The sequence below is a fragment of the Candidatus Brocadiia bacterium genome (assembly GCA_041658285.1).
Lineage (GTDB): Bacteria > Planctomycetota > MHYJ01 > JACQXL01 > JACQXL01 > JBBAAP01.
In genome coordinates, this window is sequence record JBBAAP010000009.1 from 1 (window position 1) to 101,260 (window position 101,260).

The following is a 101,260-nucleotide window of genomic DNA, read 5'->3' on the forward strand; positions in this document are numbered from 1 at the left end:
TCGGCCCGTTGCAGGTTACCTCAGCCAAACTGCAGGACGGCGCGGTAGCCACCGAGAAACTGGCCGGGAGCGCGGTAACCGGCCCCAAGATTGCGTCAGGCGCAGTAGGCAGTTCCCAGTTGGCATCAAACGCCGTCACTACCGAGAAAATCGCCAATGGAGCAATCACTCAGGCTAAATTGTCCTTTACCCCGCCGTCTATCGCCCGGCCGATTACGCCCGGGGTTGCAATGGACGAGATAGCCGATGGTTCGGTGAGCGCCCCGAAGATTGTATCCGGCTCAATAACAGCGGCTAAACTGGCTACAGACTCGGTCGAGACCGCCAAGATAAAGGCTCAGGCCGTGACCGGAGCGAAAATAAAGGATTACGATATCGGCTATACCCAGATAGCATCCAACAGCATCAACCGGGAAAAGATTATCAACGGCGAGGTGCTGACGGAGAAAATTGCAGACGGAGCAGTAACGGAGGCAAAGATAGCAGTAGGCGCAGTATCGGCTGACCGCCTCGCAGGAGATGCAGTAACCGCTGATAAGATAGCAGGGAACGCAGTAACGCCGCCCAAGGTGGATGCGGTCAATGTGCCCGCTGACGGACAGGTTCTTTCATACGAAATTGCGTCAAGCCGGTTCAAATACATTACTCCGGGCGGTGCGGGCGGGATGCAACTAACTTTACTGCCCTCCCAGCCAATGGTATTCTCCGAGAACTCGATGACCGACATAGACCAACTCATAGACCTGTCGGCTTCGATTCCGGTAACGGCGCAGGCGGTGATTGTGGAAATGCAGTTAAACGCTATGTCCGTCCCGGTGGGTATGGAGCAGATACTGACGGTTTTTGGTAGGCGAGGAGGTTCTGATTATGGTTCTTCAACTATACATTTTATCTGGCAAAACCTGGCCAACCTAAACCAGAATATTTACAAGGAGTGCATCTTGGCAACTGATGCGCTTAGGCAAATCAAGGTGTTTATTATGAAGAATGGCCAGTTTTGCTCCACTAACGTTTGGCTCAAAGGTTACATCGAGTAATTTAGCCACAGAGGCACAGGGACCTTGATGACAGGGACTTGTAAGAGACTAAACTAATTTAATAAGAGTCTCTCTCTACGAACCCTGACGGGTTCCAGAGCAAGAACCCGGAACGGGTAAAAGTCACTGTTTAATTATTCTTTGCGTCCCCCGCCTGAATAACAGGCTTCAAGTGGTATTAGCCCAGTGCAAATATTATTAAACCTGTGATTTGCACTGGATAAGTACCACTACGTCGCTACGCTCCAAGTGGTACTAGCCCCGATACTTCGTATCGGGATAAGTACCAGTAACGTTATACCCTGATTCCATCAGGCTATAACTAACTGGTACTAAAAGATTTGACATTTTTACACTTCCAAGCTATGTTATGTTCAATGAACGTTAAGAACGATAGTCTTAACCGGCTTATCCAGGAGCTGGCCCGGTTCCCGGGCCTGGGCGAGAAGAGCGCCGAGCGACTGGCCATGCACCTCTTTAAAATGTCCGAACCGGACCGCAATAGTTTCGTCCAATCCATTCTGGCCATCAAGAACGTCCGCTATTGCCGCCAGTGTTTTAATTTCGTCACCACCAATAACGGCGTCCAGAACACCCTCTGCGATATCTGCTCTGACGCGCGCCGCGACCAGTCCATCGTCTGCGTGGTGGAAACGCACGATGATTTCCGGGGTATGGAAAAGACCGGCTCGTTCAACGGGGTCTATCATATCCTGCTGGGCCGAATCGCGCCGCTGGAGGACTGCGGGCCGGACCGGCTGACCATCGGGCAACTCCTGAACCGCATCCGCCAGAACGTCAACATCAAGGAGCTTATCCTGGGCACCAACCCGACTATGGAGGGCGATAACACGTCTTTATACATCAGGCAGGAACTGCCCAAGGCCTTGGCGCCGGGCAGGCAGTTAAAAATCACCCGGCTGGCACGGGGCATCCCGGCCGGAAGCACCATCGGCTACATCAATAAATCAACCCTGACCGATTCGCTTTCGGGACGGCAGGAATGTGATAAATAATTATGGCTGAACAGCATAAATTATCGATGGGTATGTCTCCGCGGCTGGAACAGCGGCTGAAACTGTCAGCCCTGCAAATCCAGGCGATGGAGATATTACAGCTCCAGCGGATGGAACTGCTCACCAAGATTAAAGAGGAGCTGGAATCCAACCCCACCCTGGAGGTGGCCGACGAGACTTCGGGCGAGGAGGTATCGGTCATCAAACCGGAAGCCACGGACGAGAATGCCGAGGTGCCTGAGGATAAAGGCGATACAGCCGTAGAGGAAAAAGAAGACATCGTCGAGAAGATAGACAATTCACGGGACGAGATGCCCACACCCAGTTACAAGCGTTACGACGTGGTCAACAAAAAGGACGAGGCCATCCAGAACACGCCGGCGCCGACGCTGACCCTGCAGGATTATATTTACCACCAGTTCATCGCCTTGAATATCACCGCCGAACAAAGGAATATCGGCGAGCAAATCATCTATAACATCGACAGCGAGGGATATCTTAAGACGCCGCTGGAAGAAATCGCCCAGACGGCCCAGGTCACTCCGGAACAGGTCAGGCAGGTGCTGGACTTGATACAGCACCTCGACCCGCCGGGCGTGGGCGCGACCTCACTGGAGGAATGCCTGCTGTTGCAGCTCGAGAACGACGACCCGGAACTGGAGCTCAAGAAAATAATAATCAGCCGGCATCTCAAGGACATCGAAGAAAACCGCATCCCCCAGATTGCCAAGAAGCTGAACCTGACCGTTGAGGAGCTGAACATTATCATCAAGGAAATAGAACACCTTAACCCGCATCCGGGCGCGGATTTCGACCCGGACAAGACGTCATACGTGGCACCGGACGTGACCATAAAAGAAATCGACGGGAATTACGAGATTATCCTGGAAAACGACTATATCCCCCGGATGCGCATCAGTAATTATTACCAGCAGATGGCCCAGGAGAACGTGGGTGGTAAAACGGCCAGGGAATTCCTGCGGAGCAAGATGGAATCGGCCAAGCGGCTGATTAATGCCATCGAACTCCGGCAACGGACGCTCAGACGCATCAGCCAGAACATCGTGGATGTCCAAACCGGTTTCCTGAAGGACGGTATCACCCAGTTGAAACCCCTAAAGATGAAGGAAGTAGCCAAAAAGCTGGGGCTTCATATCTCGACCATCAGCCGGGCTATTTCCAATAAATACATACAGACGCCCAACGGACTGTTCAAGATGAAGTTCTTTTTCACCTCGTGCACGGAGATGGCTTCGGGCGAACAGATGACCCAGCAGAACGTGCTCAACGCCATGAAGGTGATAGTCGAGCAGGAGGATAAGAAATCTCCGTTGCGAGACGCGCAGATTATGGATATGCTCAAGGCGCAGCAGTTCCCGGTTTGCCGGCGCACCGTGGCCAAGTACCGGATGATGCTCAAGATACCGCCGGTATCCAAGAGAAAGTCTTATTGATACCGGATAAATATTGATACTCCCCCGCTAAACGGGGACGAGTTCAACAGAACAGGATATAATGTATGCCGATTGAACAGGAAATCAACGGGTTCCGCCAGAAGATATCAGAGTTAAAGAAAGAAATCTCCGGCGTCATCGTCGGCCATAACCAGGTGGTCGAGCAGGTCATAATCTCGATACTGGCCGGCGGGCACTCGCTGATGGAAGGCGTGCCGGGCATCGGGAAGACGCTTCTGGTCAAGAGCATCAGCCAGTGCCTGAATCTGTCATTCTCGCGGATACAATTCACGCCGGACCTGATGCCGGGCGACATCACCGGCACCAATATCATCGCCGATGACCCGTCCGGTAAAAAGGTATTCCAATTCCAGCCCGGCCCGGTATTCCATAACATAATCCTGGCCGATGAAATCAACCGGGCCACGCCCAAAACCCAGTCGGCCCTGCTGGAATCGATGCAGGAAGCGACGGTAACGATTAACGGGGTAAAACACCAACTGCCCCGCCCGTTCCTGGTGCTGGCCACCCAGAACCCGATCGAGATGGAAGGAACTTACCCGCTGCCCGAAGCTCAGCTGGACAGGTTTTTCTTCAAGATTATGATGAAACTTCCGTCTCTGCCGGAGTTCAATGAAATCATCAACCGGACGACGGGCGAGTCCAAGACTATACTTAAACCGATGTTCAGCCCGGATGAAATAACCCGGGCCGGCCAACTGCTCCGGCAGGTGCCGATTGCGTCGCACCTAATCGAGTACACCAGCAAACTGGTTATGGCCACGCATCCACAGAATGAGTTCAGCCCGGCATCGGTCAGGAAATACGTGCGTTACGGGGCCAGCCCGCGCGGAGCCCAGGCCATCGTCCTGGCCGCCAAGGCCAACGCTATTATCCAGGGACGGCTCAACGTAGCCCAGGAAGACATTATTAATTCGGCCTTCCCGGCCCTCAGGCATAGGATGATTCTTAACCTCGAAGGCGAGACTTCGGGAGCGGCGCCGGACGATATCATCAGGGAAATCACCGAAAAGATACCCCGGGTGCCGGAACAAATATCTAAGATGTTTTCCTTGACAGAGCCTTGATTACTGTTAAGGTATGCCCGCATATTTAAAAACTTAATTTTAGGAGGCAGCGTATGAGCGATTTCGAAGAAAATAAGGACCAGAACCCTGAATCAGAAAACCAGGAACAGAATCCCGAAAGCGTGCCCGAAAACTCTTCCGAACAAACTCCGGCCGACGGCGAAGCCATAGCCGAATCCCAACCGGAACCAGACGCCGAGGCACCGGTTGAATCCGAACAGGAACCAAGCGCTGAAGCACCGGCAGAATCGCAACCGGAAGCAAGCACTGAAGCGCCGGCAGAATCCAAACCGGAATCAGGCGCTGAAACATCGGCCGAAGCCAAACCCGAAGCGATTGAAACCCAGGACGGACCGATTCCGCTTGAGGCAGCCAGAGCGAAAGGCAAGGAACCTCGCAATAAATTCCAACCGACCAATGCGCAGTCAAACTCGGCCGCAAGAAAGCTGACTTATATCGTCCTTTTCCAGGGACTGCTGCTGCTGGTCACGGTAGTTCTTGACGTTATGTTCTTCTTCAAATCAAACGATTTGCAGAAAGAAGTAGTTACTCGCGACACCAAGATAAAATCCGTCTCCAAAGAACGTGATGATTTACAAACCGACCTGAACAAAGCACGAGAAACTAACAAAAAACTCAACGAAGACATCAAGCGCCTGACCAACGACAAGGCCGGGCTGGAAGCCGAACTGGCCACGCTGTCCGAGATACGCAATAACCTGATCAAGGATAAATCCGACCTGAACAAACAGCTGGGCGACCTCCAATCAGAACATACCAAGAAACTCCAGGAACTGGCTGAGGTTTCCGCTACCCTTAAGAAACTCGAGGAAGATTACAAGACCGTGGTGGACGAAAAGGCGGCTAAAGAGAAGGAACTAGAAAAAGCCAATGCCAATTATACCGAACTTAAAAAGAAGTACGATGAAATATTTGCGGCTTATGAGATTGCCAAGAAATCACAAGCCATAAATCAGGAACAGTTCGCCACGGTATACGAAGCATACAAAGCCCCGGCCGGCAAGATGATAGACAGCCTGGCCGCGATTCAAACGACCCTGGAATCCGGCACTGATTTCCGTTCTTTCAACGAAACGTTAAAAATGCTGGAAATACCATATCAGGAACTGATTACGTCGCTCAATCAGACTTCGATTAATTTCACGTCGCTCAAGCTGATGAAGATGGCCTATGATAATTACCAAGAATCACTGGACCGCTGGAAGGCCCTGGCCCGCCTGAACCCGACCGGCAAGGCCGGCACCTGGGCGACCAAAACCATTAAGTTTGAGGACCCGATTGCCACGGCCGAAGACCGGCCCTGGGTTGACCACCTTCAATACATCTGGAAGCAGACTGCGTCATATATCAAGGCCTGCCGAATATTACTGACCACGCAGGACGGATTCCTGTATGACCAGTGCCCTGTCTGCGACGGCAAACATTCGGTACCCTGCATTAAGTGCGACACTACCGGCAAGTGCTTCAGCTGTAAAGGACAAGGTTTTACCGAATTAGCCGGAGTGGTTATCAAATGCGAGGTCTGCGAAGGCAGTACCAGATGCTCGCTCTGCGGCGGCGGCCAGAACATCGTTTGCCCGGTATGCCAGTTTAAATAAAATGGACTGCGCGGGTCAGTAATAATTTGGCTGGATAAACTTTAGCCGGACTGTCTTTTCCTCTTGATTAACAATTCCTTGTTTTTACGGGTTAGCTGTTTTACGGCTCGTTCGCGCTTGAAGGCGGTCGATTTATCCGGGAATGATTTCTTATAAACGAGTTTGACCGGTCTTCTTGACCGGGTATAGCGTGCGCCTTTACCGGCATTATGGGTGGCTACTCGCTTTGAAACGTTGTTGGTGATGCCGGTGTAAAGAGTGTCATCAACACATCTTACTATGTAAACATACCACATATTAGAAATGCACTAATCCCTTTTGCTAAGTTTACCCTGAGTATTTCCGAAGGGCTCAGGGATAAGGTGCCAGCACGTCCCGTTCACTTCGTTCAGGGATAAGTGTTACTAATTCGCTTCGCTCAAAGTAACACTAATGCGCTTCGCTCCAAGTGGCACTAACTCCGATGCCGCTTTGCCCATCGGAATAAGAAACTGTAACAGCCTTTGGCTTAACAGTTTCTAAATGCGGAAGGGGGGATTTGAACCCCCAAGCCCTAACGGGCATTAGGTCCTGAACCTAACGCGTCTGCCAGTTCCGCCACTCCCGCGCCGAAATTGAAGGTCGTTCATTTATCATTTACTCTTGACGTTGTCACTATTTTTAGTATATTTTTTAGGCGATAAGGAAATCAGTTATTATATGAATAGCCCAATTAAAATCATCCTCAAGAACAGAAAAGCGTATTTCAACTACGAAATAATAGATAAATACGAAGCCGGCCTGGTCCTGCTCGGAATGGAGGTTAAGTCGCTCCGGGACGGCAAGGCCAGCATCAACGAAGCGTTTGCCCGTCCGTCGGACGGCGAGTTGTTCATCTACCAAATGGACATCACGGCCTACTCCAGCGCCCGGACTGAGGGCTACCAGCCTAAACGGCCCAGAAAACTGCTGATGCACAAAAAGGAGATAGCCCGCTTAATCGGCCGGATAATGGAAAAAGGCTTGACTTTGGTGCCTTTGGCGCTATACTTTAAGAACGGAATCGCCAAGCTGGAACTCGGGCTGGCTCGGGGCAAGAAGCTGTACGATAAGCGCGAAGACATCAAGAAAAAGACCATTAATCGTGATATCCAGAAAGCGATGAAAAGATAGTATTAATGGAAAAGTTATAATTGGGAAAAACCCTCTCTGGCGATTTTTCCAAATACTTTTCCGTAAGGGGGTGAACAGGTTTCGACCGGGTTGTTTGTTGCAGTCGTTGCATACCGAGGTTGCCGGGAGGCCTCGTTAAAAACCTGGCAAAATAATGTAGGCGCTGAACCTGCATATAACCTGGCTGCTTAATGCGGCCACGCCGCTCTACCTTTGCCTGCGAGGGTAGAAACCGGCGTCAAAGTAGTAGGCTACGGTTTGAGCCGCGCCTGAAGGGCTCGGCCGGACATAAATACTTTGGGCTAACCTGGTATCAGCCGGTGTCAGGGCGGGCACCAGGCGACACTTAAATCAGACACTTTGTATGGAGATACGGCTGGGGCAACACCTTGGGACGGGGGTTCGATTCCCCCCGCCTCCACCACGTTTAACGGAGCAACCCCTCAGGGTTGAACCGATATTTATAATGCCAGTATTTATTTGACAATATTGTATTTTTTAGGTATATAACCTTTAAATTCACAAATACAATCCTACATTATGGAGGCATCGTTTGAAAAACAGCGATGGTACGTTATGAAAAAACTCATGCTGATGTCGGCACTGATAACCATTATTATTTTCAGCTACCCCGGGGAAAGCGAACCGCACGGCCCGGGCCCGTGGCTGTTGCCGCCGCAAGTCGACCCGCTTGACAAGCAATCGGAAGGCAAGCCCCAAGTACCGCCTCTTTCATCCGAAGGCATTGTCTATGATTTTATCGGAGGTTTGATTCCTCAAAATATCAAGAAGCCGCTAACCGGGGATAAAACCATTTCGGTAAACATTTATGACCCTAATAAAATAGGAATTGAACTCTTAAATACCTACTTTACGCCATTTGATCCATACCAGTTAACCAGTGTCAGCTCTTTGAACCTGCCGATCATAAATAAATCCGAGACTTTTAAACCATTGCTCAATCTCTATTTGAAGCAGCACATTATACTGACTATCTTACAAACGATGGTTTATGTCGAGGTCTGTCCCGAAGCACCGGCGGCTGAATACCTGATTGACCTTGGTCAGCCAAGCCTGGTCGGGTCTCAGACTGTGGCTAATATCACGCCGGGCGCGCTGGGTGCTAACTGGGTCAAGGATATGGAAGCCGGCAAGCGGGTCGGCGTGCAAATTCAGAAAGCCGTGGGCGAGGCGGCTCAGCAACCGCCGCCGAATGCTCCGGCCGGACAAAACCAGTTTGAAACCATGGTTCAACGGTTGATTGTTGACGAATTAGGCAAGAATTATTTCTTCCCGGGAGACCTTGATTTTGCGCCCTGCCTGAAGTCTCTGGGCGAAGAAATTATGCCTTACATTATCCAAGCCGCTAAAACCAGCCCGCATACGTTGGTAAAGCGTAATGCGGTTTGCTTGCTGGACCAGTATAATTCTGAAGATGCGGTCAAAGCCCTGCGGGATATCCTGCTGGATAAAGAAAACAAGGATAAAGTAATCCGCAACAGAGCGCTAAAGTCATTACTAATAAAAAGGGATAAGGAAATAATCCCCTTCTTAATAGAAGCTTTAAAGGACAAAGAAGATAAGTACTTTGGAACAATGGCGGCATATTCGCTTGGCCTGCTGGGTGATAAACAGGCTGTCAAACCGCTGATGGAATATGCTGAATCAGACCCGAATGACAGGGATGTGCTCTGGGCGGCTATCCCCGCGTTGGGCATGCTCGGCGACAATAGTGAAGAAATTAAAACATTCATAAAAAAATACGTGGAAAGAAAACTGCTTGTAACCAAAACATTGGCGTTGCTTTCCCTTTATGCGTTGGGCGATGACACCGCGGCCGAGCAACTGTCTTTGCAAGTTTCGGAAAACCCGGTCAGAAAAATAGAATACCCGGCGTTGTATTTTGCTGCCAAGACTTTAGGCAAAAGAGGCGAAAAGGATGTGCCCACACTGCTGGCATTGGTTAATAACCGCGGGCATGACCCGAGACTACGCTTTGCGGCAATGTGCCAGATTAAGTTTACCGACAAAAATACCAACGATTTAAAAGAACTGATTAATCAGCCTAAAACCCCCGAAATTATTAAGGCATATGCGTTATATCAGCTGCTCCTTTTAAGAGACAAGGATTTAATTGCTGATTGCGAAGGCGTGCTGAAAAATTCTTTCCTTGCAGCCGGGCGAAAAGGCATTAAGTTTAACGGCGAAGGCTTTGACGCGGTAATTGCCATACGGATTTTAGGACTCTATAAGGCTAACAAGGAAGCATTGCTCAGCGAATTGATATCTCAAACAACACAGGGTATTAAATCAAGGCCGTCGCGCGATAAAGATATGGGCTCATTGCTACCCAGACCGCCCATCCTGGAAACAGCTATACAAGAATTAAGCAAGATCAATTCCAAGGACTCGACCAAAATACTTTTAGACCTGCTAAAGCAAAGTGATTTTCCGTGCAGGAGCGCGGTAGCGTTAGCTTTAGGCGATATGGCTCAAGATAAGGCTATTACCAAAGCGTTAATAAGCGCGCTATCAGACAAGGATAGCTGGACCCGTTACAGAGCGTGCAATTCACTCAAGAAAATAACCGGGCAGGATTTTGGCGGTGAATGGGTCTATGATAATGACGCCACCCGTAAAGAGAATCTTGCCAAATGGGATAAGTGGTGGACCGAAACCGGCAGCAAGCAAAACTAGAAATGAATAAGTTCGCAAGAGTAGTAATACTCTTTATTCTGTTAGTCTTTGTGGGCTATCTAGCTTTCCTTAAAATCAACCCGCCCGTTGGCGTGGTCAAGAATCCAAACACACCGGATTCCATTGCCAGCGGAAGATACCATGAATTCCTTAAAGAATTCCTCAAATTAGATATAAGACTGGACAATAATACCGTCTGGATATCCTTGACCAATAATTCACCAGACCAGCTAATGCCTTCAGAAGAATCGCACCGGGCGATAGTTTGCATCACCGAGATAATGGATCAGGGTAATAAACAACTGGGGGTTTACAAAGAGTATTTCAAACGCTCCCCTGAAAACTCCCCTGTTCCCTCACAGCAGATACAACCCAAAACAACTGAAAAGTTCGGATATGATTTAGTCATTCCCCACGGCATAATAAAAGAGCAGATTATTTACGAGGATTTTTCAGCTGTCGGACAGTCTGACGGCGGTAAAGTCCTGATAGTAGAGAAAATAGTAGAGTTCTAAAAGGAGGTTTGCATGAAGAATATCCTTATCGCGACCGTAGCAATAATGGTTTTGTTAATCCCCGCCTGCGGTAAAACTCCGAACAACGAAGTTGTGATTTATAACGCCCTGGATGAAGTGTTTTCCGGACCGATCTTAAAGGATTTTGAAACAACTACCGGCATCAAAGTAAAAATGCTGACAGATACGGAAGCTGTCAAGACCGTAGGTTTGGTTACCCGCCTGATTGAGGAAAAAGACAATCCCCAAGCTGATGTTTTTTGGAATAACGAAATCGGCTGGACCCTGGTAATGAAACAAAAAGGCATGTTTGAATCTTATCAGGCTGAGTCGGCACGTAATATACCAGATACTTATAAAGACAAGAACGGATTCTGGACCGGATTTGCAGCCAGAGCCCGGGTAATTCTTTATAACACCAGCCTGGTACAAGAAAATGAGGTGCCGCAATCTATTTTGGATTTTACCAAGCCGATATACAAAGGACGGGTAGCTATCGCCCGCCCGGTTGTCGGGACCATGGCAACTCATGCCGCAGCTCTTTTTGTAAATCTAGGCGAAGCTGAGACGAAGAAGTTTTTTATAGAGCTCAAAGCTAACGACTGCAAAATAGTGGCTGGTAATATGATGGCCGCCAAGATGGTAGCTAACGGTGAAATTGCTATTTGCCTGACTGACACGGACGACGCCAACGGAATGATGCTTGATAATAAACCGGTAAAGATGGTTTATCCGGACCAATCCGGCATGGGTGCGCTGGTATTGCCCAACAGCATTGCCCTGATAAAAGGCGGGCCTAACCAAGAAAACGGCAAAAAACTAATCGAATATATTCTCAAAGCTGAAACCGAGCAGAAACTAGCCAAATTGCCTTCGGCCCAGATGCCGCTAAGAGCTGAGCTGGCATCTTACAGTCCGATGTTTAATCTGGCCAGCATAAAAATCATGGCCATAGATTATAATAAACTGGCCGATTGGCTTGAGTCCTCCAAAAAATTCATTTACGATGAATTCCTTAAATAGCGGTATCCAGTTTAACTCTGATGAATTCATTTACTAAATTAGCAGTCATCATTTGCGTACTGGTCTTGCTCCTGCCTGTTTTTTACATGCTGGCCTCTTCTTTTGGGGGAATAGATATTCCTTTCATCACTGAAGTAATATCAAATAACCGGCATTGGATTCTTTTGGGCAATACGGCTTTCATCGCTTTCTTCACCACACTGGCCAGCATGCTAATCGGTGTTACCATAGCCGTCATCATTTCCAGGTTCAAAATACCCTTGGCCCGGACAATGGAATACCTGTTGATTTTACCGATACTGATTCCATCATATTTTATGGCTATCTCCTGGGTTTACCTGATAGGCGTAAACGGCCTGATAACAAACTATCTCAAGAATATCTTCGAGACGCCATGGATGCCGTTTTCAATATACGGGAAATTAGGCGCTGTTTTTATCTTAACCTTAAGTTATTTCCCCCTGGTGGCGCTGATGACCCTGTCCGGGTTGCGGAATATTGATTTCAGCCTGGAAAAAACTGCCTGGCTGACTGCCTCACGCTGGCGAGCATTTTTCAGAGTTACTTTACCGTTGGTTATGCCGTATATAATCGGAAGCGGCATACTGGTTTTCATACTGGCGGTAAATAACTTTGATGTCCCGGCCATTCTTCTGACCGATGTTTTCCCGCTGGAGATATTTTACCAATTCAGCGTCTTTTTCCGAACTGACCGGGCGATGATGTTCGCCCTGCCGTTGGCGGCTGCCAGCATCGGCGCAATCCTGCTTTGGTATGCCGTTTTTAAAAGACGCCCTCTTTTTACCGTCGGAACCGGATGGAAACAACCGGCAAAAATAGAGCTTGGGACACTGGCTAAGCTTGTGGCTTCAGGCTTTATTGTTTTAATGCTGATTATGGCTGTTTTCCTGCCTCTGGCCGGATTAATCAGCAATCTGGATTCATTCAACACTATAATAACGACACTCCAGCTGGTAAGCGACCAATTGCTGAACAGCCTGACAGCCGCGGCCATTGCCACACTGGCCGCTCTGGCTATCGGAATTACGGCGGCTTATATAATGGAACAACCAGGCAGTAAAATAAAATGGTTCCTTATTATCCTGATGGCATTGCCACTGGTCATGCCCGGCTCGGCGTTGGGAATCGGCTTGATAAAAATGTATAACACCGGCGCGCTGATGTTTATCTATAAATCCATCTGGATAATCATCCTTGGCCTGACCGCGCGATACATGATAATCCCCACCCTGATACTGAACAGCTCAGTAAAAATGATTGACCCGTCGCTGGAAAACGCAGCCAGGGTTTCCGGCGCCCCCTGGCACCGGATTTGGCTAAAAATAATGATACCTCTGAATAAAAAAGCCATAATCATATCAACCATAATATACTTCATTCTGGCGCTTAATGAACTGTCAGTGACCATTCTTGTAGCTCCGCCCGGTTTCAATACGCTTTCCATCCGGATTTATTCCTTATACCATTTTAACAAGAATGCGGAAGTTTCGGCCATGTGCCTGATTATGGCATTTATCGTGATTTTATTGTATGCCGTGCTGGCTTCTGTAATATTCAAGGATAAGAATGAATAATATGGAAATAAGATTCAAAAACGTTTCGGTATCCTTCGGGAATATCGGTGCAATCAGTGATTTATCATTTACCGCTCCCGCCGGGAAACTGCTGGCGGTATTGGGCCCATCCGGTTCCGGCAAAAGCACTTTATTGATGCTACTGACCGGATTATTAGCGCCGGATAACGGGGAAATATCCATAGGTGAACAAATCGTTTCCAGCGGCAATAAAATACTGGTTGCGCCGCGCCAACGGCAGGTAGGTATGGTCTTCCAGACCCTGGCTTTATGGCCGCATATGACGGTACGCCAGAATATCGAGTTTGCCCTGAAAGGGAAACACCCCAAGGATGAAATAACCGCCCGGGTAAGCGAAATTCTGTCACTGACCGGCCTATCCGATTACGCCAAAACTTACCCGTCCAACCTCTCGGGTGGAGAACGCCAGCGGGTTGCCCTGGCCCGGGCATTGGTTGCCAAACCGGAGATTTTCCTGCTGGATGAACCTCTCTCCAGCCTGGACCGGCACCTTTCCAAGAAACTATTGCCTCTAATCAGGGAATACCACGAAAAATTCCATACCACCACCATCTACGTCACCCACGACCAATCCGAGGCGTTAAACATCGCTGATTTCGTGATGGTGATAAAAAACGGGCGGATGATGCAATTCGATACACCTGAAAATATTTATCACAAGCCGGTTAACAGATTTGTCGCCTCGTTCATGGGCGATGTCAACCTCCTGGAATCAAAATTCGCCAGTCCGGATTCAGTCAAGACAAACATCGGGGAAATCAGCTGCGCGCCTAACGATAAGTTATCAGGACGGAACACAATCGCCGTAATCAGGCCTGAAAATTTAACGATTAACAACAACGGTAACATCAAAGGACGGGTGATTGCCTGTGAATTCAAGGGTGACAATTGGCTGGCGGAAATAGACGCCGGCGGTAATGCGCCGCTGCTTGCCAGATTTCCTGACAAACCTCAAGCCGGTGCCGCAGTTTCATTATCAATAAACAAACCGGTTTGGATAATCGAAAACAATTAAAACCTTATCTTGACCATGGTCATATCCAGATTTGAAGAACCGGTCTCGATACCGGCAGGCGTGTCTTCATATCCGGCCGGAGTCGATTCCGAACCTGTCGGGGTTATCGGAATGCCTGTGGCCGTGCTGGAAATACCGTCCGACTCGGAAACCGTTCCGGATATAGTTTTAAGTTCGCCGTTAGCCCCATTAGTTTCACCGGCGATGAATACATTACTGCTGGCATCAGCCGCGATATCATAAGCGTTGTCCGAGCCGGTCGTCTCCCAAAGCCCCTGGTATAATATGTTCCCTGAAAGATCAGTCCTGATTACGAATATATTATTCGTCAGGTTGCTAAAACTGTTTGAATAACCGCCGATATAAACATTAGAACCGTTGATAGCGATGCCGCCGGCGATATCATCACCCAGAGCACCCCCCCAGATGGACTGCCAGAGGCTTGTCCCGGTTGAATTATAACTGGCCAGGAAAATATTATATGCGCCGGTGCCATATTCGATGCAATCCCCGGTCATATAAAGATTACCAAGCGAATCCACAACGATATCCTTGGCAATCTCGTCTCCGGCTCCGCCCCATAACCGCTGCCATGTCAACGCTCCGGCCGCATCATACTTAATGATAAACGCGTCATACGAGCCGCTGGCAAAACTATTGGTGCCACCGACCACGTAAATATTTCCGGCGATATCGATATCCAGCCCTCTGGCCTGGTCGTCTCCGGGACCACCCCAGACCCGCTGCCAACTGAGGGCACCTGCGGTGTCATAACTGAGCAGAAAGGCGTCATTATTGCCGGAACCAAAGCTGTTGGTCACGCCGGTCACATAGATATGCGCAGGCGTAGACGGGTCGTCTATGGCGATGTTGTAAGCGACGTCGACGCCGTTACCGCCCCAAGTCTTCTGCCAGGACAACACGCCATCGGTTGTATACTTAAGCACGAACACATCGGTCGTGGAAACCACTCCGAAACCTTCAGTTATACCAGTCACATAAACATCGCCGACCTGGGTCACGGCAACGGCGTTAGCGCCGTCGCTGCCCAGCCCGCCCCAAGTCTTCTGCCAGAGTAAATTGCCCTGGGCATCATACTTTATGACAAATGCCTCAGGCGGCGTGGACGTAATGGCACCGAAGGTGCTGGTCCATCCGGCCACGTAAATATTGCCGGTCCCGTCAACCGATACGGAGTTTGAAGTCTCAAACCCCAAACCACCCCAGGTCTTGACCAGTGGCGGAGTAACCGAAACCTCGTTGGATATGGCGCTATCCCCGATGGCGTTATAAGCGATAATCCGGTAATAGTACTGAGTCAATGAACCGACCGTAATATCGGTATATGAAGTGGCATTCGAACCAAGCGTAGTAAGCTGGGAGTATCCGCCCGCGCCGATACGGCGTTCAACCCTGAATCCGTCCTCGTTGCCGGAGTTATCGGTCCATCTCAACGACACTCGGGCGTTACCCAGCGCCGTAACGGTCAGCGCCGAAGGCGCCTCAGGCACCACGGACTGGTCGTCCTGCAACAACCCACCACTACTGCCGGTGCTCCCGCCGCCGCAACCGACCAAGGCAAAAACCGACAGCCCTAAAACCAAAAAGCAAAGCGGTAATTTCATAAGCATAATTATATTGAAATACCCATTTATGTCAAGCAAAAATCCTGAACTCGCCTGATTTACTTAACCGGAGCGAACTTAGCCGTAAAATGCCTCAAAGTCGGCGGTTCCCAGGTTATCCGGTATCCTTTTATTTTATTCCGCCGCTTCATTATCTGTCCGGCCGCGTCGGCCACCACGTTCATATGATTGTCCGTATATACCCGACGCGGTATGGCCAACCGGACCAGGTCCAGTTCCGGATATTTAACCACGCCCGTTTTGCGATCCTTGGAAGCAAACATAACGCTGCCTATTTCCACGGCCCTGATGCCGGCCTCGCGGTAAAGTTCGACCGTCAGCGCCTGTGCCGGGAATAATTTTTGGTGCATGCCGGGGAATATGCCTTTGGCGTCCAGATAAATCGCATGCCCACCGGTCGGCCGGATAATCGGAATGCCTTTGGCCATCAGGCAATCACCCAGGTATTTAACCTGTCCGACCCGGTACTTAAGATATTCGTATTCGGTCGCCTCCATAAAACCACGGGCCAGCGCCTCAAGGTCACGCCCGGCCAAACCGCCGTAGGTGATAAACCCTTCGTTGATAATCAAGCGCTCTTTTATCCGGGTAAACAGCCGGTCATCACGAACCGCCAGCAGACCGCCGATATTGACGATGCCGTCCTTTTTGGCCGACATGGTGAACCCGTCCGAATATGAGAACATCTCGCGGACAATCGCCCTGATATCCTTATTGGCATAACCCGGCTCACGAGTCTTGATAAAGTAAGCGTTCTCGGCGAAACGGCAGGCATCCAGGAAAAATGGAATGCCGTGCCTGTGAGCTACCCGGCTGACCTGACGGATGTTGGACATAGACACCGGCTGGCCGCCGCCGGAGTTATTGGTTATCGTTAACATGACCAGCGGGATATTACCAACCCCGTGTTTCTTTATAGCCGCTTCCAACTTCTCGATATCCATATTGCCCTTGAACGGTTTTATCTTCTGAGTGTCAAAGGCGTCGTCGTTAATCAGGTTCAGCGCCAGCCCGCCCCGGTCTTCAATATTAGCGCGGGTGGTGTCAAAATGCATGTTGTTGGGAATAACCTTGGTCTTGTCAACCGTGCAGGAAAACAGGATATGCTCGGCCGCCCGGCCCTGGTGCGTGGGCACGAACTTGTCAAAGCCAAACAAGTTCTTGACCACGCTCTTAAGCGAGAAATAGTTCCGGCACATGGCGTATGACTCGTCACCCAGCATCATGCCGGCCCATTGGTTATCGCTCATGGCCGAAGTGCCCGAATCAGTCAGCAGGTCGATGAACACGTCTTCGGAGCGAATCATAAAGATATTATAGCAGGCCTTCTTTAATATCTTATCACGCTGCGCCAGAGTGGTCATCTTGATAGGTTCCACAACCTTGATGCGGAAAGGTTCGGCCCGGTGTTTATCTGCTATGGAAGATATGATTTTCATTGTCACTCCTATTCATACGAAATTATACTCTGGCAGTTTAAGCGTTAGCGAATTACTGCCAGGTATAGTCGGCTGCCCGTGATGGTTCTTGTCCCAAGACCCCTCAGGGTCTAGGGATAACTCACTACATTCGAACAGCCGAACTATAAAACAAGCCCAAAATAATGCTACTTTACCGGATTCTGTCAAGGAAATGACTAAAAACGGCGGTGATTCATCAGCTCAAACCGGGCTTTAATTACCGCGCGAACGGCAGATAGCGCCAGTAGACCTCAAGCGACAGCGCACCCAGCGCCGTGGTATAAATCCGGCTCTGGCAGACCGGCGGCTGTTTTACTTCTGGAATTGATCTATCAATTCCTGAAGCTTTTCGGCCAGCGCCTCGTTCAGATCCTTGAGGATTTCGTGTTCCTTCAAGGCGTTATCCCGGTCGCCCATATTCAGGTAGGCCTCGCCCATATTATAATGAGATGAAACGAACGTCGGTGTTACTTCCAACGCCTTTTTGAATAGTTCTATGGCCTTGACATAATCGCCGGAGCGTAAATAAGTACGGCCCAGGTTGTCGCGCGTCTCGCCGTCGCCGGGATTGAGCTCGATGGCCTTTTCAAACGTCTTGACGGCGTTGGAGTAATCGCCGGTCTCGCGGTAGCATACGCCCAGCCAGTATTGGCCCGGGAAGTAATCGGACCTGATTCTAACCGTCTGTTTCAGCGGTTCAATCGCCTCCGCATGACGGTTGGACTGGATAAGCGAATAACCCAGGCTGTAATACGCCTCAAGGTAATCGGGCTTCAGCTCGGTGGCCTTCTTGAACGCGTCAATGGATTCCTGAAAATCTCCGGTCATCCAAAGCGACAGCCCCATATTGGAATAAGCCTCGGGGTAATCGGGCTGAGCCTTGATGGCGTCGCGGTAACATTCGATGGCGCTGGTATATGCCTTGAGCCGGGCGTAGGCGTTAGCCAGGGTATAACTGGCCAGCGCGTAATTGGGTTTATACTGCAAAGCCTCCTCGAAAGAGCTGACGGCCTTCCTGGTATCGCCCAATGTCCAGTAGACAATGCCCTTGTGGTAATAAGCCTCGGCAAACTTAGGGTTAAGGTCGATGGCCTTGTCGAAAGCGCTCAAGGCCTCCGGGTAACTGGCCTTTGAGTGCAGGGCAATGCCCTTGTCAAGCCAGTCCTGAGCCGATTCTGTCGACACGGCCGGCGGAGGTGTAATGGGCGGGACCGTCTTTACGGCCGGCTTACAGGCGCAGGAAACGCCCAGGAATAACGTTGAAACAGAAAATACCACGGAGGCAACGGATGATATGCGCATAAAATTACTCCTTATCCTTTAGCGGAATAAAATAAATTTGGCTTAATCTATAACAAAATAAACGGCTTGTCAAGACTTAGTGGCAGTTCGAGTAAAACGAGTTATCCCTAGACCCTAAGGGGTCTTGGGACAAGAACCCTCACGGGCTGCCACTTAGATCCCGCAAGCATAGCTTGACGGGACCTTCACAAAATATTAGTGCCAGTAGGAGTCCCGCCCAAAGGCGGGATAAATTCCACGACGTATTGGCAGAGCGAAGCCTCCTGGAAGGACTTATCCCCGAAACCCTTCGAAATACTCAGGATGAACTTCGTGGAGCGGGATTAGTGCAAACACAAGACGCACTGGCAGAGCGCAGCCTCCCGATACGAAGTATCGGGGTTACCCGACTTGTTTTTTACCAACCTCATCCAGGCCCTATTAAAACTTAGTGTTAATTAGTGGTAAAATAGCAAAAAGTATAACAAAAATGATAAAAAATGCAGTTTTTATGCGGTTTTCAAGGTGAATACGGTTAGGGGGGGTACTACCCCCTACTACCCCTCCCCCCATAGAGTACTACCCCCTACCCCACCCCTATACTACCTATGGGTATACCATATCTTATCCATAGGTAGCTCTTGTCGTATCCGTAGGCTATGGTTAGTACAGGAGTAGGGAGTGATACGACTAACCATAGGGTATGGCATATCTAACTATGGGTGGCTGGTAGTATACCTATAGGATATGGGTAATATATCCATAGGCTATGGTTAGTATAGCAGTAGGGAGTGGCACTACTAATCATAGGGTATGGCATATCTAACTATAGGTAGCCGGTATCGTACCTATGGGTGGAGGCATAACTATGAGTGGGTTATATCACCAGATATGGTAAACTACAGTCTGCGACCTGTAAACTGCAGTCTACGACCGGTAAACTAGAGTCTAAGGCTTAAAAACTGGAGTTTACGGCTTATATCCTTGTGCATACTGCTCATATTCACGTGAATATGAGTTATAACGATGTCGTTACGGCTTATAGTCCCTGGACTATGGCTTATAGTCCCTGAACTACGGCTTGTAGTCCTTGGACTACAACTTATATCCCTACTCTCTTATTCCAGTTCAAAACTTACGGTAAACTTGGCTTTTACCGATATCTGGCCAAGGGCTATAGTCCCCTCGCCCGTTTCCGCGCCCTGCCCGGAATCACGACTAACTTGAGAATTGGAAAAATTGTTATCACCATAGTAAGAAATCTCTTCTTCTTTAATGGTGTACGGCTTGCCGACCTTCTGCCCCAGTTCAGCCGAAACGGCCACGGCTTTTTCCCGGGCGGCTTTGACGGCCATGGCCCGCGCCTGGTCTTTGTATTTCCTCAGTTCCGATGTCCGAAACTGGACGCCACGGACATTATTAGCTCCGGCTTCAAGGACACCGCTGAGGAATTCTTCGAACTTGGAAACATCCTTGAGGATGAAGACAATGGTCTTTTCAACCTCATAGCCGACAAAATTACGTCCGCTCCAACTGCCGCTTTCATATCTGGGGTAGATACTGATTTGGCTGGTTTGAACATATTTGGGGTCAATCTGATATTGAGGAGCCAGAGCCAATATTTTCTTGACGCTAACATCGTTCTGAGTCTTGGCGGCGCTGAGTTTCTTATCCAGAGTTTCTACTCCCAGCGTGATGACCACCTCATCCGGGACCACATTGACTTCTGATTGCCCGGTCACGGTAATCAAGCGGGGCGTTGCCTGTTGCCCCGGTTCACCTGCCCCAATGCACAACAGGAGCATTACTCCCAAAAACACTACTACTGCATTCTTCATAAAACGCTCCTTTCGAATTATTCATTTTCGCCGAAGAACGCCATATGAGCGCCCATCCAATTCAATCACGCTCAGGCGGTAAAATATACTTAGCAGAAAACACGATTCCTATATCCACTTTCTTACAAATACTTATTACATTAACCACATCCTGCCATGGGACATTTGGCGCAGCATTAATAACGACGGGTATAATATTGTAATACTCAGGAGCATCGCCATCGTATGTTACTGTAATTGGTGAAGCATTAGTTTGCTTACCATCTTTTTTAAAACGGTAAACTTCTTCCTGAATGATTTCCTCTAGTTTACCCAAGCTTTCCACTGATGTTGAACCAATCATTAGTTTTGTTTTACCTGTGCTGGCATCCAATTCCATTGATACCCTAAACTCTTCCAGTATCGGATCAGTAACAAGTGTAGGACTCATACCTCCATCCTTTGGGAGCGGAATTTCCAGCTTTCCATCTATCTCTTTGTGTTTACTGAAAAACACAGTGAATATCCAGATACAAAGCACTATGGCTATCATTGTTAAAACAATGATACAGAATCTATCAACGGTCTTTTGTGAATATAACATATCAAACACATTTAAATCAGTATCCGTCTCTACTTAATGTGGCAGTACGTCACTTCGTTCCTACTTCGCCCTAGCCCAGTGCAAATATCATTAGCCCTGTGATTTGCACTGGATAAGGTGCCGGTAACTCACTTCGTTCGAACCGGCACTAATCCCCGAAACAAATCCCCAGTTCCTTACCGGAGCGGATGACGTCGGAGGTCAGGGGCACGGTGTTTAATTGGGCGATGGCTTCTTCGAGCGGGACCGAGCCGATGTCGGGCGGCCTTAGGCAGACCATACGACCAAATTTGCCTTCGGCAATGAGCCGAACCGCGGCCGTGCCAAACCGGGTGCCGACCAGCCGGTCAAACGTGGTCGGGTTACCGCCCCGCTGTAGGTGGCCCAATACCATAGACCGGGTCTCTTTGCCGGTCCTTTTGGCTATTTCATCGGCTACCAGGTTGCCGACCCCGCCCAGCACCTCGACGTGGCTGGCCGAGCCGGCCGCCTTGACCAGGCGCTGTCCGCCGGCCGGTTGGGCGCCTTCGGCTACGACCACGATGCAGAAGTTGCGGTTGGTCTGGTAGCGGTCCCTGACCTTGGCGCAAATCTTGTCGAAACTGAACGGTATCTCGGGTATGAGAATGATGTCGGCGCCGCCGGCCACGCCGGAGTTCAGGGCTATCCAGCCAGCGTAACGGCCCATAACCTCAACGACCATCACCCGTTTGTGGCTCTGGGCGGTGGAATGTAGCTTGTCCAGCGCGTCGGTGGCCGTGGATACGGCCGTGTCGTAGCCGAATGTTATGACCGTGGCCTTGAGGTCGTTGTCAATAGTCTTGGGAATACCGACGATGGGCAGGCCTTTTTTCTTAAGCTGGTTGGCAATGCCCAGCGAGCCGTCGCCGCCGATAGCCACCAGCGCGTCAAGCTTGAGCTTGCGGAAGTTGCGGACGATGATGTGGGAAACGTCCTTGACCACCGTCTTGTTGCCGACCCGGACCTGGTGCTTGAAGGGGTTGCCGCGGTTGGTGGTGCCCAGGATGGTGCCGCCCATATTCAATATGCCGGTGATGTCTTTGGTGGTGATTCTTTTAGCCTTGGAGGTATGCAACAGACCTTCGAAACCTTCCCTTATACCTATTACTTCCCAACCGCGATTGAAGGCGCTCTTGACCACGGCCCGGATGACGGCATTAAGCCCCGGCGCGTCGCCGCCCCCGGTTAAAACACCGATACGTTTTATAGTCTTCATATTATACTCCTTTTTTCTCAGCTTATCTGGCTGGCGATATCTTCTGATATTAAATAACTAATTTATTTTACCAAATCTACCGAATCATTCCTTACTGGCTTTAGCCCCGATATTTCGCCCTAGCCCAGTGCAAATATCACTAAGCTACTCTTTCACCTTAGTCCCGTTAAGCTTCGCTTAAGGGATCTAAGTGACACTAACTCGCAAACTCGAAGTGTCACTAAGAGATAAGTGCCAGTAACTCAAACCGGCACTAGCCCCGATACTTCGTATCGGGATAAGGGACAGTAACTCACTGCGTTCGAAGTGGCACTAATCTTCGCTGGAATAAAGAATATCCTTGAATTGGCCGGAGCAATTGTTGCCTATCAGTGCCTGGACTCCGGACAGCGCGTCTTTGTTGGGCTCGGTTGCCTCGAAACACAGTTCTCCATTCAAATAACAACGGATGGTCTTGCCGGCCACTTCGACCTCGAGCTCGTTCCAGTCGGAGATATCTACATCAGGCAGCTCCTTCTCCTTAATCCGCAGGTACCGGCCGCTGTCCAGGGTATGCTTGCCCAGTAGGAGCTTGCCGTCAAAATAGCCGAAGACGTAACAGTTTTTCAGGCTCTGGAAGCCAAATCCAAGCGCCAGTATATTGGATTGGCCGAAACCGCTGTCCTGTTTGACCCGGGCGATGATGTTGTAGTCGCCGTTGAGCCGAACCCGGGTCGATGAGGCGGAAATCATTTCTTTGTCTTCGAAGACAAAACTGGCGCAGTTTTCCCGAACCGACCAATCACGGTTGATGTCCCAGTCATCCAGGTCATTGCCGTTAAAGAGCGGTTTCATCGTGGCTTTCTTTGCCTCGGTCACCTTCTGGGCCAGCTCCTTACGCTTGATTTGCAATCCTTCATCGTTGGGCACAGCCCGGAACGCGCGTTCGATAATGTAAACGGCCAGCTCTATGTCCTCGGCCTGGTATTTGTCTATCAACGGCATTAATGACTTTATCAACTGCTCGTTGGCCTTGTCCAGCTCCTGGCGGACCTTGTTGTATTCCGCGAAGAAGCCGTCTATTTTTGACTGGTATGATTTCAGCTTGGACGTCTGTTCCTGTTCCGATATCATTTCAGAAGCGCGGCTGAAGTTGGTTGCGGCCTCTTCGCTTTCGCCGATGTCGCGGTACATCTCGCCCAAGCAGAAATAACCGTCAACCAGGTTAGGCGCCTCGGCAATGGCCTTGCGGAAATTTGCCAGCGCCTCTTTATATTCCTTTTTCTTGGCCAAATCCTGGGCCTTTTTGATAAACACCTGGGCCACGTCGTCATCGGAATATGTAATCGCCCCGAATAACGCGCCAATCAATACGGCCAGTATCAAACGTTTCATATCAGTCCTTGATGTATTTCATCTGCCGGATGTTCATCTTAATCTGCTGAAGCCACAAACCGCTGGAGCCGTCCAAGAATCCCGGCTTTTCAGCCTTGTAGTCTATCACCGGCTTATCGTTGACAAAGCACTTGAGATTGCCTGATGAGACCTCTATCAACAAGGTATTCCAATCGCCATTCTTAAAGTCCTTGGGCAGGTCGGACTCCTTGATATTAAATCCCTTGCCGTCCTTAAAGACGATAAGTTTCAAACCATCCTCAAAAATACTAAGAACCGTCAGCTCTTCGGGCTTGTTGTTGTAACCGAGTATCACGCCGACACCGCCGCCCTTGGAGTTAAACTTGTCAATCTTGAATTCCAGATTTATTTTATACGACCGCTCCAGCCGGAGCTTGCTCCGGTGGCTGACCAATGCCTCATCGGTATCGCAGATAAGCACGCCTTTGTCCACCTTCCACAGAGCCGGATTCTGCATATTCCAGTCGCTCAGGTTTTCGCCGTTGAATATAGCCTGCCACGGCGCGAACACCCTTGATTGTTTCAGCTCCTGCATCAGCTTGGCCGCATCGGCGTTGGCCGGGCTGAAGGATAGAACGGTTTTAAGCACCGATTCGGTGAAGGCGATGTCTTTCTTGATGTTCTTGCGGGCAATGGCCAGAAGTTGCTTGACGTATTCCTTTTCAATCGCGACCACCTCCTGCTTGCTCTTATCCAGCCCAGTTATTTTGGCTGAGGCATCCTTACTGACGGCCTGGAGCGCCGGTGTCGGTTTGGTCGTTTCTTTTATCAGACTGATGCACTGTTCGAAGTAGCGCCGGGCCCGGCGCTTGTCGCCGGACTTAAGGTAGGCGTTGCCCAGCTTGAGGTAGGCCTCGGGATAACCCGGGCTTTCGACCAACGCTTTTTTGTATATCTCGATAGCCTTGGCCGGCTCGTTTTTCTGGAGCGCCTCGTCGCCCTTTTTCAATAGCGACGCGGCCACGTCCTCATTAACGCCCCAGATTAATAACGGCGCTATGACCAGCGCCAGCACCGCAACAAAATAAGCCTGCTTCATTATTGTGATTATAGCCGAAAAAATAAGGATGTCAAATTTATATGAATGTAAATATTTTCTTGACAGGAGTTTTATCCGTGGCTATATGGCGTCAGGTACAGCCAAGGGAATCTCATCCCGACGCAAGCCCCGCTGAAATAAGCGGGATAACGTGGCAGGTAACTCGCTTCTTTCGAACTGCCACTAACCGGGGAAAGAGAGCGGCCCCGCCGCTGTAAACGGGGACGAAACCCGCAAATGCCACTGCTCCGCCGAGGGCGGGATGGGAAGGCGCGGGGATTAGAGTGAGCCGTTAGCCAGAAGACCTGCTGTACCGGAAAGTTATTTCGCCTCGCGGAAACCGGGCGTGATAATTACTGTAACGGGGCTAAGAAAATCAGGGTGCAACCCCGTGGCGCTTTTTAATCAAGACGCCACGGGGTTTTTTTATTGGGCAATAATAAATAATCCGTGCAATCTGTGGCTATATGAAACTATTTTTAATCCGTCACGGCGAGACTAACTACACCGAATCCGGTCGGTTATGCGGAGCCATTGACGCGCCGCTGAGCCGTAAAGGCGTAGCCCAAGCCAGGAAACTGGCCCGGCAGTTGAAACGCCATAATCGTATGGTAATTTATTCCAGTCCATTGTCGCGGACCATGCAAACGGCCCGGATTATCGCCGGCCAAAAAGCGCGGATAATCAGGTGTCCGGAGTTAAAGGAAACAAACCTAGGCCGATGGGAAGGCCTGACCTTTGAAGAAATACGCAGTCGTTTCCCCGGCGCCATGCAGCGTTGGGTCAAGAACCCGCTAACCTTCGGCGCGCCGGGCGGGGAAAAGCTCAGACAACTCCAAAAAAGGGTCCTGAAATTCTTAAAAAGACTGGAACGCGCCGACCATAATGGCTGTGCCGTAACTGTGGTCAGCCACAGCGGACCAATCAGAATCATCCTGGGAGAGATATCAGGCAAAGGACTCAACGGCTTCTGGAAAACAGAACCTAAAACCGGATGTTTAATTAAACTAAACGGATTGAGTCGATTAAACATATTAAAATAATTATATGAAAAAGTTCATCCTGATAACCGGCGGAGCCAGGAGCGGTAAGAGCCATTATGCCGTGGAGCTGGCCAAGAAATTAACCGCCCCGCCATCCACGCACCGGGTAGTCTACATCGCCACTTCGTGTTTCCACGACGAGGAAATGGACAAACGCATAGCGGCGCACAAGAAATCACGCCCGGCCGAATGGCAAACGGTCGAGGAAGACAAGAACATCGATACCGTGATTTTTAACCTTAAGGGTCTGTCTGAAATAGTGGTAATTGACTGCCTGACCATACTGACTTCTAACCTGATGCTGGAACTCAAAGACCAGGAACAAGTCTTGAAACGGGCCGAAAGTATGCTTAGGGTGATTAACGATTCGGATATGACGGTGATTGCGGTGACCAACGAGGTCGGTTCTGGTATCGTGCCGGAAACGGTTCTGGGCCGCGACTTCCGCGACCTGTCCGGTAAATTCAACCAGATGGCTGCCGCCGCGGCTGACGAAGTCTATCTGATGGTCACCGGCATACCATTAAAGATAAAAGGAAATCATTAATATGGTTTTACTCGAAAGCGCCATAGCCAAAATACACAGTCTGGATAAAGACGCCATGGACAAGGTCCAGAAACACCTGGATAACCTGACCAAGCCCAGGAACAGCCTGGGTCGGCTGGAGGAGTTGGCCAAGCACATCGCCGGCATAACGGCTAATGACAAACCAAAACTGAAACATAAAGTAATATTCACCCTGGCCGGCGACCACGGCGTGGTTGATGAAGGCGTCAGCGCCTATCCGCGCGAGGTAACCTGCCAGATGGTTTATAATTTCCTGCGGGGCGGCGCGGCCATTAACGTTCTGGCCCGCCAGGCCGGCGCCCGGGTCATCGTGGCCGATATGGGCATCGCCGGCAAGCTGGAGATGGAGCACATCAAGGCAGATAACAAACATACTCAATTCCACGACTGCCGGATAGAATCCGGCACGGATAATTTCGCCAAGGGCCCGGCCATGACGCCGAGCAACGCCATCAGGTCCATCCGGGCCGGCATCAAGCTGGTGGAAAAAGAATGTCAGCTCGGGCTGGATATCGCCGGCACGGGAGATATGGGCATCGGCAACACCACGCCAAGCAGCGCTATCACCGCGGTAATGACCGGTAAAACAGTCGAAAACGTGACCGGCTACGGCACAGGCATAAATGACGAGGGCTTGCACCGAAAAATCAGGGTTATCAAGCATGCCATCGCCATCAATAAACCGAACCATCATGACCCGATTGACGTGCTGGCTAAACTGGGCGGCTACGAAATCGGCGGGCTGGCCGGAGTAATCATCGGCTGCGCTATGAAACGGGTGCCGGTAATCATTGACGGGTTTATCTCGGGCGCAGCGGCGCTGATTGCCGTCAAACTGGCGCCCAGAACCAAGGACTTCATCATCCCCAGCCACTGCTCAGCCGAGAAAGGACACCAGCACGCGCTGGCCCAGATGGGAATGAAACCACTGCTGGATTTGGACATGAGATTGGGCGAAGGCACTGGAGCAGCGCTGGCTATGATGCTGTGCGAAAGCTCGCTCAGAATACTGGAAGAGATGGCAACCTTCAGCCAGGCCAACGTCTCTGAAAAGCTGGGATAAACTATGATTAAACATATAAGACTATTCAGAATCGCGCTAAGTTTCCTGACCCCGCTGCCGGCCGGCATCAAAGACGAAATTAAGGATGCCGAACTAGCATCGTCGATGCGCCTGTATCCGCTGGTCGGGCTGGGCATCGGACTGACTCTGGTATTCATAAAGATGGTCGCCGGCTGGATGGGCGTATCAGATATCATCACCTCAACGCTGATTGTTCTGGCCATGGCGGCTTTAAGCGGCGGGATACACATAGACGGGCTGAGCGATATGTGCGACGGTTTCTACGGTGGCCGCAACAAGGACGATATCCTTCGGATAATGCGCGACCCGCACATCGGCGTCATGGGCGTGCTGGGCATAGTCTTCATACTCCTGTTGAAATGGTCTGTCATCGCCAGCGTCATAAGCGCACCTTATGGCTGGCGGCTGATATTATTAACGCCGATAATGAGCCGCTGGGCTATGGTCATGGCCACGGCCGTTGGGCCTTATGCTGATGCTAATTACCCGGGCATTGCCCGGACATTCGTCAATAATATCTCCAGATGGGATTGGCAGATTGCCGCGATAATATCCGTTGCCATGGCCGCCTTGATTTTCTACGCCGGCGGCGTGGTCATCGCCATTCTCGTCCCGATTATCACTATCGTCATCGTGCTTTATGCCCGCAAGGTCATCGGCGGCGTCACCGGCGATGTGCTCGGAGCAATCAATGAGATTATCGAAGCGCTGGTGCTGTTCGCCGGATACCTGCTTCTGATTCTCGGATAATTATTATGAGAAAATATTTTTACGCCCTGCTTTTGGGACTGTTAATTACAGGCTGCCCTGCCCGGAAGGATGCGACTCCGGATACAACCGGACTGGCCGATGCGACGAGGATTGTTTATTCCGTCCGAACGCCCGGACGAATTATCTCTCTGGCCCCGGCCCTGACCGAGAACCTTAAACTGATTCTCCCGCTAGACCGGCTGGTCGGCCGGACCGATTACTGCAACACGCCGGCCCAAATTCCGAGCGTGGGTAATATTATGGAGCCGTCCATCGAGCGGATTTTGGCGCTTAATCCGGACATCATACTGGCCACTAAAGAAGCCAACCAACCAGCCGTTATCCATAAGCTCCGCGAGTTGGGACTGAAAGTGTTCGTGTTCGGCGAGAGCGACTCCTGGAAAATGGTCCAGGATAATTTCCTGCTTATGGGCAAGCTCTTGGGCGAAGAATCCAAGGCCAGCGCCATACTCAGCAACCTGAACCAACAGTTAAGTAAAGTTAGGGAACATGTGCCGGTCGGCAGTTGTAAAGTATTCATCCAACTAAACAATAATCCGCTAATGACGGCCGGCAATAATACATTCATAAATGATATCATCAAACATACCGGATGCAGAAACATTGCCGAAGATGCGGCCAATAAATGGCCGGTCTTTAATATAGAAGAAGTCATCAGGCGTGCTCCCGACCTGATTATCATCAGCGAGATGGGCGAGATGACCGCCACGGCAAAAGATATGTGGCGTAACTTTCCGGATATACCGGCGGTCAAGTCCGGCCGAATTTACGTCATGCCGGCAGAGCTGATGTGCCAACCGACGCCTGATAATTTCGTCAAAGCGGTCAGCCAAATCATCGAATGGAATACAAAATAATATGAATCGCGGCGCTTTATTGGCATTAGGTTTCCTGATAGTCATTCCGGCGGTGGCATTGCTATGCCTGGTTGTCGGCGGGACTAATATATCGCTCTTTAACATGTCAGATACTGACCGGACTATCATTTTTGATGTGCGGCTTCCCCGGATATTGACTGCCCTGCTGGTCGGGGCCGGACTGGCCGCCTGCGGCTGTGTATTGCAGGCGATACTGCGCAATCCGCTGGCCGACCCGTACACCTTGGGGATTTCCGGCGGCGCGGCCGTGGGCGTGACAGCATTACTGGCCATCGGACCGGTGGCCGGACTGGTTAATGCCCTTGGCAGTTTCGGATTACCGCTAACCGCATTTGCCGGGGCTCTGGCCGCGGTCGGACTGGTGTTTTTGATAGCCTCAAAGCAAAGATTCTCCGTGCACGGCCTGATTCTGAGCGGAGTCATCCTGAGTTTCATATTTTCCGGCATAGTGATGCTGATATTCGCCGTGTCCAAGCCGACCGAGATACAATCGGCCATGTTCTGGCTAATGGGTAACCTGGCCAACATAAATTACACGCTAATGCTGATTGTCGGCTCTCTGATTCTAACCGGCATTATTATCGCCTTCATTTTAGCCAAGGATATGGACGTAATGACGCTGGGCGACGAGAAGGCCGTCCATTTGGGCGTATCGCCGCAAACAACCCGCCGGACACTGTTCATCATCACCTCGCTCATCACCGGGGCCTGCGTGGCGGTTTCCGGGATTATCGGCTTTGTCGGGCTTATGATTCCGCATATCATGCGCTTGATAGTCGGACCATCGCACCGAATGCTTTTGATAAACAGCGTGCTGGCCGGTGCGCTGTTTTTAGCCGTGACCGATACCCTTGCCCGAACCATCATGGCGCCCAATGAATTACCGGTCGGGGTTATCACCGGAATTATCGGCGGCGTATTTTTTATCAGCCTGTTAATGAAGAAAACGGTTTGAGTATGCTTAAAATATCCAACCTAACCTGCGGCTATGACGACCGGGCAGTCATCAACGATGTCTCGTTTGAGGTTAACCAGGGCGAAATAGTCGGCATCATCGGCCCGAATGGGTCAGGCAAAACTACCCTATTCAGGACGATTACCCGGGTAATACCGCAATACAGCGGACACGTGCTTTACCGGGATAAGGAAATTTCCAGCTGGCATCTCAGGGAACTCTCCAAGGAAATAGCGGTGCTGCCGCAGTTCATTTTTCTGCAGTTTCCTTTCTCGGTCAATGATTTTATCGCACTCGGGCGCAATCCGTATCTGGGCAGGCTGGAACCTATCGGCACGGAAGACCAAACCATCATCAGCCAGGCCATGGAACTGACCGAAACCAAACGGCTGGCATCCAAACTGATAACCGAGCTTTCCGGCGGCGAACTCCAGCGGGTGTACTTAGCCCAGGCGCTGGCCCAACAACCGAAGCTTTTATTGCTGGATGAACCAACGGCGCATCTGGATATCGGACACCAGATAGAAATACTGCACCTGCTCAGATATCTCAACAAGGAAAAGGAGCTGACCGTGGTCATTATTTTGCATGACCTGAATCTGGCGGCGGAATACTGCCACCGGCTGGTTATGCTTAATAACGGCCGGATTGAGGCTATCGGCTCACCCAAAGAAGTCCTGACATTTCCGATTATAGAAAAAGTTTACAAAACAGTCGTGGTGGTAAAAGAAAACCCCATTTCCGAGAAGCCTTATGTCTTCCTGGTGCCCAAAGATAAATGGACCGGCAAACAGAAAGGAGAGTAAATAGAATTCATTACCGGATTGGTTTTAAGAGCTGGATATTTTAATAAAAATAATAACAGAAATCTATCGAGGAAGCCCGTGCGATTCGGGCACTGCCCCGCAACTGTAATGGGAGAATTAATTGCTGAATTCAATTACCAGCCACTCGCCTGATATAATGTCAGGTGGGGAAGGCAGCAACGTTGCCCGTCCATAAGAGCAACTATCCCTAAGTCAGAATATTCGATAGTTTTCCAAAAATTCCTGCTTACGCGGGTAAGCAAAGGAGAATATATGGTCATTGTAACGAGAAATAAATGGCAAATCTGGACTATGGCATTGATAATCTGGTGTGCAGAATTAGTTACATTTGCCGGTGAAGTTACAGATGAAATCGTGGTCACAGCATCGCGCGTTCCTAAACCGCTCAAAGATGTGCCCGGGGCGGTAAGCATCATCAGCCAGAAGGATATCGAGAGTCAAAACACCATCAACCTGAACAGCGCCCTATCCGCTGCCACCGGGCTGGGAGTAATGAACTATGGCTCGTTAGGAGCATCTTCATCAGTTCATATCCGGGGATTATATTCACAACACACCCTAGTACTGATTGATGACAGAAATATAAACGACCCAGCTACCGGTTCCGCCGACATTTCTTATCTTTCCACGGATAATATAGAAAGAATCGAGATAGTCCGAGGCCCGTACTCGGCTCTTTACGGCGCCAATGCGGTCAGCGGAGTGGTTAATATCATCACCCGGGAACAACCCGACCAGCCGCAAGTCGGTGCGTCTACTCTGTTTGGCACATATCGCACCACTGTCAGCCGCATATCCAATGGGATGACTTATGAAAACTCCGGGTACCTGTTCAACAGCAACTATAAAACATCTCAGGGCAACCGGGACAACAGCCAGCATCATTCGACCAATACAACCTTAAGATTCAGTTACAAGGATAAATCCGCCGGATTCGCCAGCCTGCCGCTGGACATAAAGATCGATACTGGTTATTACGACGGCGAAAGCCACTTTCCCGGCTCACGGCCGGCCCTGGATGCGCCCAAGCGAACCGCATCACAAATTGCGCTAGGCAACGATAATGTATCATCTTTGTATGACCTGGCTTATGACAAAAAAACATTTGTCAATATCCTGGCATCAATAGGTGATTTGCGACTACGCCTTTCAGGCGGCAACAACGATTGCCAAAATCACCAGGAATGGATTTCCACTAACCGCATTGCCAAAGATAATCGGTACGGGACAAATTCATTCGCCCTGGAGGCGATTTATAATCTAAAATCCGGCAACCAAGCGATTAACGGCGGCATCGGATTGGAATCATACCAATATGATGTCAAAACGAACGAGCTTGACACGGTTACTATGGTTTTAACCAATGCAAGGTGGGATACCAAGCGCACCGTTTACAGCATATTCGCTCAGGACGAAATAACCATGGGCAAGACAACATTGACTCTGGGCGGACGAATCGATAATCCGACCGATTTTACCAGCCAGTTCTCGGGCCGGGCCAATGTTTTATACCAACTGACAACTGACTTGAATCTACGCGCATCCTACGGAGATTCGTATCGGGCGCCGTCGCTTAACGATTTATACTGGCCGCAAGATTCCTTCGCCGAGGGCAATCGTAGCCTAAAACCGGAGCAAGGTGGAACCGGCGAGGTCGGTATTAATTATAACCTGGGAAAACTGCTGACGACGCGTCTGAATGTATTCCGGCAAAATCTTAATGACATGATTGCCTGGGCTCCGAACGGTTCAATGGGTCCATGGGGTAACCGCTGGACGCCGACTAATCTTAATCAAGCGAAAATCAATGGTTTGGAGCTGGAAGGCTCAGCCACCGCCATGAATAACCTGTCAATCAGGATTAATTATACATTACTTGATGCCGAGCAGAAGAATCAGGAGCTGACCGACGCCGTACTCAACACAATGGCTACCCGGTCTCGGAAACTGGCCTATACGCCTTCGCGAAAAATGGATTTTGCGGTATCCTACCAAAATGTTCTAGACATTCCACAGCTTATATTTAACATCGAAACTCAGTACACCTCGAAAACATTCCAGTATTATTCTGATTATTCGGCCTGGCCGGCGGTGACAACACTGGCAAAACAATTGCCCGGCTACTGGCTAACCAACCTGAAGTTAAGACAGAAAACTAAAAGCGTCAATTTCTTCCTAGGCATTGATAATATCGCAAATAAGCAATACGCGGTGCAATTCGGCAGTAGCATTGACGACCGGGATTATCCAATGCCCGGGCGTACGTACACGAGTGGACTGGAGTTGAAATTTTAAGATAGAGGCTTATTGTATCATTCCGCCCATTTGGAGTATCGGAAGTAATATGCTGATGACCATAAATCCAACAATCATGGCTATGACAACAATTAAAATAGGCTCTAAAAGGGCTAAAGCAATCTTAGTTGCTTCGGTTATTTCCCTTTCGTAGAAAGTGGCGACTTCTTCAAGCACCTCATCCAAATGGCCACCTTCTTCGCCAACGGCTATCATATTAGTCATGAACGGAAAAAAAAGTTTGATATTCCTCATGCTATTGGCCAGCGACTGACCTGCCCTGAGCTCATTGGTCATCTTTTTCAACGCTTCTTTTATCGGTTCGCTGCTCAAAGTCGGTATAACAATATCCATGGCTGAAAGTATTGGGATACCATTATTCAGAAGCAAACCGGTGGTCCGGGCAAATTTGGCTGACTCTGATTTCTTGACAAATGTATTAATGAAAGGAACCCCCAGCTTTATTTTATCAACTATTTTTTTATCTATCATTACTATACCGCGTATTATCAGTAAAACTATAAATATCGCCGCGAATATCCAGTACCAATAATGATTCAATGCATAACTCGCGCCCATAAGAATCTTGGTATTCCAAGGTAACGGCGTTTTGCTGTTGTCAAATACAAGCTGCATTTTGGGTATGATTACGGTCATCATAAATACGATGGTACTTAATCCAAAAACCACTACAAAAATCGGATATGCCAGTGCGGCACGTATACGCGACTTTATATCTTCTGTATTCTCACGGTAGTCGGCCAGCCTAATCAACATTTCTGGCAACGCCCCGCTGTCCTCGCCTGATTTAATGATTGCGGTATAAAAAGGCGGGAAGATACCTGTGTAACGGCTCATTGATGTTGACAACATCTGCCCCTGCTTGGCCTGAATGCTTAGATCCAGAATAATATTCCTGAGATGCGGATTTTCAGTCTGGTCGGTAATAATATGCAGTGCCTTCAGAAGCGGCACTCCCGCCTTAAGCAATGAACTGAGCTGGCGGGTCATAGTATTAATATCCCTGGTTTTTACCCGGCTGAACCATCCTCCCGTACCGATATTTTTATCCTTAACCGCCCCTTCCAGCTTAACGCTCAACGGGAATAAGCCTTCGTGGGTAAGTTTATTGATAACATCTTCCTTATTTTCGGCATCAATGGTATCAGTTATTATTTCAGACGGTCCTTTTTTAGCGCGGTAGGTAAACAGCGGCATAGATGTAATATACTATCAGGCGGACTCGGTTAATGCTATCAGTTTCGCTTTATCTGAACTTTCAATATCGAGATAATAAGAACCAATATTATATTTCGCCTGACTGCCAGGCTTAACGGTTTCTTTCGCCTCCTCTATACGAACAACCTTTACCAAACATTCAATCATAGGAAGATTAGGTGGGTAGATTTTCAGTTTGACTATCGAGCCAGGCAATACTGTTTCGGCAGCTAACCACTGTATTCCGGTCGGGCTGATATCCTGAGCCACTGTTTTAATGTATTTCGGAAACGATTCTTCTTCGGCCGTTACAGATGTTTTATGCAAAGCAAACTCCATCGGGATTCGCACTGAAAGACGATTATATACTCTGCCGCCTCTTGGTGTTTCAGCCAAAGGCATTTCGAACGTTGCCTCATTTTTAAAACCAAGATTTGCTGCCGCAAGTATTTCCGGGGGATCACCCGGGGATACTCTGAGCACTTCTTCCACAGTAGTTATGCCGGCCCTGACTTTCTCCCATCCAGCTATACGCAATGTTTTCATTTTATTTCTTATAGCTGCTTTTTTAATCTCGTCGGAAGAAGATTTAGCAAGAACCAGTTTACGGACATTCTCATCTATAAGCATTATTTCATAAATCGCCGTCCGCCCCTGGTAACCGGTAAAATTGCATTCATCGCAGCCTTTACCGCGGTACGGGGTAATATCATCTGTCCCCAACTCTTTTTTCATCTGATTTATCATAACCTTAGGCGTTAAAGTATCGTTTTCCTTGCACTCCGGGCATATCACCCTAACCAACCTTTGCGCGATAAAAGCTTCGACAGAAGACGCTATCAGGTATGGCTCCACACCCATATCAATAAGCCTGGTTACGCCACCGGCCGCATCATTAGTATGAATCGTGGAAAATATCAAGTGGCCGGTCAATGCTATACGTATGGTTATTTCGGCTGTCTCAAAATCCCTGACTTCTCCGACCATCATAACATCCGGATCGTGCCGGAGCATGCTCCTAAGCGCCCGGGCAAAGGTTAAATCTATCTCAGGCATCACCTGAATCTGAGTAATACCTTCCATCTCATATTCAATCGGGTCTTCAATAGTTAATATCTTTGTCTCATGCGTATTCAGCTTGTGCAAACTGGCATAAAGAGTAGTAGTCTTTCCGCTTCCGGTCGGGCCGGTCACAAATATGATACCGTGGGGTTTATTAAGAAGCATCTGAAGTATGCTCAATTCCTCAGGAGTTAACCCAAGATCGCTCAGATTATAAAGCATTTTAGTCGGGAGCAACCTGATAACCGCACTTTCGCCGTACGGAGTCGGTATGATCGAAATACGCATATCCAGGGTTTCTTTTTCGGTCTTTACCACGGCCCGACCGTCTTGGGGCAAACGTCGCTCAACGATATTCAGATTAGACATTATCTTGATGCGCGATAGTATAGAAAGATAAAAATTCTTAATTGCCGTGGGCACATTGATATTATAAAGTATGCCGTCAATCCGATATCTCAGCCTGATTTTACCGCGGTATGGCTCCAAGTGGATATCCGTAGCCCGGCTGCGGTGCGCTTCAAGCAAAATTTGGTTAACCAGTTTTATTATCGATGCATCCTCCGCCAGCTTCTCGATATCCTCCACCTTTTCAAGGGACATATCAGTAGGGATAATCATTTCGTCCTTACCGGTAGTGGACATAATCTTTTCCATAGTGTCAGCCGCCAAGCCGTAATATTTTTTCATCGCCCCCATCAATTCATCCGAAACCGTAAGCATAACTTCTATCTCATAACCAAGCTGAAGCCTCAGTTCATCAAGAATCATTATATTAAGCGGCGAGGCAACGGCGACGGAAAGATAGTTGAGGCCATCCGGTTTTAATGTCAACTTAACCGGCATGAATTTATAATGCGCCACGAACCTGACCGGTATCTTCTGAATAAGAGACTTGTCAATGGTCACATCACGCAGTTTAATAAACGGCAGATATAATTCCTTTGATAAGACATCCAGCATCTTGTCCTCTTTGGCTAATTTCAGTTTAGACAAACACTGGACCAGTGGGGCGTTAGTTCTTTCGTGCTCGGACATGGCTCTGTCCAGGGCATCTTTTTTTATAATGCCTGCCGAAATAAGTTTTTCGCCTATGGATATCTCACTTTTTGCAACCATACACATCCTTTCAGGAAATATGGTAACTTACATACTAAATCGGTAGTAAACTGTCAATAACTTTATATGATTTAGTTGATTTTCGGATATTTAGTTATATTATTGCCTTTATGCGGGAGATAGACCTTTTTCTTACTTATTTAGCTGTTGATTGCGGGCTGAGTTCAAACACTCTAGATGCCTACAAACGCGACCTGGTAACATTCATTCGATCGCTTAAAAATAAAGACGTATCGGCGTCCGAAGTAACCAGCCAGGACATTTACAATTTTATACAATCACGTCGTAAATCCGGATTATCCCCGAATACTATCGCCCGCAATATTGTCGCCATCAAAATGTTCTTCCGCTTCCTGGTTTCCCAAGGCTATCTCAAAAAAGATTCCACGGAGCTTATTGATACGCCGCGAACCTGGAAACGACTGCCGGATGTCGTCTCCTACGCCGACATAGAAAAACTCCTGGCCGCGCCGAACCTGACTAAACCTCACGGCATCAGGAACAAAGCAATCATTGAAGTGCTTTATGCGACCGGAGCGCGCGTGTCCGAGGTCGTTAACCTTAAGATTTCAGATATAAACTTCGACAACAGATACTGTAAGTGTTTCGGCAAAGGAAACAAACAGCGAATCGTCTTATTGGGCGAAGAAGCAATAAAAGCGCTTAATAATTACCTGGATAAAATCAGGCCGAAATGGATAAAAGCTTCATCTCCGGGAAACGTATTTCTTAACCACCGGGGACAAAAATTAGGCCGGCAAAGAGTCTGGGGATTAATCGGCCTTTACGGACGGTTAGCCGGGATCCGGACAAAATTACACCCCCACCTACTAAGACATTCCTTTGCAACGCATCTTCTGGAACACGGCGCAAATATCAGATATGTCCAGGAAATGCTCGGCCACAGCAATATTGCCACCACCCAAATTTATACCCATATCGACAAGGAAAGATTAAAATCAATCCACAGGCAATTCCATCCGCGCGCCTGAATTGCACCGGATATATCCGCTTATCCGTTTTATTCTTGACACCAGCATAATCCATGGTATAAATAACTTCTTATGTCTCAGGTAAATTTTATATTATGCCTTCACAACCACCAGCCGGTAGGCAATTTTGACAACGTCTTTGAGGCGGCGTACCGTCAGTCTTATGAGCCTTTCTTCGCTGTGGCGGATCGCTTCCCGGAGATAAAGCTGTGCATACATTACAGCGGTTCGTTGCTGGAATGGCTGGAACGAGCCCATCCAAAATTTATTACTAAATTGAAAGATCAAGTCTCAAAAGGACGTTTGGAGCTGTTAGGCGGCGGATATTATGAACCTATCCTGACCATGCTACCTGACCGGGACAAAATCGGCCAAATAACATTATTCTCAGATTATCTGGAAAAGCGTTTCGGCAAGCGCCCGCGCGGAATATGGCTGGCCGAAAGAGTCTGGGAACAATCGCTGGTAAAACCCCTGGCTGAGGCCGGAATCGAATATACAGTGGTAGACGATTTCCATTTCAAAACCACCGGTTTTAACGAAAAACAGCTAGACGGCTATTATGTTACTGAAGACCAGGGCAAAACCATAAATATCTTTCCCATCCCGGAAGTTCTGAGATACGCAATTCCGTTCAAACCGCCGCTGGAAACTATAAGCTATCTTTTGGGGCGACGGGACAACCCGCATCCGGTAATCGCCTACGCCGATGACGGTGAAAAATTCGGCATCTGGCCCAAAACATACCAGCACTGCTATGATGATAAATGGCTGGAAAACTTTTTCTATACGCTCCGTGATGCAGTCACCAACGGACGGCTCAATATAACGACTTTCTCAAATGTCATTGATAACCTTAAACCTGAGGGAAAAGCATACCTGCCTGATTGCTCGTACCGAGAGATGACCGAATGGGCATTACCTACTGACGTGGCTATCGCCTATGAAGACATTATCAAGCATACCCCCAAAAGTAATTTGGTCACTATTCGACCGGGCGGATACTGGCGTAACTTCAAGGTAAAATATCCGGAAATAAACCTGATGTATTCCAAGATGGTGGAAGTAAGCGGTCAAATAGGCCAACTGCCGCCAGATACTGCAACGGATGCCCGGAAGGAACTCTACCGCGGCCAGGGCAACTGCGCTTACTGGCACGGGGTATTCGGCGGGTTTTACCTGCCCCACCTCCGGCACGCTATGTACCAACACCTTATCGAAGCGGAAAAAATAACCAGCAAACATCATATCTCCAATATCGAGACGTCTGATTTCGATTATGACGGTTTTGATGAAGTCAAAATATCAGACAAAGAAATAAACTGTTATATTAAACCAGCCTGCGGCGGAACAATATACGAATATGATATCATAAACAAGGGATTCAACCCTTTGGCTACATTATCCCGCCGGCGTGAGGCCTACCACCATAAAATACTCGAGGCGCAAGCGCAGAATTCGGTCAACACGGTGGCAACAATACACGACCTGGTCGTATCCAAAACTGCCGGCCTGGAGAATCTGCTTTACTACGATAATTACCTCCGCCAATCGCTGGTCGACCATTTCCTGCCCCAGTCATTAGACCTGGATAATTTTACCCGCTGTAATTACAGCGAAGACGGCGATTTTGTCGGCACGGAATATAAATTCAAGGTCAATAAAACCGAAAAATCATTAACTCTGTGGCGTGAAGGCGTTATCAAAAAAGAAAGCAAACTCATCCCCATCAGGGTTGAAAAGACTGTTTCATTCACCGGTAAAGACCAGTTATCACTGGAGATAAAGTACACCATTACCAACCAGGGCAGCGAACCAGCTCCGGCTTTATTCGCCTGCGAATTTAACCTGTCCATGCTGGCCGGCAACGCATTTGACCGTTACTATTACGACAGCAGCCGGCATAATATCGGCCCGCTTATCACCGCCGGGAAAGCCGAACATCAGGAATTGTTCGGCATAAAGGATGAATACCAGAAAATCGATATCGCATTACAATTGGATAATCCGACTGATTTCTGGTTCTTCCCGGTACAAACCGTTTCCCAATCCGAGGGCGGGTTTGAACTCATCTATCAGTCATCCGTCATAATGCCTTTATGGCGGATACAGCTGGAACCCGGTAAAAAATGGACTACCCGAATCATTAAAAAGGTAAAATTTCTATGAATAAGCAGATCCCGACGCACCCGATAGAGCCGGACAGCGATTCGGTCTACCTTGATTACGGACCGGTCCTGCCGGAACATTACAACCAAAATCGGATAGTCGCCTTAATTAGAGACCCGGAATTACTCTTCATTTACTGGGAAATTTCAGCTCCTAACCAAAACCTCAAATCACTTATATCAGACATCCGTAACAGATGGCTATTGCGTATCAACAACCTATCATCACAAACATCAGAAGATATTCTCCTCAGCGAACCCGCGGATATCAATAAGATTCAAGGCAACTGGTATCTCAAAACACAATCCGATACCGAATACCAAATGGAGATAGGAATAATGAAAAACGATGTATTTAACACCCTTGTAAAATCAACTATCGTAAAAACCCCAAGACTATGCCGCTCAAACAAGTTATTTCATACGACTTATCTTACCCGGCTAATAGCTTTCGTGGCAATATCCTGCGGCCTTATATCATCCTGCACATCGATACCGGCAGTAAAACAAGAAACACCCGTTCCCCAGGCGCAAACCATATATCAGGATAAAGGCCCCTGGCTAGGTATTAACGGCATCAATGCCGAAAATGGCGTTCGGCTGGTCGACGTTTACTACAACTCCCCCGCCCAGACTGCCGGAATAGCCAAAGATGATATTATAACCAATGTTGATGGCAAAAATATTGTAGATACCGCTTCCCTGCTGGCACAGCTCAATTCCAAAAATCCCGGTGACCGCATAAAAATACAGATCATCAGGCAGGAAGAGCAAGTAACACTGATATCCAATACAGATACCACGCTGATTACAACAGAAGAACTGGCCAAGAAATACGGTGAGTTCATGGAAAAATCCAAGCCCAGCGACAAAATAACCTTCAGCGCATCAAAGAAGAATACTTCCAAGGAGTTGGAAATCACCCTGGCTACCCCACCCAGGGTAATTCACACCATCACACCGCCCAAAGCAGAAATAAAAGATGGCAAGAACGCCGGCTGGATGGGCATCGGACTGGAACCGGCTAAAAATATGGAAAAACTCGGTTTCCCCGAGAAAACAGGTGCGTTAAGAATCACCTCGGTTTCTCAATATTCACCGGCCGAGAAATTCGGCCTCAAAGCCAATGATATTATCCTTAAATATGACGGGAACGAATTCTCCGGCGAAGAATCCCAATACACTTCAACCATGTCTAACTACATCAAATCCAAAGGCAGCGGAAATGAACTGTCGGTATCCATAATCAGGCTAACGAATGACGCCTATACCTTAATCAATAATAATCCCAAAGCCGTTGACCCAGAAAAAATACCGGAAGAAATAGAATCCCTAAAAGTTAACGATACGCTTAAGACTACCATCACCAGAAATATCCGACGGATGGAAATAAAGGTTACGCTCGGTACCCGGATGGCGTCATCAGCCACCACCACTTCTGAGCCGGAAACCAACGACAAAATACACCCGGAGCTGGTTTCCGAAACCACACCGATAGAAATACTTACCAATAAGATTATGACCGCCACAAATATCACGGACAAATACAAAGACCTCTTAAAACGCTATGCGGAAGACCAAAAATGGGATGACGGCCTGCGCCTGCGCGATATGCGCTATATGCACCGCGACCCATTCAAGATACCAAGGATATGCGATACCCTTCTGGATAACCTGCAAAAAAGCATCACCACCACTGATTTACGGACTATGATAAGCGTTGTTATATCTGAATTAGATGAGAATCCTCACCAATTTACGCTTGAACTTAAAACAGGCCTATCACTGCAGGAACACTGCGAACAACTTTCAGAATTATTAAAAGAGGCCGAGGCTTACAGAAAAAGAGCATTTGCCGGGCTGACCGAAGATGACATTTCATTCATTAAGAATAATATTTACGGACTGACTGACCGCTGGATACTTGACAGTAATCTTGAGAATCCTGAATACAATGAGAGAGACAAAAAACTTCTGCAATTATTCAGCTATGTCGATTATCAGGCGCTATTCGAAGCCGGTGGACTGCTTACCTGCGTCCTGTCTCCGGCATATCTGGACGGTCTTACAAATGATATCGAACGCGAAGGCAAGGACAAAGAAGAGACTATCTTCAGCAAGGATACGCCATTTGGCAAGATTATCATCGGCGGTAAGGGCAACGACCGATACCAGGAAAACGCAGCAATCATCATAGACATAGGCGGCGATGATTTCTATGCCAACCAATTAGGCGGGTCGATTTGTGAATCCGGTAAACCGGACCAGCCTTTTGGCATCATCGTTGATTTTGGCGGCAATGACCGTTATTCATCTTATAAATATGGGTGCCAGGGTGCGGGAGTTATGGGCGTGGGCATACTCTATGACAAAACTGGCGATGATATCTACATTGCTCAGGATTGGGCCCAGGGCAGCGGTCTGCTGGGCGTGGGCATCCTGGTTGATAATGGCGGCAATGATAGTTTTAAGGGCCAGGAATATGTCCAAGGCGCCGGGCTTTTCGGCATAGGAATATTGATAAAGCACGAAGGCAATGATTCCTATCAGGCTAATAAGTTGGCCCAGGGCTTTGCCGGTCCCAAGGCGTTCGGCCTACTCATCGATACGGCCGGCAATGACAATTACCTAGCCAGCACCAAGCATCCCAACGGCTATCCGGATAATCCCGGCACCTTTGACGGCTGGTCCCAGGGATGCGGCACAGGTATGCGGGCTTATACAGACCCGTCCATGAGCCGTTCAGGCGGAGTTGGTGTCCTGCTTGACCAGGCCGGAGAAGATTATTACGAGGCCGGCACTTTCTCCCAGGGTGGCGGCTACTTTTTCGGCTGGGGTATGCTCTGCGACGGCGGCAATAGTAATGATAAATATCTGGGTACCAGATATTCACAAGGCTTTGCGGCCCATTCGGCCATCGGGTATTTCATAGACCAGGGCGGCGATGACCAATACAAAACGCTCTGCGGGGTGGTGGCCGGGCTGTCCTGGGACCTGACCTGCGTGGCTTTCATCGACAAAGGCGGTAACGATACCTATGATGATGGCGGATTCTCAAGAGGCGCTTCGGCCCATAATGGTTTCTGCCTGTTTATGGATTTAGGCGGAAAAGACACCTATAAAGGCGGAACAGCCCAGGTGGCCGGAAATAACTACCACGGCGGCTATAGCCTTTCGGTATTCCTGGACCAGGGACAGGATGATGACTCCTATACCGACCGGACCAATAACACCATCGAAACGGAAAAGGAATACTCTATTTTCATAGATACCGGCAAGGCTTTAGAAGACCTGATTAAAGATGATTCATTCAAGACCATGCTCAATAACAAGATTAAAGAGGAGCCGAAATAATGCCCAAAGGATATTTATCAATAGTCCTACACTCGCACCTGCCGTTTGTCCGGCACCCGGATTACCCGGACTTTATGGAGGAAGATTGGCTCTTTGAGGCCATTACCGAATGTTATCTACCTTTGATTGACGTCTTCGAACGCCTGAGCTCCGAGAATATCCCGTTCAAGCTGACCATAAACGTTTCTCCGCCGCTCTGCGAGATGCTCCAGGACAGCCTCCTGAAAACCCGCTATAATGTCTACCTTAACAAATTGATAGGCCTATCTGAAAAGGAAATAACCCGCACAGCCGGCACTCCGTTTGCAGACACAGCCCGGATGTACCGCGAGCGGTTCAGGCATATCAAAAATATTTACACCAAATACGGCGAGGACATAATCAGCGCTTTCAGAAAATTCCAGGATGAAGGCCTGATCGAAATCATCACCTGCGGCGCGACGCACGGCTTCCTGCCGCTGATGATAAAAGACGAGGCCATCACGGCCCAGGTCCAGGTGGCGGTAACTAACTACCAAAAACATTTCCACCGCCCGCCCCAGGGCATCTGGCTACCCGAATGCGCCTATAAACCGGGTGTGGAAAAGGCGCTGGCCAAGGCCGGAATAAAGTTTTTTATAGTTGACACGCACGGACTGATATACGCCCAACCAACCGCGCCTTACGAAGCTAACACACCAGTTTATTGCAACGGCGTCTATGCTTTCGGCCGCGATCAGGATGCGTCAAAACAGGTTTGGAGCGCCGATGAAGGATATCCGGGCGACACCAATTACCGCGAGTTCTACCGCGACCTGGGTTATGACGGACCTTACCAGTATATCCGTCCGTATTTGCACTCGGACGGCGTCCGGCGCAATGTCGGCATCAAATACCACCGCATCACCGGCAAGGTCAAACTCAATGAAAAAGAGCCTTACAACTACGCCAATGCGCTGGCTAAGGTTGAAGCCAACGCAGCGGATTTCCTGCTTAACCGCCAGAACCAGATTAAATACCTGGCCGAAAAACACAATATCAACCCTATAGTGGTTGCGCCTTATGACACCGAACTTTTCGGGCATTGGTGGTTTGAAGGCCCGGAATTCATCTACGCATTGATAAAGAAAATCTCGACCCAGAGCGATATCGGCTTGATAACGCCTGCGGAATACATAAAACTCTTCCCCAACCAACCGGTCTGCGAGCCTTCAATGTCCACCTGGGGCGACAAGGGCTACAACGAGGTCTGGCTCAACGGCAAAAATGACTGGGTCTACCGGCACCTGCATCAGGCCGAAGATAAAATGGTCGAACTGGCCGCAACTTATCCCAAAGCCGTAAGCATTCTCAAGGAAATACTCAACCAAATGGCCCGGGAACTGCTTTTAGCCCAGAGCAGCGACTGGGCGTTCCTGATGACCACCGGCCATTCGGAATCCTACGCCCATAACCGCTTTAAAAATCACATCATCAGGTTTAATACACTATACAAACAGGTCAAATCACAAATAATAGACCACGATTTTTTACAGCGGCTCAGGTTGGAGGATAACATCTTCCCGGAAATAGATTACCGGGTCTATGTGCCTAAGCAATAATGGCGTTATATTCTTTGACCAGCAGCTGGGTGGTTAAATCCGGTATCGACTCGCCTATCCTGATAATCCGGTCGTTGTAGATTATCTTCTTGACCGGCACCACGCCCATAAGGGAGTTGGTCAGGAAAATCTCGTCGGCCGTCAGTAGATTCTTGAGCTTAAACATCTTCTCCCGAACCTTAATGCCGTTCTTGGTGCACAGCCCCATAATCACCTGGCGGGTGATGCCCGGCGAAATATTGGCCGAAAGCGGCGCGGTATAAACCACCCGGTTACTGGAAAGTATCCTGGAAAGCGGCGTCTGCGTCAGCCCGGACCGTGCCTTAACGATAAAAACATTGCTCAGGTAGCCCTCGGTCACCTCCATCTTATGATTCATAAAAATGGCTTCCATGGACTGCTGTTCATAGGCATATCGCTTGGCCAGGATATTTTCTATCCGGCTGAGCGTGTTGTATCTGTAAACCCTCGTATAGGCGCTGCGCTTTTCCGGATATACCGTTATGGTCGCGCCTTCCTCCTGATATTTGTCGTATTCCGAAGGGATATCGCCCGTAACCTCAACCAGCGTGGTAGGTGAATGTATCGCATCCCGGCTGCCGGTACTGATGACGATGCGGACTATGGCGTTTTTAATATCGTTGAGCCGGAGCAGCTGGGACACTATTTCCCGGAAAGTAGGCAGATTAATAGTCAGCGGCACCTTGAGCTGCCGGGCCGAACTCTTAAGCCGTTCGTAATGCTGACTCATCTGGAATGCCTTGAGTTCATAAATCCGGAACTGCTCAAACAATCCCTCGCCGAAAAGAAATCCTTTGTCAAAGGCACTGACCTTGGCGTCTTTGCGATTCAGAAACTCACCGTTGAGAAATACGAATTTTGTCATATTATTCCTTATATATGTTGCGACGAAAACAAGCCTGCCTGTCGAGTCTATCCACGACGAAGACAGGACTCACACCTGCCACAGGGTTTCCGTCCGCCCTGATAACAGCTCCAGGTATCGGACAGGTTAATCTTCAGCATCCGGGCCCGGCGCATAATCGCCTTCTTATCCATCCGCCCGGTAAAACTCACCACTTTCACCTTGTTCAAAGTAGAATACCTTAATGTTATATTAATAGCATTGATAAAGTCAATGGAATTGTCCGGGAAATTACGCGCCTCTTCAAGGTTGAATCCGGTGATGATGTGTTGATAGCCCCTGGCTTCGGCCATAGCCGCGGCGATGTTGATGAACAAAGCGTTACGGTTGGGTATCCAGACCTGCCGGGAGATTTCTTTCGTTATCGCACTGCCCGGCCTGGGACTGGGCAGTGATTTATTGCGGTCTATCAACGCATTGGGCGACAGCCGGCCCAGCCACCTGATATCAAAAACCTGATGCCTGATATGGTATTTCCGGCAAATTCTCCGGGCGCACCTGATTTCCTGCCTAACCGCCTTCTGGCCGTAATCAAATGTAACGGCTTCCTTGACCTTGATGCCCTTTCTCAGGGCGATTGACAGTGAAACGGCGGAATCAAGACCGCCGGAAAGAAGTGCGATTGCGTCTGGCATAACCAATTAAACCCCCATACCCTGGAGCACCGACAGCATGATAGCCGCGGCCATAATCGAGGCAATCTGGCCGCCCACATTAACACCGACCGCGTGCATCAGCAGGAAGTTCTGCGAGTCGGCCTTGTGACCTTCGGCCTGGACCACCCGGGCGGCCATGGGAAAGGCCGAGATGCCGGCCGCGCCGATTAAGGGGTTGACCTTGCCTCCGCTCAGCCGGTACATTATCTTGCCCAGGAACAACCCGCACACAGTATCCAGGGAAATGGCGATCAGCCCCAGCCCGAAGATAATCAGGGTTTGGCCTTTCAAGAAATTCTCGGCATTCATGGTCGCGCCGATGCAGGTGCCCAGAAGCAAAGTAACGATATTGACCAGCTCGTTCTGGGCGGTTTGTGAAAGCCGCTCGGTCACCAGCGATTCCCTGAGCAGGTTGCCCAACATCAGCGTGCCGATAAGCGGCGCGCCCATCGGCGCCACCAGGCAGGTAAAAACCGTCACCACTATCGGGAATAGCTTGCGCACCGTGGGCGAAACGCTCTGGTTGACAAACCCCATATTAACCTCGCGCTCTTTCTTGGTGGTCAAAGCGCGCATCAACGGCGGCTGGATCAACGGCACCAGCGACATATAAGAATAAGCCGCCACCGATACGGCCGCCAGCAGTTGCGGCGAGAACTTGGACGAAAAATATATCGAGGTCGGCCCGTCGCAGGCGCCGATGATGCCGATGGTGCAAGCGTCCAGCCTGGAAAATCCCAGCTGGAGCGCCAGGAACATAGTCAGGAATATGCCGAACTGCCCGGCCGCGCCCAGCAACAGCAGTTTAGGGTTTTCCAGGAGCGGACCGAAGTCGCACATAGCGCCTACCCCGATGAATATCAGGCAGGGGAACAACTCGTTAATGATGCCGAAATCGTATATAATCCTGAGCAACCCGCCCGGCTCCATCAGGTGCGTCATCGGCAGGTTGACCAGCACTGCCCCGAAACCGATGGGTATCAGCAGCAGCGGCTCGAACTTATATTTCAAGGCCAGGAAAATGAGCGTCAGTCCGATGACTATCATCACGGCCTGCTGGATATTTAACGCCTGAAATCCGGCGGTCAGGCTTAACAGGGCCGATTCTATGTATGCTGACATGGTTCTAACACCTTTTAATTATCCTGCCCCTGGCACGGATTATAGGGGAATATCTTCTTGAGCAGCCAGGCTAATACTCCCAGCAGACAAAGCGTCAGGAGTGTGGCCGACATGCCTACCAGGGCCATTGACAAACCGAATTCTAACTCTCGCATATATCCTTACATCAACGCTTTAGCCAGCGCGATAAAAGTACCAGCCGCCAGCAGAGTGCCGATAACCCCGGCCACGTTGGGCCCCATGGCGTGCATCAACAGATAGCATTTGGGATTGGCCTCCTGTCCCAGCCGCTGGGATACCCGAGCCGCCATCGGCACGGCCGATACACCGGCTGAACCTATCAGCGGGTTTATCTTTTCCTTAAGGAACAAGTTCATCAGCTGGGCGAACAAAATACCGCCGGCCGTACCAAAGGCAAAAGCCATCAACCCCAACCCGTATATCTTTATCACCGGCCAGTGCAGGAATTTCTCCGCAGTCATAGTAGAACCAACACCCAAACCCAGGAAAATGGTAACAATATTCATCAACTCATTCTGAGCCGCATTGGTCAGCCGCTCGACCACGCGCGATTCGCGGAAAAGGTTGCCCAGCATAAAGGTGGCCACCAGCGGCGCGGCCGCCGGCACCAGCAGGCAAACCACCAGCGACGTGGCCAGCGGAAAAATAACCTTCTCGACCCGCGACACCGGCCGCAACTGCTTCATAATGATACCGCGCTCGGCCTTGGTGGTCAGCAGTTTCATTATGGGCGGCTGTATGACCGGCACCAGCGCAATGTAGGAGTAAGCCGCAATGGCCGTGGCGCTCAGCAGGTGCGGCGCCAGTTCGTTGGTGGTAAATATAGTGGTCGGCCCGTCCGCCCCGCCGATGATGCCGATGGAACAGGCCTCAGGGATGGTGAACCCCAGGGCAATCGAGCCGAAGAAAGCGATATAGACGCCCAGCTGTGCCGCCGCACCCAATAACAGCGTCTTGGGATTGGCAATCAGCGGGCCGAAATCGGTCATAGCGCCCAGCCCCAGGAATATCAGGCAGGGAATGAGGTCCGTCTCCAGGCCGTAGGTATAGAAATAATAGAGCAGTCCCCTGACCTCGGTCAACCCGGTCAGCGGCATATTGACCACCAGCACCGTAAACCCGATGGGCAGAAGCAACAGCGGCTCGATGTTCCGGCGCACCGCCAGGTAGATGAACAATCCGGCTATCAGCCACATCACCAAATGTTCAGGCGTTACCGCGCTTATACCTGTCTTATCCCAAAGATTCATAATCAGCCTATCACCGCCAGAACCGTATCCGATTCCACGGCCTGTTGCTCCTTGACATTGATTTCCTTTATCATCCCGCCAACCGGAGCGATTACATCAATCTCCATCTTCATCGATTCAAGTATCATCACCGGCTGGTTTTCTTCCACTTTATCGCCGGTCTTTAAGTTAATCTTTACAATCTTGCCTATCATCGGAGCGTAAACGTTGGTCATGCCTTCTCTTCCTTCCTATCTTTATTGGTAAGCTTAACTATGAATGCGGTCAGGTTTACGGCCAGCACCAGGACGGTCATCCCGATAAAGACCACACTGAAGCCGATGCCGAATATCCTCAGCCCTTCCATCAGTTTGTCTGTAAGCATATTTACGTTTCCGTCATATCAACAGTTACTAATCAGTCTCTTACAAGTCTCGTCCAAGTCACTGTCGATTATTTTATTATCCTTACTAATTCGCGTTCATTCGTGTTAATTCGTGGTTCCAACTATCCTCTAATAATTCTCGGCAAAATCATCTGGTGTTGCGGACAAATATTATCAGGATTCTGGTAGCAGGCGTTGGCAAAGGTGACGAAATAGTCCCTCAGCCGTCCGAACGAAACCACCTCATCCACATAACCGCGCTGAGCGCAATAGACCGGGCGCGATTTGTCGTAATACTGCTGGGCCAGCTTGTTCATCTGCTCTATAATCGGCTCGAGCGGCTTGCCGGCGTCCTGTTCCTTGACCAGCCGGCGCGAGAACGAGGCCACCGCGGCCGTTTCACCGTGCATGACGTAGATTTCCGTGGTCGGCGTACCCAGCGTGAAGCCGTTATTGGCCGTGGCCTGCGGTCCGCCCAGGATATAATGCGCCGCGGCCGTGCCCTTGCGCAACACCACCGTGGCCATCGGTAAATCTGATTTCTGGATGGAATATATCAGCGACTGGCCCAAGCCCAACAGCTCGGCCCGTTCGGCGATGTCGCCCACGTCTATGCCCGAGGTGTCCTGCAGCCAAATCATCGGAATCCGGTCCCGCCCGCAGAAGGTCACCAGCTCGCTCATTTTAATCAGGCCTTCGCGGTAGAGCTTACCGCCGATGCCCGGGTAGTCGGCGTATTTGGGATAACCCTTGCCCAGGAATCCCTGGCGGTTGGCCACCACACCGACCGCAAAACCGTCCAGCTTGGCCAGCCCGCAATAAACCTCCGGACCGTAGCCGGGACGGTATTCGGTATGTTCGCTGTTATCGAATATCCGGGCCATGACCTGTTCCACTTCATAGGCCCGTTTTTGGTTAAAAGGCATTATGTAATCTATCTCATTCGGCGCGTAGAGCGGCGGCTTGGGCTGTGCCACCCTGAAAAAGTTGGTGTCATAAGCCGGCATCATTTTAACGCACTGGCGCAGGGCGTTGATGACTTCGTCCTCGGTATCGAATACGTTCTTGAAGAACCCGGTATGGTTGAAATGCGTGTCGGCTCCGCCCGGAGGAGTCTGCTTGAACTTGCGCGTCGCCTCGATGATGAGCCTGGCGCCTTCCAAATCAAACCCGCCCTTGGGACTCATTCCGCTGACAATGCCCGCCCCGCCCACGGCGATGTTGGCGTTCTTGTGGGCGAATATCATGGCCGGGCTGATGCCGTGATAACCGCCTCCGGCTGGGTTGGTCCCGAAAACGGCCACCAGCACCGGAATACCCTTCTGGGCCAGTTCGGCGTGACGGAAGAACGGACGGCCGTGCCCGCGCCGGCCGGCATAGACCTCTTCCTGCTGGGTCAGCTTGACGCCGCTGCAGTTAAGAATCCAGACCAGCGGGATGCGCAGACGTTCGGCGATATCCTGCGCCCGGAATATGTTCTCGGCCTGGCCTGGTATCCAGGCGCCGGCCAGAACCTTGTTGTCAGAAGCGATGATGGATGCGTAACGGCCCTCGATGCGGCCGATGCCGTTGACCACGCCGGTAGTGCCCTCTTCGTTATTGACCGGATTATAGATGGTGTTAAGAGGCAGGAAGGTGCCCGGGTCGACCAGCAATTCTATCCGCTCGTAAACAGTCTTCTCCCCGCGCTTGTGCAGGGTATCGGCCGGGATGCCGGCCTGCTTGACCTTGGCCACGGCCTCGGCCAGCTTCTGTTCCTCGGCTTTAATCAAACCGATGTTTTCCTGCATCTGCTTGATTTCAAAGTCAGCCAGCTTGCGGCCGAAGGTCGAGGGCATCTTCTCAAAATATTGCTTCATTCTTAAACTCCCTTTTACATCTAATAATAAGAAATTACATTATCTTGATAGTCAGTGATGTCAAGAATTAAGGAGTGTGTTTAGCGCAGAAATGAATAATAAGTCTAAAGGATTAGGATTGTCCAACTATTCAAACTTTCTAAATTATTCCCTTGACACTCCATCTTTATTTGCTATCCTGCGCATATGTTCCTACGTATCAGCATAATATTAACCGTTCTACTTCTGCTCGGAGCCGGGGTCTATCCGGTCGCAACCAATACACGGCAATATCGGATAAAAGAATTACTGGCACAACTCACCAGCCAAGACAATAATAAACAATGGTATGCTTTCAGGGCTCTTGTTGGGATGAAGGCTAAAGAAGCAATCCCTAAGTTTACCCTATTATTACAAGATAATGACCCAAGTATTCGCGAGTGGGCTGTTGATGCATTGAAAGAACTTGGCGCTAAAGAAGCTATCCCGCAAATTACCAAACTATTACGGGATAAAGAGATCCGATGTGATGCTGTTAAGGCATTGGGACGACTTGGCGCTAAGGAAGCAATTCCACAAATTACTGTATTATTACAGGATAATGACTCATATGTTCGTCAGTCGGCGCTGGAAGCATTGGCACAACTTAACGCTAAGGAGGCCATAGCGGAGATAACCAAATTATTACAAGATAATGTTCCTTGGGTTCGCCATGAGGCTGTTGAGGCATTGGGACGACTTGGCGCTAAGGAAACAATTCCACAAATTAGTATATTATTACAAGATAATAACTCAGTGGTTCGTTCGCGGGCTATTTCGGCATTAGGAAAACTTGGAGCTAAGGAGGCTATCCCTGAAATTATAAAATTATTACAAGATAATGATTATATGATTTTCGATTCGGCTGCTTATGCATTAGGAGAACTTGGGGTTAAGGAGGCAATCCCGGAGATTACCAGACTGTTAAAAGACCACTATGATTGTTGGAGTGCGGTCCTGTCATTGGGTATACTTGACGCTAAAGAATCCATACCTGAATTAGTCAGATTTTTGAATTACACTAGCGAGGATGCTCGTGGCATTACGGCAATGGTCCTGGTAGAATTAGGCGCTAAGGATAAAGTACCGGAAAAAGTAATAGCGGATATAAAACTACTCTTAGGGTGGCGCGATGATATTTCAGTCCGAGCCCGGGCGGCGCTGAAGGAATTGGGGGCAGAAATCCCGGAGGAAAAGAAGTAATTAGGGAATTCCGGGGACACCTTACTTAATTAATAATTCGGTATGCCTGCCCGCCCTGCCTGCCGGAAGGCGCAGGGCTGGAGGGGTGACCTCCGATTACCCCACAAATTACCCCATAAGCATATACCTACGGCTTATAAGCGTATACTTACGGCTTATAAGCGTATACTTACGACCTATAAGCGTATACTTACGACCTATAAGCGTATGCTTACGACCTATAAGCGTATACTTACGACCTATAAGCGTATACTTACGGCTTATAAGCGTATACTTACGGCTTATAAGCGTATACTTACGACCTATAAGCGTATACTTACGACCTATAAGCGTATACTTACGGCCTATAAGCGTATACTTACGGCCTATAAGGATGTCCTTCTGGCTTGAAAGGATGTCCTTCTGGCTTAAAAGGATGTCCTTCCGGCTTTAAAGGATGTCCTCATCCCGGGCCAGGATGTCCTAAATCCGTGTCGGATTGTCCTAAATCTGTGTTAGATTGTCTTAAATCCATGTCAGATTGTCCTAAATCCGTATCAGATTGTCCTAAATCTGTGTTAGATTGTCCTAAATCCGTGTCAGATTGTCTTAAATCCATGTCAGATTGTCCTAAATCTACGTTAGATTGTCTTAAATCTATGTTAAATTGTCCTCCCCCCTAACTCGCCTGCCCGACATTCAGGCGAGTAGGGAAATCATCTCCGATTACTAAATTAGTGTATTACAGAGAAAGCCTATCCGCCCTTGCCTGCCGGCAGGCAGGTCTGGCGGAGGAAGTGTCCCTTACTCAATCTAAGGCAAGCGGGAATCCGTCTCGGACGGAGGAAATCAGTCCTTACAGGAGGCAGTAGCTCTGATCTATCCCACCTATCCCCCAGGAAGAATAATTTTAGGAAACGGGTTCACAGACGGTGGAGGAATTATCCTATTACCACTAGACAATTCCTTCACACGCATTGTCTTAGCATTAAAATGATGCCCCACTAGAATTTCTCGCCATATTCCAATAAATTTCTTACACAAAATTATTTTATATCCAAATATATTATTCAATCGCAACCTGGTAAATATAACTTCTTTATTTAAATCCCATTCAAGTGTAATAATATGACCTTCAGCTCCTTTACAACTATATGATTTCTCATTCCAAAGTATCGGTTTATTATCCAAATAAACATATTGAAAACCATCATCTACTCCTTCCCTAATAAATTTTCTTACCCCATCAAAACTGTTATTAAAAGGCAAATCTATATCGTTATCGCGTGAATAATAGGCCAAGTAATTAAACGCTATTTTTGCATAACCTCTAAAGCACTTTTTATCTACTATTGACTCCACACCCACAACAACATTCCCGGGATAAGAAGGTTTTAGTTCGTGACCTTCTTTTAATTTAATACCTTTAAATTTTAAAATATTGCTTATCTCCGCTACTTCTTCTCGTGAACCTATGATAGTTATATTATCTATTCCCCCGTTTATGACAAAGCCTTTATTTTTTAGCTCCTCTTTTGTCGGAAGTTCATGTAATTCAAAAAACTCCATCTCGCCAGATGCCTTTGTAAATCCCACTTGCGTAATCAGAAACGGTGCTAATAAATTAGTCTCTTGATCATGCCGGAATTTAACATAAGCATTTTTAAAATTACCGTTAACAATTTTACATTTAAGTCTTCTGTTATTCTTAAAAGGCTCAAACTCGCTAGTTTTTTTCAAGCCTTCTTTAAACCTCCACAGCCCTTCTATAGTGTCTCTTCCCAAAAACAACTCAAAGTTATCACCAAAATATTGATTACATTCATTACATACAACTCCAATTTTATTTTTTATATTTAGGGTAAGATTATCATCAAATACACCATATAATTTAGGTATTACATGTTCGGTTTTATAAAAATTAGATATGTCTTTATTTTCTAAGCAATATATGCACCTAAAAGACTGAGTGTTATTTGCCATATAATTCTCCTAATTCGGGTAACACCATACTGAATTCCTTAGTCGTTACGGGATTATGCCGTCTTCCGTTTACCCTGTCAAGTATAAACTCAGCGTATGAACGCTTAATTTTTCGCGGGTATTTATTTGACTTACTTTAAGGCATTTACTAATATTTTCAGGATTAGAGTATATTAAACCAGAGCACCGGTATAACGCTATTAGAAAGAGGTTGTTATGGAAAAGCAGAAGAAGGGGCGGGATGTTTATTTTATATCGGGCGGCATCAGCAAGTTTGCCAAGGCCCGGCCTGACGTGACCTTCCAACCGATGGTCAAGGAGGCCTATGATTACGCCTTGAAGGATATCGGGCTGGAAAACAAGCAGGCGCCCAAGATATTCGACGGGAGCGTGGCTTCATATTTTTCAGACCATTTCCAGCGCCAGTTGATGTCCGGCATTATGGTCCAGGATTACCTGGGCTTATGCCCGCTGCCCAGCCACCGGGTCGAGGCCGGCGGCGCTACCGGCGGCGTCTGTTTCCAGGAGGCATACAAAAACATCGCTTCCGGCGAGATGGATGTGTGCGTGGCTTACGGGTTCGAAACGATGTCACACGTCAATACCTGGAAGGGCAACGAGTTCATCGCCCTGGCTTCGGATGTCAGCTTTGATTATCCGGTGGGCGGTTTTTATTCGGGTTATTACGCCATGATGGTGGCGCGCCATATGAAAGAGTTCGGCACCACCGTGGAACAGCTGGCCCACGTATCGGTCAAGAACCATATCAACGCCTTCCATAACAAATACGCCCAGAAGCGCAAACGCCTGACCATCGCCGACGTGCGCAACGCGGAGATGGTGGCCTGGCCGCTGACATTACTGGATATCTGCGTCATGAGCGACGGCGCCGCCGTCTGCATCGTGGCCAGCGAGGAAGGCGTGGAACGCATCAGGAAAGCCACCGGCAAGACACCCAAACTGACCAAGGTCACCGGCATCGGCCGGGGCACGGACGCGATGCGTATGGCTGACCGTCCGCACAAGGATGTCATCCTTCTGCCGCACGAGAAGGCTTCGGATTACAAGAACCTGAAATACCCGGGCGTCCATTCATTCCGGGCCGGGCGGATGGCGTCCAAGCTGGCTTACGAACGCGCCGGCATTACCAACCCGCTGAAGGAAATAGATTTCGTGGAACTGCACGACGCCTACACCTCATCGGAAATACAGACCTACGAGGATATGGGGCTGTGCAAATACGGCGACGGCGGCAAGTTCGTGGCGTCAGGCGCGCCTTTCATGCCTAATATTGATTATAACCTGGGCAAACTGCCCCGCCAGGGCGAGATACCGGTAAACCCGTCAGGCGGTTTGATAGCCTGCGGCCATCCGGTCGGCGCCACCGGCCTGATGCAAGGCGTATTCGCCCTTTGGCAGCTACAGGGAACCATCAAAAAACACCTGGGCGATGATACCATCCAGGTCAAAGATGCCAAGCGCGGCGTAATCCACAGCCACGCCGGCACGGGCACTTATGTCAGTGTTTCAATATTAGAAAAAGCCTAAAGTTAAGGAGAATTATTTATGACCAAACAAGCTTGCCAGGAAAAGACAAAACAGCCGATAAGGACCAAGCTCCTCGAGACTGATGACGGCACCATACTATTCCGCGTGCCGTTTCCGCAGAACTTGAAAGAGCTTCATAACATGTCGCCCATCGTCATCAAACAGCCGTATAATATCGATTATATCCACAGCTACGGCCAGGACTCACCGTTCTTTGCCGGTCTGGCCAGCGGCAAACTGCTTGGGACCAAGTGCCCGAAATGCGGCTACGCCTACGGCACGCCCAAGGGACACTGCTCTGAATGCGGCACCCGCTGTGACTGGGTGGAACTGCCCCAGGTCGGCCGTGTCCATACTTTTACGGTCTGCCACTTTGGCAGCGAGGAATTCCTCAAAGACACGCCTTATGTGCTGGCATTGATAGAGTGGGACAAGGTTGATACGCTGTTCCTGACACGGCTGGTCGGCATAGACGCAAGCAAACCGTCTCTGGATTGGGTGGGAATGAAGGTCCGGGCTCAGTTCAAGCGCAATGCTAAGTTCCGTCCGACCGACGTCTACTTCGTGCCTGAGGAATAATACTCAGCGCCGGCCCAAGATTGCGCCAACTATCACCAGGCTGAGAGCGGCTATCAGCCCGGCGTCCAGACTTCTCCCGATGGCCAGCGCCAGCCAGAGCGTGCTTAAAACCGGTGTCAGGTAGGCCAGCGTGCCTATTTTCTGCGGGTCGGACGTCTTCACCGCATAGTTCCATAGATAGAACGATAACCCCAGCGGTCCAATCCCCAAAAATACCAAGTACCAGATATCGGTCCGGCCCAACGTTACGGATTCCCCTATTATGAACGAACCGGCCAGCGCCATCAGACCGCTGATGATACAGACCAGGCCCATAGTCCAGGAAGAAACGTCCGGGAACCGTTTCATATAGAGCGAATAGCACGACCAGGTCAAGGCCGCTCCTAACGCCAGCAGGTAACCCCAATAGAGTGCGGCTGCGCCAGCACCAACCTGGTTATATATGGCCAGAACAGCTCCGGCAAAGCCGACCAATGCGCCTATTATATGGATGAATTTCAGTTTTAATTGCCGGTCGAACAGCGGCGCCAACAGGACTATCAAAAGCGGCCAGAGGTAGTTGATTAGGTTGCATTCCACGGCCGGCGAGATGCGCAGCGCGATAAAAAGCATAGTCTGGTAAAGGAACAGCGCGCCGGATCCGATAACGATGAAGCGCCAGTTCCAGCTCCAGGCCTTGAGCCGGGGAAGAGACAGCATCCCGCCCAGGAACAGCGTTATGCCGGCCATAAAGAACGGCGGCACATTGGCCAGCTTGATGCTTAAGGCGGCCAAAACGCTCCAGAGCAATATCGCTCCCAGCGCCGATGACAATGATTTCAAATTCATATTTTAAACAGAGATAGCATTTAGCCCAGGACAAGACAATAAAATCCATACCAGACGTTTTCGGATAAAATGATTCGTTTAGGTTGACATCCCGGATACCGGATTGTATTTTCCTGTAACCTTTTGAACGTTCCGGACCAATATAATATATTAATATGCTGTATAACACTAAATCACTGACAATCGCCTGTCTGGCCGGCTGCCTGGCACTGGCCGGCTGCATGTCGGGCCATGACAGGGCGCGAAGCTATTATTCTCCGGCCATTTATGACGAACTCAATGCCAAGGACGCCGGGAACAAGACCGAGCCAACTCTTATGGCTGAAAGCGAGCCGCAGCGGGCTGAGGCCATCCTTAAAAAGGCCCAATGGGACCTGCGCGATTGCGTAGAACTGGCCATAAATAACGAAGAACGGCTGAAAATCCAGGGCGAGGCCTATTACCAGACCAAGTGGCTCTATTACCAGGCGCTGGCCAGCTGGCTGCCCTCGATGAGCCTGGAATCGTCCAATACTAATTATGACGCCAGCGCGACTGGTTTTACCGACAAGCAGGAATACTACTTCAAAGTCCGCCAGCCGATTTTTAACTCCGGCCGTGAAATCATCGGCCTGGCTAATTCCGAACAGCTCAGCGCGCTCAGGAAATACGAGCTGAAACAGGCTCGCGATGTTCTGATTCTGGCCGTGTCAGACGCCTTCTACCAGGTAATAGCCCTGAAAAACGAACTGTCGGTGCTTAAGACATTAAACGATTACACCCAGAACCATTTTGACATGGTCAAGGCGCGGGCCGAGGCGCAGATAGCCAGCCGCAAGGACTCACTTTTAGCCGAGGCGACGCTTTTCGACATCAAGGCCCGCCTGGCCCGAACCACCAACCTTCTGGACAATGCCCGCCTTAACCTGCAACTGCTGGTAGGCGCTACCCTGCCCGCGGAACTTCTGGACAATGTCACCGTATCCGAGGTAACCGGGAATAATCAGGAAGCAATTATCACCGCGCTGGCCAATCGAACCGACGTTAAAGTAGCCGAACAACAGATTAAGCTGGCCGAAGCCGAGGTTTGCCTGGCCAAGGGCGGTTACCTGCCCCAGATAAACCTGGACTGGACCAAGTACCTGCATACCGAAAGCTCGTCGCTGGCCGGGCTGGATTGGACGCTGTTGCTGTCAGCCTCAATACCGCTGGACAACGGCGGTAAATACGCCAAGGTTAAAGAAACAAAATCTAAACTGCGCCAAGCCGAGCTGACCAAAGATAAACTCTTAAAAAGCCTGCGCAACGATGTCGAAAAGGCCTACCGCGATTTGCAGGCAATTGAGCTGGATATCCAGGCGCGGGAAAAGGGCGTAGCCGCGGCCAAAGAAACGGCCGATATCGTCATCGAAGAATATAAAATCGGCTCGGCCACCAATGTCGAGGTGCTTTTTATCAATAACTCTTTCGAGCAAGCCCGGATGGCGCTGGATAAATCCCGGATAGACCGCAAGCTGGCCTACCTGAGATTGAAGTTCGCACTGGGGCTGCTGGCCAAGGAGTTCCAAAAATAATTTATCCAATTTATACAAGAGAGGTTAGAGGTTATATGATGAATACTAAATTTTTGAGTATTATTTCATTCTGCGCATTATGCATTCTGCTTATGGCTGGGTGCGGTAAGAAAGCGCCGCCCAAAACCAACACCGCCCAGCTGGCCAAGGTAACCGTCGGCCAACCCCGGATGGAAAAGATGGAACGAATAATAACCGCCATCGGCACGCTCGACCCGGAAGACCAGACTCAGGCGGCAGCCGAGGTATCCGGACTGGTCCAGGAAATTAAGTTCGAGGAAGGACAGGAAATAACACAGGGCGCCGTCCTGGTGGTGCTGAATCCGACTAACTTCCAGTTAAACCTCAATAATTCGCAGGCCCTGCTGGAGCGGGCCCAAGCCAACCTGATCCAAGCCGAATCGAATTATGAACGCAAGAAAAGCCTTTACGACAAGAAATTCGTGACCGAACAGGAAATCCAAGAGTTGATTACGGCGTTCAGCAAGGCCAAGTCCGAATTGACCAGCGCTGAAGCCGTCTATAAAATAGCCGAAAAATCACTGGCCGATTCGGTCATCAAAGCGCCGGTGGATAGCAACGACGGCAATTACTCCTGGGAAATCCAAAAAAAGATGGTCTCCATCGGCGAATATGTCAATCCCGGCAAGCCGATTGCCGAACTGGTCAACCGGACAACCATGAAACTGCGTTTTACCGTGCCGGAACAGGATGCCGGCTACCTGGCTCTGGATAAACCGGTTGAATTTATCGTGCCGGCCCTGCCCGGCAAGGTATTCGAAGCTAAAATCTCTTACCTCAGCCCCAAAGCCGTGGAAGGCAGCCGAGCCGTCATCGTCAAGGCGCAATTCAACAATGCCGAACGCATCCTCAGGCCGGGATATTCGGCCGATGTCAGGCTGGTAGCTGAAATCAAAGAAAAAACCCTGGTCATCCCCAGGCGCTCCCTGCGTTACGATGTCAATAACCCCTATGTGCTGGTCGTCAATAACGGCGTATTGAGCAAGAAAACGGTCACGCTGGGCGTGGAAAAAGAGGATTATGTGGAAATCGTGGTCGGAATCAACCCAACTGACCTGATCGTGATCCGCTCCAGTTCATTTTTGGATGACGGCGCAAAAGTAGAAATAGTCGAAGACGACTCAAAAAGCGCTCCGGCTAACGGGAAGAAATAATCATGTGGCTTTCTAATACTGCGATAAAAAGACCGGTTACGACCATAATGGTCATCACCGCCCTGCTTATTTTCGGAATAATCGGTTTTACCAGATTAGGCATCTCGCTCATGCCCAATGTCGAAGTACCGATGGTGACCGTATCGACTAACTGGAGAAATTCCACGCCGGAACAGATAGAAATGAACGTTACCAAGCCGATTGAGGACCGCATTGGCGAGGTTGAAGGCGTAAAACATATTTCTTCATCAAGCCAGCGCGGCGACTCGCGCATCACCATAGAATTCGAGTTATACCGGGATATCGAGGGCGCCGCCCAGGATGTCCGCGATGCGGTGGCCAGAGCAATCAGAGCCCTGCCGGACGACGCCGACGCGCCGATTATCACCAAGGTGGATATCAATGCCCAGCCTATCATGCAACTGGTGGTTTACGGCGATATACCGGTAACCGATATCCGTGAGTTCACCGAGGATACCATCAAGCCGCGTATCCAGCAAAAACCCGGCGTCGGCGCCGTGCAGGTGCGCGGAGGCCGGACCAAAGAAGTCCGCATCTGGCTCTACCGCGATAAACTGAAACAGTACGGACTGACGGTCCAGGATGTGACCCTGGCGCTGAGGGCACAGAATCTGGAAGTGCCCGGAGGCAAGGTCGAAAACCAGGTCCAGGAACTGGTAATAAATACCAAGGGCCGGATTGACCACCCCTACCACTTTAATGACGTGATTCTGGCACACCGGGACGGCACCCCAATAAAAATCCGTAATATCGGATATGCCGAAGACGGACTAAACGATATGAATTCCATCGTCCGTTTCATAGACTCATCCAAAACGGAACGTTTAAGCGTCGGCATGGCCGTCTCGCCGCAATCGGGAGCCAACCAGGTGGCCATCGCCAAGGCCATACGGCAGGAAGTGGAAAACATTAGGAAAATCCTGCCGCCCGGCGTATATATCGATATCGCTTTTGATAACTCCGTCTTCATCGAACGGGCTATCGGAGACGTGGAAAGCAATTTAATTCTCGGCGCTATCCTGGCTTCATTGGTCATCCTTTTGTTCCTCCAGAACATCGGCACGGCCATCATCAGCTCCTTGGCCATTCCGACATCCATCATATCCACCTTTGCCTTTATGCATTTCATGGGTTTTACGCTCAATACCCTGACCATGCTGGGTCTGGCCTTGGCCGTCGGCATCGTCATTGATGACGCCATCATCATCGTTGAAAATATCTATCGCCATAAAGAAGGCGGCAAGAGTATACTGGATGCGGCCAGAGACGGCGCCAGTGAAATCAGTTTTGCGGCTATGGCCGCCACCTTTGCCCTGCTGGCCGTCTTTCTGCCCGTCACTTTCATGTCTGGACTAATCGGCAGGTTCTTCTTTGAATTCGGGATGACCGTGGCATTCTCCATCCTTATTTCGCTGCTTGTCGCGTTAACCCTGACGCCGATGCTGGCTTCAAGATTCCTGCATGTCGGCATACCCCATTTCTTTATCTTCAGATGGTTCGAATCCCTGATGAAACTGTTGCATAAATTTTATGCGAGCATCATCGGCTGGACATTGAAATACAGCCTGACCACCATATCCATCGCCATGGCCCTGTTCCTGGGCAGTTTGTACCTAGTCCAGACGCTGGGTGTGGAATTTAATCCGCAGGAAGACCAGTCGCGTTTCAGGATAAGCCTAGAAACCCCGATAGATTACTCCATAGAAGCCACCGACCGGATCGCTAAAAAAGTAATCAATGCCGTCAAAAATATGCCAGAAGTTGATATTTTCGTGGCCTTTGTTGATGTCAATTCAGGCTCAATCAATATCACGCTCAAGGATAGGAGCCAACGGACCAAAACGCAATTTGAGTTGATGGCTGAAGTAAGGCGCAAGTTTTCTAAAATGCCTGACGTGCGTGTGGCCGTCTCAATCGCCGGCGGATTTTCCGGTTTCGGCGGCGGGCGCGGCGGCGATATGCAGTATATCATCCAGGGACCGGATATTAACGTTCTTGACAGTAAATCAAACGAGCTCATTGATGAATTAAAAAAAATAGACGGTATAGTGGACGTGGACCGTGATTTACGCATCGGCAAACCGGAACTGGATATCAAGATTGACCGCGAACGGGCGGCTGATATGGGTGTCTCCATCGCCGATATATCGAATGTCATCGGCTCGACTTTCGGCGGTTTGGAAGTGGGTGATTATACCGCACTGGGCCGGACTTATAAGGTTCGGGTCAAGGCTGTTGACAGCGAGCGTAAAATCGCCAGCGACGTTTCGGGCATAAGCATCCGTTCCAGAAGCGGAGAACTGGTGGAACTGGCCAGTCTGATATCCATAAAACCATCCATAGGACCCAATGCCATAAACCGGACTGACCGGGAACGCTCGGTAAACATCGTGGCTAATCTGGAAGGCGTACCCTTAGGCGAGGCCATCACCAAGCTGGAAGACATCGCAAAAAGAATCATGCCTCCGGGCTATTACGGCAGAAGGTCGGGGCAGACAGAAGTATTCGGAGAGACCCTTTATAATATAGCTTTCGCATTGGTTCTAGCGCTTATTTTCAGCTATATGATTCTGGCGGCGCAATTCGAAAACTTTATTCATCCTTTTTCTATCACGCTGTCCCTGCCGCTGGCCATTGTTGGAGCCCTCGGATTCCTATGGATGGGCGCGACCCTGACCAATCTCCGGGGCATGACCATCAATATGATGTTCTTGATCGGCGTCATATTGCTGGTCGGCCTAGCCAAGAAAAACGCCATCCTGCTGATTGATTATACTAACCAGCTTCGCCGAGGCGGATTAGACCGTGATGAGGCATTAAGGCAAGCCTGCCCGGTTCGGCTAAGACCTATTTTGATGACATCCATTGCCACCATTGCCGCCACCATACCGGTGCTTTTTGGTTTAGGCGAAGGTTCCGAGAGCAGAAGACCAATGGCCATAGCCATCTTTGGCGGAATGATTACCTCGACGCTGCTGACGCTGGTGGTGATACCCTCTGTTTATAGAGTCTTTGACATCATCATAAACAAATTCAAGAAATCAAAGGTCTGATTCCGGCGGGAAGAACAAACAATAACGATAGGCTATTTAGCCCGGTCTAGCGGGCAGGTCATGCAGTGCGGGCCACCCTTACCCTTTATCAGCTCAGAACCGGGGAAAGTCACTACCTGGCCGCCGCGCTTACGCACCTCTTTTTCCACACGGTCATTGCCTTCGTAACCGACCAGCTTGCGCGGGCCGACCTGTATGTAATTCGCCGCCCCTTTCATACCTTCCTCGTAACTGATGGCGATAATATCAAAATCATTGGCTTCCAGATAATCTATAAACCAGGTGTATCTGGGCTTCTTGTTCTTGCCGTAAACTACGCAGGGGTAATTGTTCAGATATTCCTTATTGGCAATGACCACGTCATTATCCACAGGCAGGAACAGGCCATCGATATGGACAATGCCTTCAGGCATCATGACTACGACAAGTTCATCTACTTGCTTCCCTAGTACAAACTGGCGCATCTTGGCAAAAGCAACGTCATTGGCCCGGTCGCAGAACCCGGCGGCCAGTGTCCGGTCGGTTATGAACTCCACCCCACCACCTTCGAGGATGCCGTCCGGTGCAATCTCACCCAGCACCAGAATATGTAATTTCTCCGCCACCCGCCGGACCAGCCAGGTATCCCATTTCCGGCCCTTGGCCTGCATAGACATCAAAACCAGACCTTTGCCTATCATCATTGACAGATCGCGGGTATACATCACATTGGGCCGCTTGGCGATGTATGCCTGGGCATTCTTGTCATCCTTAAGTATCTCGCCAATCAATACAGGTTCAACTTTAAAACTTCTTAATGCCTTGAGAAACTGTTCGTATTGGGACTGGAATTTGTCCAGATTGACGGCTGACTCAAATCCAAAAAACTGGGCATTAAGGTTGGTAATGGTTTTGATTTCCTCTCCCGGCCGATGCATCAGGACTTTCTTGAGCGGCGCGTAGCTGTTGTATATTTGCATCGTCATTTCATATTCTCCCGCGTCTGCGCCACGAATGCATCAAGACGCATCTCTTCACCCGGGTGTTTAGAACCGTCCACAGTCAGGGTCAGGACCGGGATATTATCGTGGTTTGATTTGAATTGTTTAAGCAATGCATCCACCACTGTGCCAGGCATACAACCGAATGGTATGACGTTAAGAATGCCGTTGTAACCGGCGTGAACATACTCAACGGCCCGGCCCATGCTCAGGATAGCCTCACCTAAAAGCGCCGGGTTGATATACGGCCGGCCGTATTCTATAACCTCATCGGTGGATGATTCAAGGTAGAAATTCTTTATCCGGCCTGAAAAGTGCTTGCGGATATTGTTGGCATATCGTTCCTGGAAAAACTGGGTCAGTTTCTGGCGTATCAGGTTGACAAATTCACCTTCGCGCTTGTAATCATCATGGCGCAGGTAGTCGATGTAATCCAGCCATTCCTCGAAGGGTGGAAGCGTCACTTCAGCACCGTAGCTTTCCAGCTGCTTAATTACATAGTTGTTGGTGAAAGGGTTGCTCCGGACGTATATTTCGCCGATTACGCCTATTTTTGGCTTGGGCCTGGAACGGTCAACCTTGATGGCACTGAACCGATCGGCCAACTCCTTGGCCAGAGTTTCTATGCTCTGCCATTTCTCTATAGAGTTTACTACTTTATCCAACGATTCCTGGTAAATTTTATTTGTTTCGCCTTTGTTAATTTCGTAGGGACGGGTCTCGCGGGCTATCTTCTGTAACAAGTCAACCAATATCATACCCTGCCAAACGGCTTTTTTAAACTTAGTCGAACCGATGGCGGCCATATCGTTATGGTAGTTGCTGGTCTGATCAAAAAGAACCAACGGCACGTCATTGAGCCCTATTTCGTCAAGCACCATCCGGTGTAGCTTGTTATACTGTCCGAACCGGCAAGGACCGTTAGCCGAAGGCATAAAAAATGCGCTCTTTCCAGGCTGAAAATCTGCGGCCCTGGTTTTCTTTATAATATCGCCAGTGGTGATGATGCTCGGGTAACACTCCTTACCGGTGGTATACTTGCGGCCAATAGTCAGGCTTTCATCATCCGAAGCCGGCAGGCCTTGGGCTTTTACGCCGCAGGCGCGCATAGCCGCGGCAATAATAAACCCATGGTCATCCATATAAGGGATGTAAATGGTCCGCCCGTTCTGCTCGGCAAACGAGGACAAGAACGGCGTAGCCGAAACCGGTTCCGGCTGGGCCATATTGGACGCACCCCTAATAGTATCCAGAAAAGCCTCGCACCGGGTAAGCATACCTACATCAGCGGTGTGTTCATCTATTTCCAGTATCAGATAAGGCTTGCCGGCCATTTCCTTGTCAAAGAACTTGAGGACGTACGAATCCGGCCCGCAACTGAAATTGGTCAGGTAGACGCCGAAAAGTCTGGGGTCGCGGGCTACCAGCCGGGCCGCGGCCAGTATCTTTTGTCCGGAGCGCCAGTACATATACGGATAATCAGCTCCGATTTCCTTGCCTAAATTAGCCAGCGGCAAAAAATCTATCGGTATCGCCTGCATGCCCAGCTGTCTGATCTTTTCCGGAAGACCAAGATTCAGCCCGGGATCATAAGCGTTATATGAACGGGTCAGTATCACCAGAGCTTTCTCATTAGGCTTAAGACCGTCGAGAATCTCCTTACCCCGCTGATCCTGCCACTGGTGGAATTTCTTCTGAGTCTCAAACGCCGTTTCCACGGCTTTGCTAATAAGAGTTTTGTTTTTTATCCCGATTTTCAACGCCATCTTCTTGAGTGTTTTGGCTATTTCATCACTACCACGGTCCATATGGAACACCGGCCTGAGCAGTTTCGCCTTGTATTTGGCGTAATCAATAGAACTGGCAGACGTATAAGGCAGTCCCTGAACGTATGGGCAGTTGTAAGAACGCTCAAAGTCACTGTTCAACGGCGCCATATTTATCTGCATAGGCAAAAAGACATAATCCACTTTACCCTTTTCCAAGAGGTCTAAGATATGGCCGTGCGCGGTTTTAATCGGGAAACACGGCTCGGCCAACACGTTTTCGGTGCCCTTCTTGATAATCGAGCGGCTGGTCTCGCTGGATAAAATCACTTCGCAACCTAAAGTCCTGAAGAAACTGCTCCAGAACGGATAGAGATCAAAGAAAACAGAGACACGCGGAATACCAACCTTAATGTTGCCTTTGGCTTCAGTATCAGGTTTACCGATACTCAGGAACATCCGTTCCCGTTCTTTAAATAATTGCGGTATCTTAAGCGATGCTCTTTTCTTCTTGGTCTCGGCATCATCGAATTTTCCGCAGCGCGAACCGTAAGCCAGTGTTTTTCCGGCTTCGCCGGATACGGACTCAAAAGCTACCTGGTGTATTTCGCAGTTATTGGCACAATCCACGCACTCAAACGAGGTGGCCTTATATTTCCGGTTCCTAAGATCAAAACCTTTAAACTTAGTAGCACTCTTAGTTTCCTCTATAGCCAGTATGGCCACACCAACCGCGCCGAGAATATCGTGGTGCGGCGGAACAATAACCTTTTTTCCCAGAACCGCTTCATAGGCCGCCTTTACTCCCCTGTTAAACGCCACACCGCCCTGAAAGAAAATATGGTTGCCTATTTTACGGTTTTCTACTACTTTGTTGAGATAATTTTCAACGATGGAATAAGAAAGCCCGCCGATGAGATTATCCTTAGCCACGCCCTGCTGTTTGTAGTAATTGAGCTGTGATTCCATAAAAACCGTACAACGTTCGCCCAGGGCGCAGGGCTGCTTGGCCGAAAGCGCATTATTGCCGAATTCCTGGTCAATTTTTACACCCAGTTTCTCGGACTGTTCCTCCAGAAACGAGCCTGTTCCGGCCGCGCAGACCTTATTCATGGTAAAATCAATTATCACGCCCTTGTTAAGACGGATGTATTTGGAATCCTGACCGCCTATTTCGATAATTGTATCAACGTTGATATCCGTGGATGATGCACCACGGGCATGGCTGGTAATTTCGTTTTTTATAACATCGGCGCCAAAGAACTCGCCAGTCAGGTAACGCCCGGAGCCGGTAGAACCGGCACCCTTGATTACGACATAATCAGCTATTTCCTGTCCGACTTCCCATAAGCCCTGACGCACGGCTTCGATTGGCTTGCCAGCGGTCATTATATATCTTCGAGCCAGAACACTTTTGTTCTTATCTATGACTACTACGTTGGTGCTGATGGAACCCACGTCGACACCGACGTAAGCATCTATTTTCTGACCAGCAGCCTTGTAATAAGTGTTCGCTTGGACATTAATGACGTAATCATCTCCTTTGAGCGGAGGTAGTTTTTTAACATCCAGCTTGCCATCTTTGATGTATTGTTCAAGCTTGGACTGGACCTGCGTCGCATCAGTCTTGGCCTTATAAGTCACTGCGACCAGAACCGCGCCGATAGATCCCATCAAAGCGAAATTACGGGGTATGACCAGATCTCCCTCGGATAGATCGAGAACATCGGTAAACGCCTTAACAATACCTTTGTTAGCCGCCACGCCACCCTGCAGGCTTATGGGCTTATCCATTCGAACGCTCTTAACAATATTACTCTTAAAGTTGCGAGCCATAGCATGACAAAGCCCAGCCATGATATCGTGCAAAGGAGTACCAACCTGTTGCAGGTGAATCATGTCAGTTTTGGCAAAAACGCTACACCGACCAGCAATACTGGGCGGACGCTGCGATTTAAGAGCCTCATCACCAAAATTCTCTATGGCTACACCCAACCGCGACGCTTGCTGGTCTAAAAACGATCCGGTACCAGCCGCGCAGATGGAATTGGTTGCAAAATCTATAATACGGGTTTTGTTTATCCGAATAAATTTTGAGTCCTCACCACCAATTTCAATAATGCTCTTGACATTCGGATAAAGAGTACCTGTAGCCGTTGCTTGCGCAGAAATTTCATTAATAAAATGCGCTCCGGTCAATACCGAGAAGGTTTTTCCTCCCGTTCCCGTTACCGCGATAAATTCCATGTCTTCGGATTTATATTGTTTAAATACCTCTTTAAGAACAGCATAAACCATTTTGAACGGTTGACCATGCGACCTGCGATAATAAGAAAGCACCAGCTCTGTCGGTTTGGCAGAATCAACTAGTACAACTTTGACCGCAACAGAACCAATATCAAGACCTAAATAATATTTCATATTTCAAATTACATATCCCGAATTCATTCTTTCATTACTTCTTTACTTAGAGGATTTCTTATAAACTTTTTCTGGCACGACAGACACAAATCGAACTTGAACACTTTATACACTTCATCATCCAACTCCTGTTGATCGCGATGTTTCAACTGTTCAATCAAATTAAGAAACTCGTTCTGTAAATCCCGGTCAAGGTCATTTCTGACTATATCCATCGGATCATAGGCAGACTTGACCTCAATGGTTACCTCATATCGAACATTATCATCCAGCAAAAGCCCTTTTCCACACATATCACAGATAAAATGATACATTGGGTTAGTATAATAAACTCTTTAAAATATTCAAGATTTTCTGTTTATCTTGACAGTCTCTTTCAAGTTTATAATCTTTTATATATGCATCAAAAATTACTGGAGATACCGTTGCTACACCTGCCCATATATTCCTACGGCTTCATGGTAGTATTAGGATTCCTGGTTGCGATACTGGTGGTCAGCCGCCGTGGCGAACGCGAAAGTATCCCCTCGGAACTAATTTTGGATATCGGACTTATCGGAATGTTGGCCGGCATCATCGGAGCCCGAATTGCCTACCTAACCATCTACCATAATAATTATAGCTGGACGATATTTAATATCTTTGACGGCAATCTTAATATTTACGGCGGAATTACCGCATGGTTTATACCGTTCTTTTTATTATTCATCAGAAAAAGAAAGCAGGTTCAATCCGGCTTAAAGGGATCATCGTTTAACCAGTTCATGAAACTTTTGGTTTATTCTTTCATCTGCGCTATTATTGGCGCTCGGCTGGTTCATCTGGGCGCACATTATTCCGAATATGACTGGGGTGTTTTTCAGATATGGCAGGGAGGCCTGGTATTCTACGGAGGGCTGATACTTTCCGTTATTTCAGGGATTGCCTATCTTAAAATAAAAAAGACCCCCGTCCTAAAAATAGCCGACCTGGTTGCACCAGGGGTAATGCTGGGAGAAGTATTCGGGCGAATGGGGTGCTTCCTTAACGGGTGCTGCTACGGAGCTCCGGCTAACTTACCATGGTCGGTATGTTTTCCTCAGCATAGCCCGGCATACGCCCATCAAGTCCAGTCTAACATTATTTCGGACGGCGCGGCCTCAAGCCTCCCAGTCCATCCGACTCAGTTATACTCCTCTGTTATCGCCCTCATTTTGTTTTTTATTCTGTCGTTTATCTGGTCGCATAAAAAACGAGATGGCATAGTCCTGGGCGCTATTGGGATTCTTTATCCACTAAGCCGGTTCATGGTGGAATTTATCAGAGGCGATAATCCCTCGATATTTTTAGGTATGACTGCATCTCAAACCATCAGTGTAGCAGTGATACTAATAAGCGTACTATTCCTTATGAAACTCAGATCAAAACAACCTCTATCTTAGAATCTTCTCGTAAATTCCCATTATCTTATCAACCTGCTTTTCAATAGAAAATTCCTGGATTGCTTTGGCTCTGGCGTTAATGCCGAATTGCATACGTTTTTCCTTATCGATGGCTAAAGCAACCAATGCATCCGCAAGATTATCGGGCCGGTCATCCACTACTAATCCATTTCGACCATCATCGATAATATCTGGTAAAATACCGCGCCGGGCCGCAATCACAGGTTTTCCGGATGACATCAATTCTAATACTGCCCGACAGGAACCGTCTGACCCGGGCACTAGGTATACCCCAAAATCCATAAGCGATATCATATCATAATAATCACTAATATGGTAACCAGACAGTATCACGTTATTTCCCAGCCCTAATTTCTTTATCGGATCAACTAAAATATCCTTATAGTAAGTCCCCCGACCAAGGATCAGCAATTTTAGTCCGGGAATTTCTTTGAGAGCCCGAGCCATAGCCCAAAGTAGAATATGAAATCTCCTGTGGCGCTGAACTCGGGCTATAATGCCAACAACAACATCATCATCTACAATACCATACCGGGCTTTCAACTCCCTATTAGGTTGCCCCATACTCATAAAAGGTGTTGTATTGATAGCCCCGCCCACCGCCCAGGTTTTATCCGGCGTTATAGTCGCTTTATATTCAGAAAAATATTTCATATCCCTTTGTCTAAGACTCTCAGAAAACGTAATATAAGCATCGGTAGAATTACTTAATAAAGATTTACTCCTTAAAGACGGGGTTAGAGGATATCCTGTGTGGTTAGTTCTAACTATTTTCGGCCGGTAGGAGATATAATTCAAAAGATTCCCGGCTAGGTGATGATCAAACGTACTGTGCGCATGAATAATGTCTATTTTATTATGCTTAAGATAATATAAAAGTCGTCGGGTATTTTGCCATAACATAATTACCTTCGCAAGTTTGTTGGGCTTGATAATAAATGGGTCAATACCTTTTCCCATGGCAACACTCGGCAATATTCTTTTTTTAGGTGCACATACAAAAGGAGCTGGTAAACAAGCAAGCCTCACATCGTGACCGTGTTTTTTTAGGCCCAGACAAAGATTAAGTATCGGCTCGGACGGGCCGGTCCATTTCCAGTCACTATAGATATGGAGTATTCTCAAGTGATTCCTATTAAAAATATTAGTACTAAATGGGCGGTAGAGGATTCGAACCTCTGACCCTCTGCGTGTAAGGCAGATGCTCTAACCGGGCTGAGCTAACCGCCCGTACCTGACAATACACAGAGTAACGCCAATTTGCAGAGTTGTCAATTAAATTTATACGCCGGGAGGAGATTATTAATTCAAGTTGATTATCTATTATCTTTAGCGAATTTCATCACCGCGTTGTAGACTTCGTCGCGAAAAACATTCCTAAATATGAATACCTGCAACTCCTGGGTTAAATCAACTTCTTTAGGTTCAAGCATAACATTCCCGAATCTATCCATAATAATTTCAATTAACGGTCGAAATGGGTTTTCAAGATTCAATCCTTTAACCTTAGCTATTTCTCCGGTATTAAGCTTAACAAAACTACCCAATGGGTACGGGCTGATACAGGTAAGCATATGCTTTATTATCACTTGGTCAAATTCCAAGCTCTTGTCTTCAGCAATACGCTTTATAGCTACCATGGGAGGCAAAGGCATCTGCCCAGCACGAATACTGGTTAGGTTCTCATATTTATCAGCTACTTTTATTATATTTTGGAATTGCGCTTTTTCCTTTGCTTCGATTTCAGTAAAGCCCAATTTCGATAAAATTAGTTCAAACTTCTCGCTGAATTCATGAGTCAGCGTAATAGCACTCAGCGCGGTAAGTGAAGATTTTGACAAGTCATACACTTGCCCAATACACATTGCAATCAAAGATGTATTAACTGAATGAAGAGCTGACGGACTGTCAATCACATATGAATTCATAAGATTATAAAGTATTTCCTTATTACCTATAAACACCTCAGTCAGTTCCAATACCGCAGATTTAAGCTCCTCATAATCTATTTTTTCATTTTTGGCAAACCTGGCAAACATACCATCCATTATCCGCACAATTTTCTTATAGCTATTAATTACTTCACCAAATCGACTATCTACAATTTGGATTCTTTTTAGGACATCCGTAACGTCTTCAGCCAGAAGCTCATAAACTACCCTCTTAAGCTCAATCATATCTATCGGCTTGTGCAGGAAACGGTTAACCCAGATCTGCAAAGCTTTTTCCACACTAACCATATCAAGATTTTTACCGCTCATCAAAATTATCGGGATATTCCGGGTTGTGTCATCTATCTTAAGCATACGACAGATTTCATATCCATCTAAAAGCGGTAAAACCACATCTAAAATAATCAAATCAGGAGCTGACGCTTTAATCAGACTAAAGGCTTCATGCCCGGTGGTTGCCGTATTGATTTTAAAACCATCGGATTCCAGTGCAGCCTTGATGAAATAATTTACTTCCTGGCTGTCGTCTACAATCAATATTTTTTTCATAGGTTAGCCTTATTTACTACGCCGCTATCGGTAAAGTAAAAATAAAAACACTGCCGTTGTCCTGTTCGCTATGAACTGATATTCGTCCCCCATGCATTTCCACAAACAACTTGCAAAGCCTAAGCCCCAACTTTATTACTCCAAATTTTCCCAGGCCATCTTCACTTAAACTAGGAATCTTTTCAAATATTTTCCCTGCCTCTTCAGAAGTCATTCCAACACCATTATCTTTGACGCTTATCTCTATGAACTGCGGGCTGATCTGCTTTGAACTAATAATAATATCCCCACCTAACTTTGTAAATTTAACCGCATTGTCTATTAAATTTAGCATTATCTGTAAAACTTTATCTGTGTCAACAAAAACAAACGGTAACGAATCAGTTAAATTATGGCTGATTGATATTTCCTTGTTATTAATAAGGGGCTCCAGCAAACCTATTGATATTTTTATCAAGTTATTAATAGACACTTTCTTTTTATCCAGAGTTATTTTACCGGATTCAATACGAGAAATATCCCAAAGATTGTTAACCAATCTGATAAGTCGACTAACCGAACTTTCCATAAAAGAAAGACCGTCCAACAAAGAAATAGCATCTCCAATCCTCTGACGACAAAGCGTTACACCTTCTTTTATAGCCATCAGGGGCGTACGCAATTCATGGGTAATCGTTACGATAAAATTATCCTTCACATGGTTAAGATTAGTAAGTTCTTCATTAGCCTTTTTAATCTGATTATATATTCTGGCCTGAGCAATGGCATCGCCAAGAATATTACCGATTATAGTTATCATATTTATCTCATCACTGGTAAATTCCCTTATATAATTAGTTGTTAAATTCATTATACCACAGAGTTCATCTCTGGATTTTAAAGGCACGCTTACCGTGGTTTTAAGCCCTTCTTTAATGGCATATGACTGGAGATCACCCGACAATGTAGATAAATCATTAATCACCTGAAGCTGAGTTTTTTTAGCAATTTCACCAGCCGTGCCTTTCCCCATTTCAACATACCCGACCTTCTTTACATATTCTTCTGAAAGGCCAAAATGACTTCCCAAGATTAACGCTCCCTTACTCTCATCAAACAAGTAAATGCCTCCAAAATTTAAACCCATAAGCTCAATTGACTTCTTCAACCCTTCATTCATAATGTTTGTTAGCTCAAATGAAGAATTAGTAATTAAAGAAATCTGGTAGAGAATGTTAAGATTCCGAGAGTTTCGTTCCAGCTCTTGGTATGATTTATTAATGCCACGAAAAGAACCACCCATCACCAGGGCAACGAATATAATTATCACAAGAAATGCCGCTAAAAGCGTAATATGCACTGCAGTATATTCCCTCTCCTCAATTGCATGTAACCAAAAAATTACGATTACTCCAATGCCAGCAATCACCGGAATAGCCATTAACCAAAATGATTTGTCCTTTATAAGATGTGTAATATTTAATAACCCCTTACCCATACCTTTATATATAACAAATAATAATTGTTTGTCAATAGTCTTCATAATATTTTCGTCGATCAAAGACAGCCTAAAATAGTTGACAATGGCAATTATTAAGGTAAGTATTTTGTGACTAATTATTCATCAGGGGGTGTAGCTCAATTGGTTAGAGTACCAGACTGTCGATCTGGATGTTGCGGGTTCGAATCCCGTCACCCTCGCCACTAATAACAGTATGATTTCTAAACGGGCCTTAAAAATTGAAGCATCGGAAATCCGTAAAGCATTTGATTTAGCCCGCTCATTAAAAGATCCAATTGACCTTTCTATCGGACAACCAAATTTTGAAGTGCCCCAGCCCATCCAAGAAGCCGCTATAGCCGCAATTAAAAGCGGTTTCAACAGATATACAACTACGCAAGGCATTCCGGAACTCCGTGACAAACTCATCAAGCAATTCGAACAACGTTTCAACTTTAAACCACCAGCCCTAATGGTTACCTCGGCCGTAGCCGGCGCAATTACCTTGGCGCTGATGGTCCTTTTAGATGAAAATGACGAAGTTATCGTCACTGATCCGTATTTTCCATCTTATAAACACATTGTCCATATCGCCGGCGGCATCTGCAAGTTTGCAAACACTTATCCTGACTTCCGCCTGAAAAAGGAAGCTTTCGAAAAACTCATTACGCCACGCACTAAAATAATCATCATCAGCAGTCCATGCAATCCCACCGGCGTTGCCTATACTAAATCCGAAATACTAATGCTGGTAGACCTAGCCAAAAAACATGATTTAATCATTATCTCTGACGAAATATATAATTCCTTCCTTTATGATACCGATTCGCTGGAAAGTCCTATCAAATATTATGATAAAACGATATTGATGGACGGATTTTCAAAAAAATACGGTGTTCCAGGCTGGCGGCTGGGATATGCGGTCGGACCACAAGAAATCATAGAACGAATGACTATTTTACAGCAATGGTCGTTCGTTTGCGCACCGGCTCCATTCCAAAAAGCGGCCGTAGTAGCGCTTGACTGCGATATGAGCGCCCAAATAAATGAGTTTAAGCGACGACGAGATTTAGGCTATTCTATGCTCAAAGATAAGTTTGAACTCGTCAAACCGGATGGCGCTTTTTATTTCTTTCCCAAGGCTCCCGATGGTAATGCCGGTGCGTTTATAAAAAAAGCTGTGGACAATAATGTTTTAATTGTCCCGGGCTGTGCTTTTTCCGAACAAAATACGCATTTCCGTATCTCGTACGCCGTTCATGAGAAAAAACTAATTAAAGGACTGGAAATACTTAACAAATTAGCATAATGAAGCCGTTTAATGTTTTTATCACCCGCCTAATACCTGATCCAGGACTGCATTTATTAAAAAAAGATAAACGATTTAAAGTCCGTGTTAATACTCTTAATCATCCGTTGACTCATCAGGAATTAATCCGCAACTTCAAAGGCAAAGACGGCGTAATATGCCTCCTTTCAGACAAAATTGATAAGAAAATAATCAACGCATCGCCAGCGTTAAAAATTATCGCTAATTACGCCGTAGGCTATGATAACATTGATATCGGCCACGCCACCTGCCGGGGAATACTTATAACCAACACACCCGGAGTGCTTACCGAAGCTACTGCCGAGCTTACATGGGCGCTGATTCTAGCTATTGCGCGCCGGATTACCGAGGGAGAACGTTTTTTAAGGGCTGGTAAATTTACCTACACCAATTGGTCACCCACCCTGCTTTTGGGAACTGATATCCGCGATAAAACTATAGGAATTATTGGCGCGGGCCGAATTGGACAATCGGTCGCTCGCAAGGCCATCGGTTTTCAAATGAAAATACTTTATACCGGGCGCAAGGCAAAAACTGATTTTGAAAAAGAAACCGGCGCCAGACGAGTATCACTATCAAGATTACTTAAACAATCTGATTTTGTTTGCTTACATATCCCAGGGACTTCCCAAACATATCATCTTATCGGCATGAAAGAATTACAGATGATGAAACACACGGCCTTTCTTATCAATGCATCCCGAGGCGTCGTCATCGATGAAAATGCCCTAGTTAAGGCGCTATCCAATAAAATTATCGCCGGAGCTGCACTTGATGTTTACGAAAAAGAGCCTTCTGTCCACCCCGGATTACTTAAGCTTAATAATGTCGTGCTGATGCCTCATCTGGGCAGCGCTACAGTCGAAACTAGAAACAAAATGTCGCTGATAGCGGCAACAAACCTAATAGCCGGACTGACCGGTAATCGACCGCCTAATCTTATTAATCCTGATATTTTCCGCCCCTAAAAGCAAAAAAAACCTTATGTTTACCACCAGCTCCAAACAGTAATAAATTGTTGATTTATCTGGCTTAAGTATTAGCATTTATTTTAATACCTGTTATCTAGAAATTGATTATGATTCGTAAACTATTTTACATCTTATTTATCAGCGCGGTACCTCTAGCAACCATCATTATCGTGGCAGCGTATCACTCATCGTCTTCTTACCAGGATGCCAGTTTCTTCCGTATTTTCCCACCGTTGCTCAGTTCATTTGCTTCTCTAACATCACTTTATACCCTATGCCTAATAGCCCTTTTTTACTATATCAACAGCTCCAATAAAATCCTTAAAGAAAAAATCCAAACTCTAGAAAACGGCAATAATGACATAATATGCCAAAATAAAGAACTTCGCCGACAAATCGATATATTGTCCGCTATCCGTGAAGCCAGTCTGGTACTAACTCAGGACGTTGATTTCCAAACAATCATCAAAAAAGTTCTTAATATAGCTTATCAGTTGACTTGCCCGATATCTTCTTCTATTGCAGATGAAATAACATTATTCCTCAAAGACGAGATTAGCGGCAAACTACGACCCCATGCCCAGCGTAAAGCAAATAAAGTAATCTTCGAAGAAGAACTGGATATAAAAACCATAGATTGGCGCAACGTAAATGAAACTCTGGAATACAGCCGGATGTTTTTTGCTTCAGACGGAGAAATGCACGATTTCACCCTGCCCCTTATTGCCGATCGTGAAACTGTCGGGGTACTTAAGGTCAAAACAGATATTATAGCCCAGGATAAAAATAATTCCCGAATAGAAGAAAAAATTAAGGAGCTCCAGGATTATCTGACCGCATTTAGCAGTATACTAGCTCTTTCGGTTAAAACTCCCCTACTTTATTCAAAAGCTATTACGGACGGACTAACCCAACTTTATACCAAGCGGCATCTCCTTAACGAACTCCCCATCTATTTCGAAATCGCCTCGCGCCACATAGAACCATTCTCGATGGTAATGTTTGACGTAGACTACTTTAAAAAAATTAACGATACTTATGGACATTTAACCGGTGATATGGTCCTGAAAGAAATTGCCAACATATTACATCAAACAATTCGTAAAAGCTCTCCGGCTTATCGCTATGGCGGCGAGGAAATAGCCATAATTCTCCCTGGTACTACCAAAGTTGAAGCTTTTGATTTTGCTGAACGCTTACGTAAAAAAATAGAGGGTCATAAATTCACCTCAAACAACGCCGACCAGATAAATGTAACCATCAGCTGCGGTGTTGCTGAATACGAAAAATCAATGGAAGATTTCAAGGACATCATAATTAAAGCCGATAATGCCCTTTATAGCGCCAAGGAAAACGGACGTAATCAAAGCATTATGACGGAATAAGCAAATATGAATAAAAAAACTCCTATTACTGCGGACGGACTAAAGAAACTTAAAGAAAAATTAAGTAGTCTTACTAGCGAAATTAGACCGGCCGTAGAAAAGCGTCTGGGTGAAGCGCGCGAATTAGGAGATTTGTCTGAAAATTCCGAATTTATCTCTGCCCGTGAAGAACTCTGGCGGGTTGATAATCAGATTAGCGAGCTACAATCAAAAATAACTAATGCCGAGATTGTCTCGGCTCGAAATGTCAACCAAGATGAAGTTGCTTTCGGCGCCTGCGTCAAAGTTAATGATTTAGATGCAAATATTATCGAAGAATATATCTTGGTCGGAGACGGAGAATCTAACCCGGCTGAGAACCTTATCGCTATTACAACTCCTATTGGACAAGGCCTAATGGGACACAAAATCGGAGAAATTGTAAAGATTAAAGTACCAGCCGGCGTATTGAAATATCAGATTATTGGAATAAAATACAACCAATAATCAAAGCGTCATCCCTTGCTTAATCTTGAATTCAGAGACATCCCCCGATAAAGCCGATCTGGTTATTAGCATTGGCTTTGTATCAATTGATGTTTTAATACCAGTAGCAATTTGGGCAACCAGCTTCCCAAGCATCCCGGCACGCATAAACCCATAGCCGTTTGAGCCATTGGCAAGTATCAGCCCCGACACCTCCGGTACAGGACCAATAATCGGAAGACGATCAGGAGTTGCGGTGCAGAGACCTGCCCAGGAATTAGCCACTTTTGCATCAGACATATGAGGAATAAGGTCCGAAACTTTCTGGGCTATTTCTTCCAGGAATGAACTATCAACCTTCTGCTGAAACATATCAGGATTTTCTTCTTTTTCAGTCGTGCCATCACCCGCCAGCAACAAACCACCCGTTTCGCCGTGGAAATAAACGTTGCGGTGCATATCATACACCGCCGCAAACCGTTCTGGCAAAGGCTCCACCGGCTTAAGTATCGCAATCTGGGTGCGGTAAGGTTTAAACGGTAGCTTTAGGCCTATCATATTGCCTATTTTCTTAGCCCAACAACCAGACGCATTAATAACTATCCTCGTAGAAATACTGCCTTCCGTTGTTTTAACAGCCGTAATCCCGCCTCGGGACATCTCTATACCCGTAACCTCGGACATCTCATTAACCCTAACTCCTTTTTTTCTGGCCGCTTGGGCAAATCCGTATGCTACTTGATAAGGATCCATATAACCATCATCAGAAGTATAAAGACCGCATTTAAAATCACCGGTGCTCATCCAGCTGAGATACTTATGCATATCTTTATTTTCCAACCAATCAGTTCTGACGCCGTATTTTTTAAGCAATGACTCCGACTGACGCAGATATCTCTCCTCAGTATCGTTCATCGCCAAATAGACCAGACCACTCTGATGAAAAAGTTCTTTATTATTTTGGCTGTTAAGCTTTCTATATATTTCCAAAGATCCCATAACCAATTTAACATCCAACTCAGTATTCCACTGATGTATTGTTAATCCGGCGGCTTTACCGGTAGACCCACTGCCAATAAGGTTTTTTTCCAGCAGGATTACATTTTTAACACCCATCTCACCAAGATGGTAGGCAATACTAGTCCCGATAATTCCGCCGCCAATAACAATGATATCCGCTGTTTTATCCACGTTTTATTTGCCTCCTACCGTATCAATCCCGGCACCTTTGTCTCCTTTAGTCCAACGGCTGTTATTGGCACTTCCACAACCAGGGTTAAGATATTGTTCCGAATAAAAATCATTCCCATTCAGGTCCAGGAAAATACCAATACTTCCGTAATTGCGGGCCGTACCACCAAAACCCTGCCCGCCTTTAGGAGAAGTATAATAAATATCATCACTTTCACTATCTATAAATAACGCAACCGAGTTAGTTATTGCTGACCCCTGATTGTTGCCCATTCCGACATACGTATCACGACCGTTTTTGTCGATAAGGATGCCTACAGCCAAATCATGGGCTGCTCCCTGGGCATTACCGCCATAAGTACAGTTATAAAAATCACTGCCCCCTCGGTCTATCAAAATCCCGGTCGAAAGATGTATCCCGCATCCCTGAGCATAAACCTGCGCGTCGTAACGGTCATTACCGGCATTATCTATCAAAATGCCTAATCCGTACCAGTACGAACAGCCCTGGGCATAAAAAAATCCGGTGTAATGATCACTACCGGTTAAATCTATAAGCGTACCCACGCCACCTGAAGCAATCGGCCGGTTACCCTGACCAAATCCCTGGCTCATGCTATAAGGACGGTTATTCATAATCGTACCAGCGGCGGTATAATAATCATCACCAGCTTTATCAATCAACGCCCCGGTGCCCAGCGTAAATCCAATCCCCTGAGAAAACGTTCTGGAATAATACTTAGTATCCCCTGACTCATTATAAAGAATTCCGATGCCCCAACCTCCAGCTCCCTGGCAGAAATGGTTTGCTGAGAATGAGTCCTCATACGAGTTTTTATCCCAAAGTATTCCTATACCAAACATAGCCGCCCCCTGACTAAAGTGCCCCGCCTGATAAATATCATCGCCTCCCAAGTCGGCCAGAATACCAATGCCAAAAAGCGCGCCACCCTGTGAAAACTTCTTATAACAGGAATAAAAATCATCCCCAGCCAAATCAATTACTATCGAGGTCTCAGGATTTGGCAGTCCTATTGCCCCTCCGGCCCGATTAAGATACCTATCGTCTCCGCCCAGATCAATTATCAGTAATGCATCTTTATAATAAATATTTTCTCCGGCTCCACCGATAATCACCGGGCCATTCGGCGTATCCTTATAGAATACAACGTCCCCGGAAACATATTCGTTCCGAATATTATCAGCTTTTATGGTGTCCGTGCTTACGCCCTTAAGCATTTCTATCACATTATCTGCCGCCGATGTCATTATTAATCCAGCTTGATGCAAATAGCTATAATTTATCTTAAGCGTAAGCTTTAACATAGCCACTTCTTCCGGATCTATCACATCCCGGCCCTGAGTCTCAACCTTTGATCCGGGCGGGACAAGATTCATCTCCACTTTTTCTGCGTCAAGCTGAAAATCATCCGGTACACTATCACCATTCAATATCATCTTCGGTATTACGTTCTTAACTATGTATTTACGTTCTTCAAGCGTTAACTTCTCAAATGCTTTGTTCATTAATCCTTGAGATTGATAACTTGCATCAAGCAGACTTCTTAAAATACCCCGCAGTTCTTTCGGGCTTTTATTAACAAGACTGTCGATATCTCCCGAAACTGAGGCTGCTGCTGTACTGCTAATACTCCACCATTTGCCCAAATGAGATACTTCCACCTTAAAGCTATCTAAAAGTGTTTTGGCATCCTGCCAGGACTTATCTATTTTATCGCATTGCCCAGGAAGCTCCAGTGGTTTATGAAGTGAGCCCTGGACTATCTCCAACCGGTAGTCATCATCCTCCATATCTTTCTTGAACCCAAGCGCCGGTCTATCTAGCCCCATCAACTTCAGCGCATCGTCAATATAATACTCTTCTAAAAAACCCAAAGCCTTACCAATATCAGCTGTTACGGTAGCCGTAACAACCGGCACTGGCCGGACATCCAAATGTGTCTTGTTTGATAGCTGACATCCTGTTATTATAACTAATGGAGTTATATAAAATACAATCATTAAGTTTCTCATATTGGCTATTTTTATCACAAATGTCTAAATAGTCAAGTATTGGTCAAAAAAATGGTCAGGCATATTTTCTTGCCCAAAATGCCGCAATAAGATATATAGATTAGTATTAATTTATGAGGTGCCTTATGAAAAACTTGATTGCTTGCATATGGATTATGTCGTTAATCATGACTTCGGCCTTTATGCCCATATTCAGCGCCGAGAATAAAAAACCTACACCGGCACCGGCTACGGAAGCCGATGAAGACGACGAGGACGAGACCAAAGATAAAATAAAAAATCCTTCCGAATCAGCCGAGGATACTCTTCAAAAAGTACGCGATTCATACTACACTATTGAAAAACAGGGCGTAACGCGTTATGCCTGTTTTGTTAAGATTCCGGAAATCGCCAAATCCAGGGATTTTCGCAATAACTTCATCTTAACAAACGTTAATTATGAATTAATCTGGGAACGCGATAAACCAGTTCAGGTCAAGGCACGCGACCTACCGGCATATTTCCGCCCCGAGGCAAAGTTTGAAGCGGAAACATACGCCAGAATGATGCAGGACGCTTACCAAGAATTATCCAAGATTACGTATCCGGTCCAGATATTTTTCAAACTGCTTGATAGTGTAGACAAAACCAAGCTGGAAATAACCGCTTTACCCGATGGCAAACTTACCCGCATAAACATAACCCCTAAAACCAAAGAAAAAGGCTCTGATACAAAGAAGCAAGAACCACAACCCCTCGAACCAAAGGATTCGCCTGATCCTGAACAACCTAATAAGGAAAAAACAAAATCACCCACCCCACTGTCTAATGATGAATCATTTTCTGTGGCTATCTGGTGTAACAAGGATTACCAGATAACAAAATTTGAGACTGCCAATAAGCGTGAGAATATTTTCGCAATAATCTCACCGGTCAAGTATAAAAAACTATGGAATATGGGCAAACTGGATATTACCAAGAAAAACGCTAAAAATGAATTCCTGGAAAGAACACTTATTAATTACCTGTATGAGTATCCGAAGAACATAATGATACCTTCGAGTATCGCCATAACCAAAGTGGACAAGGCCGGCAAACCGTTGGAACGGCGTAACGAACCTAATCCGGTAACAATACAATTTAATCAGTATGAAATAGAAAGTAATAAGTAAGATTAATATCCCCCTACTCGAATGCTGTTACTTAACGGGTTGCTTAATGGCGACGAATGACCGATAAAGGTTCAAATAAATATCAGAAATGGTGGTATTAAGAAAATTTAGCGTATCATCTCCATATCCATAATCAAACTCTTTAGTGCGGACTAATGATTCCAACGCATTCAGCAGGTATTCATCAGCTTGTTCTTTCTTATCTTCAACAATTTCCTCAATCGCCCGGCTCATCTGGTGGCGCATCTCCTGCAAATGGAAAGCCCCATCCAGCACTGTTTCCCCCTTGCTCAGCGGCTCGTTCAAAACAGCTAACGACACTTTTTCCAAAGTTATGTTGGCAGTCTTATCAAACGATAAACTGGACAAACTGGTGTTTATGCTGAATTCATTTATCCGGCCCAAGACTTCTTTATAATGCTCTATTTTCTGCGGCGAACCAGCCACCGGCTGTAACTCAAGGGAATCAATAATCTCCGAATAATTATTCTTCAGGCGATTATTGCATAAAGCCAAAAGGTAATTGATGTTATTCGGCGGATCATCACTCTTAGATACAATTATAACCCGAGCCCAGGCATCCAAATAAAAACCACGCGCCGCTTCCAGATAGGCGTATCTTGACGACCGCTCCATAAAATCGACCGGCACCGGACTATCAGGATGAGCCACCGTATTATTCATCACCCCTTGCTTGGCAACCCGAGTTAGATAATCGCCGGCTATAAGACCCTTTTCCACGAACAAAAACGGCTCTATTTTCTCGACATTATAATCCTTGGGTTTTGTTTCAACGCTGATAAGCTCTTTCAATGCTCTCTCCAAAAAATCAATATTTGGGTCGCTTAATATCATCTGTCCCAAATAGGAATGTTTGGCTTGAACATTAGGCGAAACATTCTTATACAAGCTGACCGCATCGATCAGATGCATATGATAAAATAACGCCGCTTTGACGAATCGCCCGGAAGCGCTGTCATCCAAAGAATCTATTTCAGACAATGCCTTGCTGTATTCCATCAGAGCCCGGTAATTTGACTGTCTTTGATAATATTCATCACCCCGGCTGATATGCTCTTTAGTCGCCGTATAAAGCGACGAACAACCCATACCCAACCAACCGACTAACACGATAACCAATATCCTTTTCATTTCTCTTCCCATCCCTGTTTACCTATTAATTTAACAAATACGCACGAACCAATGTTTTCGGTGATAATCTTTGTACCCTGCCTGCGAACGCGCGTTATTTCCTGATGGCGCTCGCTACCTACCGGAATCAATAGAAAACCGCCGTCAGCCAACTGCTCAATTAACGCATCAGGCACTTTTGGGGCCCCGGCGCTGACGATAATCCTTTCAAACGGCGCCTTTTCCGGCCAGCCCAGCGTCCCATCGCTTATCTTATAAAATACCTTTTTTATGTCCATCTTATTTAACCGTTGTTGAGCCAATTCAGACAACTCGGCTATCCGCTCGACAGTGTAAATATCTCGTGTTAATTCGGACAGAAGAGCCGTCTGGTAACCAGATCCAGTCCCGATCTCAAGAACTTTCTCGTGACCCTTGAGCTCCAGATGCTCAAGCATATAAGCGACTATAAACGGCTGAGAAATGGTCTGACCGTATCCAATCGGCAATGAATGGTCTTCGTAGGCACATCTGATATCATCGGGCAACACGAACAAATGGCGCGGTACTTTCAAGAACGCCCGAATAACGCGCATGTCCTTGATGCCCCGGGTGATGATCTGGCTTTCGGTCATTCCCTGCGCGGACGCAGAAAAATCCTGATTGTTGCCTGAAAGATTTGTGTTGTTTTTCTTATCGATAATAGACTTTTGCGGACTATTTATTTAGGCGGCAGGCCCATATTGAACTTTATCTTCAAAGCCCCTATTTCCAGGACATCCCCGCCCTTAAGGCGATAGTCATCGACCGGCTGGTTATTGACTTTGCCCAGAGCGCTCTTGCTGAAGTTGATGAACCGGAATCCTATTTCGTCACGGATAATCATCGCATGCCGGGGCTGAATAAACCAACCGCTTATTTTAAACTCACACTTGGATGACTTGCCGAAAAACGTGGCTGACTTCATTATCGAATAATTGACGTCGCGCTTTTTCTCCTGATAAGTCAGGTAAGCCGTAAACGGGCTGGCCCTTTCCTTCTGCTTAAGTTCCAACTGCTTGACATTAAGCGCGATGGTATGCTCAGGGTCTATTTTCTGAACATCAAACTTATCGACTTTTTCCACCTCATTTTTAGGTATCTTGAAAAATATCGAATAGTTCCAGATGGCGATTTCATCGCCGTCATTCAGGTAATGCTTGGTTACTTTCTCGCCCTTGACAAACGTCCCATTACCGCTGCCCAGGTCGGAAAGCACGTAAACATCGTTTTGCTTTTCAATCTTGGCATGATGGCGGGAAATCCCGGAATTGTCTATCCTGACGTCGCAAGTCGGGTCGCGACCGATAAGAATCGTATCTTTATCGATGTGGAAAGTATTAACCGGCTTACGCTCAAATGTTAATACAAGTTCTACCATATTTTAATTAACAACCGGATAAACACTGACCTTCTTGCCGCCTTCGAATTTAACCTTACCGGCGATAAGGGAATAAAGTGTATCATCACGGCCAATATCCACATTCCGTCCCGGTTTATGAAGCGTGCCGCACTGGCGGACAATGATGCCGCCGGGCTTGACCAATTCGCCGCCGAAACGCTTGATGCCGCGGCTTTGGGCATTGCTGTCCCGGTCATTCCTGCTTGAACCGCCGCCTTTTTTATGCGCCATATATAATCTCCTTAGCTAATCCTGTAATCCAGTAGACCTATGTATAGATTATTTTAAAGTACTGTCAAGAAAAATACCGGTTAACCGGCCGAATTATCCGCTATTCCCCTTTGGGCATATCCGAGAAATAAGCGAAATCACCGATGGTCGAAAACAGCAGCTCGCTGTAATCAACCAAATTAAACTTATTGGTTTCGACCGGGACAATCGTCCTGAACGGCACCTGGTAGCGCTTGTAAGCCCGGTCCGGCGTGTTGAACTTGTAATCAACATGGCCACTGCCGAGCACAATCATAACCTGGGCGTCTTTATCGTTCGCCGCCTTAAGATGGTTGGCAATGGTCTCGCTAAAAGTCTCATCCCAAATGCACTGCATCAGGTAGAACCTATCCAGCATGCTGTTGTTCTTGATCGGCCCCATCGCGTTCATCATACCTTTGAACTTATCCATCACGAATTTACGGTGATCCTCGTTAGAGGTGTCGATATCCTTGGCTATCAGTTTCTGTTCCTCGGGCGTCAACTTATCCCAGCCCATATTAGCCATCTTTTGCTTGAGCGGTTTCTCCACGTTCAGGCCCACAGTCTTTATGTTATTAACCTTGGCGTATCTCAACATATCAATGTAATACTTATAATACACACCAAACCCATCCACACTCTTAGTATCAAACTCTTCATCACTAATTTTGCCGTTCATATAGTCATCGGTAATCTGCTGTTTGGAACGATAAAGGAATTCCATGGCCAGCGCCGTCTTGGGGTTAAGCTCGCGCATCCTCTTAAGCACCTTGAGCTGCAAATCATGGTGAGCCACGGTGGTGTGCGATTCGGCCACATAAACCGCCTGAATACCTTTTAAACGGCTTATCATCGTCTCGAAATCTATCACTTCCTTGGTCTTAAGATCCAGATACTTCGTGTATAATTCCGGGTAGCTCATCTTCTGGAGCAGTTCCAGCGACTTCTTGGCGTTCTGTTTCAGAACTTCCATCTGATTATCTCCTGTTTTATCCGCAGGTGCCGGGGCAGACGGTTGCTCCACTTTCACCTCGGTTACCGGTAGCGACTTCGCCTCGGCGACGGTCGGCGCGCTGCCGCAATGCGTATTAAACACAAAAATCAGACCCAATCCACAAAGAACACTCAACAACTTTATTGCTTTCATTATATTTTACTTCTCCTTTATAATTTTGCACCTATTCAATAATACTTCCCACGAAAAGTCAATGTTTTTCTCGATATTTTTAATATCCTCTTCGCTTAAACCCTTAAATCTGCCCTGAACCCCGATATATTGCCGGAGAATCTCAGGACGGGAAAGTACTTTAGACTTAGGCTTGTTCCGCGGTTCTTGCGGGTCAGGCAGATTAAGCGTATATTTTATGCCGTTCTCGACCTCATAAAGCGGGAAATACCTTGACTGCACCGCCTGCCGGGCCAGCTTAATCGATAAATCAGGCAATGTCTTCCATCCGGGCAGGCACGGCGCGAATATGTGAATGAATCTGGTGCCGGTAACCGACTTGGCCTTCCGGAGCTTGCGGACCAAATCGTCCGGGTAAGCCACCGAAGCGGTAGCCGCATAAGCCACCTTGTGCGCCACCATAATGTCCATAATATTCTTCTTGGGCTCCCCTTTCCGGGCCGGCGTGGTCGTGGTCCAGGCGCCCCAGGGCGTAGCTGAACTGCGCTGGATACCGGTATTCATATAAGCCTCATTATCATAGCAAACGTAAATAAAGTTCTCCTGCCGCTCGGCCGCACCGGACAAAGCCTGCAAGCCGATGTCAAACGTACCGCCGTCGCCGGCCCAGGTCATGACCGTGATATCCTTCTTGCCCAGAATATCCAGCGCCGCGCGTACTCCCGAGGCCATTGAGCCGCCTGTTTCAAAAGCGGTATGGCCCAGCGGCACCGTCACCGATGAATACGGGAACGGACCGTCAATGATGGACCAGCAACAGGCCGGCAATACAATCATCGTCTTCTTGCCCAGCGCCTTAAGAGCCAGCTTCATGGCCAGTGCCCCGCCGCAACCCGGGCAGGCCACGTGGCCCGAGCGCATGAATTCCTGGTCCGGAACATTACCTTTGAATATCATACCAATTCCTTCTTCAACCCGACCCAGATTGACCTGTCCGCCGGTGTTTTGGCCTTCTTGGTCTGGTAATAAATATCTTTTATCGTATCCGGCGTGACGTCTCGGCCGCCCATACCCACCACATAACTGTATATCTGCGGTTTCCGTGGCGTATTGCACATCGCCGCCTTGAGCTCCTGGCAGAATATCCCGCCCACGCCGAAAGAATTATTACGGTCTATCACCGCCACCTTCTTGGTCTTGGTGAGCACTGCGTTGATGGCCTTAGCCGGGAACGGCCTGAACAGCCTGACCTTGAGCAAGCCGACCTTTTCGCCCTTCTTGCGCAGCTCGTCAACCACATCGCGGCTGGTCGAGGTTATGGTCGCCGAGGTCAGCAGGATGATGTCCGCGCCGTCGCAACGGTACGCTTCAATGATTCCGTAACTACGTCCGAAGGCCCGCCCGAAATCGCGGTCCACCTGCTTGGCAACTTCCAAACCGTTTTGTATGGCCTGCTCTATCTGGTATTTGAATTCCATATTAAAATCCGGCGTGGTCAGTCCGCCGAATGACGAAGGCTTATTGATGTCCAGTTGGAAGGCCGGCTTGTAAGACGGCAGGAACCGGTCCACCTTCTTCTGGTCCGGCACATCGACCGGTTCGGAGGTATGCGAAAGCACAAAAGCGTCCAGCACCACCATCACCGGCAGGTAGACCTTCTCGGCAATCCGAAAGGCCTGAATGACCGTATCAATCACTTCCTGGTTGGATTCGCAGTAAATCTGCATCCAGCCGGTATCGCGCTGCGAAAGAGAATCGTTCTGCTCGGTCCAGATATTCCAGCCCGGACCGATGGAGCGGTTGACATCGGCCATAACGATGGGCAGACGGGCGTTGGCCGCCCAGTGAATCAGCTCGTGCATCAGCAGCAATCCCTGTCCGCTGGTAGCCGTAAAGGCCCTGGCCCCGGTCAGCGAAGCGCCGATGCAGGCGGCCATGGCCGAATGCTCAGACTCAACCTTAATGAACTTAGCGTTCAGTCGCCCGGTCCGGCAGAACTCCGAGAGCATCTCGACTATCTGAGTCTGAGGCGTTATCGGATAAGCCGATATCACCTGCGCCCGGGACAGCATCGCCCCGTAAGATACACAATGATTACCTGAAATTACTTCTCTCATACCTTTACCACGAAAACACGAAATTGAGAAAACACTAAATTAATTAATTTACTATCCTTTTTATATCCAGTACAGGCTTGGCAAAATTGAGCAAAAGCCCAATCTTCAGTCCTGTTGCTTTCAAATAAGATAATAGCTGAGCTGTATGCGACTCATCGAATTCCTTCACCGCTTTCAACTCAACAATGACTTGATTATCAACTATCAAATCAAGCCTATGAACCCCTATTTCCTTTCCGTCGTAATATATCTTTATTTCCTTTTGTTCGACTACCGGCAACCCTCTTTTCGCCAATTCAATAGGCAATGCCGCTTGGTATATCGACTCCAGAAAACCCGGTCCCAGTTTCTTATGCACCTCAATTCCAGCGCCTATAATCTTCTTAGACAGCTCGTCAAATTCCATTTAATCCGTTTTTAACTATATTTCGCTTCTTTCGTACTTTCTTAATATCCTAAGAAATCTTATCCTTTTCCTTATTTCCCACTTTCGCGCTTTCGTGGTATCCTAATAGCCTTTTCTTTTCCCACTATCTTATTCTTTTTCCTACTTTCGTATTTTCGTGCCTTCGTGGTAAATTATTTATCTCTTCTCTTCCACTAAGCTTATGGCCCGGCGCGGGCATTCAGTCACGCACACGCCGCAACCCTTGCAATAATCGTAATTGAACTCATAGCCGGACTTCTTCTTGAGCACGGCCATATCCGGACAGAAAATAAAACAGTTGTCACACTTATTGCATACCCCGCAACTGAAGCAACGGGTCGATTCTTTATGTAATGTCTCGTCCTTGTATCCCTGGAGCACCTCGTCAAAACTGCTGGTCCGCTTGTTGACCGGCAATTTCTGCATATCCATCCGCGGCGCCACTTCGAAGTAAGCCGTATTGAGTTCCTCAAAGGCCACCGGCTTGGTTGTCTTGGGTTGCGGCTGGTTGAGCTTACCCTTGACCAGGTATTCGTTGATGGCAAAGGCCGCCCGCTTGCCGGCCCCAATGGCCTCAACCACCGTGCGCGGCCCGGTCAGCGCGTCGCCGCCCACGAACACGCCGTTGACCACGGTCATGCCGTTGCCGTCGGCCCGTATCCAGCCGTCATTCAACACGCCCGGCGGCAGGAACGAGGTCTCAGCCATCTCGCCGATGGCCGTGATGATGCCGTCCAGCTTGACCTTAAAATTAGAACCCTTTATCGGCACCGGCGACCGCCGGCCGGACTTGTCCACCGGCCCCAGCTTCATCCGGATGCATTCCAACCCGGTTATCTTCGAACCCTTGGTCAATATCTTAACCGGAGCCGTCAGGAACAGGAACGGTATCTTCTCCTCCTCGGCTTCGTGAATCTCGTCAGGTATGGCCGGCATCTCGCCCTTGGTCCGGCGGTAGATAATCAATGGGTCCTTACCCATCCGGAGCAGGCTCCGGGCCGCGTCCATAGCCGCGTTGCCGCCGCCGATGACCGCGATTTCACGGCCCAGCTTGGGCTTTCGCCCACGGGCCAGCATATCCAGGAACTCCAGAGCCGGGATGACGTTATGGTTATCCTCGCCCGCAATGCCCAGCTTGCGTTCTATGTAAGCGCCGGTGGCGATGAATATGGCGTCGTATTCGCAGGTCAGCCCGGCAAACGACTCGTTCCGGCCCAACCTGAAATTGGTCTTGACATTGACGCCCAGCCTGACAATCCGGTCTATCTCGGCCTGGGCAACCCGCTTGGGTAATCTGTATGAAGGTATGGCGTTGGTCAGCAATCCGCCCAGCCGCGATGAAGCCTCGAGTATGGTCGGCCGGTAGCCCATCAAAGCCAACTGGTAAGCGCAGGAAAGCCCGGCCGGTCCGCCGCCCACGATGGCCACCTTTTTAGACTTGCGCTTGGCCGGCCGCTTGAACGACAGCTTATGGCTCAGTCCGTAATCGCCGATGAAACGCTCGATATTATGCACCGCGATGGCCTCATCGTATGTCGCCCGGTTACAGGCCGTCTCGCAGGGATGGAAACACACCCTGCCGCAGGTGGCCGGCAACGGATTGTTCTTGGTCAACAGTTCCCAAGCCTGGCGGTATTGATTGTTGTTAAGCAGGTCGATGTAGCCCTGGATTTGCTCGCCGGCCGGACAGGCGTCGTTGCACGGCGGCAGTTTGTTCTCATAAACCGGCCGGAAATTGCGCCAGGAACCGGTCTTGTTATAAAGGGTCGAATCGAACGAAATAGCCCAGGGCGGTAGTTTTTTCATAAGTGCGATCTCTTTTTTGCACAATCCCGCTTCAGCGGGATAGTTCCAATAGTTTATTATTGCTTTTGACTATTTTAGCCGCCTCTTCCGCGGCCTTGACATTGGTCGCCGGGTCAAACGGCACGCCCTCGCTGATGGCCTTGCGCAGGGTGTCTATATTCAGCTTGACGGCCAGCGGCAGGCGACAGACCGCGCCCAAGATGGCCGTATTGACGATAGGAGCCGTCCGCGCGCCCAGCCGGTACTTGATGGCCACCCCGGTGGCGTCCACCGTGGCCACGTTGAACCGTTTGGGGAACTTCATCTGGTCCGGTTCCTTATTGCTGTTAATCAGAATCCAGCCGCCGTCCTTGAGCCCGACCGTCACGTCAACCGAATTAAGGAGCACCGGGTCAAGCACCACGATATGGTCCGGCTTATAGATGCGGCAACGCAACCGAATGGGTTTGGTATCGATGCGCAGGTAAGCGGCCACCGGAGCGCCGCGCCGTTCCACGCCGAATTCCGGGAAGGTCTGGACCGACTGGCCCTGGGCAAAGAAAGAATCCGCTAATATTTCCGAAGCGATAACCGCGCCCTGTCCGCCGCGGCCGTGAATTCTGATTTCAATCATAACCCTTCACCCACATCTCTACGGATTGCGAAATTAGTGACCAAATGTTTTAACAATCATACCGATGTCTTCCGGTCGGTCAAGAAAAAGAGATAAATTACCGGTTGTTAACCACAAAAAACTAATTTCACTACGAACCTGACCGACTACCTGTCCGAACGGAAATTCGTCCGGGCGGGCGTCAGTCAGGCGGAGGCACGAAGAACACAAAGATTTTTAGTGTCCATTCGTGTTAATTCGTGGCTAAATTACTCTATCCAACCTCTTATCCAGATATTGATACTTGTGAATACGCCATTTTTAGTGGCGAGAACTCTCAACTGTCTCAGTGCATCGACAGCAAGCATACATTCTTTATAGGCATTGTTATTCATCCCCACCATATTCTGCCAGATGAAATGTATGGTTGAATTCCCATAGTCAGAGCCAGAACGGCGGCCAAGGACCGTCAGTATCTGCTCCATACCCACCGGCACAGACATGGCGTTTAACTGGATTTCCACCAGCACCGCCTGTGCCGTTACCGGAATAACGGTTGACAGGTCTATCAGTTGGTCAATGTCCGCCATCGAGTTCTCGGAGAAGACCAAGGGCTGCGAAGGTAACAGGGTCAACTGCATCCCTCCCGCACCGCCGGTAGGCGGAGCAATCCAATTGAACTTGCCGGTGGCCGCATCGAAAGACAGGATTTGCCCGTCCGTGGGCGGAGCCAGATTATAGAGCAGTTCGTGATTGATACAGGCCAAGGCAATCTTGACCCAATCCACGGCCCGGTCCGCTATCTTCGCATTGGTAACAGCGCCTGTTGCTATCTTTTCGGCGGTTACTGCGTCTCCTGCGATTTCTGCGTTTTCTATTGGCGGTGTCAATGGTCGTGTCACCCCGCCCGGAGTAAAGGAAAGCTTGGCCGGAGTCACCGCGCCATCCAATATCTTAGGCGTAGTTACCGCAGAATCCCTGAGTTCTCCGGTGCCGACGGCATTGGCGGCGATATCTCCCTGGGTGATGGTGTTCTGGGCTATCTTGGCTCCGGTTATTGCGCCGTCCTTGACTTTATCCGTGGAGACGGAGTTATTCTGGAGCTTGGCCTCGGTAACAGAGGCATCGGCAATCTCGGTGGTGGCTACCGGAGGAGTAAGCGGCCTGCCCAGAACGCCGTCGCTAATCTTGTCACGTGTCACGGCTCCGTCCGCAATCTTTGAGCCGGTGACAGCCCCATCCACTATCTTTGCCGTTGTGACGGCCCGGTCAGCTATCTTTTCCCCGGTCACCTGTTTCTCGCCTATCTTGGATGTGGCAACGGCTCCATCCTTGATTTTATCATTGGTAACAGAGTCCTTAGCAATCTTGGATTCCGTCACCGCGTATGTCGCTATCTTTGAGGTTGTTACTTCATTAGGTTTTAACATAATTCAATCTCCTTTAGAGCCAGTTAGCCGCCGCCCCGGGTTTAATCGGGGCGGGGCATTACTGGGTCTCATCCCGGTTATTACGCCGGGATCTTACTTGGTTACGGTATCGACACCTGGATTTCCAGGTATAACTTGCCGTCCAGGATGACGTAGTCGCAATGACTATCGCCGCCCGTGGCGAACAAAGTATATACCGTGGAATCTTGCAAGCCCTTGATTATCGCATTAATGGCGTCGTTTTCCTTCTGGATTGCAGAAGCCTGGAACTTACCGGTCACGATAATCACGCCGCCTTTGAGCAGTTGCTGGGCCAGAGCCGCCTTAAGAGCGGCTCTGGTGTCAACCAGGGTCGTCTGCGCCACGTTGCGCGGTCCGCCCTGAAGCACCTGGTCAACCGCCCGGATAAGCCCTTCTGCGGTCGGGTCATCGGTCAGCCAGAGCGGCGCAATGCCGACTACTGATTTACCGATAGTTTTCTCCCCCGTGAAAGGCAGTGTCCGCTTGGCCACCCGGGTGCTGTAAAGGTCAGCCGCGTTGTCAACCGCCTCTTTGAAACGCTTGGCAACCTCGCCTTCAACCTCTTCAAAAGCCCGTATCAAGGCCTCCTCGTAGGCGCTGAAAGTCGCCAGCACGTTTTCCTGCTGTGCGTTGACAATATCATCGCGGGTCTTACCGCTCCTGGACTTAAAGGTCGGCGCAATCAGAGGCGCAAACCCTTCGGCCGACGGCCCGGCCAGTTTGGTCTTATAGGCCATCTCATCCGGGATAATCAGCTTCCGCTTTTGGTCCATCACCCCGGCCTTGGACTTCAAGCTGTCGCGCCAGTCATTGGTCATATGCTCCGGCGCTTCCGCCAAGTCCAGCGGCACAAACAACAACACCTTACTAACGATTGTAGCCATAAAATCTTACCTCCCCGTTGTTCGTTGTTTGTTTTGCGTAGTTCGTATAACGAACAACGGAATATAAATTCCGAACCACGCTAAGGCCCGGGTCAAACCGGCCGCTCCGGCAGGCGGCAGAAAAAGTAACGCGCCTTACCTGCCGGCGTTACCCGCCGAAACCCGACAATCCGACCCTTTAGCCTATTCATCTGTTTCCTCCTTAAGTAATCGCATACTTTCCAGAACCTCTTTCCTTTCGCCTTGCCTGACATGGGCATTGTCCGGCCACCAGGACATCAACAACCTGATATCAACCCATTTGCCGCCCTGCCGCCGCCTGACCGGCGCAAGGCTTACCCGTCTTGCGGGCGGCGCAAACCTTGCCTGGTAGCAATACCAGCAATAGCCTATGGCCCGGGCCGCAACCGCGGATACGCTCTCCCCGCCCGGCAACGGCTTCCCGCATTCCTTACAGGACTGATACCCGGTATCAGCCGTATCACCTGGACCAGCGCTATCCACGCACTGACGGCATAACCCGGACCAGTGGCAAACCAGGTTCGCTTTGGTGCGCTGTGGTAAAGCCTTACCCCGCATAAGTGCGGGACTGTCTGCGGACTTGCCGCAGGCCCAACATTGTATTATCCGTGCCATAACTACCTCCTTGCCCATTTGGGCATTGGAAAGAGAACTATTCTCTTCCTCTACCTATACCCGAAAATATGACCAGTTTGTCAGGTTTGTCAGCAAGGAGCGGCTGGGAAAGGGCTAAATATAGGGGTTTGAGACTAATTTGGGAGGTAAAATCTTGGCAGGATTTTTGCGGACATCGGACAAACCACTGACCTGATAGACCCCTTTGTCAGCAGTTAATAGGGTTAATATGAGCTTTGTTAAGGCATTTCCTTGACCAACCCCTATCAAAGAGTTATTTTATAGTTATATGAGTAGAGCATTCTTAATCGGCGCAGGAGCAACAAGGGCGGAATATCCCGGAGCCCCCCTTTCCGATGATTTCTTAAAATTATTGGGCGGTCGTAACCCTGCATTATATCAGAGAATTAAAGAATCGGTCATTCCTCATATAGGAGGTGAGAAACAACTGTATGACGCAAATATTGAAGACCTAATGGACATATCATATAAATTTCCTAAAGAAGTCCAAAATACACTCTTGGATTCGGTTCATTCCGCAATATATGAATTATTAGCTGATACCACTCAAAGTGATGTTGCTTATATTCATAATTACATTAATGGTAACGTAATAAGAGAACCTTCATTATTTAAAACCTTATTGCTTGATGGCCGGTTAAATAAAGATGATTTCTTTATGACCTTGAATTATGATTTATACCTTGATAGGGAGGTACTTCTGATTAATAATGGACGTATTGATTATGGCATAAGAGACGAATTTAAACTATTTGATAACGACATTTCGCTTCGGTTATTACCTGACCAGATTTTTTCAGTTTACCATCTACACGGCTCATTAAACTGGCAACTCACAGGAGATAAAATCACAGTACTCCGTGGGGCAATACGCCCGAAGTATACCAGAGACGGCTCCTCGGTTTGTATTGTTCCACCCGGAAGGAAAGAGCTTAATCCGTCTTTGAAATCAATCTGGGATGTTGCCGAAAGCAGGTTAAAAAATGCCGATGAGTTGATTATAATTGGTTGTAGTTTGAATCCTGATGATATAGAATTAATAGACCTCCTTAAAAAAGGACCTGATAGAATAAAAGTAATAAATTGGGATAAAAGACTATCTCAAGCCACGGCTATAGAAGAAGAAAATGCTGTTAACAGGAATTTAGGAAAACGTTATAGGGCATACCATCATGGATTTAGACTTCATCCCCTTTCCGGGGGCCAAAGGGCATTTGACTTTATCTTTTCGTAGTCGTGCAAGCGAAGGCTATTCTATGGTGCTGTGTTTAGAGGCAAAAAGGCGGATAACCGATTTATAATTGCCGGTGGTTGTGTCCCGGACGATAGCTTTATCAGTAATACCCAGAAGGGCCTGCAATTTCTCGTTCAACCGGTCAACCTGCTTGTAAAAGGCGTTCTTCTTTTTGCGGGTTTCATCCTTGGTTTCGCCTTCCGGCGCCGGTTGGCCGTTGGGCGCGCTAAGGGCAAAAGCCACCAGCAGATTCCAGGCCATAAGCGGCTCGTCGCCCTGGGTGTGCTCAAAACCCGGAAGTTGCGACGGGCTGAATTCGCCTATCTGCAACCATTTGTCCTTGATAAAAACCTCTATTTTGACCGCCAGGTTATTGTGGATAAAACTCATCATTACCTCTTTAGCAACCGGCGGGATAATTTCACCAGATTCTTTGCGAAGTTTCATTATAAGTGTTTTAATATCAACTAAATTAGGCTTGACTATCGGCGGGGCTTTGCGTGTGATTTTACCAAACCCGGGCGGCGCAAATTCCGTCTCAGCCACAAAACGGAATTTCAACCGGCGTTTGGTCTGGATATACTGGCCGGTCTTAGGGTCAAGCGTTTCTTCTACTTCAACTTCTTCAGGAACTCGGATTAATTTACCTAGTTTCTCTGACACGAGATGCTGGGTAGAATCAAATGTCATCATTCCGTCTGCCATCTCGCCAACCTTAGCAAGTTCTGGGGTAAATGGTTTTTCCGCTTCTAACCGTATACGATTTTCCCGAAGAATGCGAATAAGTTCATCGGCTTTAGTGTATTTAAGAGTCACCAAGGTTTCCTTAATTTTATTTATTAAATCATCGGTTTCTTGGGAACTGACTCCAGCAGGATTATCCGGCGGCAGAAGCAATCGGCAGATATCCCGCTTTGTTGCCAATAAAGACAATGCTTCTTTATGATTCTGGTCGGTAAGTTTGACCATACCGCTAAATTGTTCTTTCAGCCCTTCTAAAATAGGCGTTTTATCGGGCAGTTCTGCAGGCTTGCTTAATATCTTTTTAAGTTTAGCGTCTAACGGAATAATCTGAAGATAAATATCAATTAGATGCTCTACATAACGAGTATCCGGTTTAGTCTTTTCACCCAAAGGCAAGTCTTTAAAGTGCTCTTTGGTAACAAGAAAATATTTAGCTGCCTCATCAAGATTATCCTTTTCGTAATAAGAAGCTAATCCCATAGCCCAGGTTTGATAGAATTTTATCATATGCGGCTCGCGAACAATCTGGTCAAAAGCATCAAACGGGCATTTAAGAGCGGATTGAAAACTCTCAGCCGCATCAGTATATCCACGCTGCGCCAGAAGTGTTAATCCTTTGAGGAAATAACCGCGTGACTTTTGCGGTTCAAGGTCAATAGCGCTCTGCAGGTCTTTGAGTGATTGGTCAAACGCCTTTTGACGATAATGGAATTCTGCCCGTTTTAGATAAACCCATGGATTTTGTGGGTCTGCCGAAATCATTTTCTGGTAGGTCTCTAACGCATCATCAAGATGATTTGTTCCCTGATAAAACTCAGCTAATTTGGCATATGCCCAACCGAATTTGGGATTCAATTCTATTGTTTTACGATAATCGGCTAAAGCCTGCTCGTCGTTGCCATATTTCCGGTGGAACTCTGCCCGTTCAAGATATAATTTAGAAGCGTCCGGAGATAATCCAATTGCCTTATCATAATCCGCCAGTGCCTCCTCCTCACGACCGAGCATTTCATAAAATTGCGCCCTGTTAATATACAAATCGGAGTCACCCGGGGCTAACTCAATGGTTTTATTTATGTCCGCTTCGGCTTCGGGGAATTTTGCCCGCGCGAAATAAAATAACGCCCGACGAATATAACCCTCTAGTGATTTTGGATTCAATTCAATTATTTTGTTATAATCCTGAAGGGCATCATTGGATTTATCAAATATCCCATAAATCGAAGCGCGAAATGAATACAAATCGGGATTATCTGGTTTTAAAGACACGGCTTTATCTAAGTCAGCTAGTGCTTTATCGACATCTGCCTTTTTTGGGGATAAAACATATAACCCGCTTCGCAAAAGATACAATTCGGGATCATCTGGATTTAATTCTATTGCTTTATTATAATCAGATAACGCCTGATCGTCTTTACCATCCAAGATGTATAGCCCAGCACGGAAAGAATATAAACGAGCATTGTTAGGATTGGATACGATTTCTTTTGTTATGTCATTTATCGTATATACTGGCTTTTCCCCAGCCTTTCTTTGCAAAAGATTAGCCAGAAAATATACAATAAAACCTTTAATTTCGGGAGGAATCTCTTTCATAATAATACAATAAGGAATAAGAATATTTTATTAGCTGCAAAAATCAAGAAAAGGTGGTTTAATTAGCCTTTACGTATTCAGAGACCACCCCCCACCCCCTCCGGGAGGACTCCCCTCCCCGTATATCCCCCCCGGGTTATTCGGCCTTACCCCACCAGCAAACTTTTATCCCAATACTATAAGACTCTTAGTCCGCAGGTCTAAGTGCCTTAACTTACAGGTAAAAACGACTTAGTCCGCAGGTCTAAGTCCCTTAACTTACAGGCAAAAATGGCCTAGTCCGCAGGTCTAAATCCCTTAACTTACAGGCAAAAATGGCCTAGTCCGCAGGTCTAAGTCCCTTAACTTACAGGCAAAAATGGCCTAGTCCGCAGGTCTAAGTCCCTTAACTTACAGGCAAAAATGGCTCAGTCCGCAGGTCTAAGCCTATTAATTTACAGGCAAAAAGGAATTATCCTAACGGAAGGAGAGTTGGTTTTTGTATTTTGCAGGCTTGTGCACTGGCAATTTTTGTCAATTTACCCTCTAAAAAGCCCAGATTTTAGGCAAAAAGTGACGGTTTTTGTCACTTTGGGAGGTTACACTCTCATTCCTGATGTTTGTCGCACCTACAGGTATGTCCCGCTACATTAAAATCAGTGGTCTGTCCTGCCTCTCCCGCCATGTGAATTAACAGCTTTTACAATGGTTTCCGCCTCTTCCTTAGTTAGGCTAGGACCTGCGAATACCAGTTCAGAGATAGGTGTTGTTACTCTCGGCAATCCCCTAACACATAGAGATTCACCAATAACTAAAAACAACGCCCTTTCATCCTTATTTACAAGAATACTTGTTGCATCCATACTTTTAAATATAAAAAATACTTTGTAGGATTTAACATCTGAATTATATTCCATATAGCAATCCTTAATATCATCTATATCCCAAATGGATTTAACCCCAACTAACTCTTTCACATTTTTGTATTTAATCCATTTGTATCCCTTGGGGGTTACCTGCTCATTGTCTAAAGCCACTGATAAAATATCTTTTGGTGCCTCCAGAAGGAATTCTATTTTTATCGTTTCTTCTCTTGTTTCAAGTCTATTACAGCATGCATTAAAACTCAGCGTAAAAATTATAGCGCAAAATATAAGCATCGGTTTCATTTTTACCTCCTTTTTAATTATAACATTTTTAAGGCACTTGATAATCACACCAGATTTTCCCTTCGTAATTACATTTCACCACCGTCGGAGTAGCCGGGCCATGCCCCGAACTCCAAAAAACGTCATCACATCTCCATGATACATATTGGAATCTATTCATTTTTAATCCTTGTTCATTTTCTACACATCTCCGCGCGCCAACTTGATAAACTAAAGTAGCTGCGCCGCCAATACAAACACTTCCGATTTGAGTCGCACCAGTTCCTGCAATAGGTGCTGCTAAAGACTCACATGAAGTACCTGGCGCAAACTCTGTAATTACTGTTACTTCCACGAAGAACCATTCTTGACAAGATACTTTTCGTTTTTCTTTTTTACTAGTCTGTGATGTACCGTCAAGACGTTCTGTAATTACTATCTCTATATCTGATTTTTTATATTTTCCATAAGTTCCTTGTGTTTTAGTATAAACATCCGGAGACGGAGGTTCTGGCTCCTCATCATCGTTGTTTTGTCCATTTATAGCCTGGAACACAGTGCTGGCATAAACTGTTGGCGCTGTAAGCCATAGCAAACCATACGGGTCTGTATTATTCACAGGGTTACTCCCCACATAGCTATACAAATTCACTCCGCCTTCATATTCTACCGAATCCCTGCCGCTGAATCTTCCAGTAGATGTGTTATACATTCTGGTACGATAATAATACTGCCCACTTTCATTGTCAAGCTCCCTGCCGGTAAACTTATATCTATTGGCCAAGCCGTTGCCGGTCTCTGACTTCATCTCGCCGAAGGCGTAATACTGGTAGTTCTTCTTGAGGACGTTGGATGAGCTGATGATATTCGAAACCGAACCGAGCCCGTCGTGCATATAGTAGTAGGTCTGCCAGTTACTGTCTACATACCTGTTGACATATAGATTATCATCCAGGAACGGGGTAATGTAGGTGGCCATAAGCGCGCCCGTGCCGTCGTCAAAATAGGCGTACCTAACCACGCGGGCCGGGGTCACCAGATGGCAACGGGCCTCCAAAAGGCGGCCTAATACGTCATAGACTGTTCCATTCACAGTCTTTATCATTTAGGTTGTTCGTTAGATTTATCCTCTTTGGACCAGGGGTGGGTCTTGCGGTATTCTTCGGTCGGGATACCAGCCGCCTTGGCTTCCTGGTCAACAACAAAATGCCCCTCTTTTTCAGACCAATATAAATATTGATTATTTGTATTCCACCATAGTTCTAACCTATTAATCTTTTCTTTATCTATTCCGTTGGTTATATCACACCAATCTAATACTCCTATCATCCTTGTAAGATATTGAGCGGCTTTTCTATTCTTAATCCAGTCTTCACGATAATAAGTGTTAATCCAAATATCTTTATCATCAGAATCAAAATCAAATCGAGCTCCCAATAAACCATCTTTCTCATAAAACCTAGCAACCACCATTCGGTCTCCTTGCAGGCGGCGCAGGTTGACAATATCCTTAGCCTCTATTAAAATGCATAATTTAAGTATTATTATTAGATTAGAAATTATGCTTTTATCATTATCATTATGGCGAATTAATAATTCGGTCGCGGCATCCCGAACAAGACCGCTTTTATCCCGAAGAGAGTTACGGGCGTATTCGACTACTTTATCACCCTGTAGTCTTACCAAAGCTCTCCATGTCTCAAGCCTAACCCAAGGATACCCTTCGTTATCATCAGCCTCAAATATTTTTAGAAGTATATCATTTAACTCTTTTTTGACAGATGGATTTTGTTCCAAATAAATCACTCCTGACTTCCCTGTATCATTAAATATCTCAAGTGCAATGCGCCGATAGAAGAGTTTTTTATCCTTAAACCATCCTTTGATATAAGACATTGAGTATTCAGGGTATTGAGACATGCCTGATATATGAGAAGACCCAAAGGTGAATTCGTTTTCACCACGTATAAGTATCATCCAACGGTGATACTGAACTCCTATCCTGCCTCCAACTTGCGGAACAGAAAAAAAGAGAAGCCCCACAAGGATAGCGCCCATAGGAATTAATATCATCCTTGTGACTTTCCGGCTTGGTTTAAATCCCATCTTACTCTACCTATTTTTTCTGTTCCGTATAAAATTCAACACCAGATTCTTTATTACTACTCTTTAGAGTTTCTTCTAAATAAAAAGGTATGGTTGCACCCGGAGCTTTCCATTCACACTTATAATAACACGAACAACTTGAAGGATGTACCCAAAAACCATGAAAATTAATTTCCTTGAGAGGACACTCACCTCTTTTAACTCCGGCGTATATTATATCCATATATTTCGGACATTTACAAGTGGAATAATAGATAGATCCTGTAAAATATTTCTCGGTTGACAAATATTTACATCTTTTTGGAGCATCTTCTGATTTTCTAAGCACCGGTTTAACAGGAGTTTGTGCCATTTGATTCTGTCCAGCGTTTGTTATGTCACGAGGGTCTCCTGGTAGTGGTATGTGTATATCATCAGATGCTGTTGAAGTTGTCGACGAAGATTGTGTGCTATCCGAAGAAGCAACTGTTGGGCCGTTCGCAGCCTGGAATACTGTGCCAGTAGAGGCTGTTGGCGCTGTGAGCCATAATTCCCCAAAGGGGTCTATATTATTCGCAGGGTTGCTCCCCACATAGCTATACAAATTCACTCCGCCTTCATATTCTACCGAATCCCTGCCGCTGAATCTTCCAGTAGATGTGTTATACATTCTGGTACGATAATAATACTGCCCACTTTCATTGTCAAGCT

Annotated in this window: 83 protein-coding genes, 3 tRNA genes, 1 other RNA gene and 2 riboswitches; of the genes, 38 read left to right on the forward strand and 49 right to left on the reverse strand. The window is 47.8% G+C overall.

Annotated features, from left to right (window positions below; genetic code table 11):
* The 5 genes from WC980_08265 to WC980_08285 all read left to right on the forward strand — a co-directional run.
* The coding region (locus tag WC980_08265) for a hypothetical protein (GenBank protein ID MFA5795039.1) at nucleotides 1-1,037 on the forward strand (1,037 nt) is incomplete at its 5' end.
* 377 nt (nucleotides 1,038-1,414) lie between these two features.
* Entirely contained in the window at nucleotides 1,415-2,053 is a 639-nt protein-coding gene (gene recR / locus WC980_08270; GenBank protein MFA5795040.1) for a recombination mediator RecR, read from the forward strand.
* 2 nt (nucleotides 2,054-2,055) lie between these two features.
* Complete coding sequence (rpoN, locus tag WC980_08275) at nucleotides 2,056-3,507, forward strand: RNA polymerase factor sigma-54 (protein MFA5795041.1); 1,452 nt, start codon at nucleotides 2,056-2,058, stop codon at nucleotides 3,505-3,507.
* A 65-nt stretch (nucleotides 3,508-3,572) separates the two neighbouring features.
* Nucleotides 3,573-4,595 carry a MoxR family ATPase gene (locus tag WC980_08280; protein ID MFA5795042.1) on the forward strand — a complete coding sequence of 341 codons (1,023 nt, stop codon included), beginning with the start codon at nucleotides 3,573-3,575 and terminating at the stop codon, nucleotides 4,593-4,595.
* A 53-nt stretch (nucleotides 4,596-4,648) separates the two neighbouring features.
* A complete protein-coding gene (locus tag WC980_08285) occupies nucleotides 4,649-6,214 on the forward strand; it encodes a hypothetical protein (GenBank protein MFA5795043.1) in 1,566 nt (521 codons plus the stop codon).
* Nucleotides 6,215-6,255: 41 nt separating this feature from the next.
* Here the strand turns inward: WC980_08285 and WC980_08290 are convergent, their stop codons facing one another.
* Both WC980_08290 and WC980_08295 read right to left on the reverse strand, forming a co-directional pair.
* Nucleotides 6,256-6,510, reverse strand: coding sequence for a GIY-YIG nuclease family protein (locus tag WC980_08290; protein ID MFA5795044.1), 255 nt, complete (start codon nucleotides 6,508-6,510; stop codon nucleotides 6,256-6,258).
* Between the two features lie 227 nt (nucleotides 6,511-6,737).
* Nucleotides 6,738-6,821, reverse strand: a tRNA-Leu gene (locus WC980_08295).
* Between the two features lie 92 nt (nucleotides 6,822-6,913).
* On the opposite strand from WC980_08295, the gene smpB reads away from it, so the two are divergent.
* The 7 genes from smpB to WC980_08330 all read left to right on the forward strand — a co-directional run bounded on the left by smpB (nucleotide 6,914) and on the right by WC980_08330 (nucleotide 14,232).
* The gene (gene smpB / locus WC980_08300; GenBank protein MFA5795045.1) at nucleotides 6,914-7,366 is read left to right on the forward strand and encodes an SsrA-binding protein SmpB; all 453 of its coding nucleotides are present in this window, start codon (nucleotides 6,914-6,916) and stop codon (nucleotides 7,364-7,366) included.
* 66 nt (nucleotides 7,367-7,432) lie between these two features.
* Nucleotides 7,433-7,790: a transfer-messenger RNA gene (gene ssrA / locus WC980_08305) on the forward strand.
* Between the two features lie 152 nt (nucleotides 7,791-7,942).
* Nucleotides 7,943-10,063 carry a HEAT repeat domain-containing protein gene (locus tag WC980_08310; protein ID MFA5795046.1) on the forward strand — a complete coding sequence of 707 codons (2,121 nt, stop codon included), beginning with the start codon at nucleotides 7,943-7,945 and terminating at the stop codon, nucleotides 10,061-10,063.
* Between the two features lie 2 nt (nucleotides 10,064-10,065).
* Nucleotides 10,066-10,578, forward strand: coding sequence for a hypothetical protein (locus WC980_08315; GenBank protein MFA5795047.1), 513 nt, complete (start codon nucleotides 10,066-10,068; stop codon nucleotides 10,576-10,578).
* 12 nt (nucleotides 10,579-10,590) lie between these two features.
* The gene (locus WC980_08320; protein ID MFA5795048.1) at nucleotides 10,591-11,601 is read left to right on the forward strand and encodes an extracellular solute-binding protein; all 1,011 of its coding nucleotides are present in this window, start codon (nucleotides 10,591-10,593) and stop codon (nucleotides 11,599-11,601) included.
* Nucleotides 11,602-11,621: 20 nt separating this feature from the next.
* A complete protein-coding gene (locus tag WC980_08325; GenBank protein ID MFA5795049.1) occupies nucleotides 11,622-13,196 on the forward strand; it encodes an iron ABC transporter permease in 1,575 nt (524 codons plus the stop codon).
* A 1-nt stretch (nucleotide 13,197) separates the two neighbouring features.
* Nucleotides 13,198-14,232, forward strand: a complete 1,035-nt coding sequence (locus tag WC980_08330) for an ABC transporter ATP-binding protein (protein ID MFA5795050.1) — start codon at nucleotides 13,198-13,200, stop codon at nucleotides 14,230-14,232.
* Here the strand turns inward: WC980_08330 and WC980_08335 are convergent.
* The 8 genes from WC980_08335 to WC980_08370 form a co-directional block, all read right to left on the reverse strand.
* Nucleotides 14,229-15,857 (reverse strand): SBBP repeat-containing protein, encoded by a 1,629-nt coding sequence (locus tag WC980_08335; GenBank protein ID MFA5795051.1) that lies wholly within the window; start codon nucleotides 15,855-15,857, stop codon nucleotides 14,229-14,231. The genes WC980_08330 and WC980_08335 overlap by 4 nt on opposite strands.
* Nucleotides 15,858-15,916: 59 nt before the next feature.
* Nucleotides 15,917-17,317, reverse strand: a complete 1,401-nt coding sequence (locus WC980_08340) for a tryptophanase (protein ID MFA5795052.1) — start codon at nucleotides 17,315-17,317, stop codon at nucleotides 15,917-15,919.
* Between the two features lie 333 nt (nucleotides 17,318-17,650).
* A complete protein-coding gene (locus WC980_08345; GenBank protein ID MFA5795053.1) occupies nucleotides 17,651-18,640 on the reverse strand; it encodes a tetratricopeptide repeat protein in 990 nt (329 codons plus the stop codon).
* A 1,097-nt stretch (nucleotides 18,641-19,737) separates the two neighbouring features.
* Complete coding sequence (locus tag WC980_08350) at nucleotides 19,738-20,457, reverse strand: SIMPL domain-containing protein (GenBank protein MFA5795054.1); 720 nt, start codon at nucleotides 20,455-20,457, stop codon at nucleotides 19,738-19,740.
* Between the two features lie 61 nt (nucleotides 20,458-20,518).
* Entirely contained in the window at nucleotides 20,519-21,040 is a 522-nt protein-coding gene (locus WC980_08355; GenBank protein MFA5795055.1) for a biopolymer transporter ExbD, read from the reverse strand.
* Between the two features lie 148 nt (nucleotides 21,041-21,188).
* The gene (locus WC980_08360; GenBank protein ID MFA5795056.1) at nucleotides 21,189-22,277 is read right to left on the reverse strand and encodes a 6-phosphofructokinase; all 1,089 of its coding nucleotides are present in this window, start codon (nucleotides 22,275-22,277) and stop codon (nucleotides 21,189-21,191) included.
* Nucleotides 22,278-22,589: 312 nt separating this feature from the next.
* Complete coding sequence (locus tag WC980_08365; GenBank protein MFA5795057.1) at nucleotides 22,590-23,651, reverse strand: family 16 glycoside hydrolase; 1,062 nt, start codon at nucleotides 23,649-23,651, stop codon at nucleotides 22,590-22,592.
* 1 nt (nucleotide 23,652) lies between these two features.
* Nucleotides 23,653-24,711 carry a family 16 glycoside hydrolase gene (locus WC980_08370; protein ID MFA5795058.1) on the reverse strand — a complete coding sequence of 353 codons (1,059 nt, stop codon included), beginning with the start codon at nucleotides 24,709-24,711 and terminating at the stop codon, nucleotides 23,653-23,655.
* A 132-nt stretch (nucleotides 24,712-24,843) separates the two neighbouring features.
* Nucleotides 24,844-25,039: riboswitch (cobalamin riboswitch) on the forward strand.
* 139 nt (nucleotides 25,040-25,178) lie between these two features.
* Here WC980_08370 and WC980_08375 point away from each other — a divergent pair.
* The 8 genes from WC980_08375 (at nucleotide 25,179) to WC980_08410 (ending at nucleotide 33,132) form a co-directional block, all read left to right on the forward strand.
* On the forward strand, nucleotides 25,179-25,754 hold the full coding sequence (locus tag WC980_08375; GenBank protein MFA5795059.1) for a histidine phosphatase family protein: 576 nt from the start codon (nucleotides 25,179-25,181) through the stop codon (nucleotides 25,752-25,754).
* A gap of 4 nt (nucleotides 25,755-25,758) precedes the next feature.
* On the forward strand, nucleotides 25,759-26,301 hold the full coding sequence (gene cobU, locus WC980_08380; GenBank protein MFA5795060.1) for a bifunctional adenosylcobinamide kinase/adenosylcobinamide-phosphate guanylyltransferase: 543 nt from the start codon (nucleotides 25,759-25,761) through the stop codon (nucleotides 26,299-26,301).
* A gap of 1 nt (nucleotide 26,302) precedes the next feature.
* Nucleotides 26,303-27,385 (forward strand): nicotinate-nucleotide--dimethylbenzimidazole phosphoribosyltransferase, encoded by a 1,083-nt coding sequence (gene cobT / locus WC980_08385; protein ID MFA5795061.1) that lies wholly within the window; start codon nucleotides 26,303-26,305, stop codon nucleotides 27,383-27,385.
* 3 nt (nucleotides 27,386-27,388) lie between these two features.
* Nucleotides 27,389-28,156, forward strand: a complete 768-nt coding sequence (cobS, locus tag WC980_08390) for an adenosylcobinamide-GDP ribazoletransferase (protein MFA5795062.1) — start codon at nucleotides 27,389-27,391, stop codon at nucleotides 28,154-28,156.
* 5 nt (nucleotides 28,157-28,161) lie between these two features.
* Nucleotides 28,162-29,034 carry an ABC transporter substrate-binding protein gene (locus WC980_08395; protein ID MFA5795063.1) on the forward strand — a complete coding sequence of 291 codons (873 nt, stop codon included), beginning with the start codon at nucleotides 28,162-28,164 and terminating at the stop codon, nucleotides 29,032-29,034.
* 1 nt (nucleotide 29,035) lies between these two features.
* Nucleotides 29,036-30,010 carry an iron ABC transporter permease gene (locus WC980_08400; GenBank protein MFA5795064.1) on the forward strand — a complete coding sequence of 325 codons (975 nt, stop codon included), beginning with the start codon at nucleotides 29,036-29,038 and terminating at the stop codon, nucleotides 30,008-30,010.
* Nucleotides 30,011-30,012: 2 nt separating this feature from the next.
* Nucleotides 30,013-30,816: a heme ABC transporter ATP-binding protein gene (locus WC980_08405; protein MFA5795065.1), complete on the forward strand. Its 804-nt coding sequence runs from the start codon at nucleotides 30,013-30,015 to the stop codon at nucleotides 30,814-30,816.
* 21 nt (nucleotides 30,817-30,837) lie between these two features.
* Nucleotides 30,838-31,059, forward strand: a riboswitch (cobalamin riboswitch).
* A gap of 30 nt (nucleotides 31,060-31,089) precedes the next feature.
* Nucleotides 31,090-33,132, forward strand: a complete 2,043-nt coding sequence (locus WC980_08410) for a TonB-dependent receptor (protein ID MFA5795066.1) — start codon at nucleotides 31,090-31,092, stop codon at nucleotides 33,130-33,132.
* Between the two features lie 9 nt (nucleotides 33,133-33,141).
* Here the strand turns inward: WC980_08410 and WC980_08415 are convergent, their stop codons facing one another.
* Nucleotides 33,142-34,350, reverse strand: a complete 1,209-nt coding sequence (locus tag WC980_08415; protein MFA5795067.1) for a type II secretion system F family protein — start codon at nucleotides 34,348-34,350, stop codon at nucleotides 33,142-33,144.
* A gap of 15 nt (nucleotides 34,351-34,365) precedes the next feature.
* Nucleotides 34,366-36,531 carry an ATPase, T2SS/T4P/T4SS family gene (locus WC980_08420; GenBank protein ID MFA5795068.1) on the reverse strand — a complete coding sequence of 722 codons (2,166 nt, stop codon included), beginning with the start codon at nucleotides 36,529-36,531 and terminating at the stop codon, nucleotides 34,366-34,368.
* 110 nt (nucleotides 36,532-36,641) lie between these two features.
* Between WC980_08420 and xerD the strand changes: the two genes are divergently transcribed.
* The 4 genes from xerD to WC980_08440 all read left to right on the forward strand — a co-directional run bounded on the left by xerD (nucleotide 36,642) and on the right by WC980_08440 (nucleotide 44,625).
* The gene (xerD, locus tag WC980_08425; GenBank protein MFA5795069.1) at nucleotides 36,642-37,523 is read left to right on the forward strand and encodes a site-specific tyrosine recombinase XerD; all 882 of its coding nucleotides are present in this window, start codon (nucleotides 36,642-36,644) and stop codon (nucleotides 37,521-37,523) included.
* A gap of 72 nt (nucleotides 37,524-37,595) precedes the next feature.
* A complete protein-coding gene (locus WC980_08430; GenBank protein ID MFA5795070.1) occupies nucleotides 37,596-39,692 on the forward strand; it encodes an alpha-amylase/4-alpha-glucanotransferase domain-containing protein in 2,097 nt (698 codons plus the stop codon).
* Nucleotides 39,689-43,045 carry a PDZ domain-containing protein gene (locus tag WC980_08435; GenBank protein ID MFA5795071.1) on the forward strand — a complete coding sequence of 1,119 codons (3,357 nt, stop codon included), beginning with the start codon at nucleotides 39,689-39,691 and terminating at the stop codon, nucleotides 43,043-43,045. Before WC980_08430 ends, WC980_08435 begins: the two co-directional genes overlap by 4 nt.
* Entirely contained in the window at nucleotides 43,045-44,625 is a 1,581-nt protein-coding gene (locus WC980_08440) for a 1,4-alpha-glucan branching protein domain-containing protein (GenBank protein ID MFA5795072.1), read from the forward strand. Before WC980_08435 ends, WC980_08440 begins: the two co-directional genes overlap by 1 nt.
* Here the strand turns inward: WC980_08440 and WC980_08445 are convergent.
* From WC980_08445 to WC980_08480, 8 genes are all read right to left on the reverse strand, one after another.
* Nucleotides 44,615-45,511 carry an aminotransferase class IV gene (locus WC980_08445; GenBank protein MFA5795073.1) on the reverse strand — a complete coding sequence of 299 codons (897 nt, stop codon included), beginning with the start codon at nucleotides 45,509-45,511 and terminating at the stop codon, nucleotides 44,615-44,617. The genes WC980_08440 and WC980_08445 overlap by 11 nt on opposite strands.
* Nucleotides 45,512-45,558: 47 nt before the next feature.
* Nucleotides 45,559-46,185 (reverse strand): 7-cyano-7-deazaguanine synthase QueC, encoded by a 627-nt coding sequence (gene queC, locus WC980_08450; GenBank protein ID MFA5795074.1) that lies wholly within the window; start codon nucleotides 46,183-46,185, stop codon nucleotides 45,559-45,561.
* A gap of 6 nt (nucleotides 46,186-46,191) precedes the next feature.
* Nucleotides 46,192-47,328, reverse strand: a complete 1,137-nt coding sequence (locus WC980_08455; protein MFA5795075.1) for a sodium ion-translocating decarboxylase subunit beta — start codon at nucleotides 47,326-47,328, stop codon at nucleotides 46,192-46,194.
* 14 nt (nucleotides 47,329-47,342) lie between these two features.
* Nucleotides 47,343-47,483 (reverse strand): OadG-related small transporter subunit, encoded by a 141-nt coding sequence (locus WC980_08460; protein MFA5795076.1) that lies wholly within the window; start codon nucleotides 47,481-47,483, stop codon nucleotides 47,343-47,345.
* Between the two features lie 6 nt (nucleotides 47,484-47,489).
* Nucleotides 47,490-48,599 (reverse strand): sodium ion-translocating decarboxylase subunit beta, encoded by a 1,110-nt coding sequence (locus WC980_08465; protein ID MFA5795077.1) that lies wholly within the window; start codon nucleotides 48,597-48,599, stop codon nucleotides 47,490-47,492.
* A gap of 2 nt (nucleotides 48,600-48,601) precedes the next feature.
* Nucleotides 48,602-48,814: an acetyl-CoA carboxylase biotin carboxyl carrier protein subunit gene (locus WC980_08470; protein ID MFA5795078.1), complete on the reverse strand. Its 213-nt coding sequence runs from the start codon at nucleotides 48,812-48,814 to the stop codon at nucleotides 48,602-48,604.
* On the reverse strand, nucleotides 48,811-48,963 hold the full coding sequence (locus WC980_08475; GenBank protein ID MFA5795079.1) for an OadG family protein: 153 nt from the start codon (nucleotides 48,961-48,963) through the stop codon (nucleotides 48,811-48,813). The genes WC980_08470 and WC980_08475 overlap by 4 nt, the downstream gene beginning before the upstream one ends.
* 122 nt (nucleotides 48,964-49,085) lie before the next feature.
* The gene (locus WC980_08480; protein ID MFA5795080.1) at nucleotides 49,086-50,822 is read right to left on the reverse strand and encodes a carboxyl transferase domain-containing protein; all 1,737 of its coding nucleotides are present in this window, start codon (nucleotides 50,820-50,822) and stop codon (nucleotides 49,086-49,088) included.
* 186 nt (nucleotides 50,823-51,008) lie between these two features.
* Between WC980_08480 and WC980_08485 the strand changes: the two genes are divergently transcribed.
* A complete protein-coding gene (locus WC980_08485; protein MFA5795081.1) occupies nucleotides 51,009-52,043 on the forward strand; it encodes a HEAT repeat domain-containing protein in 1,035 nt (344 codons plus the stop codon).
* Between the two features lie 867 nt (nucleotides 52,044-52,910).
* Here the strand turns inward: WC980_08485 and WC980_08490 are convergent.
* Nucleotides 52,911-54,005, reverse strand: coding sequence for an HNH endonuclease (locus WC980_08490; protein ID MFA5795082.1), 1,095 nt, complete (start codon nucleotides 54,003-54,005; stop codon nucleotides 52,911-52,913).
* Between the two features lie 216 nt (nucleotides 54,006-54,221).
* Between WC980_08490 and WC980_08495 the strand changes: the two genes are divergently transcribed.
* Both WC980_08495 and WC980_08500 read left to right on the forward strand, forming a co-directional pair.
* Nucleotides 54,222-55,553, forward strand: a complete 1,332-nt coding sequence (locus tag WC980_08495; GenBank protein ID MFA5795083.1) for a thiolase domain-containing protein — start codon at nucleotides 54,222-54,224, stop codon at nucleotides 55,551-55,553.
* Nucleotides 55,554-55,571: 18 nt separating this feature from the next.
* Nucleotides 55,572-56,132, forward strand: coding sequence for a Zn-ribbon domain-containing OB-fold protein (locus WC980_08500; GenBank protein ID MFA5795084.1), 561 nt, complete (start codon nucleotides 55,572-55,574; stop codon nucleotides 56,130-56,132).
* 3 nt (nucleotides 56,133-56,135) lie between these two features.
* Here the strand turns inward: WC980_08500 and WC980_08505 are convergent, their stop codons facing one another.
* Complete coding sequence (locus WC980_08505; GenBank protein MFA5795085.1) at nucleotides 56,136-56,960, reverse strand: DMT family transporter; 825 nt, start codon at nucleotides 56,958-56,960, stop codon at nucleotides 56,136-56,138.
* A 155-nt stretch (nucleotides 56,961-57,115) separates the two neighbouring features.
* Here WC980_08505 and WC980_08510 point away from each other — a divergent pair, with 155 nt between their 5' ends.
* Genes WC980_08510 through WC980_08520 form a run of 3 tightly spaced genes read left to right on the forward strand, consistent with a single transcriptional unit; the run spans nucleotide 57,116 to nucleotide 62,762 of the window.
* The gene (locus tag WC980_08510) at nucleotides 57,116-58,513 is read left to right on the forward strand and encodes a TolC family protein (protein MFA5795086.1); all 1,398 of its coding nucleotides are present in this window, start codon (nucleotides 57,116-57,118) and stop codon (nucleotides 58,511-58,513) included.
* 35 nt (nucleotides 58,514-58,548) lie between these two features.
* Entirely contained in the window at nucleotides 58,549-59,688 is a 1,140-nt protein-coding gene (locus WC980_08515; protein ID MFA5795087.1) for an efflux RND transporter periplasmic adaptor subunit, read from the forward strand.
* 2 nt (nucleotides 59,689-59,690) lie between these two features.
* Nucleotides 59,691-62,762: an efflux RND transporter permease subunit gene (locus WC980_08520; GenBank protein MFA5795088.1), complete on the forward strand. Its 3,072-nt coding sequence runs from the start codon at nucleotides 59,691-59,693 to the stop codon at nucleotides 62,760-62,762.
* 32 nt (nucleotides 62,763-62,794) lie between these two features.
* Here the strand turns inward: WC980_08520 and WC980_08525 are convergent, their stop codons facing one another.
* The 3 genes from WC980_08525 to WC980_08535 are packed head-to-tail and all read right to left on the reverse strand — an operon-like array spanning nucleotide 62,795 to nucleotide 68,243.
* Nucleotides 62,795-63,727 carry an arginine deiminase family protein gene (locus tag WC980_08525; GenBank protein MFA5795089.1) on the reverse strand — a complete coding sequence of 311 codons (933 nt, stop codon included), beginning with the start codon at nucleotides 63,725-63,727 and terminating at the stop codon, nucleotides 62,795-62,797.
* Nucleotides 63,724-67,929 (reverse strand): acyl-CoA dehydratase activase, encoded by a 4,206-nt coding sequence (locus WC980_08530; protein ID MFA5795090.1) that lies wholly within the window; start codon nucleotides 67,927-67,929, stop codon nucleotides 63,724-63,726. The genes WC980_08525 and WC980_08530 overlap by 4 nt, the downstream gene beginning before the upstream one ends.
* 23 nt (nucleotides 67,930-67,952) lie before the next feature.
* Nucleotides 67,953-68,243 (reverse strand): hypothetical protein, encoded by a 291-nt coding sequence (locus WC980_08535; protein ID MFA5795091.1) that lies wholly within the window; start codon nucleotides 68,241-68,243, stop codon nucleotides 67,953-67,955.
* A gap of 84 nt (nucleotides 68,244-68,327) precedes the next feature.
* On the opposite strand from WC980_08535, the gene lgt reads away from it, so the two are divergent.
* Entirely contained in the window at nucleotides 68,328-69,350 is a 1,023-nt protein-coding gene (gene lgt, locus WC980_08540; GenBank protein ID MFA5795092.1) for a prolipoprotein diacylglyceryl transferase, read from the forward strand.
* On the opposite strand, the gene WC980_08545 is transcribed toward lgt, so the two are convergent.
* The 4 genes from WC980_08545 to WC980_08560 all read right to left on the reverse strand — a co-directional run bounded on the left by WC980_08545 (nucleotide 69,342) and on the right by WC980_08560 (nucleotide 73,394).
* The gene (locus WC980_08545; protein MFA5795093.1) at nucleotides 69,342-70,496 is read right to left on the reverse strand and encodes a glycosyltransferase family 4 protein; all 1,155 of its coding nucleotides are present in this window, start codon (nucleotides 70,494-70,496) and stop codon (nucleotides 69,342-69,344) included. The two genes, lgt and WC980_08545, sit on opposite strands and share 9 nt — an antisense overlap.
* Nucleotides 70,497-70,526: 30 nt before the next feature.
* A tRNA-Val gene (locus tag WC980_08550) sits at nucleotides 70,527-70,601 on the reverse strand.
* A gap of 86 nt (nucleotides 70,602-70,687) precedes the next feature.
* Complete coding sequence (locus WC980_08555; protein ID MFA5795094.1) at nucleotides 70,688-71,872, reverse strand: response regulator; 1,185 nt, start codon at nucleotides 71,870-71,872, stop codon at nucleotides 70,688-70,690.
* A gap of 16 nt (nucleotides 71,873-71,888) precedes the next feature.
* Nucleotides 71,889-73,394, reverse strand: a complete 1,506-nt coding sequence (locus WC980_08560) for a GAF domain-containing sensor histidine kinase (protein ID MFA5795095.1) — start codon at nucleotides 73,392-73,394, stop codon at nucleotides 71,889-71,891.
* Nucleotides 73,395-73,478: 84 nt separating this feature from the next.
* Here WC980_08560 and WC980_08565 point away from each other — a divergent pair.
* The 5 genes from WC980_08565 (at nucleotide 73,479) to greA (ending at nucleotide 77,524) form a co-directional block, all read left to right on the forward strand.
* Nucleotides 73,479-73,555: transfer RNA gene (locus WC980_08565), tRNA-Asp, on the forward strand.
* 11 nt (nucleotides 73,556-73,566) lie between these two features.
* Complete coding sequence (locus WC980_08570) at nucleotides 73,567-74,661, forward strand: aminotransferase class I/II-fold pyridoxal phosphate-dependent enzyme (protein ID MFA5795096.1); 1,095 nt, start codon at nucleotides 73,567-73,569, stop codon at nucleotides 74,659-74,661.
* Nucleotides 74,661-75,650 carry a D-glycerate dehydrogenase gene (locus tag WC980_08575; GenBank protein ID MFA5795097.1) on the forward strand — a complete coding sequence of 330 codons (990 nt, stop codon included), beginning with the start codon at nucleotides 74,661-74,663 and terminating at the stop codon, nucleotides 75,648-75,650. The genes WC980_08570 and WC980_08575 overlap by 1 nt, the downstream gene beginning before the upstream one ends.
* Before the next feature lie 110 nt (nucleotides 75,651-75,760).
* A complete protein-coding gene (locus WC980_08580; protein MFA5795098.1) occupies nucleotides 75,761-77,038 on the forward strand; it encodes a GGDEF domain-containing protein in 1,278 nt (425 codons plus the stop codon).
* Nucleotides 77,039-77,044: 6 nt separating this feature from the next.
* Nucleotides 77,045-77,524: a transcription elongation factor GreA gene (gene greA / locus WC980_08585; GenBank protein MFA5795099.1), complete on the forward strand. Its 480-nt coding sequence runs from the start codon at nucleotides 77,045-77,047 to the stop codon at nucleotides 77,522-77,524.
* On the opposite strand, the gene WC980_08590 is transcribed toward greA, so the two are convergent.
* A complete protein-coding gene (locus WC980_08590) occupies nucleotides 77,525-78,694 on the reverse strand; it encodes an FAD-binding oxidoreductase (protein ID MFA5795100.1) in 1,170 nt (389 codons plus the stop codon).
* A 3-nt stretch (nucleotides 78,695-78,697) separates the two neighbouring features.
* Nucleotides 78,698-80,728 (reverse strand): hypothetical protein, encoded by a 2,031-nt coding sequence (locus tag WC980_08595; GenBank protein ID MFA5795101.1) that lies wholly within the window; start codon nucleotides 80,726-80,728, stop codon nucleotides 78,698-78,700.
* A 125-nt stretch (nucleotides 80,729-80,853) separates the two neighbouring features.
* On the opposite strand from WC980_08595, the gene WC980_08600 reads away from it, so the two are divergent.
* Nucleotides 80,854-81,879 (forward strand): hypothetical protein, encoded by a 1,026-nt coding sequence (locus WC980_08600; GenBank protein ID MFA5795102.1) that lies wholly within the window; start codon nucleotides 80,854-80,856, stop codon nucleotides 81,877-81,879.
* Between the two features lie 27 nt (nucleotides 81,880-81,906).
* On the opposite strand, the gene WC980_08605 is transcribed toward WC980_08600, so the two are convergent.
* From WC980_08605 to WC980_08665, 13 genes are all read right to left on the reverse strand, one after another.
* A complete protein-coding gene (locus WC980_08605; GenBank protein MFA5795103.1) occupies nucleotides 81,907-83,031 on the reverse strand; it encodes a hypothetical protein in 1,125 nt (374 codons plus the stop codon).
* Nucleotides 83,028-83,645, reverse strand: coding sequence for a protein-L-isoaspartate(D-aspartate) O-methyltransferase (locus WC980_08610; protein ID MFA5795104.1), 618 nt, complete (start codon nucleotides 83,643-83,645; stop codon nucleotides 83,028-83,030). Before WC980_08610 ends, WC980_08605 begins: the two co-directional genes overlap by 4 nt.
* Before the next feature lie 86 nt (nucleotides 83,646-83,731).
* Nucleotides 83,732-84,430 carry an FHA domain-containing protein gene (locus WC980_08615; GenBank protein ID MFA5795105.1) on the reverse strand — a complete coding sequence of 233 codons (699 nt, stop codon included), beginning with the start codon at nucleotides 84,428-84,430 and terminating at the stop codon, nucleotides 83,732-83,734.
* A gap of 3 nt (nucleotides 84,431-84,433) precedes the next feature.
* On the reverse strand, nucleotides 84,434-84,682 hold the full coding sequence (gene rpmA / locus WC980_08620; protein ID MFA5795106.1) for a 50S ribosomal protein L27: 249 nt from the start codon (nucleotides 84,680-84,682) through the stop codon (nucleotides 84,434-84,436).
* Nucleotides 84,683-84,782: 100 nt separating this feature from the next.
* Nucleotides 84,783-85,850 carry a ChaN family lipoprotein gene (locus tag WC980_08625; protein ID MFA5795107.1) on the reverse strand — a complete coding sequence of 356 codons (1,068 nt, stop codon included), beginning with the start codon at nucleotides 85,848-85,850 and terminating at the stop codon, nucleotides 84,783-84,785.
* Nucleotides 85,851-85,856: 6 nt separating this feature from the next.
* Nucleotides 85,857-86,786 (reverse strand): thiamine pyrophosphate-dependent enzyme, encoded by a 930-nt coding sequence (locus tag WC980_08630; protein ID MFA5795108.1) that lies wholly within the window; start codon nucleotides 86,784-86,786, stop codon nucleotides 85,857-85,859.
* Nucleotides 86,783-87,946 (reverse strand): transketolase C-terminal domain-containing protein, encoded by a 1,164-nt coding sequence (locus tag WC980_08635; protein MFA5795109.1) that lies wholly within the window; start codon nucleotides 87,944-87,946, stop codon nucleotides 86,783-86,785. Before WC980_08635 ends, WC980_08630 begins: the two co-directional genes overlap by 4 nt.
* A gap of 43 nt (nucleotides 87,947-87,989) precedes the next feature.
* Nucleotides 87,990-88,352: a GxxExxY protein gene (locus tag WC980_08640; GenBank protein ID MFA5795110.1), complete on the reverse strand. Its 363-nt coding sequence runs from the start codon at nucleotides 88,350-88,352 to the stop codon at nucleotides 87,990-87,992.
* A gap of 177 nt (nucleotides 88,353-88,529) precedes the next feature.
* The gene (locus tag WC980_08645; protein ID MFA5795111.1) at nucleotides 88,530-90,179 is read right to left on the reverse strand and encodes an NAD(P)-binding protein; all 1,650 of its coding nucleotides are present in this window, start codon (nucleotides 90,177-90,179) and stop codon (nucleotides 88,530-88,532) included.
* Between the two features lie 31 nt (nucleotides 90,180-90,210).
* On the reverse strand, nucleotides 90,211-90,792 hold the full coding sequence (locus tag WC980_08650; GenBank protein ID MFA5795112.1) for a 2-oxoacid:acceptor oxidoreductase family protein: 582 nt from the start codon (nucleotides 90,790-90,792) through the stop codon (nucleotides 90,211-90,213).
* Between the two features lie 248 nt (nucleotides 90,793-91,040).
* Entirely contained in the window at nucleotides 91,041-92,201 is a 1,161-nt protein-coding gene (locus WC980_08655) for a hypothetical protein (GenBank protein MFA5795113.1), read from the reverse strand.
* Nucleotides 92,202-92,302: 101 nt separating this feature from the next.
* Complete coding sequence (locus tag WC980_08660; GenBank protein ID MFA5795114.1) at nucleotides 92,303-93,106, reverse strand: hypothetical protein; 804 nt, start codon at nucleotides 93,104-93,106, stop codon at nucleotides 92,303-92,305.
* 183 nt (nucleotides 93,107-93,289) lie between these two features.
* Nucleotides 93,290-93,742, reverse strand: a complete 453-nt coding sequence (locus WC980_08665) for a hypothetical protein (GenBank protein MFA5795115.1) — start codon at nucleotides 93,740-93,742, stop codon at nucleotides 93,290-93,292.
* Nucleotides 93,743-94,031: 289 nt separating this feature from the next.
* Between WC980_08665 and WC980_08670 the strand changes: the two genes are divergently transcribed.
* Nucleotides 94,032-94,997, forward strand: coding sequence for a hypothetical protein (locus WC980_08670; protein MFA5795116.1), 966 nt, complete (start codon nucleotides 94,032-94,034; stop codon nucleotides 94,995-94,997).
* Between the two features lie 15 nt (nucleotides 94,998-95,012).
* Here the strand turns inward: WC980_08670 and WC980_08675 are convergent, their stop codons facing one another.
* From WC980_08675 to WC980_08695, 5 genes are all read right to left on the reverse strand, one after another.
* The gene (locus WC980_08675) at nucleotides 95,013-97,337 is read right to left on the reverse strand and encodes a tetratricopeptide repeat protein (GenBank protein MFA5795117.1); all 2,325 of its coding nucleotides are present in this window, start codon (nucleotides 97,335-97,337) and stop codon (nucleotides 95,013-95,015) included.
* A gap of 635 nt (nucleotides 97,338-97,972) precedes the next feature.
* Complete coding sequence (locus tag WC980_08680; protein MFA5795118.1) at nucleotides 97,973-98,485, reverse strand: hypothetical protein; 513 nt, start codon at nucleotides 98,483-98,485, stop codon at nucleotides 97,973-97,975.
* A 28-nt stretch (nucleotides 98,486-98,513) separates the two neighbouring features.
* A complete protein-coding gene (locus WC980_08685; GenBank protein ID MFA5795119.1) occupies nucleotides 98,514-99,443 on the reverse strand; it encodes an RHS repeat-associated core domain-containing protein in 930 nt (309 codons plus the stop codon).
* Nucleotides 99,444-99,565: 122 nt separating this feature from the next.
* Nucleotides 99,566-100,522, reverse strand: coding sequence for a HEAT repeat domain-containing protein (locus WC980_08690; protein ID MFA5795120.1), 957 nt, complete (start codon nucleotides 100,520-100,522; stop codon nucleotides 99,566-99,568).
* Nucleotides 100,523-100,580: 58 nt separating this feature from the next.
* Nucleotides 100,581-101,260 (reverse strand): RHS repeat-associated core domain-containing protein (locus tag WC980_08695; protein MFA5795121.1); only part of this gene is annotated, 680 nt, incomplete at its 5' end.

Excerpts from the sequence above, each read along its gene's own strand:
- recR (MFA5795040.1), top strand. The coding sequence starts at position 1,415 with ATGAACGTTAAGAACGATAGTCTTAACCGGCTTATCCAGGAGCTGGCC.
- rpoN (MFA5795041.1), top strand. The coding sequence starts at position 2,056 with ATGGCTGAACAGCATAAATTATCGATGGGTATGTCTCCGCGGCTGGAA.
- WC980_08280 (MFA5795042.1), top strand. The coding sequence starts at position 3,573 with ATGCCGATTGAACAGGAAATCAACGGGTTCCGCCAGAAGATATCAGAG.
- WC980_08285 (MFA5795043.1), top strand. The coding sequence starts at position 4,649 with ATGAGCGATTTCGAAGAAAATAAGGACCAGAACCCTGAATCAGAAAAC.
- WC980_08290 (MFA5795044.1), bottom strand. The coding sequence starts at position 6,510 with ATGTGGTATGTTTACATAGTAAGATGTGTTGATGACACTCTTTACACC.
- smpB (MFA5795045.1), top strand. The coding sequence starts at position 6,914 with ATGAATAGCCCAATTAAAATCATCCTCAAGAACAGAAAAGCGTATTTC.
- WC980_08310 (MFA5795046.1), top strand. The coding sequence starts at position 7,943 with ATGAAAAAACTCATGCTGATGTCGGCACTGATAACCATTATTATTTTC.
- WC980_08315 (MFA5795047.1), top strand. The coding sequence starts at position 10,066 with ATGAATAAGTTCGCAAGAGTAGTAATACTCTTTATTCTGTTAGTCTTT.
- WC980_08320 (MFA5795048.1), top strand. The coding sequence starts at position 10,591 with ATGAAGAATATCCTTATCGCGACCGTAGCAATAATGGTTTTGTTAATC.
- WC980_08325 (MFA5795049.1), top strand. The coding sequence starts at position 11,622 with ATGAATTCATTTACTAAATTAGCAGTCATCATTTGCGTACTGGTCTTG.
- WC980_08330 (MFA5795050.1), top strand. The coding sequence starts at position 13,198 with ATGGAAATAAGATTCAAAAACGTTTCGGTATCCTTCGGGAATATCGGT.
- WC980_08335 (MFA5795051.1), bottom strand. The coding sequence starts at position 15,857 with ATGAAATTACCGCTTTGCTTTTTGGTTTTAGGGCTGTCGGTTTTTGCC.
- WC980_08340 (MFA5795052.1), bottom strand. The coding sequence starts at position 17,317 with ATGAAAATCATATCTTCCATAGCAGATAAACACCGGGCCGAACCTTTC.
- WC980_08345 (MFA5795053.1), bottom strand. The coding sequence starts at position 18,640 with ATGCGCATATCATCCGTTGCCTCCGTGGTATTTTCTGTTTCAACGTTA.
- WC980_08350 (MFA5795054.1), bottom strand. The coding sequence starts at position 20,457 with ATGAAGAATGCAGTAGTAGTGTTTTTGGGAGTAATGCTCCTGTTGTGC.
- WC980_08355 (MFA5795055.1), bottom strand. The coding sequence starts at position 21,040 with ATGTTATATTCACAAAAGACCGTTGATAGATTCTGTATCATTGTTTTA.
- WC980_08360 (MFA5795056.1), bottom strand. The coding sequence starts at position 22,277 with ATGAAGACTATAAAACGTATCGGTGTTTTAACCGGGGGCGGCGACGCG.
- WC980_08365 (MFA5795057.1), bottom strand. The coding sequence starts at position 23,651 with ATGAAACGTTTGATACTGGCCGTATTGATTGGCGCGTTATTCGGGGCG.
- WC980_08370 (MFA5795058.1), bottom strand. The coding sequence starts at position 24,711 with ATGAAGCAGGCTTATTTTGTTGCGGTGCTGGCGCTGGTCATAGCGCCG.
- WC980_08375 (MFA5795059.1), top strand. The coding sequence starts at position 25,179 with ATGAAACTATTTTTAATCCGTCACGGCGAGACTAACTACACCGAATCC.
- cobU (MFA5795060.1), top strand. The coding sequence starts at position 25,759 with ATGAAAAAGTTCATCCTGATAACCGGCGGAGCCAGGAGCGGTAAGAGC.
- cobT (MFA5795061.1), top strand. The coding sequence starts at position 26,303 with ATGGTTTTACTCGAAAGCGCCATAGCCAAAATACACAGTCTGGATAAA.
- cobS (MFA5795062.1), top strand. The coding sequence starts at position 27,389 with ATGATTAAACATATAAGACTATTCAGAATCGCGCTAAGTTTCCTGACC.
- WC980_08395 (MFA5795063.1), top strand. The coding sequence starts at position 28,162 with ATGAGAAAATATTTTTACGCCCTGCTTTTGGGACTGTTAATTACAGGC.
- WC980_08400 (MFA5795064.1), top strand. The coding sequence starts at position 29,036 with ATGAATCGCGGCGCTTTATTGGCATTAGGTTTCCTGATAGTCATTCCG.
- WC980_08405 (MFA5795065.1), top strand. The coding sequence starts at position 30,013 with ATGCTTAAAATATCCAACCTAACCTGCGGCTATGACGACCGGGCAGTC.
- WC980_08410 (MFA5795066.1), top strand. The coding sequence starts at position 31,090 with ATGGTCATTGTAACGAGAAATAAATGGCAAATCTGGACTATGGCATTG.
- WC980_08415 (MFA5795067.1), bottom strand. The coding sequence starts at position 34,350 with ATGCCGCTGTTTACCTACCGCGCTAAAAAAGGACCGTCTGAAATAATA.
- WC980_08420 (MFA5795068.1), bottom strand. The coding sequence starts at position 36,531 with ATGGTTGCAAAAAGTGAGATATCCATAGGCGAAAAACTTATTTCGGCA.
- xerD (MFA5795069.1), top strand. The coding sequence starts at position 36,642 with ATGCGGGAGATAGACCTTTTTCTTACTTATTTAGCTGTTGATTGCGGG.
- WC980_08430 (MFA5795070.1), top strand. The coding sequence starts at position 37,596 with ATGTCTCAGGTAAATTTTATATTATGCCTTCACAACCACCAGCCGGTA.
- WC980_08435 (MFA5795071.1), top strand. The coding sequence starts at position 39,689 with ATGAATAAGCAGATCCCGACGCACCCGATAGAGCCGGACAGCGATTCG.
- WC980_08440 (MFA5795072.1), top strand. The coding sequence starts at position 43,045 with ATGCCCAAAGGATATTTATCAATAGTCCTACACTCGCACCTGCCGTTT.
- WC980_08445 (MFA5795073.1), bottom strand. The coding sequence starts at position 45,511 with ATGACAAAATTCGTATTTCTCAACGGTGAGTTTCTGAATCGCAAAGAC.
- queC (MFA5795074.1), bottom strand. The coding sequence starts at position 46,185 with ATGCCAGACGCAATCGCACTTCTTTCCGGCGGTCTTGATTCCGCCGTT.
- WC980_08455 (MFA5795075.1), bottom strand. The coding sequence starts at position 47,328 with ATGTCAGCATACATAGAATCGGCCCTGTTAAGCCTGACCGCCGGATTT.
- WC980_08460 (MFA5795076.1), bottom strand. The coding sequence starts at position 47,483 with ATGCGAGAGTTAGAATTCGGTTTGTCAATGGCCCTGGTAGGCATGTCG.
- WC980_08465 (MFA5795077.1), bottom strand. The coding sequence starts at position 48,599 with ATGAATCTTTGGGATAAGACAGGTATAAGCGCGGTAACGCCTGAACAT.
- WC980_08470 (MFA5795078.1), bottom strand. The coding sequence starts at position 48,814 with ATGACCAACGTTTACGCTCCGATGATAGGCAAGATTGTAAAGATTAAC.
- WC980_08475 (MFA5795079.1), bottom strand. The coding sequence starts at position 48,963 with ATGCTTACAGACAAACTGATGGAAGGGCTGAGGATATTCGGCATCGGC.
- WC980_08480 (MFA5795080.1), bottom strand. The coding sequence starts at position 50,822 with ATGAAGCAATATTTTGAGAAGATGCCCTCGACCTTCGGCCGCAAGCTG.
- WC980_08485 (MFA5795081.1), top strand. The coding sequence starts at position 51,009 with ATGTTCCTACGTATCAGCATAATATTAACCGTTCTACTTCTGCTCGGA.
- WC980_08490 (MFA5795082.1), bottom strand. The coding sequence starts at position 54,005 with ATGGCAAATAACACTCAGTCTTTTAGGTGCATATATTGCTTAGAAAAT.
- WC980_08495 (MFA5795083.1), top strand. The coding sequence starts at position 54,222 with ATGGAAAAGCAGAAGAAGGGGCGGGATGTTTATTTTATATCGGGCGGC.
- WC980_08500 (MFA5795084.1), top strand. The coding sequence starts at position 55,572 with ATGACCAAACAAGCTTGCCAGGAAAAGACAAAACAGCCGATAAGGACC.
- WC980_08505 (MFA5795085.1), bottom strand. The coding sequence starts at position 56,960 with ATGAATTTGAAATCATTGTCATCGGCGCTGGGAGCGATATTGCTCTGG.
- WC980_08510 (MFA5795086.1), top strand. The coding sequence starts at position 57,116 with ATGCTGTATAACACTAAATCACTGACAATCGCCTGTCTGGCCGGCTGC.
- WC980_08515 (MFA5795087.1), top strand. The coding sequence starts at position 58,549 with ATGATGAATACTAAATTTTTGAGTATTATTTCATTCTGCGCATTATGC.
- WC980_08520 (MFA5795088.1), top strand. The coding sequence starts at position 59,691 with ATGTGGCTTTCTAATACTGCGATAAAAAGACCGGTTACGACCATAATG.
- WC980_08525 (MFA5795089.1), bottom strand. The coding sequence starts at position 63,727 with ATGACGATGCAAATATACAACAGCTACGCGCCGCTCAAGAAAGTCCTG.
- WC980_08530 (MFA5795090.1), bottom strand. The coding sequence starts at position 67,929 with ATGAAATATTATTTAGGTCTTGATATTGGTTCTGTTGCGGTCAAAGTT.
- WC980_08535 (MFA5795091.1), bottom strand. The coding sequence starts at position 68,243 with ATGTATCATTTTATCTGTGATATGTGTGGAAAAGGGCTTTTGCTGGAT.
- lgt (MFA5795092.1), top strand. The coding sequence starts at position 68,328 with ATGCATCAAAAATTACTGGAGATACCGTTGCTACACCTGCCCATATAT.
- WC980_08555 (MFA5795094.1), bottom strand. The coding sequence starts at position 71,872 with ATGAAAAAAATATTGATTGTAGACGACAGCCAGGAAGTAAATTATTTC.
- WC980_08560 (MFA5795095.1), bottom strand. The coding sequence starts at position 73,394 with ATGAAGACTATTGACAAACAATTATTATTTGTTATATATAAAGGTATG.
- WC980_08570 (MFA5795096.1), top strand. The coding sequence starts at position 73,567 with ATGATTTCTAAACGGGCCTTAAAAATTGAAGCATCGGAAATCCGTAAA.
- WC980_08575 (MFA5795097.1), top strand. The coding sequence starts at position 74,661 with ATGAAGCCGTTTAATGTTTTTATCACCCGCCTAATACCTGATCCAGGA.
- WC980_08580 (MFA5795098.1), top strand. The coding sequence starts at position 75,761 with ATGATTCGTAAACTATTTTACATCTTATTTATCAGCGCGGTACCTCTA.
- greA (MFA5795099.1), top strand. The coding sequence starts at position 77,045 with ATGAATAAAAAAACTCCTATTACTGCGGACGGACTAAAGAAACTTAAA.
- WC980_08595 (MFA5795101.1), bottom strand. The coding sequence starts at position 80,728 with ATGAGAAACTTAATGATTGTATTTTATATAACTCCATTAGTTATAATA.
- WC980_08600 (MFA5795102.1), top strand. The coding sequence starts at position 80,854 with ATGAAAAACTTGATTGCTTGCATATGGATTATGTCGTTAATCATGACT.
- WC980_08605 (MFA5795103.1), bottom strand. The coding sequence starts at position 83,031 with ATGAAAAGGATATTGGTTATCGTGTTAGTCGGTTGGTTGGGTATGGGT.
- WC980_08610 (MFA5795104.1), bottom strand. The coding sequence starts at position 83,645 with ATGACCGAAAGCCAGATCATCACCCGGGGCATCAAGGACATGCGCGTT.
- WC980_08615 (MFA5795105.1), bottom strand. The coding sequence starts at position 84,430 with ATGGTAGAACTTGTATTAACATTTGAGCGTAAGCCGGTTAATACTTTC.
- rpmA (MFA5795106.1), bottom strand. The coding sequence starts at position 84,682 with ATGGCGCATAAAAAAGGCGGCGGTTCAAGCAGGAATGACCGGGACAGC.
- WC980_08625 (MFA5795107.1), bottom strand. The coding sequence starts at position 85,850 with ATGAAAGCAATAAAGTTGTTGAGTGTTCTTTGTGGATTGGGTCTGATT.
- WC980_08630 (MFA5795108.1), bottom strand. The coding sequence starts at position 86,786 with ATGATATTCAAAGGTAATGTTCCGGACCAGGAATTCATGCGCTCGGGC.
- WC980_08635 (MFA5795109.1), bottom strand. The coding sequence starts at position 87,946 with ATGAGAGAAGTAATTTCAGGTAATCATTGTGTATCTTACGGGGCGATG.
- WC980_08640 (MFA5795110.1), bottom strand. The coding sequence starts at position 88,352 with ATGGAATTTGACGAGCTGTCTAAGAAGATTATAGGCGCTGGAATTGAG.
- WC980_08645 (MFA5795111.1), bottom strand. The coding sequence starts at position 90,179 with ATGAAAAAACTACCGCCCTGGGCTATTTCGTTCGATTCGACCCTTTAT.
- WC980_08650 (MFA5795112.1), bottom strand. The coding sequence starts at position 90,792 with ATGATTGAAATCAGAATTCACGGCCGCGGCGGACAGGGCGCGGTTATC.
- WC980_08655 (MFA5795113.1), bottom strand. The coding sequence starts at position 92,201 with ATGTTAAAACCTAATGAAGTAACAACCTCAAAGATAGCGACATACGCG.
- WC980_08660 (MFA5795114.1), bottom strand. The coding sequence starts at position 93,106 with ATGGCTACAATCGTTAGTAAGGTGTTGTTGTTTGTGCCGCTGGACTTG.
- WC980_08665 (MFA5795115.1), bottom strand. The coding sequence starts at position 93,742 with ATGGCACGGATAATACAATGTTGGGCCTGCGGCAAGTCCGCAGACAGT.
- WC980_08670 (MFA5795116.1), top strand. The coding sequence starts at position 94,032 with ATGAGTAGAGCATTCTTAATCGGCGCAGGAGCAACAAGGGCGGAATAT.
- WC980_08675 (MFA5795117.1), bottom strand. The coding sequence starts at position 97,337 with ATGAAAGAGATTCCTCCCGAAATTAAAGGTTTTATTGTATATTTTCTG.
- WC980_08680 (MFA5795118.1), bottom strand. The coding sequence starts at position 98,485 with ATGAAACCGATGCTTATATTTTGCGCTATAATTTTTACGCTGAGTTTT.
- WC980_08685 (MFA5795119.1), bottom strand. The coding sequence starts at position 99,443 with ATGGCCACCTACATTACCCCGTTCCTGGATGATAATCTATATGTCAAC.
- WC980_08690 (MFA5795120.1), bottom strand. The coding sequence starts at position 100,522 with ATGGGCGCTATCCTTGTGGGGCTTCTCTTTTTTTCTGTTCCGCAAGTT.